Source organism: Aureimonas sp. AU4 (genome assembly GCF_001463765.1).
In the GTDB taxonomy this organism is placed as follows: domain Bacteria; phylum Pseudomonadota; class Alphaproteobacteria; order Rhizobiales; family Rhizobiaceae; genus Aureimonas.
In genome coordinates this window covers 1-112,563 of record NZ_BBWK01000017.1, presented here as the reverse complement: position 1 = coordinate 112,563, position 112,563 = coordinate 1, and the positions used below count along the sequence as shown (strand labels likewise).

The 112,563-nt window shown below is 70.4% G+C and carries 100 protein-coding genes and 1 pseudogene (1 of these 101 only partly in view); 58 read left to right on the top strand and 43 right to left on the bottom strand.

From position 1 onward, the window contains the following. Window positions 1-568: the 3' portion of a hypothetical protein gene (locus AUL35_RS06695; protein WP_062013287.1), read on the top strand. Its footprint begins 101 nt before the window's first position; the window shows 568 of its 669 coding nt (coding positions 102-669); its start codon lies off the left edge, out of view; its stop codon occupies window positions 566-568. A gap of 10 nt (window positions 569-578) precedes the next feature. Here the strand turns inward: AUL35_RS06695 and AUL35_RS06690 are convergent, their stop codons facing one another. Next, window positions 579-1,007 carry a nucleoside deaminase gene (locus AUL35_RS06690; RefSeq protein ID WP_062013285.1) on the bottom strand — a complete coding sequence of 143 codons (429 nt, stop codon included), beginning with the start codon at window positions 1,005-1,007 and terminating at the stop codon, window positions 579-581. Between the two features lie 782 nt (window positions 1,008-1,789). Between AUL35_RS06690 and AUL35_RS06685 the strand changes: the two genes are divergently transcribed. From AUL35_RS06685 to AUL35_RS06665, 5 genes are all read left to right on the top strand, one after another. Next, entirely contained in the window at window positions 1,790-3,334 is a 1,545-nt protein-coding gene (locus tag AUL35_RS06685; protein ID WP_156417876.1) for a pseudouridine synthase, read from the top strand. Between the two features lie 6 nt (window positions 3,335-3,340). Continuing rightward, window positions 3,341-3,901, top strand: a complete 561-nt coding sequence (rsmD, locus tag AUL35_RS06680; protein WP_062013281.1) for a 16S rRNA (guanine(966)-N(2))-methyltransferase RsmD — start codon at window positions 3,341-3,343, stop codon at window positions 3,899-3,901. Between the two features lie 108 nt (window positions 3,902-4,009). Further along, window positions 4,010-5,518 (top strand): pitrilysin family protein, encoded by a 1,509-nt coding sequence (locus tag AUL35_RS06675; protein WP_082666160.1) that lies wholly within the window; start codon window positions 4,010-4,012, stop codon window positions 5,516-5,518. After that, entirely contained in the window at window positions 5,515-6,858 is a 1,344-nt protein-coding gene (locus tag AUL35_RS06670; RefSeq protein WP_244493684.1) for a pitrilysin family protein, read from the top strand. Before AUL35_RS06675 ends, AUL35_RS06670 begins: the two co-directional genes overlap by 4 nt. An 18-nt stretch (window positions 6,859-6,876) precedes the next feature. Beyond that, window positions 6,877-7,782, top strand: coding sequence for a patatin-like phospholipase family protein (locus AUL35_RS06665; RefSeq protein WP_082666159.1), 906 nt, complete (start codon window positions 6,877-6,879; stop codon window positions 7,780-7,782). 3 nt (window positions 7,783-7,785) lie between these two features. Here the strand turns inward: AUL35_RS06665 and AUL35_RS06660 are convergent, their stop codons facing one another. Further along, window positions 7,786-8,823: a DNA topoisomerase IB gene (locus AUL35_RS06660; protein WP_062013278.1), complete on the bottom strand. Its 1,038-nt coding sequence runs from the start codon at window positions 8,821-8,823 to the stop codon at window positions 7,786-7,788. A gap of 176 nt (window positions 8,824-8,999) precedes the next feature. Between AUL35_RS06660 and AUL35_RS06655 the strand changes: the two genes are divergently transcribed. After that, window positions 9,000-9,215: a DUF2945 domain-containing protein gene (locus tag AUL35_RS06655; protein ID WP_062013276.1), complete on the top strand. Its 216-nt coding sequence runs from the start codon at window positions 9,000-9,002 to the stop codon at window positions 9,213-9,215. A 22-nt stretch (window positions 9,216-9,237) separates the two neighbouring features. Here the strand turns inward: AUL35_RS06655 and AUL35_RS06650 are convergent, their stop codons facing one another. After that, a complete protein-coding gene (locus AUL35_RS06650; RefSeq protein ID WP_062013274.1) occupies window positions 9,238-11,067 on the bottom strand; it encodes a monovalent cation:proton antiporter-2 (CPA2) family protein in 1,830 nt (609 codons plus the stop codon). Between the two features lie 103 nt (window positions 11,068-11,170). On the opposite strand from AUL35_RS06650, the gene AUL35_RS06645 reads away from it, so the two are divergent. Genes AUL35_RS06645 through lpxK form a run of 6 tightly spaced genes read left to right on the top strand, consistent with a single transcriptional unit; the run spans window position 11,171 to window position 16,694 of the window. Next, on the top strand, window positions 11,171-12,511 hold the full coding sequence (locus AUL35_RS06645) for a TldD/PmbA family protein (protein WP_062013272.1): 1,341 nt from the start codon (window positions 11,171-11,173) through the stop codon (window positions 12,509-12,511). A 2-nt stretch (window positions 12,512-12,513) separates the two neighbouring features. After that, a complete protein-coding gene (locus tag AUL35_RS06640; RefSeq protein WP_244493683.1) occupies window positions 12,514-13,287 on the top strand; it encodes a 3'(2'),5'-bisphosphate nucleotidase CysQ in 774 nt (257 codons plus the stop codon). Window positions 13,288-13,319: 32 nt separating this feature from the next. Continuing rightward, window positions 13,320-13,556, top strand: coding sequence for a DUF4170 domain-containing protein (locus AUL35_RS06635; protein ID WP_062013269.1), 237 nt, complete (start codon window positions 13,320-13,322; stop codon window positions 13,554-13,556). Then, window positions 13,553-14,347 (top strand): lysophospholipid acyltransferase family protein, encoded by a 795-nt coding sequence (locus tag AUL35_RS06630; protein WP_062013266.1) that lies wholly within the window; start codon window positions 13,553-13,555, stop codon window positions 14,345-14,347. The genes AUL35_RS06635 and AUL35_RS06630 overlap by 4 nt, the downstream gene beginning before the upstream one ends. Beyond that, the gene (locus AUL35_RS06625; protein WP_062013264.1) at window positions 14,344-15,663 is read left to right on the top strand and encodes a 3-deoxy-D-manno-octulosonic acid transferase; all 1,320 of its coding nucleotides are present in this window, start codon (window positions 14,344-14,346) and stop codon (window positions 15,661-15,663) included. The genes AUL35_RS06630 and AUL35_RS06625 overlap by 4 nt, the downstream gene beginning before the upstream one ends. Before the next feature lie 2 nt (window positions 15,664-15,665). Beyond that, window positions 15,666-16,694 carry a tetraacyldisaccharide 4'-kinase gene (gene lpxK / locus AUL35_RS06620; protein WP_062013260.1) on the top strand — a complete coding sequence of 343 codons (1,029 nt, stop codon included), beginning with the start codon at window positions 15,666-15,668 and terminating at the stop codon, window positions 16,692-16,694. On the opposite strand, the gene AUL35_RS06615 is transcribed toward lpxK, so the two are convergent. From AUL35_RS06615 to AUL35_RS06550, 14 genes are all read right to left on the bottom strand, one after another. After that, window positions 16,673-16,888, bottom strand: coding sequence for a DUF2093 domain-containing protein (locus AUL35_RS06615; protein ID WP_062013258.1), 216 nt, complete (start codon window positions 16,886-16,888; stop codon window positions 16,673-16,675). The two genes, lpxK and AUL35_RS06615, sit on opposite strands and share 22 nt — an antisense overlap. A gap of 63 nt (window positions 16,889-16,951) precedes the next feature. Further along, entirely contained in the window at window positions 16,952-18,769 is a 1,818-nt protein-coding gene (gene mutL / locus AUL35_RS06610) for a DNA mismatch repair endonuclease MutL (RefSeq protein WP_062013256.1), read from the bottom strand. 54 nt (window positions 18,770-18,823) lie between these two features. After that, on the bottom strand, window positions 18,824-20,818 hold the full coding sequence (gene glgX, locus AUL35_RS06605) for a glycogen debranching protein GlgX (RefSeq protein WP_062013255.1): 1,995 nt from the start codon (window positions 20,816-20,818) through the stop codon (window positions 18,824-18,826). A 1-nt stretch (window position 20,819) separates the two neighbouring features. Further along, the gene (locus AUL35_RS06600; RefSeq protein WP_062013254.1) at window positions 20,820-21,401 is read right to left on the bottom strand and encodes a DUF2585 domain-containing protein; all 582 of its coding nucleotides are present in this window, start codon (window positions 21,399-21,401) and stop codon (window positions 20,820-20,822) included. Between the two features lie 10 nt (window positions 21,402-21,411). Continuing rightward, complete coding sequence (locus AUL35_RS06595; protein ID WP_062013252.1) at window positions 21,412-23,040, bottom strand: alpha-D-glucose phosphate-specific phosphoglucomutase; 1,629 nt, start codon at window positions 23,038-23,040, stop codon at window positions 21,412-21,414. Then, a complete protein-coding gene (gene glgA, locus AUL35_RS06590; protein ID WP_062013365.1) occupies window positions 23,037-24,482 on the bottom strand; it encodes a glycogen synthase GlgA in 1,446 nt (481 codons plus the stop codon). The genes AUL35_RS06595 and glgA overlap by 4 nt, the downstream gene beginning before the upstream one ends. Then, window positions 24,482-25,753 carry a glucose-1-phosphate adenylyltransferase gene (gene glgC / locus AUL35_RS06585; protein WP_062013250.1) on the bottom strand — a complete coding sequence of 424 codons (1,272 nt, stop codon included), beginning with the start codon at window positions 25,751-25,753 and terminating at the stop codon, window positions 24,482-24,484. Before glgC ends, glgA begins: the two co-directional genes overlap by 1 nt. A 154-nt stretch (window positions 25,754-25,907) precedes the next feature. Beyond that, a complete protein-coding gene (locus tag AUL35_RS06580) occupies window positions 25,908-28,382 on the bottom strand; it encodes a glycogen/starch/alpha-glucan phosphorylase (protein ID WP_062013248.1) in 2,475 nt (824 codons plus the stop codon). Window positions 28,383-28,387: 5 nt separating this feature from the next. After that, window positions 28,388-30,040: a glucose-6-phosphate isomerase gene (gene pgi / locus AUL35_RS06575; protein WP_156417873.1), complete on the bottom strand. Its 1,653-nt coding sequence runs from the start codon at window positions 30,038-30,040 to the stop codon at window positions 28,388-28,390. 171 nt (window positions 30,041-30,211) lie between these two features. Continuing rightward, window positions 30,212-30,439 (bottom strand): hypothetical protein, encoded by a 228-nt coding sequence (locus AUL35_RS06570; RefSeq protein WP_062013247.1) that lies wholly within the window; start codon window positions 30,437-30,439, stop codon window positions 30,212-30,214. An 82-nt stretch (window positions 30,440-30,521) separates the two neighbouring features. Further along, window positions 30,522-35,882, bottom strand: a complete 5,361-nt coding sequence (locus AUL35_RS06565; protein ID WP_062013245.1) for a translocation/assembly module TamB domain-containing protein — start codon at window positions 35,880-35,882, stop codon at window positions 30,522-30,524. Further along, entirely contained in the window at window positions 35,882-37,861 is a 1,980-nt protein-coding gene (locus AUL35_RS06560) for an autotransporter assembly complex family protein (protein WP_244493682.1), read from the bottom strand. The genes AUL35_RS06565 and AUL35_RS06560 overlap by 1 nt, the downstream gene beginning before the upstream one ends. A 299-nt stretch (window positions 37,862-38,160) precedes the next feature. Further along, window positions 38,161-38,646: a BA14K family protein gene (locus AUL35_RS06555; protein ID WP_062013243.1), complete on the bottom strand. Its 486-nt coding sequence runs from the start codon at window positions 38,644-38,646 to the stop codon at window positions 38,161-38,163. A 169-nt stretch (window positions 38,647-38,815) separates the two neighbouring features. Further along, window positions 38,816-39,241 carry a BA14K family protein gene (locus AUL35_RS06550; RefSeq protein ID WP_062013241.1) on the bottom strand — a complete coding sequence of 142 codons (426 nt, stop codon included), beginning with the start codon at window positions 39,239-39,241 and terminating at the stop codon, window positions 38,816-38,818. Between the two features lie 235 nt (window positions 39,242-39,476). Here AUL35_RS06550 and AUL35_RS06545 point away from each other — a divergent pair, with 235 nt between their 5' ends. Continuing rightward, window positions 39,477-40,706 carry a putative DNA modification/repair radical SAM protein gene (locus AUL35_RS06545; protein ID WP_062013359.1) on the top strand — a complete coding sequence of 410 codons (1,230 nt, stop codon included), beginning with the start codon at window positions 39,477-39,479 and terminating at the stop codon, window positions 40,704-40,706. 3 nt (window positions 40,707-40,709) lie between these two features. Further along, a complete protein-coding gene (locus AUL35_RS06540; RefSeq protein WP_062013239.1) occupies window positions 40,710-42,182 on the top strand; it encodes a UdgX family uracil-DNA binding protein in 1,473 nt (490 codons plus the stop codon). A 7-nt stretch (window positions 42,183-42,189) separates the two neighbouring features. Here AUL35_RS06540 and AUL35_RS21525 read toward each other — a convergent pair whose 3' ends face one another. Genes AUL35_RS21525 through AUL35_RS06530 form a run of 3 tightly spaced genes read right to left on the bottom strand, consistent with a single transcriptional unit; the run spans window position 42,190 to window position 44,761 of the window. Next, window positions 42,190-42,297: a DUF2474 family protein gene (locus tag AUL35_RS21525; protein ID WP_202814261.1), complete on the bottom strand. Its 108-nt coding sequence runs from the start codon at window positions 42,295-42,297 to the stop codon at window positions 42,190-42,192. Between the two features lies 1 nt (window position 42,298). Next, window positions 42,299-43,312, bottom strand: a complete 1,014-nt coding sequence (gene cydB, locus AUL35_RS06535) for a cytochrome d ubiquinol oxidase subunit II (RefSeq protein WP_062013237.1) — start codon at window positions 43,310-43,312, stop codon at window positions 42,299-42,301. Window positions 43,313-43,324: 12 nt separating this feature from the next. Continuing rightward, window positions 43,325-44,761 (bottom strand): cytochrome ubiquinol oxidase subunit I, encoded by a 1,437-nt coding sequence (locus AUL35_RS06530; RefSeq protein WP_062013234.1) that lies wholly within the window; start codon window positions 44,759-44,761, stop codon window positions 43,325-43,327. A 188-nt stretch (window positions 44,762-44,949) separates the two neighbouring features. Between AUL35_RS06530 and AUL35_RS06525 the strand changes: the two genes are divergently transcribed. Both AUL35_RS06525 and AUL35_RS06520 read left to right on the top strand, forming a co-directional pair. After that, window positions 44,950-45,636 carry a D-lyxose/D-mannose family sugar isomerase gene (locus AUL35_RS06525; RefSeq protein ID WP_062013232.1) on the top strand — a complete coding sequence of 229 codons (687 nt, stop codon included), beginning with the start codon at window positions 44,950-44,952 and terminating at the stop codon, window positions 45,634-45,636. 230 nt (window positions 45,637-45,866) lie between these two features. Next, entirely contained in the window at window positions 45,867-47,384 is a 1,518-nt protein-coding gene (locus AUL35_RS06520; protein WP_082666155.1) for an ATP-binding protein, read from the top strand. Window positions 47,385-47,394: 10 nt separating this feature from the next. Here AUL35_RS06520 and AUL35_RS22530 read toward each other — a convergent pair whose 3' ends face one another. Further along, the gene (locus tag AUL35_RS22530; RefSeq protein WP_062013230.1) at window positions 47,395-47,979 is read right to left on the bottom strand and encodes a DUF2585 family protein; all 585 of its coding nucleotides are present in this window, start codon (window positions 47,977-47,979) and stop codon (window positions 47,395-47,397) included. A 406-nt stretch (window positions 47,980-48,385) separates the two neighbouring features. Here AUL35_RS22530 and AUL35_RS06510 point away from each other — a divergent pair, with 406 nt between their 5' ends. The 4 genes from AUL35_RS06510 to AUL35_RS06495 are packed head-to-tail and all read left to right on the top strand — an operon-like array spanning window position 48,386 to window position 53,251. Next, window positions 48,386-49,630 carry a glycosyltransferase gene (locus tag AUL35_RS06510; RefSeq protein WP_062013228.1) on the top strand — a complete coding sequence of 415 codons (1,245 nt, stop codon included), beginning with the start codon at window positions 48,386-48,388 and terminating at the stop codon, window positions 49,628-49,630. Further along, on the top strand, window positions 49,627-50,808 hold the full coding sequence (crtY, locus tag AUL35_RS06505; RefSeq protein ID WP_062013226.1) for a lycopene beta-cyclase CrtY: 1,182 nt from the start codon (window positions 49,627-49,629) through the stop codon (window positions 50,806-50,808). The genes AUL35_RS06510 and crtY overlap by 4 nt, the downstream gene beginning before the upstream one ends. Next, window positions 50,805-52,295, top strand: coding sequence for a phytoene desaturase (locus tag AUL35_RS06500; protein ID WP_062013224.1), 1,491 nt, complete (start codon window positions 50,805-50,807; stop codon window positions 52,293-52,295). The genes crtY and AUL35_RS06500 overlap by 4 nt, the downstream gene beginning before the upstream one ends. Next, entirely contained in the window at window positions 52,292-53,251 is a 960-nt protein-coding gene (locus AUL35_RS06495) for a phytoene/squalene synthase family protein (RefSeq protein ID WP_062013222.1), read from the top strand. Before AUL35_RS06500 ends, AUL35_RS06495 begins: the two co-directional genes overlap by 4 nt. A 12-nt stretch (window positions 53,252-53,263) precedes the next feature. Here AUL35_RS06495 and AUL35_RS06490 read toward each other — a convergent pair whose 3' ends face one another. Continuing rightward, the gene (locus AUL35_RS06490; RefSeq protein WP_082666153.1) at window positions 53,264-54,190 is read right to left on the bottom strand and encodes a polyprenyl synthetase family protein; all 927 of its coding nucleotides are present in this window, start codon (window positions 54,188-54,190) and stop codon (window positions 53,264-53,266) included. Between the two features lie 198 nt (window positions 54,191-54,388). Here AUL35_RS06490 and fni point away from each other — a divergent pair, with 198 nt between their 5' ends. The 4 genes from fni to AUL35_RS06470 all read left to right on the top strand — a co-directional run bounded on the left by fni (window position 54,389) and on the right by AUL35_RS06470 (window position 58,596). Beyond that, the gene (gene fni, locus AUL35_RS06485; protein ID WP_062013355.1) at window positions 54,389-55,423 is read left to right on the top strand and encodes a type 2 isopentenyl-diphosphate Delta-isomerase; all 1,035 of its coding nucleotides are present in this window, start codon (window positions 54,389-54,391) and stop codon (window positions 55,421-55,423) included. A 58-nt stretch (window positions 55,424-55,481) separates the two neighbouring features. After that, window positions 55,482-56,525, top strand: a complete 1,044-nt coding sequence (locus AUL35_RS06480; protein ID WP_062013353.1) for a class 1 fructose-bisphosphatase — start codon at window positions 55,482-55,484, stop codon at window positions 56,523-56,525. A 3-nt stretch (window positions 56,526-56,528) separates the two neighbouring features. Beyond that, entirely contained in the window at window positions 56,529-57,218 is a 690-nt protein-coding gene (gene rpe, locus AUL35_RS06475; RefSeq protein ID WP_062013219.1) for a ribulose-phosphate 3-epimerase, read from the top strand. Window positions 57,219-57,519: 301 nt separating this feature from the next. Beyond that, window positions 57,520-58,596, top strand: coding sequence for a TerC family protein (locus AUL35_RS06470; RefSeq protein ID WP_244493681.1), 1,077 nt, complete (start codon window positions 57,520-57,522; stop codon window positions 58,594-58,596). Window positions 58,597-58,670: 74 nt separating this feature from the next. Here the strand turns inward: AUL35_RS06470 and AUL35_RS06465 are convergent, their stop codons facing one another. Then, window positions 58,671-59,576 (bottom strand): PHP domain-containing protein, encoded by a 906-nt coding sequence (locus AUL35_RS06465; RefSeq protein ID WP_062013217.1) that lies wholly within the window; start codon window positions 59,574-59,576, stop codon window positions 58,671-58,673. A 261-nt stretch (window positions 59,577-59,837) separates the two neighbouring features. On the opposite strand from AUL35_RS06465, the gene AUL35_RS06460 reads away from it, so the two are divergent. The 5 genes from AUL35_RS06460 to AUL35_RS06440 all read left to right on the top strand — a co-directional run bounded on the left by AUL35_RS06460 (window position 59,838) and on the right by AUL35_RS06440 (window position 65,441). Beyond that, window positions 59,838-60,953: an ABC transporter substrate-binding protein gene (locus AUL35_RS06460; RefSeq protein ID WP_062013215.1), complete on the top strand. Its 1,116-nt coding sequence runs from the start codon at window positions 59,838-59,840 to the stop codon at window positions 60,951-60,953. A gap of 83 nt (window positions 60,954-61,036) precedes the next feature. Further along, entirely contained in the window at window positions 61,037-61,957 is a 921-nt protein-coding gene (locus AUL35_RS06455; protein ID WP_082666152.1) for an ABC transporter permease subunit, read from the top strand. Next, window positions 61,954-62,766 carry an ABC transporter permease gene (locus tag AUL35_RS06450; protein ID WP_062013213.1) on the top strand — a complete coding sequence of 271 codons (813 nt, stop codon included), beginning with the start codon at window positions 61,954-61,956 and terminating at the stop codon, window positions 62,764-62,766. The genes AUL35_RS06455 and AUL35_RS06450 overlap by 4 nt, the downstream gene beginning before the upstream one ends. Further along, window positions 62,763-63,881, top strand: coding sequence for an ABC transporter ATP-binding protein (locus AUL35_RS06445; RefSeq protein WP_062013211.1), 1,119 nt, complete (start codon window positions 62,763-62,765; stop codon window positions 63,879-63,881). Before AUL35_RS06450 ends, AUL35_RS06445 begins: the two co-directional genes overlap by 4 nt. Window positions 63,882-63,986: 105 nt before the next feature. Further along, the gene (locus AUL35_RS06440) at window positions 63,987-65,441 is read left to right on the top strand and encodes an alkaline phosphatase D family protein (RefSeq protein WP_202814260.1); all 1,455 of its coding nucleotides are present in this window, start codon (window positions 63,987-63,989) and stop codon (window positions 65,439-65,441) included. Window positions 65,442-65,534: 93 nt separating this feature from the next. On the opposite strand, the gene AUL35_RS06435 is transcribed toward AUL35_RS06440, so the two are convergent. Next, window positions 65,535-66,266: an SDR family NAD(P)-dependent oxidoreductase gene (locus AUL35_RS06435; protein ID WP_062013209.1), complete on the bottom strand. Its 732-nt coding sequence runs from the start codon at window positions 66,264-66,266 to the stop codon at window positions 65,535-65,537. Window positions 66,267-66,348: 82 nt separating this feature from the next. Between AUL35_RS06435 and AUL35_RS06430 the strand changes: the two genes are divergently transcribed. Then, window positions 66,349-66,741 (top strand): helix-turn-helix domain-containing protein, encoded by a 393-nt coding sequence (locus AUL35_RS06430; protein WP_062013207.1) that lies wholly within the window; start codon window positions 66,349-66,351, stop codon window positions 66,739-66,741. A 137-nt stretch (window positions 66,742-66,878) separates the two neighbouring features. On the opposite strand, the gene AUL35_RS06425 is transcribed toward AUL35_RS06430, so the two are convergent. Further along, window positions 66,879-68,654, bottom strand: a complete 1,776-nt coding sequence (locus AUL35_RS06425) for an SLC13 family permease (RefSeq protein ID WP_062013205.1) — start codon at window positions 68,652-68,654, stop codon at window positions 66,879-66,881. A gap of 101 nt (window positions 68,655-68,755) precedes the next feature. Between AUL35_RS06425 and AUL35_RS06420 the strand changes: the two genes are divergently transcribed. From AUL35_RS06420 to AUL35_RS06410, 3 genes are read left to right on the top strand one after another with little or no spacing between them, the layout of a single operon-like run. After that, window positions 68,756-72,145 carry a response regulator gene (locus AUL35_RS06420; protein ID WP_062013203.1) on the top strand — a complete coding sequence of 1,130 codons (3,390 nt, stop codon included), beginning with the start codon at window positions 68,756-68,758 and terminating at the stop codon, window positions 72,143-72,145. Further along, a complete protein-coding gene (locus AUL35_RS06415; RefSeq protein WP_062013201.1) occupies window positions 72,142-72,531 on the top strand; it encodes a response regulator in 390 nt (129 codons plus the stop codon). The genes AUL35_RS06420 and AUL35_RS06415 overlap by 4 nt, the downstream gene beginning before the upstream one ends. 17 nt (window positions 72,532-72,548) lie before the next feature. Continuing rightward, entirely contained in the window at window positions 72,549-73,148 is a 600-nt protein-coding gene (locus AUL35_RS06410; RefSeq protein WP_062013200.1) for a DUF533 domain-containing protein, read from the top strand. Here the strand turns inward: AUL35_RS06410 and AUL35_RS06405 are convergent. Next, on the bottom strand, window positions 73,126-73,554 hold the full coding sequence (locus AUL35_RS06405) for a CBS domain-containing protein (RefSeq protein WP_082666151.1): 429 nt from the start codon (window positions 73,552-73,554) through the stop codon (window positions 73,126-73,128). The two genes, AUL35_RS06410 and AUL35_RS06405, sit on opposite strands and share 23 nt — an antisense overlap. A gap of 129 nt (window positions 73,555-73,683) precedes the next feature. Between AUL35_RS06405 and glgX (AUL35_RS06400) the strand changes: the two genes are divergently transcribed. Continuing rightward, a complete protein-coding gene (glgX, locus tag AUL35_RS06400; protein ID WP_062013343.1) occupies window positions 73,684-75,951 on the top strand; it encodes a glycogen debranching protein GlgX in 2,268 nt (755 codons plus the stop codon). Window positions 75,952-76,067: 116 nt separating this feature from the next. Further along, a complete protein-coding gene (locus AUL35_RS06395) occupies window positions 76,068-76,772 on the top strand; it encodes an HAD family hydrolase (RefSeq protein WP_062013199.1) in 705 nt (234 codons plus the stop codon). Window positions 76,773-76,782: 10 nt separating this feature from the next. On the opposite strand, the gene AUL35_RS06390 is transcribed toward AUL35_RS06395, so the two are convergent. From AUL35_RS06390 to pgeF, 3 genes are all read right to left on the bottom strand, one after another. Next, on the bottom strand, window positions 76,783-77,715 hold the full coding sequence (locus AUL35_RS06390; RefSeq protein WP_062013198.1) for a ribose-phosphate pyrophosphokinase: 933 nt from the start codon (window positions 77,713-77,715) through the stop codon (window positions 76,783-76,785). 180 nt (window positions 77,716-77,895) lie between these two features. Then, on the bottom strand, window positions 77,896-79,044 hold the full coding sequence (locus tag AUL35_RS06385; protein WP_062013196.1) for a Xaa-Pro peptidase family protein: 1,149 nt from the start codon (window positions 79,042-79,044) through the stop codon (window positions 77,896-77,898). Window positions 79,045-79,057: 13 nt separating this feature from the next. Beyond that, window positions 79,058-79,861, bottom strand: coding sequence for a peptidoglycan editing factor PgeF (pgeF, locus tag AUL35_RS06380; RefSeq protein WP_062013194.1), 804 nt, complete (start codon window positions 79,859-79,861; stop codon window positions 79,058-79,060). Window positions 79,862-79,967: 106 nt separating this feature from the next. Here pgeF and AUL35_RS22525 point away from each other — a divergent pair, with 106 nt between their 5' ends. Continuing rightward, the gene (locus tag AUL35_RS22525; protein WP_192847056.1) at window positions 79,968-80,105 is read left to right on the top strand and encodes a hypothetical protein; all 138 of its coding nucleotides are present in this window, start codon (window positions 79,968-79,970) and stop codon (window positions 80,103-80,105) included. Window positions 80,106-80,111: 6 nt separating this feature from the next. On the opposite strand, the gene AUL35_RS06375 is transcribed toward AUL35_RS22525, so the two are convergent. Together AUL35_RS06375 and lgt are read right to left on the bottom strand one after the other, a co-directional pair. Further along, a complete protein-coding gene (locus AUL35_RS06375) occupies window positions 80,112-81,215 on the bottom strand; it encodes a class I SAM-dependent methyltransferase (protein ID WP_062013193.1) in 1,104 nt (367 codons plus the stop codon). Next, window positions 81,212-82,072, bottom strand: a complete 861-nt coding sequence (lgt, locus tag AUL35_RS06370; RefSeq protein ID WP_062013191.1) for a prolipoprotein diacylglyceryl transferase — start codon at window positions 82,070-82,072, stop codon at window positions 81,212-81,214. The genes AUL35_RS06375 and lgt overlap by 4 nt, the downstream gene beginning before the upstream one ends. Window positions 82,073-82,212: 140 nt before the next feature. On the opposite strand from lgt, the gene AUL35_RS06365 reads away from it, so the two are divergent. From AUL35_RS06365 to AUL35_RS06350, 4 genes are all read left to right on the top strand, one after another. Further along, on the top strand, window positions 82,213-82,488 hold the full coding sequence (locus tag AUL35_RS06365; protein ID WP_062013189.1) for an accessory factor UbiK family protein: 276 nt from the start codon (window positions 82,213-82,215) through the stop codon (window positions 82,486-82,488). Between the two features lie 332 nt (window positions 82,489-82,820). Then, window positions 82,821-83,321: a YbjN domain-containing protein gene (locus tag AUL35_RS06360; protein ID WP_062013187.1), complete on the top strand. Its 501-nt coding sequence runs from the start codon at window positions 82,821-82,823 to the stop codon at window positions 83,319-83,321. Continuing rightward, window positions 83,321-84,148, top strand: a complete 828-nt coding sequence (proC, locus tag AUL35_RS06355; protein WP_062013185.1) for a pyrroline-5-carboxylate reductase — start codon at window positions 83,321-83,323, stop codon at window positions 84,146-84,148. Before AUL35_RS06360 ends, proC begins: the two co-directional genes overlap by 1 nt. Beyond that, entirely contained in the window at window positions 84,145-84,486 is a 342-nt protein-coding gene (locus AUL35_RS06350; protein ID WP_062013182.1) for a tRNA-binding protein, read from the top strand. The genes proC and AUL35_RS06350 overlap by 4 nt, the downstream gene beginning before the upstream one ends. Window positions 84,487-84,501: 15 nt before the next feature. Here AUL35_RS06350 and AUL35_RS06345 read toward each other — a convergent pair whose 3' ends face one another. From AUL35_RS06345 to AUL35_RS06335, 3 genes are all read right to left on the bottom strand, one after another. After that, the gene (locus AUL35_RS06345) at window positions 84,502-85,842 is read right to left on the bottom strand and encodes an ATP-binding protein (protein ID WP_062013341.1); all 1,341 of its coding nucleotides are present in this window, start codon (window positions 85,840-85,842) and stop codon (window positions 84,502-84,504) included. Window positions 85,843-85,960: 118 nt separating this feature from the next. Further along, window positions 85,961-86,683 carry a response regulator gene (locus AUL35_RS06340; protein WP_062013180.1) on the bottom strand — a complete coding sequence of 241 codons (723 nt, stop codon included), beginning with the start codon at window positions 86,681-86,683 and terminating at the stop codon, window positions 85,961-85,963. Continuing rightward, window positions 86,680-87,225 (bottom strand): MarR family winged helix-turn-helix transcriptional regulator, encoded by a 546-nt coding sequence (locus tag AUL35_RS06335; protein ID WP_062013178.1) that lies wholly within the window; start codon window positions 87,223-87,225, stop codon window positions 86,680-86,682. The genes AUL35_RS06340 and AUL35_RS06335 overlap by 4 nt, the downstream gene beginning before the upstream one ends. Window positions 87,226-87,515: 290 nt before the next feature. Between AUL35_RS06335 and AUL35_RS06330 the strand changes: the two genes are divergently transcribed. Together AUL35_RS06330 and AUL35_RS06325 are read left to right on the top strand one after the other, a co-directional pair. After that, window positions 87,516-88,406 (top strand): branched-chain amino acid aminotransferase, encoded by an 891-nt coding sequence (locus AUL35_RS06330; RefSeq protein WP_062013176.1) that lies wholly within the window; start codon window positions 87,516-87,518, stop codon window positions 88,404-88,406. Between the two features lie 92 nt (window positions 88,407-88,498). Further along, entirely contained in the window at window positions 88,499-89,146 is a 648-nt protein-coding gene (locus tag AUL35_RS06325) for an MBL fold metallo-hydrolase (protein WP_062013174.1), read from the top strand. A gap of 16 nt (window positions 89,147-89,162) precedes the next feature. On the opposite strand, the gene AUL35_RS06320 is transcribed toward AUL35_RS06325, so the two are convergent. Then, complete coding sequence (locus tag AUL35_RS06320) at window positions 89,163-90,026, bottom strand: BA14K family protein (RefSeq protein WP_062013172.1); 864 nt, start codon at window positions 90,024-90,026, stop codon at window positions 89,163-89,165. A gap of 300 nt (window positions 90,027-90,326) precedes the next feature. Continuing rightward, on the bottom strand, window positions 90,327-90,542 hold the full coding sequence (locus AUL35_RS06315) for a cold-shock protein (RefSeq protein WP_062013170.1): 216 nt from the start codon (window positions 90,540-90,542) through the stop codon (window positions 90,327-90,329). A gap of 461 nt (window positions 90,543-91,003) precedes the next feature. On the opposite strand from AUL35_RS06315, the gene AUL35_RS06310 reads away from it, so the two are divergent. The 10 genes from AUL35_RS06310 to AUL35_RS21515 all read left to right on the top strand — a co-directional run bounded on the left by AUL35_RS06310 (window position 91,004) and on the right by AUL35_RS21515 (window position 97,159). Continuing rightward, window positions 91,004-91,384 carry a hypothetical protein gene (locus tag AUL35_RS06310; protein ID WP_062013162.1) on the top strand — a complete coding sequence of 127 codons (381 nt, stop codon included), beginning with the start codon at window positions 91,004-91,006 and terminating at the stop codon, window positions 91,382-91,384. A 104-nt stretch (window positions 91,385-91,488) separates the two neighbouring features. Continuing rightward, the gene (locus AUL35_RS06305; protein ID WP_062013160.1) at window positions 91,489-91,851 is read left to right on the top strand and encodes a hypothetical protein; all 363 of its coding nucleotides are present in this window, start codon (window positions 91,489-91,491) and stop codon (window positions 91,849-91,851) included. Continuing rightward, the gene (locus AUL35_RS22030) at window positions 91,851-92,000 is read left to right on the top strand and encodes a hypothetical protein (protein ID WP_156417871.1); all 150 of its coding nucleotides are present in this window, start codon (window positions 91,851-91,853) and stop codon (window positions 91,998-92,000) included. Before AUL35_RS06305 ends, AUL35_RS22030 begins: the two co-directional genes overlap by 1 nt. A gap of 121 nt (window positions 92,001-92,121) precedes the next feature. Further along, entirely contained in the window at window positions 92,122-92,403 is a 282-nt protein-coding gene (locus AUL35_RS06300) for a hypothetical protein (RefSeq protein ID WP_062013158.1), read from the top strand. 69 nt (window positions 92,404-92,472) lie between these two features. After that, window positions 92,473-92,793 (top strand): hypothetical protein, encoded by a 321-nt coding sequence (locus AUL35_RS06295; protein WP_062013156.1) that lies wholly within the window; start codon window positions 92,473-92,475, stop codon window positions 92,791-92,793. Window positions 92,794-92,910: 117 nt separating this feature from the next. Further along, window positions 92,911-93,225, top strand: coding sequence for a hypothetical protein (locus AUL35_RS06290; protein ID WP_062013153.1), 315 nt, complete (start codon window positions 92,911-92,913; stop codon window positions 93,223-93,225). Beyond that, a complete protein-coding gene (locus tag AUL35_RS22025) occupies window positions 93,222-93,362 on the top strand; it encodes a hypothetical protein (RefSeq protein ID WP_156417870.1) in 141 nt (46 codons plus the stop codon). Before AUL35_RS06290 ends, AUL35_RS22025 begins: the two co-directional genes overlap by 4 nt. A 638-nt stretch (window positions 93,363-94,000) precedes the next feature. Then, window positions 94,001-94,507 (top strand): hypothetical protein, encoded by a 507-nt coding sequence (locus AUL35_RS06285; protein WP_156417869.1) that lies wholly within the window; start codon window positions 94,001-94,003, stop codon window positions 94,505-94,507. Further along, entirely contained in the window at window positions 94,501-95,208 is a 708-nt protein-coding gene (locus AUL35_RS06280; RefSeq protein WP_062013149.1) for a hypothetical protein, read from the top strand. The genes AUL35_RS06285 and AUL35_RS06280 overlap by 7 nt, the downstream gene beginning before the upstream one ends. A gap of 58 nt (window positions 95,209-95,266) precedes the next feature. Then, window positions 95,267-97,159 carry an ATP-dependent endonuclease gene (locus tag AUL35_RS21515; RefSeq protein WP_082666164.1) on the top strand — a complete coding sequence of 631 codons (1,893 nt, stop codon included), beginning with the start codon at window positions 95,267-95,269 and terminating at the stop codon, window positions 97,157-97,159. 14 nt (window positions 97,160-97,173) lie between these two features. On the opposite strand, the gene uvrB is transcribed toward AUL35_RS21515, so the two are convergent. Then, window positions 97,174-100,116 (bottom strand): excinuclease ABC subunit UvrB, encoded by a 2,943-nt coding sequence (gene uvrB, locus AUL35_RS06275; RefSeq protein WP_062013146.1) that lies wholly within the window; start codon window positions 100,114-100,116, stop codon window positions 97,174-97,176. Between the two features lie 352 nt (window positions 100,117-100,468). Between uvrB and AUL35_RS06270 the strand changes: the two genes are divergently transcribed. Then, complete coding sequence (locus AUL35_RS06270; protein ID WP_062013144.1) at window positions 100,469-101,077, top strand: hypothetical protein; 609 nt, start codon at window positions 100,469-100,471, stop codon at window positions 101,075-101,077. 58 nt (window positions 101,078-101,135) lie between these two features. Here AUL35_RS06270 and AUL35_RS06265 read toward each other — a convergent pair whose 3' ends face one another. Further along, window positions 101,136-102,899, bottom strand: coding sequence for an ABC transporter ATP-binding protein (locus AUL35_RS06265; RefSeq protein WP_062013142.1), 1,764 nt, complete (start codon window positions 102,897-102,899; stop codon window positions 101,136-101,138). Between the two features lie 210 nt (window positions 102,900-103,109). Here AUL35_RS06265 and AUL35_RS23170 point away from each other — a divergent pair. Together AUL35_RS23170 and AUL35_RS06255 are read left to right on the top strand one after the other, a co-directional pair. Beyond that, window positions 103,110-104,237: pseudogene (locus AUL35_RS23170) on the top strand (protoglobin domain-containing protein); the annotation flags it as partial. 228 nt (window positions 104,238-104,465) lie between these two features. After that, the gene (locus tag AUL35_RS06255) at window positions 104,466-105,434 is read left to right on the top strand and encodes a GGDEF domain-containing protein (protein ID WP_192847055.1); all 969 of its coding nucleotides are present in this window, start codon (window positions 104,466-104,468) and stop codon (window positions 105,432-105,434) included. An 18-nt stretch (window positions 105,435-105,452) separates the two neighbouring features. Here the strand turns inward: AUL35_RS06255 and AUL35_RS06250 are convergent, their stop codons facing one another. Next, entirely contained in the window at window positions 105,453-105,806 is a 354-nt protein-coding gene (locus AUL35_RS06250) for an acyl-CoA thioesterase (protein ID WP_062013339.1), read from the bottom strand. Window positions 105,807-106,063: 257 nt separating this feature from the next. Between AUL35_RS06250 and AUL35_RS06245 the strand changes: the two genes are divergently transcribed. Continuing rightward, window positions 106,064-106,549, top strand: a complete 486-nt coding sequence (locus AUL35_RS06245) for a PRC-barrel domain-containing protein (RefSeq protein WP_062013136.1) — start codon at window positions 106,064-106,066, stop codon at window positions 106,547-106,549. A 57-nt stretch (window positions 106,550-106,606) separates the two neighbouring features. Here the strand turns inward: AUL35_RS06245 and AUL35_RS06240 are convergent, their stop codons facing one another. Then, window positions 106,607-107,218, bottom strand: coding sequence for a glutathione S-transferase family protein (locus tag AUL35_RS06240; protein ID WP_062013134.1), 612 nt, complete (start codon window positions 107,216-107,218; stop codon window positions 106,607-106,609). A gap of 246 nt (window positions 107,219-107,464) precedes the next feature. Here AUL35_RS06240 and AUL35_RS06235 point away from each other — a divergent pair, with 246 nt between their 5' ends. Then, window positions 107,465-108,670, top strand: coding sequence for a pyridoxal phosphate-dependent aminotransferase (locus AUL35_RS06235; RefSeq protein WP_062013132.1), 1,206 nt, complete (start codon window positions 107,465-107,467; stop codon window positions 108,668-108,670). Window positions 108,671-108,716: 46 nt separating this feature from the next. Here the strand turns inward: AUL35_RS06235 and AUL35_RS06230 are convergent, their stop codons facing one another. The 3 genes from AUL35_RS06230 to trxB all read right to left on the bottom strand — a co-directional run bounded on the left by AUL35_RS06230 (window position 108,717) and on the right by trxB (window position 112,269). Further along, window positions 108,717-109,835, bottom strand: coding sequence for a metallophosphoesterase (locus tag AUL35_RS06230; protein ID WP_062013130.1), 1,119 nt, complete (start codon window positions 109,833-109,835; stop codon window positions 108,717-108,719). A 523-nt stretch (window positions 109,836-110,358) separates the two neighbouring features. Beyond that, on the bottom strand, window positions 110,359-111,255 hold the full coding sequence (locus tag AUL35_RS06225) for a LysR family transcriptional regulator (RefSeq protein WP_062013128.1): 897 nt from the start codon (window positions 111,253-111,255) through the stop codon (window positions 110,359-110,361). A 33-nt stretch (window positions 111,256-111,288) separates the two neighbouring features. After that, the gene (gene trxB, locus AUL35_RS06220) at window positions 111,289-112,269 is read right to left on the bottom strand and encodes a thioredoxin-disulfide reductase (protein ID WP_062013127.1); all 981 of its coding nucleotides are present in this window, start codon (window positions 112,267-112,269) and stop codon (window positions 111,289-111,291) included. Window positions 112,270-112,563: the final 294 nt, after the last annotated feature.

Below are 112,563 nucleotides of genomic sequence, written 5' to 3'. Positions count from 1 at the left end.
GCAGCTCTTCAACGACCTCGACAACGTCGTCGCGCTCGGCTCCACCAACGCGCCGCGCATCGACTACACGCCGCGCGCCGAGCTGGTGAAGCCGAAGACCGTCGGCACCCTGCCGCCGCCGCGCGAGCCGGCCTCGAGCGATCCGAGCCTGCCGGAATCGCCCGAGGCACGGCGCGGCCGGCTCTTCGCCGCCGCCCCGGACACGAGCGAGCAGCCGCTGCCGGTCGCCTTCGCGACCTCGCAGAAGGAGGGCGTCGATCCCGCCGACCTGCGCCGCCGCTCGGCCGCCGCCCGCTCCGACGTCGGGCGTCGCACGGAGGTCGAGAACAACTGGGTGGACCCGCGCACCATGGCGGGGCAGCGTCTGGCCGTCGCCGAGCGCGCCTCGGTCGGCAAGCAGGGCTCGCCCGAGGTGCGCCGCTACCTGTCCGAGCCGCCGCTCGCCTACCGCGCGCCCGCCGCCACAGCTCCGGTCGGCGAACAGGGCACCGACGAGGAGGTCAAGGAGCGTCGCGCCAAGGGCACGGGCACGATCGCCTCGAAGCTCGGCAAGCTCTGGCCGTTCTGATGTCCGCCCGCTAGCGCCGCTCGGCGAAGAAGCGGCGCAGCATCCGGGCGCTCTCGCTCTCGCCGATCCCGCCGTAGACCTCCGGGGCATGGTGGCAGGTGGCTTGAGCGAAGAAGCGCGGGCCCCAGTCCACGGCGCCGCCCTTGGGATCGTCCGCCCCGAAGTAGAGGCGCCGGATCCGGGCGAACGAGATGGCGCCCGCGCACATGGCGCAGGGCTCCAGCGTCACGTAGAGATCGAGGCCCGGCAGGCGCTCCGATCCGACCGCGCGGCAGGCGCGTCGGATCGCCAGGATTTCCGCGTGGGCGGTCGGGTCGAGCCGCGCGCGTGTCTCGTTGCCGGCCCGCGCCACGATGCGCGTTCCCTCCGCCACCACGGCGCCCACCGGCGTCTCGCCCCGCTCGGCGGCGCGTCGCGCCTCCTCCAGGGCCTCGTCCATCAGGGAACCGGCGGCGTGCAATCCATTTTCCTTCACAAGCGGCGACGCGAGTTTGCTATGCGTCGCCCAAACGGTTTCCAAGAGCAAAAGCGATCATGAGCGACGAGAACGGGGGCGCGGGCCGCTCCGGCAACGGCAGGGGCAAGGGTCCGCGCGGCGGCAGCGGCGGCAGCGGCGGTGGACGGCCGACGGGCGGCGGTGGCGGCGGCCGGGGACCCGGCGGTCCGAAGCGCTTCGGCGGCGCCAAGGGCGGCGACGGAGCCAAGCGCTTCGAGGGAGGCAAGCGCTTCGGCGGCGGCAAGCCCGGCGGCAGCCGGGACGGGGGCGGCAGCCGCGAGGGTGGCGCCAAGCCGTTCCGCGCCCGCCCGGCGCAGGCCGAGGGCGCCGAGCGCTCCGAGCGTCCGTTCCGCAAGCCGCGCACCGAGGGCGCGCGCGCGGAGGGCGGCGAGCGCGCGTTCAAGCCCCGCTCCTTCAAGCCGCGCTCCGAAGCGGGCGGGTCGGCGGAGGCCCCACGCCGCGAGCGCACGGAACGTACCGAGCGCAGCGGCGGCGGCGACCGGCCGTTCCGCGAGCGGGCGCCCCGGCAGGAGGGCGACGCGCCGCGCCCCTATCGCAACCGTTCCGACGACGGCGGCGAGCGTCCCGCGCGCAGCCAGGGCGATCGCCCGTTCCGTCCTCGCCGCGAGGACGGGGAGGGCGGCGAGCGCCGCGCGTCCCGTGCGCGCGAGGCGCGCGAGAGGGATGGCGGCGAGCGCAAGTCCTTCGTGCCGCGCTCGCGCGGCATGTTCGGCTCGCCCGACGGCTCGGCGCCCAAGCGCTCCGGCGATGAGCCGCGCCGCGACCGCTCGCGCGGTCAGCGCTCGCACGAGGAGGGCGGCAGCCAGGGCCGCGCCAGCGCGCTGGAGGGCGGATCGGAGCGCCGCCCGCGCACGGAGCGCCGCACGGCGGCGCCCGCCGCCACGGCGGAGGCCACGGCCGACGGCTCGATGCGCATCGCCAAGCGCCTGGCGCGCGCCGGCATCTCGTCGCGCCGCGACGCCGAAGGCATGATCGCCGACGGGCGCGTGTCGGTGAACGGGCGCAAGCTCGATTCCCCCGCGCTCGACGTCACGATGAGCGACCGCATCGAGATCGACGGCAAGCCGCTGCCCGCGATCGAGCGCACGCGCCTCTGGATGTTCCACAAGCCCGCCGGCACCGTCACCACCAACCACGACCCGGAAGGGCGCGCGACCGTCTTCGATCGCCTGCCGGCCGAGATGCCGCGCGTCCTCACCGTCGGGCGGCTCGACATCAACACGGAAGGCCTGCTCCTTCTCACCAACGATGGCGGGCTCGCCCGCGTCCTGGAGCTGCCGTCCACCGGCTGGCTGCGGCGCTACCGCGTGCGCGCCTACGGCGAGATCACGCAGGAGCGGCTCGACGAGCTGCGTCAGGGCATCGCGGTGGAGGGCGTCTTCTACGGCGCGATCGAGGCGAGCCTCGACCGCACGCAGGGGCACAACGTCTGGCTGACGCTCGGCCTTCGCGAGGGCAAGAACCGCGAGGTCAAGCGCGTCCTCCAGCATCTCGGCCTCGAGGTGAACCGGCTGATCCGTTTGAGCTTCGGGCCCTTCCAGCTCGGCGAGCTGGAGGAGGGCGCGGTGCAGGAGATCAACGGGCGCACGCTCCGCGACCAGCTCGGGCCCACCCTGATCGAGGAGTCGGGCGCCGACTTCGACGCGCCGATCCTCAACCCCTTCTCGAACAAGCCCGTCGCCGCCGCGCGACCGGGCCGCGAGGAGGCGGTCGAGAGCGAGGAGAAGACCGAGCGCGCGAGCAAGCCCGAGCGCTCGGAATGGATGAGCTTCGGCGGCGAGCGGCCCAACCGCAAGCGCTTCGGCGAGGCCAAGCGCGCCGACGCGCTGGGTCGCCTCGACACGCGTCCGCGCGAGGGCGGGCGCGGCGAGGGCCGCAAGTTCGGCGACAAGCCGCGCTTCGGGGCGGGCCGCGACGAGGGCGACCGCCCGCCGCGCGACCGGGCCGAGGGCGGCGATCGCCCGCGCCGCTTCGAGAGCCGCGACGGCGGACAAGGCGGCGAGGAGAAGCGCTCGAGCCGGCCCAAGGACGCGCCGCGCCGTTCCGCCAACGTGTGGATGGCGCCCGGCGCCCGCGCCACGGGCGAGAAGAAGAAGCAGGAGCGCGCCGACCGCCAGCGCGAGCGCGACGAGCGGGCCTCCCGTCCGCCGCGCTCGGGACCCTCGCGTTCGGGCGGCGGGGGCGATCGTCCCCGCTCCGGACCCGGGCGGCCCCGCCCGAGCGGCGGCGGACGCTCCGACCGGAGCTGACGGCCCGTGACGCTTCGCATCGTGGCGGGCGCCCTCAAGGGGCGCCCGTTGGTCTCGCCCTCGGGCGCGTCCATCCGTCCGACCTCGGAGCGTCATCGCGGCGCCCTGTTCGACATCCTCGTCCACGGCATGGGCGTCCGGTTCGAGGGCGCGCGCGTCCTCGATCTCTTCGCGGGCACCGGGGCGCTCGGCATCGAGGCGATCTCGCGCGGCGGCCGCTTCGCGGTCTTCGTCGAGGAGAGCGCGGAAGGGCGCGGCCTGATCCGCGCCAACTGCGAGGCGCTCGGCCTCAACGGCTGCACCAAGATCCTGCGGCGCGACGCCACGCGCCTCGGGGCGGCCGGCACGATCGAGGCCTTCGACCTCGTTCTTCTCGACCCGCCCTACGGCCGGCGGCTCGGCGAGGGGGCGCTCGCCGCGCTCGTCTCGGGCGGATGGCTGGGCCCCGAGGCCGTTCTCGTCCTCGAGGAAGGGCTGGACGCGCCCTTCACGCCGGTCGAGGGACTGAAGCTTCTCGACGAGCGCGCGATGGGCGAAACGTGCCTGCGCTTCCTTGCCCCCGCGTGACGCGCGGCCCGAGCCCTTACAAAAACGTAATTGGTGCCTTTCTGGGCGGCGCACGATATCGGCCCTGAACCCATTGTCTTCGGCTGCCCGCGAGGAAGATCCCGCTTGATGACCGTTTCCGCCCGGCGCTCCGGCGTCTGCCTCCTGGCGCTTCTCGCCGTCCTGTCCCTGTCACCGGCCCGCGCGCAGGAGGCACCGACCCCGCCGGGCGCGGCGCCCGCCGTCGAGCGCGCGCAGGCCGAGGCCAAGCGCCCCGCGATCACCTCCTTCACGCTGGAGAACGGGCTCCAGGTCGTGGTTCTGCCCGACCGGCGCGCGCCGGTGGTCACGCAGATGATCTGGTACAAGGTCGGCTCGGCCGACGAGGAGCGCGGCCAGTCCGGCATCGCCCACTTCCTCGAGCACCTGATGTTCAAGGGCACGCGCAACCACCCGGCGGGCGAGTTCTCGGGCGCGGTGGCCGCGATCGGCGGCGAGGAGAACGCCTTCACCTCCTACGACTACACCGCCTACTACCAGCAGGTGCCGGTCGAGGCGCTGGAGCGCATGATGGGCTTCGAGGCGGACCGGATGGAGAATCTCGTCCTCACCGACGAGGTCGTGCTGCCCGAGCGCAACGTCATTCTGGAGGAGCGCGGCATGCGCGTCGACAACCAGCCGGGCGCCCAGCTCGGCGAGGCGGTCGACGCCGCGCTGTTCCAGAACTCGCCCTACGGCACGCCCGTGATCGGCTGGCGCCAGGAGATGGAGACGCTGTCGCGCGACCAGGCGATCCGCTTCTACGACAAGTACTACACGCCCAACAACGCGACGCTCCTGATCGCGGGCGACGTCGACGCCGAGGCGGTGCGCGGCATGGCCGAGCGCACCTTCGGCCAGGTCAAGCGCCGCGCCGAGCCGGGCCCCCGCATCCGCCCGCAGGAGCCCGTGCCGCTCGCCGCGCGCGAGGTGTCCCTGAGCGATCCGCGCGTCACCCAGCCGAGCGTCCAGACCGTCTACCTCGCCCCGTCCGAGATGAACGGCAAGCCGGGCGAGGCCGAGGCGCTGGATCTTCTGGCCGACATCTTAGGCGGTGGCTCGACGAGCCGTCTCTATCGCGCGCTGGTGGTCGAGAAGGGTCTCGCCGCCGGAACCGGCGCCTCCTATCAGGGCACGGCGATCGACGACGGCCAGTTCGTCACCTACGCCACGCCGCGCGGCGAGGCGACGCTGGCCGACGTCGAGAAGGCCACCGACGAAGAGGTCGCGCGCCTCCTCAAGGACGGCGTGACGGCGGATGAGCTGGAGGCGGCCAAGAACCGCGTGCGAAAGGGTCTGATCTATCTCGCCGACAGCCAGACCGCGATGGCGCGCCGCTACGGCGCGGCGATCTCGATCGGCCAGACCATCGAACAGGTGGACGGCTGGCCCCAGCGCATCGAGGCCGTCACCGTCGACGAGGTGAACGCGGCGGCGCGCAAGGTGCTTCAGGCGAAGCGCTCGGTGACGGGCCGCCTCCTGCCCGGCGGCGCGACCGACGAGGCCGACGCCAAGGCACAAGAGGGCTCGCCGGCCGCCGCCGGCGTCCCGGCCCCGGCCAACACCCCGCCCGCGCCGGTCGGCGATACCCGCTCGTGACCCTGAGATCCTCGATGAACCCGATCCTTCGACCCGTCGCCCTCTTCTCCGGCATCGTGGCCTTCGCGGGCGGCCTGCTCGCGGCCCCGGTCGCCGAGGCCGTCACGATCCAGGAGGTGACGAGCCCCGGCGGCATCCACGCGCTTCTCGTGGAGGACTACACCAACCCGCTGATCGCCATGCGCTTCGCCTTCAAGGGCGCGGGCTCGACCGGCGACGACCCGGACCGCGAGGGCACGGCCAACCTCCTGTCGGGACTGCTCGACGAGGGCGCGGGCGACATCCGCAGCCAGGACTTCCAGCGCAAGCTCGACGAGCTCGGCGTCAGCCTCTCCTTCGACGCCGGGCTCGACAACTTCTCGGGCAACTTCCGCACCATCGTCGACACGCAGGACGAGGCCTTCGACCTCCTGCGCCTGTCGCTCAACGAGCCGCGCTTCGACGAGGAGCCGGTGGAGCGCATCCGCGGCCAGATCCTGGCCGGCATCCGGGGCGACGAGAACGATCCCGGCACGCTGGCGGGCCGCGCCTTCCGCACCGCCGTCTTCCCGAACCATCCCTATTCGCGCCCCGTCGAGGGAACGCTCCAGTCCGTGCCGACCATCACGGTGGCCGATCTCGACCGCTTTCGCCGCACCTCCTTCTCGCGCGGCAACCTCGTGGTGGGCGTGGTGGGCGCGATCAGCGCGCAGGCACTCGCCGCCCGGCTCGACGAGGTCTTCGGCCCGCTCGCCGCGACCCCGAAGCTGCGCCCCGTGCCCGAGATCGCCCCGGCGACCGGCCAGGTCGTGGCCGTTCCGCTCGATCTGCCCCAGACCCGCATCCAGTTCGTTCTGCCCGGCGTGAAGCGCGACGACCCCGACTTCTTCGCCGCCTATCTCATGAACCACGTGCTGGGCGGGGGCACCTTCACCTCGCGCCTCTACCAGGAGATCCGCGAGAAGCGGGGCCTCGCCTACGGGGCGAACTCCTCGCTCGCCAACTACGAGCACGCCGCGCTGCTCACGGGCTCCACGGCGACCCGCTCCGACAAGGCGAGCGAGAGCGTCGCCCTGGTCCGGCAGGAACTGAAGCGCATGGCCGAAGAGGGGCCGACCGAGGAGGAGCTGAACAGCGCCAAGGCCTTCGTGAAGGGCTCCTACGCCGTGCAGAACCTGTCCTCCTCGCTCGCCATCGCCTCGACGCTGGTCGGGATCCAGCTCGACAACCTCGGCACCGACTACATCGACCGGCGCCAGGCGCTGATCGACGCCGTGACGATCGACGACGCGCGCCGCATCGCGCGCAAGCTCCTGTCGGTGGACCCGACCGTCATCACGGTCGGCCCCGAAGGGGCCTGAGCCAGGGACCCCGGAGCCATGGGTGAGGGCGGCGCCACCCCGCCGCCGCCCCGCATCGGCCTCGCGCTCGGCGGCGGGGGCGCGCGGGGCATCGCCCATCTCCACGTCCTCCAAGCGCTTGACGACCTCGGCCTCCGGCCCGCGCACGTCGCCGGCTCCTCGATCGGCGCGCTGATCGGGGCGGGCTACGCCTCGGGCCTCAGCGCCCGCGAGATCACCGCCCATGTCCTGGAAGCGCTGGCGACGCCCCGGATCGCGGCGGGCCGCCTGTGGCACTCGCGCCCCGCCTCGCTCGCCGAGTTCCTGGCCGACGGCGGCTTCCGGATCGGCCAGCTCAACGCCGAGAGGCTCGTCGCCGCCTTCCTGCCCGCGCGCGTGCCGGCCCGGATCGAGCATATGCCGATCCGCCTCAGCGTCCTGGCCACGAGCTTCTATGAGGGCGAGGAACTGAGCATCGAGACGGGCGACACGGCCTCGGCGGTGGGCGCGTCGATCGCGTTGCCGAGCCTCTTTCGTCCGGTGCGCCGGGGCGGGCGGGTGCTGGTGGACGGCGGGATCGCGAACCCGTTGCCCTTCGACGTCGTGGCGCGGACCTGCGACTTCGTCGTCGCCTGCGACGTGACCGGCGGACCCGAGGCCGGCACCTCGCTCCTGCCCACCCCCCTGGAGGCCATGATCGGCGCCTCGCAGATCATGATGTCGGCGGTGATCCGGGCCAAGCTCGTGGCCGGCCCGCCCGAGGTCTTCCTTCAGCCGCCGGTCTCGCGCTACCGCGTCCTCGACTTCCTGCGCGCCCGCACGATCCTCGCCGAGACCGAGCCTTTGCGCGACCAGGCGCGCGACCTCATCGCGGCCGGTTTCGCGGAGCGCGGCTGGCCGCTCGGCCGCCCCTCGCCGGAAGAGGTCGCCCGCTTCGTGGTCTGAGGCTCAGGCCTGCGCGGTCTCTTCCAGGAAGCGCATCAAGGCGGTCTCGACGCTGGTCAGCCCCTCGCGCGAGCGCCCGCGCAGGAGGTCGGGCGAGAGGCGCTCCTCCTCGAAGGCGACGACGATCTCGGGATGGACGTAGGACGCGCGCGCGACGGTCGGCGTGTTGCGCAGGACCGTCGAGACCGAGCGCATGGCTTTCGCGACCGCGCGGCGACGCTTGGGCAGGGTGTCGCGCTCGGCGGGCTCCACGTCCTCGAGAAGGAAGCGCAGCGCCTCGGCCGAGCCGTGGAAGGTGCGGAAGTCCTTGGCCGAGATGCGCTTGCCCGACGCCGAGCGCAGGTAGCGGTTGAGAAGGTTGGCGGTCAGGTCGTGGCGCTTGAGGTCGGCGCCCGTGAAGCGGAAGAGTCGCTTCGAGCGGCCCGCCTTCATGCGCTCCAGCGAGCGCACGAGCTGCCGGTCCTCGATCTCCACGACGTTGGTCTGGTGCGACTTGCCGATGAACTTCAGGACGGCGCGCTTCTCGCCGAGCTTGAGGTTCTCGCGCCGGAGCGAAGCGACGCCGCGCCCGCCGTCCTCAGCGTATTTCTCGTGGCCGGGCCGCATGGCCGAGAGGTCGATCAGGCGCGCCGCCACGGCCGCCGTCGCGCGCTCGTCGTCGGCGTTTCGCTTCATGTCGGCCTCGAGCTTGCGGCGGAGCGTGGGAAGCGCCCGGCCGAAGCGCAGAAGGCGCTCGGTCTTCACCGCGTTGCGCACGTTCACCCAGGCGTCGTGGTAGCGGTACTGGATGCGGCCCTTCTCGTCGCGGCCCGTCGCCTGGATGTGGCCGTTCTCGTCGACGCAGATCTTCACGTCGCGCCAGGCCGGCGGCAGCACGAGCGCCTTGATGCGCGCCTTCAGCGGGCGGTCGGTGATGGCCTCGCCGCCCGAGAAGCAGATGCGGTGCCCGCGCCCGTGGCGGCGGCGCTCGACGGTGAAGAGGGTCGGGTCCACCATGACGAGGCCGAAGCGCTCGGCATGGAACAGAAGGCGGTCGTGCATGACGACGAAGCTTTCGGAAAGGTCAGGTCGCCATCCCAACGAGGGCCGGGGCCTCGGCGTTCCGGGCGGGAAGGCGCGCCGCATCGCCGCGCTGTGGACAAGCGAGCGAGGGGCGGAACCCGGGGTCGCGCCGCCACATTGGCCTTCCCGACATCAGCCAACAGGAGTTCGCCGACATGACCGATATCCGCAAGGGCACCGAGGTCGAATGGAAGTACGGCTCGTCCAAGGCCCAGGGCAAGGTCGAGCAGACGTTCACCAAGGAGGTGACGCGCAAGATCAAGGGGAAGGAGGTCACCCGCAAGGCGACCAACGACAACCCCGCCTATCTCCTGAAGCAGGAGGACGGCACGAAGGTGCTCAAGAGCGACAGCGAGGTCCACAAGGCCTGAACGCCCGCAGATCCTGGGCCCGTTAGCGTACGGGCTCGGGACTGGGCGCGGCGGGAGCGGCGTCCTGCGTGCGGGCCGTGCGCGTCCTGGAGCCGGGCGGGCGCGGCTCGGGCAGGGGCTCGGGCGTGACGCGCGTCGGCGCCAGGACGCTCGAGCCGGTGCCGGCGGTGCGGGCCTGCTGCAGGAGGATGCGCTCGGCGTCGCGCGTGCGCACGTCGCCCACCACGGCCTCTGCCTGTTTGTGGTCGAAGCCCAGCGCCTCCAGAGTCGCGCCGCCGAAGCTCAGGGCCGATTCCAGCGTCTCGCGGATCTCGAAGGCGACGCCCCGCTCGCGCAGAGCCAGCGTGTGGTTGCGGTCGTAGGAGCGCACGAAGAGGCGCACGTCCGGAAACTCGGCGCGGATGAGGTCGACGATGCGCGTCGTGGTCTCGGGCGTGTTGGTGCAGACCGCCACGATCTTGGCGCGGCGGATGCCGGCCGCCTCCAGGACCTCGAGGCGCAGCCCCGACCCGTAGTAGATGCGGAAGCCGAAGCGCGCCGCGTTGCGGATGCGCTCGGGCGAGGAGTCGAGGATGGTGAGGCCAAGGCCGCTCGACAGGAGCACCTGCGCCGCGATCTGCCCGAAGCGCGAGAAGCCGATCATCAGGATGTCGGAGCCGGCGCCCGCGAAATCCTCCTCGGGCGCCTCCAGCCCCTCGTCCTCCACCGAGAAGCTGCGGCCGAGATAGTCGGTGAGCGGCGTCAGCGCCATGGAAAGCGTCACGACGGCGACGAGCAGCGAGCCGAGCTCGGCGGGCAGGATCGCGGCCCCGCTCGCCGCCGAGAACAGGACGAAGGCGAACTCGCCGCCCTGCGGCAGCACGAGCGCGACGCGCAGCGCCGCGGTGTGGCTCTCGCCGAAAAGCCGGCAGAGCGGGTAGAGCACGGCCGCCTTCACCAGCATCAGGGCGGGCGTGCCCAGAAGCACGATCCACCAGTTGGCCGCGATCACCGAAAGGTCGAGCGACAGGCCGACCGCGATGAAGAAGAGGCCGAGGAGAAGGCCGCGGAACGGGTCGATATTGGCTTCCAGCTCGTGGCGGTAGGAGCTTTCGGCCAGCAGCACGCCCGCGATGAAGGCGCCCATCGCCATGGAGAAGCCGGCCAGCCCCATCAGGAGCGCCGAGGCCAGCACCACGAAGAGCGCCGCCCCGATCATCACCTCGCGCGCGCCGGCCTGGGCGAGGATGCGGAACAGCGGATTGAGGACGTAGCGCCCCACGACGACGAGCGCGACCAGCGCCCCCACCGACCAGAGAGGCGAGACCGGCGCGTGCACCGCCGCCGAGGCCTCGCCCGCCGGGGCGAGCAGCGGCAGGACGGCGAGCAGCGGGACGATCGCGAGATCCTGGAACAGGAGCACGGCGAACGCGCTCTGGCCGAAGCGCGTGGCGAGCTCGCCGCGCTCCTCCAGGATCTGCAGCGCGAAGGCGGTGGAGGAAAGGGCAAGGCCGAAGCCGATCACCGTCGCCGCCTGCCAGTTCGTCGCGAGCGTCATGACCCCCGTCAGCACCGCGCCCGTCACCACGACCTGCGCGAGGCCGAGCCCGAAGATCTGGCGGCGCAGCGCCCAGAGACGCGAGAGCTTCAGCTCCAGGCCGATGATGAAGAGGAGGAACACGACGCCGAGCTCGCCGAGATGGAGGATCTCCTCCTGCCCGTTCTCGATCAGCTGCAGCACGGGTCCGATCAGGATGCCGGCGAAGAGATAGCCCAGCACCGTGCCGAGGCCGATCCGCTTGAACAGCGTGCCCGCGACGATGCCGCCGCCCAGGATCAGGAGGATTTCCGCGAAGAGTGGTGCCGCCTCCATGGCGCGGGTCTCCCCATCGTCGGCGCGCCGGACCGTCGGCGTGCTTGAAGCCCGGCCATCGCATAATAGATGGGGCGAGTGCAAAAGCTTTGGCGGTTTCCCCATGAGTGACGACCTGTCCCCCCTCGCCGATCTCGGGGAGCGGCTGATCTCGGCCGCGCGGCGCCACGGGGCCGACGCCTCGGACGCGGCGGTGGTGCGCTCGCGCTCGCGCTCGGTCGAGGTGCGCCTCGGCCGGGTCGAGGAAACCGAATCATCGGAAAGCGACGACCTGTCGCTGCGCGTCTTCGTGGGCAAGCGCTCGGCCACGGTCTCGGCCGACATCCGCGCCGACCCCGACCGCCTCGCCGAGCGCGCCGTGGCCATGGCGCGAGTCTCGCCCGAGAACCCCCATGCAGGCCTGGCCGAGCCCGAGCTGCTCGCGCGCGAGATCGCCGATCTCGACCTCTTCGACCCGAGCGAGATGGGCGGCGAGGCGATGGTCGCGAGCGCCCTAGAAACGGAGGAAGCCGCACGCGCCGTGCCGGGCGTCACCAATTCCGGCGGCGCCTCGGCGGGCATGGGCGCGACGGGCCTCGTTCTCGTCACCTCCACCGGCTTTCGCGGCTTCCGCCAGCGCTCCGGCTTCTCGCGGCAGGTGAGCGTGCTCGCGGGCGAAGGAACGCGCATGGAGCGCGACTACGACTTCGACAGCCGCATCCACCTCGCCGACCTCGAGGACGCGGCCTCGATCGGCCGGCGGGCCGGCGAGCGCGCCGTCGCCCGCGTCAACCCCGACAAGGTCGCGACCGGGCGCTATGCGATCGTCCTCGACCCGCGCGTGTCGCGCGGCCTCATTGGCAGCCTGGTCGGCGCGATCAACGGCGCGGGCATCGCGCGCGGCACGAGCTTCCTGAAGAACCGCATGGGCGAGGCCGTCCTGCCGGAGGCGCTGTCGCTGGTCGACGAGCCGCTTCTGCGCCGGCGCGCCGGCTCGCGCCCCTTCGACGGCGAGGGCGTGCGCGGCGAGCGTCTCGCGCTCGTCGAGAACGGCACCCTGCGCTCGTGGATCCTCGACAGCGCGGCGGCGCGCGAGCTGGGCCTGCGCACCAACGGGCGCGCCTTGCGCTCCTCGTCGGGCGTCTCGCCCTCGTCCACCAACGTCACGCTCACCGGCGGCGCGCGGCGCCCGGTGGAGGACCTCCTGCGCGACACGTGGTCGGGCCTCTACGTCACCGAGACCATCGGCCACGGCGCCAACCTCGTGACCGGCGACTATTCCACCGGCGCCTCGGGCTTCCTGATCGAGGAGGGCCGCCTCGGCCGCCCCGTCTCGGAGTTCACGATCGCTGGGAACTTGGCCGACATGTATCGCGCGATCGAGACCGCCGACGACGCCGACACGCGCTTCTCGCTCGTGGTGCCGACCTTGCGGATCGGCGAGATGACCGTGGCGGGTCGTTGAGCGTGGAGGACATCGACCTCTTGGCCGAGGCCGCGCGCGAGGCCGGGCGGATCGCCCTCGGCTACTGGCGGCAGGACCCCGAAAGCTGGCTGAAGAACGGCTCCTCGCCCGTTTCCGAGGCCGACCTCGCCGTGGACCGCTTCCTGCGCGAGGCGCTCCTTTCGGCGCGCCCGCGCTACGGCTGGGTGTCGGAGGAGACCGAGACGGAAGGGTCGGCAGACGGCGAGGACCGCTTCTTCGTAGTGGACCCGATCGACGGCACGCGCGCCTTCCTGCGCGGCGACGAGACCTGGTGCGTCTCGATCGCGGTGGTGGAGGCGGGGCGCCCGGTGGCGGGCGTCCTGGAAGCGCCCGCGCTCCGTGAGACCTTCCTCGCCACCGCCGAAGGTCCTGCGACCCTCAACGGCGTTCCGATCGAGGCGTCGGTCGGGGCGGGCGCCATGCGCCTGTCCATGCCCGACGGCATGCGCCGGCGCCTGGAAGGGCGGCTCGGCGCGGAGGTCGACTTCCAGCGCTCCATCCCCTCGCTCGCCTACCGCCTCGCCCTGGTGGCGGCCGGCCGCCTCGACGGCACGATCGTCGGTCCCCACGCCAACGACTGGGACGTGGCGGCGGCCGACCTCATCCTGGAGCGCGCAGGCGGGCGCCTCGCCCGGCTCGACGGGGAGCGCCACCTTTACAAGCTCCGGCCGGCGAGGCATGGCGTACTGGTGGCCGGCGCGGACGCCGCGCTGGAGCGCCTGTTCGGCTACGGGCGCGCGGCCGCGGCTGCCTGAGTAGCCTCTCCTCGAACGGACTTTGGAAGACGATGGTCAGCGAAGAAACCTCGCCGCAGCGGCTCCACCTCGTGTTCGGCGGCGAGCTGAAGAGCCTGTCGGGCGTCGAGTTCCGCGATCCCGCCGCGATCGAGATCGTGGGCGTGTTTCCGGACTACGCCTCCGCGCTCACCGCCTGGCGCGGCAAGGCGCAGGCCACCGTCGACAACGCCGCCATGCGCTACTTCATCGTCCACCTGCACCGGTTCCTGAACCCGGACGCCGCTTGAGCGAAGGACGCGGGGCCGCCGGCGTGCCGGATGTCGCGCGACCCCGCCGCAAGCGCCTGCGCGTGCGCCTGCAGCGCCGCCTCAAGTCCCTGTCGCGCCAGCCCTTCGCGATGCGCGTCGCGGGGCGGGCGGTGTTCGACCTCCTGCGCCTTATCGGCGCGGCGCAGCGCCCGGCGAGCGGCTCCGACGACTTCTCCGCCATCCTCACGAGCCAGCATCCCGCGATCGTGGCGCTCTGGCATGGGCAGCACCTGCTCGCGCCCTTCTTCCGGCCGCGCCACCTGCCCTATGTCGCGCTTCTGTCACGCTCGGCCGACGCCGAGATCAACGCGGGCGTGGTGGAGCGCTTCGGCATCCGCACCGTGCGCGGCTCGGGCGGGCGCGTGCGCGAGGCCGCCTCGCGCAAGGGCGGGGCACGCGCCTTGATCGAGCTGAAGCGGCTTCTGGATGCCGGCACGGGCGTCTGCATGATCGCGGATGTCCCGAAGGGCGTGCCGCGCGAGGCGGGGCTGGGCATCGTGACGCTCGCCAAGCTTTCGGGCCGTCCGATCATTCCCTCGGCCGCCGCCACCAGCCGGCGCCGGACCCTGGAGAAAACCTGGGACCGCACCACGATCCCGCTGCCTTTCGGGCGCATGGCGGTGGCCATGGAGCCGCCGATCCTCGTTCCCCCTGATTCGACCCCCAACGACATGGAGCGCCTCCGCCGCGAGGTGACCGCCGCCATCGAGCGCGCCAACACCAGGGCCCTCGCGCTCGCCGACGGCCTCGTTCCCGAGGCCCGGGCGTGAGCGACCGCCTGTCGCGCACGGCGCTCGGAGCCTACCGCCTCCTCGGCCAGGCCGCCTATCCCGCGATCGGCGGCTATGTCCGCTGGCGCGCCGGGCGCGGCAAGGAGGAGCCCGCGCGACGGCGCGAGCGCTACGGGCACGCGAGCGAGCCGCGCCCGCCCGGCCAGCCGCTCGTCTGGGTCCACGCCGCGAGCGTCGGCGAGAGTGCGGCGGTCGAGCCCATGGTGCGCGAGATCGCGGCCACCGGCGTCGCCGTGCTCATGACCACGGGTACCGTCACCTCGGCGGGGCTGGTCGAGGAGCGCCTCGGCACCGAGGTCATCCATCAGTACGTGCCGCTCGACCTTCGCCCCTGCGTACGCCGCTTCCTCGACCATTGGCGGCCCGATCTCGCCGTCTTCGCCGAGAGCGAGCTCTGGCCCATGACCATGGCCGAGCTGCAGCGCCGCCGCGTGCCGCAGATCCTCGTCAACGCGCGCCTGTCGGACCGCTCGTTCCGGCGCTGGAAGTCGGTGCCCTGGCTCGCCGAAACGCTTCTGGAGAATCTCGCCCACATCGTCGCCCAGTCGGCGATCGACGGCGAGCGCTACCATCTGCTCGGCGCGCGCTCGGTGAGCGTCGCCGGCAACCTCAAGGCCGACGCGCCCCCGCCCGGCGCCGACGCCCGCGACCTCCAGGAGGCCCGCCGCGTGATCGCGCTGCGCCCGGTCTGGGCGGCGCTCTCGACCCACGAGGGCGAGGAGATGATGGCGGCGCGGGTTCACCTTGCCCTGCGCGAGGACCGGCCGCGCCTCCTCACCGTGATCGTGCCGCGCCATATCGAGCGCGCCGACGCGATCGAGCGCGAACTCGCCACGCTCGGCCTTCGCGCCGCGCGCTGGAGCCGGGGCGAGCTGCCCGATCCCACCACCGACGTCCTGATCGGCGACACGATCGGCGACATGGGCTTCTACCTCCGGCTCTGCGAGATCGCCTTCATCGGCAAGTCGCTGAGCGCTGAGGGTGGGCAGAATCCGATGGAGGCCGCCATGCTCCAGACCGCGATCGTCTCGGGCCGCATGGTGCAGAACTTCCGCGACGTCTACGCCAAGCTCCTGTCGCGCGGCGGCGTGCGGCTCGTGGAGAGCGAGGCGGAACTCGGGCAGGCGGTCGCCCAGCTCTTCGCGGACCCCGAGGCGCGGCGCGCCATGATGGCGGGCGCGTGCGAGGCGGTGGGCGAGATGGGCGGCGCTCTGGATCGGACGATCGCGGCTCTCGACCCCTTCCTCCTGCCGCTGCGGCTTGAGGTGCGGCGCGACCGCCGGGGCGGGCGCTAGCGGTGGCGCGCGCGCCCGCCTTCTGGTGGCGCGAGCCGGGCCTGCGGTCGGCCGCCCTGGCGCTGCCCGCGCTCCTCTACCGCACGGCGGCCGACAGGCGCCTGCGGGCGGGCGCCACGGCGCAGGCCGCGATCCCGGTTCTGTGCGTCGGCAACCCGACCGTGGGCGGTGCCGGCAAGACACCGACCGCGCTGGCGCTGGCCGAGGCGGCTCTGGCGCTCGGGCTGCGGCCGGGCTTTCTCACCCGCGGCCATGGCGGCACGGCGGGGCGCGGGGCGCCCCATCTCGTCGCCGACGGGCGCGACGGCGCCGCGCTGATCGGCGACGAGCCGCTGCTGCTCGCGGCCCTTGCGCCCACCGTGGTCGCACGAGACCGCGGGGCGGGCGCGGCAACGCTCCGGGCCGAGGGCTGCGACCTCGCGATCATGGACGACGGCTTCCAGAGCGCGCGCCTTCATCCCGATCTCGCGCTCCTCGTGGTGGACGCGCACCGCGCGCTGGGCAACCGCCGCGTCCTGCCGGCCGGGCCGTTGCGGGCGAGCCTCGATCTTCAGTTGGAGCGCGCCTCGGCGCTTCTCGTGGCGGGCGAGGGGGAGGGGACTCGCGCCGTCGAGGCGCTGGGAGAGCTGGCCGGCCGCCCGGTCTACCGCGCCCGCTCGCTCGCGCCCAACGGCGAGGCCTTCCGGGGGCTGCGCTGCCTCGCCTTTTCCGGCATCGCCGACGGCGAGAAGTTCGCGCGCGCGCTGCGCGGGGCGGGCGCCGAGATCGTGGCCGAGCAGCGCTTTCCCGACCACCATCCCTATACCGGCGAGGACGCGCGATCGCTCCTGCAGGAGGCCGACAGCCTCGGGCTCGCGCTGGTGACCACCGCCAAGGACCGCGCCCGCATGACGGGGGCGGGACCGGGGCCCGTGCGCGGCCTGGCCATGCGCGCCCTTGTCCTAGAGCATCGGCTCGAGATCGGCGAGGACGGCGCGCGCCGGCTCGTCGATGAGACCCTGCGGCGCTTTCAGGCCCGGCCGCGCAGCTGAAGCTCGCGCTGGAGCGACGCCGCCGCGTCGCGGTACGGCTCCTGGCGCTCGGCGCTCCAGTAGCGCAGGAGGTCGAGCGGGATGGCCTCGCCCGTTACCGCGCAGCGCACGTAGGCGCCGGGGCGCAGCACCTCGAAGTCGGCATCGCCGTAGCGCAGCTTCGCCTCGCCGCCGCTGTCCATGCGGTTCATCATCGGGTGTCGCCTCGGTTCATCGCGTTTCGTGGGTTCCGTGTTCGCGCGAAGCGGCGCGCGAAGTCAACGCCGGCCGAACAGGCGCTCGATGTCGGCGAGCTTCAGCTCGATGAAGGTCGGGCGGCCGTGGTTGCAGGTGCCCGAGCCCGGCACCGCCTCCATGCGGCGCAGGAGCGCGTTCATCTCCTCGGGGCGCAGGGTACGTCCGGCGCGCACCGAGCCGTGGCACGCCATGGTGGCCGCCACGTGGTCGAGCCGCGCGCGCAGGGGAGCGCCTGAGCCCGGCCCGTCGGCGCCCTCGTCGGCGAGATCCCGGAGGAGGCGATGCGCATCCACCTCGCCGAGCAGAGCCGGCGTCCCACGCACCATGAGCCCGGCCGGGCCGAAGCGCTCGACGACGAGGCCGAAGCGCGAGAGCGTCTCGCTCTCGCCCGCCAGCCGGTCCGCCTCGGCCTCGGTGAGGTCCACGACCTCGGGCAGGAGCAGCATCTGGGAGGGAAGGGCGCGGGCGTGCAGCGCGTCCTTTAGCGCCTCGAAGACGAGGCGCTCGTGCGCGGCGTGCTGGTCGACGATCACGAGGCTGTCGGCTGTCTCGGCCACCACGAAGGCGCGTCCGACCTGGGCGCGGGCGGCGCCGAGCGGATAGTCGGCGGCGGGTGCCGGGGTCTGGGACAGGGCTGCGGGGGCCGCGCGCGCGGAGGGCTCGAAGCCGCCGAAGCGCGTTTCCCGCTCGGCCAGGCCAGAGCCGCGACCGGGGCCGGGCGGTGCCGTGTCCAACGGGCGGAACGGATGGCTGGCCGCCTCGAAAGGCGGGGGCGGGGGCGGCGCCTGCCAGCTGCCACCGCCGGCGCGAAAGCGCTGAAGCAGCCCGTCGGCCCCTTCCGTCGAGCCACGAAGGCCCCGATCCAGCATCAGGCGGCGGATCGCGCCGACCACGAGGCCGCGCACCAGCGCGGGGTCGCGAAAGCGCACGTCGCTTTTCGCGGGATGGACGTTGACGTCGACGTCGCGCGGATCGACCTCCAGGAACAGGACGCAGACCGGATGGCGGTCCTTGACCATGAGGTCGCCATAGGCGCCGCGGATCGCCGAGAGGATCTGCCGGTCGCGCACGGGGCGGCCGTTCACGTAGGCGTACTGATGCGCGGCCGTGCCGCGATGGAAGCTCGGCAGGCCCACCCAGCCGGTGAGCCTGATACCCTCGCGCTCGGCGTCGAGGGGGAGCGCGTTCTCGGCGAAGTCCGCGCCGATCACGGCCGCCGCGCGCGCGATGCGGTCGCTCTCGTCGACGGCGGCAAGCACCGTCTCGGACCGGTCCTCGCCCGCCAGCTCGAAGCGCACGTGCGGGAAGGCCAGCGCGATGCGCCGCACGACCTCGGTGATGGCTTGTGCCTCGGCGCGCTCGCCTTTCAGGAACTTGAGGCGCGCGGGCACCGCCTGGAAGAGGTCGCGCACCTCGATCGCCGTGCCGCCGCCGAGGGCTGCCGGGCGCGGTCCGCTCATGCGACCGCCTTCCACCACCATCTCGTGCGCGGGCGCGCCCTTGACGCGCGAGCGCAAGGTGAGGTGCGCGACCGATCCGATCGAGGGCAGCGCCTCGCCGCGAAAGCCCAGCGTGGAGATGGCGTCGAGACCATCAGCCATCTTCGAGGTGCAGTGGCGGCGCAGCGCCAGGGCGAGTTCCCCTTCCGGAATGCCGCAGCCGTCGTCGGAAACGCGGATCAGCGACTTGCCGCCGCCCGCCGTCACGATCTCGATGCGCCGGGCGCCCGCGTCCAGCGCGTTCTCGACCAGCTCCTTCACGACGCTGGCCGGCCGCTCCACCACCTCGCCGGCGGCGATCTGGTCGATCAGGGTGGGGGGCAGTTCCTGGATAGGCATGAAGAGCGTCGGGTCCCGCGCAAAGCCGTCATGTAGCGCCTTGCCGCGCCGGTTTCACGCCTCGGCGGCGAAGATCGTGACAGAGCGCGGCGGAAGCGAAAGCGGCGCGGTCTCCAGCGCCTCGCCCGGCGCGTCGGAGCGCAGGAGGAGCCGCCAGCGGCCGGGAGGGGGCTCGACCGCGACCGCCCCAAGCGAGGCGTTGAGATAGGCAAGGACCGCGGGGCCCCCCGCTCCGCCCGCCAGGCGCAGCCCGAGCCAGTTCGTTGTCCGCTCTTCCCATTCCGCCGGCTCCATGGGCGCGCCCTCGCGCCCGAGCCACGTGACGTCGGGCTCGCCGCCGAGCGGGAGGCCGAGAAGGAAGCGGTCGTCATGGAGCGCCGGCTCCGCGCGGCGCAGCGCGGCGAGCCCGGCGGTGAAGCGCGCGAGGTCGAGGTCGGCGGCCTCCCAGTCGATCCAGGTCGTCGGGTTGTCCTGCGCATAGGCGTTGTTGTTGCCGTGCTGCGTGCGGCCGAACTCGTCGCCCGCCACGATCAGGGGCGTGCCGCGCGCCAGGAAAAGGGTGGCGAGAAGCGCGCGCCTGTCGCGGCCGCGCGCCGCGCGCACGCTGGGGTCGGCGGTCTCGCCCTCCACCCCGTTGTTCCAGGAATGGTTGTCGCCGTGGCCGTCGCGGTTCTCCTCGCCGTTCGCCCAGTTGTGCTTGTCCTCGTAGGAGACGAGGTCGAGCAGCGAGAAGCCGTCATGTGCGCAGACGAAATTGACGCAGTCGCTCGGGCGCCGAGTTTCGGGGTCGAAGCGGTCGGGCGAGCCGGCGAGCCGCGTCGCCAGCCCCGACAGGGTCTGGCGGTCGCCGCGCCAGAAGCGCCGAACGTCGTCGCGGAAGCCGTCGCCCCATTCCAGGAAGGGCTGCGGAAAACGGCCGACCTGATAGCCGCCCATGCCGATGTCCCAGGGCTCGGCGACATGGATCATGGTGGCGAGGACGGGGTCGGCGGCGATCGCCCGCAGCAGGGGCGCGTCCGCGCGGAAGCCCTCGTCGGTGCGGCCGAGAACGGGCGCCAGATCGTAGCGGAAGCCGTCGATGCCGCCGCGCTCGCCCCAGGCGCGCAGCGTCGCAAGGGCCAGTCCGAGGCCCGGCTCGCGGTCGAGCGCGAAGGTGTTGCCGGTGCCCGTCACGTTGACGAGCTCGCCGTCCGGCTCGTGGCGGTAGAAGCGGCGGTTGTCGAGGCCGCGGCAGGAGACGGTCGGGCCGATCCGGTCGCTCTCGCCGGAATGGTTGAGGACGACGTCGAGGAGGACGCGGATGCCGCGTGCGTGGAAGGCCTCTGTCACGCGGCGCACCTCGGTCCAGCCGCCGGGTACGAGGCGCGGGTCCGGCGCCATGTGACAGATCGGGTTGTAGCCCCAGGCATTGGTGAGGCCGAGGCGCACGAGATGGCGCTCGTCGAGAAAGGCGGCGATCGGCATGAGCTCGACCGACGCGATGCCGAGCCCCGCGATATGGTCGAGAACCGCCGGCTCAGCGAGCGCGGCGAGCGTGCCGCGCAGGCGCTCGGGCACATCGGGATGGCGCTGCGTGAAGCCGCGCACGTTCAGCTCATAGGTGAGACCCGGCCGCCCTGGGGGCAGGCGCCCGGCGTCGCGCGGCGGGTCGACGACCACGGCGCGCGGCACGAGGGCCGCCGTGTCGAGACGGTCCGTGGCGGGCGCGGCGAGCGCCGGGTGGTAGACGAAGGGCCGGTCGATCTCCAGCGCATAAGGGTCGACCAGAAGCTTGGCCGGGTCGAAGCGCAGGGCGCGCGCGGGATCGAAGGGGCCGTGCGCGCGATAACCGTAGAGAGCGCCCGCCTCCAGCCCCGGCACGAAGCCGAACCAGCGGTCGCCCCGGCGGCCGGGCAGGGGAAGGCGGGCCGTCTCGCGCGCCGATCCCGGCTCGAACAGGCAGAGCTCGATCCGCGTCGCGTCCGCCGAGGCGACCGCGAAATGGACGCCGTCCGGCGAAAGGCTGGCGCCCAGGCGCTCCGGGCATCCGTGTTCGGCCGTGATCCGCATGTCAGGCGCCTCCCTGCCATTGCCGCACCGTGTCCAGCGGGTAGACGAGCATCAGGACGTTGAGGGCGAGGCCGTCGCGGATCAGCCAGGTCGTCAGGGTCTCGAACGCGACCGCGATCAGAACGCTCGCCCAGACCGGCAGGCGCGAGGCGAGCCAGAAGCCGAGCATCATGAAGCCGATGTCCGACAGCGAGTTGACGACGCTGTCGCCGTAGTAGTCGAGCGCGATCGTCGCCTCGCGGTAGCGCCCGATCACAGCGTCCGTGTTCTCGGCGATCTCCCACGCCGCCTCAATGAGCGTCGCGAGGAAAAGGCGGAGCCCGAGCGGGCACCGCCGCAGCAGGAGATGCAGGGCGCCGTAGAACAGGAGCCCGTGGATCAGGTGCGAAGGCGAGTACCAGTCGGAGAGGTGCTGCGAGTTCTCGGACGACACGACCTCGCCGTGCCAGAGCTTCACGTATCCGCAGGGGCAGATCGGTACGCGGCCCATCAGAAGCAGCACCGCGCCGGCGCAGAGCGCGACGAGAAGCGAGGCGAGGAGCCAGCGGGGCGCAAGGCCCCGCCGGGCGAGAACGTCGCTCACGGACGCCCGGTCAGGTGCGCACGTCCGGCTGGTCGCGGCCCGTGCGCTTGCGGATCTCGCCGATCACGTCGGCGGTCTCGGTCAGCTCGCGCAGCGCCTCCTCGACCGGGAGGTCGTGGCGCGAGGGATCGGGCTCGAAGCGCTCGATATAGACGCGCAGCGTCGCCCCCACCGTTCCCGTGCCCGACAGGCGGAAGACGATGCGCGAGCCGCCCGAGAAGACGATGCGCACGCCCTGACCGGTCGAGACCGAGCCGTCGACGGGATCCTTGTAGGAGAAGTCGTCGGCCTCCGAGACGACGAGCGTGCCGAAACGCTGCCCGGCCATGGAGGCCAGGCGGTCGCGCAGGTTGTCCATCAGCCCCTCGGCGGCGGTCTTGTCGACCTCCTCGTAGTCGTGGCGCTGGTAGTAGTTGCGGCCGAACTCGGCCCAGTGCTCGCGCACGATCTCCGACACCGACTGGCCGCGCTCGGCCAGGATGTTGAGCCACAGGAGGACGGCCCAGAGCCCGTCCTTCTCGCGCACGTGATCCGAGCCCGTTCCCGCGCTCTCCTCGCCGCAGATCGTGACCTTGCCCGCGTCGAGGAGGTTTCCGAAGAACTTCCAGCCGGTCGGCGTCTCGTAGATGCCGATGCCGCGCTTCTGGGCCACGCGGTCGGCGGCGCCGCTGGTCGGCATGGAGCGGGCGATGCCCGCGATGCCGCGCCGGTAGCCGGGCGCCAGATGCGCGTTGGCGGCCAGGATCGCGAGCGAGTCGGAGGGCGTCACCACGATGCCGCGGCCCAGAATCATGTTGCGGTCGCCGTCGCCGTCGGACGCCGCGCCGAAGTCCGGCGCGGTCGGCCCCATCATCAGGTCGACCAGGGGCGCCGCCCAGACGACGTTGGGATCGGGGTGGCCGCCGCCGAAATCCTCGGACGGCACGCCGTTCAGAACCGTGCCGACGGGGGCGCCGAGGCGCCGCTCCAGGATCTCGTGGGCGTAGGGGCCCGTCACCGCGTGCATGGCATCGAAGCGCAGCGTCAGGCCCTTCTCGATCGCCGCTCGGATCTTGGCGAAGTCGAAGAGCTCCTCCATGAGGCTCGCATAGTCGGCGACCGGATCGACGATCTCGACCTCGGTGTCTGCGAGCCTCGTGGTGCCGAGGATCGACAGGTCGGGCGCGTCCTCCTCGAGGATCTTGTACTCGGTGATCTCGCGCGTGCGGCGGAAGATCGCCTCGGTCACGCTCTCGGGGGCCGGGCCGCCGTTGGCGATGTTGTACTTGATGCCGAAGTCGCCGTCCGGCCCGCCGGGATTGTGCGAGGCCGACAGGACGATGCCGCCCGCCGCCTTGCGCTTGCGGATGAGGTTCGAGGCGGCCGGCGTCGACAGGAGGCCGCCGCGCCCGACGATCAGCTTGGCGACGCCGTTGGCCGCCGCCATGCGGATCGCGGTGCGGATCACGGAAGCGTTGAAGAAGCGCCCGTCGCCGCCGATCACGAGGCTCGAGCCCGGCTCGAGCTTCGCCCCGTCGAGGATCGCCTGGATGAAGTTCTCGGCGTAGTGGGGCTGCTGGAAGTGCGGCACCTTCTTGCGCAGGCCCGAGGTGCCGGGCTTCTGGTCGTCGAACGGCTGTGTCGCGACGGTGCGGATCATGGGGCGCTGTCCTGAAGAAGGCTCGAGTAGAGGTCTTTGTAGCGGCGGGCGCTGGCGGACCAGCCGACCTCGCTGCGCATGGCGGTGATCTGGAGTTCGCGCCAGAGCGCGGGGTCGGCGTAGAGGCGCAGCAGCCGGCCGATTCCCTCGCGCAGCGCCGCCGCGGTGACGGGCGCGAAGATGACGCCGGTGGCGACGCCCGCCGCCTGCGCGGCGAAGTTCGCGTCGATCACCGTGTCGGCGAGGCCCCCGACGCGGCTCACCACCGGCAGGCAGCCGTAGCGCAGGGCGTAGAGCTGGGTGAGGCCACAGGGCTCGAAGCGCGAGGGGACGAGCAGCGCGTCCGCGCCCGCCTGGACGCGGTGCGACAGAAGCTCGTCGTAGCCGATGCGAACGCCCATGCGGCCCGCATGGCGCGCGGCGCCCGCCAGGAACGAGCCCTCCAGCATCCGGTCGCCCGAGCCCACCACGACGAGGCGGCAGCCCATGGCGAGAATGTCGTCGCAGCTCTCGGCCAGGACATCGAGGCCCTTTTGCCAGGTCAGGCGGCTGACCACGGCAAGGATCGGCTCCTCGCTCTCGGCCAGCCCGAACTCGGCCTCCAGCGCCCGCTTGTTGATCTGGCGGCGGAAGAGGTCGCTCGTCGTGTAGTTCGCCGCGATATGCGGGTCGGCGTTGGGGTCCCAGATGTCGGTGTCGATGCCGTTGACGATGCCCGTCAGGGCGTCGGCGCGCCCGCGCAGCAAGCCGTCGAGGCCCATCCCGTTCTCGGCCTGGAGGATTTCGCTCGCATAGTTCGGCGAGACCGTCGTGATCGCGTCGGCGGCGTGGAGACCGCCCTTCAGGAAGCCGACCGAGCCGTAGTATTCGAGGCCCTCGATCGACCAGGCGCGCTCGGGCAGGCCGAGCTCGGGGAAGACCGTTTGCGGGAAGGCGCCCTGGAAGGCGAGGTTGTGGATGGTCAGGACCGTCTGCGGGCGCGGGCTCTCGCCGAAGGCGAGATAAACGGGAGCCAGCGCCGCCTGCCAGTCGTGGGCGTGGACGAGGTCGGGCCGCCAGCCGGGCACGAGGCCCTGGCCGACCAGCGCGCCGGCCCGGCCGAGCGCGGCAAAACGCGCCCAGTTGTCGGGATGGTCGTAGCCGTTCGGGCCGACATAGGGGCCGCCCGGCCGGTCGAAGAGGTGGGGCGCGTCCAGAAGCAGGATGTCGAGCCCTTCGGCCTTCAGCCCGACGAGGCGCGCGGGGCCGCCGAACAGGTCGTCGATGCGCGCGAGCTCGCGGCCCGAGGCGAGCGGCTCGGCCAGCGTCGGATAGGCGGGCAGGAGCGTTCGCGTTTCGACGCCCAGGCGGGCGAGGGCGAGCGGCAGGGCGCCCGCCACGTCCGCCAGGCCGCCGGTCTTCACCAGCGGGAAGACCTCGGAGGCGACCGAGAGAACCCGGATCATCGGCTGTGGAGCCGCTCGATCATGGGCTGGGTGACGAGGCAGACGCCGCTCGCCGTGCGGCGGAAGCGCTGGCCGTCGAGATCGGGATCCTCGCCGATCACGAGCCCGTCGGGGATGATGACGCCCCGGTCGAGGATGGCGCGGCTGACGCGCGCGCCGCGCCCGATATGGCAGCCCGGCAGGACCACGGCATGGTCGAGGCTCGAATAGCTGTTGACCCGCACGCCCGTGAACAGGAGCGAGCGGTGTACCGAGCCGCCCGAGATGATGCAGTCGCCCGAGACGAGCGACGAGATCGCCGTGCCGCGCCGTCCGTCCTCCTCGTGGACGAACTTGGCGGGCGGGGTGACGTCGGCATAGGTCCAGATCGGCCAGTCGCGGTCGTAGATGTCGAGCTGGGGCACGACGTCGGTGAGGTCGATATTGGCCTGCCAGTAGGCGTCCACCGTGCCCACGTCGCGCCAGTAGGCCCCGTACTCGGCCGAGGAACGCACCACCGAGGTGTTGAAGGAGTGGGCGTAGGCCGTGCCGTGCTTGACGATGTAGGGGATGATGTCCTTGCCGAAGTCGCGGCTGGAATTGGGGTCCGCCGCGTCGCGCCGCAGCTGCTCCGACAGGAAGTCCATCGAGAAGACGTAGATGCCCATCGAGGCGAGCGCCGTGTCGGGCCGGCCGGGAATGGACGGCGGATCGGCCGGCTTCTCGATGAAGTCCGTGATGCGGTTCTGCTCGTCCACGTGCATGACGCCGAAGCCCACCGCCTCCATGCGCGGGACCTCGAGGCAGCCGACGGTCACGTCGGCCCCCGTGTCCACATGCTGCTGGAGCATGATCTCGTAGTCCATCTTGTAGACGTGGTCGCCCGCCAGGATCACCATGTAACGGGGCGCGTAGGCCTCGATGATGTCGATGTTCTGGTACACGGCGTCGGCGGTGCCGGCGTACCACTGGTCCTCCGACACGCGCTGCGAGGCGGGCAGGACGTCGAAGCTCTCGTTGCGCCCCGGGCGCAGGAAGTTCCAGCCGCGGTTGAGGTGGCGGATCAGCGAGTGGGCCTTGTACTGCGTGGCCACGCCGATGCGGCGGATGCCGGAGTTGATGGCGTTCGACAGGGCGAAGTCGATGATGCGCGACTTGCCGCCGAAGTAGACCGCCGGCTTGGCGCGGTCGTCGGTCAGCTCCATGAGGCGCGAGCCGCGCCCGCCGGCCAGGACATAGGCCATGGTGTCGCGCGCGATCGGCGCGGAATGCCTGCTCTTGTCGGCCATCGTCCCTCGACTCCTCCCCCTTACGCGTGGGCCTTTGAGCCCTTGCATGCCGCCCGACCCGCGCCTCGCAGGATTCGTGACGGCCTGAAACATAGCGCCCGCCCGCTGCGCTGGCAGCAGGCGGGCGCTCGACCCACAAAATTTATCCCGGCCCTCAGGCGTCGGGACCCGCGCGCCAGATGTCGTGGGCGTATTCGCGGATGGAGCGGTCCGAGGAGAACCAGCCCATGCGCGCCGTGTTGCGCACCGCGATCGCGTCCCACTTCGCGCGGTCCTTCCACAGGACGTCGAGCTGGCGCTGGGTGTCCCAGTAGGCCTTGAAGTCGGCGGCGATCATCCACCAGTCGCGGTCGCGAAGCGCTCCCATGAGGCCGGCATAGCGGTTCGGGTCGTCCTGGCTGAAGACGCCGGCCGAGATGGAATCGATCGCCGAGCGCAGGAGCGGCTGCCGCTCGATCACGCCCTGGCCCGAATGCCCCTCGGCGCGCAGCTTGGCCACCTCGTCGGCCTTGAGGCCGAAGATGAAGATGTTCTCCTGCCCCAGATGCTCCAGCATCTCGACGTTGGCGCCGTCGAGCGTGCCGATCGTGAGCGCACCGTTGAGCGCGAACTTCATGTTGCCCGTGCCCGACGCCTCCAGGCCGGCGGTCGAGATCTGCTCCGACACGTCGGCGGCCGGCATGATGATCTCGGCGAGGCTGACGTTGTAGTTCGGGATGAACACGACCTTCAGGAGGTCGCGCACGCCCGGGTCGGCGTTGATGACGCGCGCGACGTCGCCGGCCAGATGGATGATCTCCTTGGCCTGGGCGTAGGAGGGCGCCGCCTTGCCGGCGAGGATCTTGACGCGCGGCGTCCAGTCGAGATGGGGCAGCGAGCGGATCTGCTCGTAGAGCGCCACCGTCTCCAGGATGTTGAGGAGCTGGCGCTTGTACTCGTGGATGCGCTTGACCTGGATGTCGAAGATCGCGTCCGGGTTGACCTGGATCGCGAGCCGCTCCTCGATCAAGGTGGCGAGGCGCTGCTTGTTCTGGCGCTTCACGCCGGCGAAGCGCTCCCGGAACGAGGCGTCCTCGGCGAAGGGGTCGAGCTTGACGAGCTCGGTGATGTCGTCCCGGAAGCCGGTGCCGATCGCCTGCTCGGCAAGGCGCGTCAGACCCGGATTGCTCTCGAACAGCCAGCGGCGCGGCGTCACGCCGTTGGTCTTGTTCTCGATGCGCGTGGGGTAGAGCTTGTGCAGGTCGCGGAACACGGTCTCCTTCATGAGGTCCGTGTGGAGCGCCGAGACGCCGTTCACCGCGTGGCTGCCCACGAAGGCGAGCTGGCCCATGCGCACGCGCCGCCCGTTGCCCTCGTCGATGAGCGAGATGCCGCGGATCGTGTCGTCGTCGAAGGAATGCTCCTGCGTCGCCTCGCGCAGGACGCCCGCGTTGATGGCGTAGATGATCTGCATCTGGCGCGGCAGGAGGCGCTCGAAGAGGTGGATCGGCCAGGTCTCGAGGGCTTCGGGCAGGAGCGTGTGGTTGGTGTAGGAGAAGACGGCGCGCGTCGTCGCCCAGGCCGTGTCCCACTCGATGCCGTGGACGTCCACGAGAAGGCGCATCAGCTCGGCGACCGACACGGCGGGATGGGTGTCGTTGAGCTGGACCGCGACCTTGTCGGACAGGTTCGACAGGTCCGGATACTGCGTCAGGTGGCGGCGGATGATGTCCTGCAGCGAGGCCGAGGAGAAGAAATACTCTTGGCGCAGGCGCAGCTCCTGGCCGGCCTGGTGCGAGTCGGCCGGGTAGAGGACGCGGGTGATGGCCTCCGCCTTGTTGGCCTCGAGCAGGGCGCCGATATGGTCGCCGGCGTTGAAGGCGTCGAGCAGGATCGGGTCGAGCGACTGCGCGCTCCACAGGCGCAGCGTGTTGACGTGCGTGCCGCGCCAGCCCACCACGGGCGTGTCGTAGGCGACGGCCAGCACGCGCTCGGCCGGACGCCAGACCTGGCGCTGGCGCCCGTTCTCGTCGATCGTCGTGACCTTGCCGCCGAAGCCGATCTCGTAGGAGCTCTCGCGCCGCTCGAACTCCCACGGGTTGCCGTGCTTCAGCCAGGTCTCGGGCAGCTCGACCTGCTGGCCGTCCACGATCTCCTGGCGGAAGAAGCCGTGCACGTAGCGGATGCCGTAGCCGAAGCCCGGCACGCCGGTGGTCGCCATGGACTCCATGAAGCAGGCGGCGAGGCGCCCGAGGCCGCCGTTGCCGAGGGCCGCGTCCGGCTCCAGGAGCTCGACGAGGTCGAGCTCCACGTCGTAGCGCGCGAGCGCCTCGCGGATCGGGTCGGTGAGGCCGAGATTCGAGATCGCGTCGCGCAGGAGGCGGCCGATCAGGAACTCCATGGACAGGTAGCAGACGCGCTTTTCCTGCCGCTGGTAGGTGTGGATCGTCGTGCCGAACCAATTGTCGATGATGCGGTCGCGCACCACCAGCGTCGTCGCCTCCAGCCAGTCGTGGAGGCGCGCGGCGGTGGTGGTCTTGCCGATCGAGTAGGTCAGCTTCTCGACGATCTCGGTGGCGATCGTGTCGGCGTCGTTGCGGCGCGGCGTCGGCTTGTCCGCGGTCGCGCGGGCGAGGGTGTCGGGCGTCATACGGGTCAGTTCCTGAGCGCGGAGATGGCGGCCACGAGGCCGGCCGTGGAGGAATCGCGGGACGAGGCGTCGCTCTTGCCCTGGACCACGGGCAGGAGGCCCGTCGCCAGTTCCTTGCCGAGCTCGACGCCCCACTGGTCGTAGGCGTTGATGCCGAAGAGCTGGGCCTCGACGAAGACGCGGTGCTCGTAGAGCGCGACGAGGCGCCCGAAGCGGAAGGGGTCGAGGATCTCGTGGAGGATGGTGATCGAGGGACGGTCGCCGGAGAACTCGCGGTGGGGCGCGATGCGCTCGGCATCGGCCGGCGAGCGCCCGGCCTTGAGGAGCTGCTCGCGCGCCTCCTCCATCGTGCGGCCCTTCATGAGGGCTTCGGACTGCGCGAGGCAGTTGGCGATCAGGAGATCCTGATGGATCTTCATCGCCTCGCCGCCCTCATGGGCCCGCGCGCCGAGGATGAACTCCACCGGCACGATGTCGGTGCCCTGGTGGAGGAGCTGGAAGAAGGCGTGCTGGCCGTTGGTGCCCGGCTCGCCCCAGACCACGGGTCCGGTGACGGTCGGCGTCGGCCGGCCATCGAGGCCGACATGCTTGCCGTTGGACTCCATGTCGAGCTGCTGGAGATAGGCCGGCAGGCGCGCGAGGCGCTGGTCGTAGGGGATCACGGCGCGCGTCGGATGATCCTGCGCCACGCGGTGCCACCAGCCGGCCAGGCCGAGCAGCACCGGCAGGTTCGCTTCGAGCGGCGCGTCCTTGAAGTGCCGGTCCATGTCGCGCGCGCCGCTCAGGAACTCGCGGAAGCGCGTCTCGCCGATCGCGATCATCAGCGGCAGGCCGATCGCCGACCAGATCGAGTAGCGCCCGCCGACCCAGTCCCAGAAGCCGAAGGTGCGGTCCTCGCCGATGCCGAAGGCGGCCACCTTGTCGAGCGCGGTGGAGACCGCGCAGAAATGCGCGCCGACCGCCGCCTCGCCGAGCTTGTCGGCCACCGCGCGGCGCGCGGTCCCGGCGTTGGTCATGGTCTCGATCGTGGTGAAGGTCTTGGAGGCGACGATGAAGAGCGTCGTCTCGAGGTCGAGCCCTTGCAACGTGTCGGCCATGTGCGCGCCGTCGATGTTCGACACGAAATGGGCGCGCGGACCGTCGTGGTAGGGCGAGAGCGCGATCGCCGCCATGGCGGGCCCGAGGTCGGAGCCGCCGATGCCGATGTTGACGATGTCGGTGATCGGCTTGCCGGTGGAGCCGGAGATCGAGCCGTCGCGGATGCCTTGCGCAAAGCGCGCCATGGCCGCCAGAACGGCCTCGACCTCGCCGCCGACCTTTTGCCCGCCGGTCTCGAAACCGTCCTCGGGTCGGCCGCGCAGTGCGACGTGGAGCACGGCCCGGCCCTCCGTCGCGTTGATCGGGGCGCCTGCGAACATGGCGTCGCGCTTGGCCTCCACCCCCGCCTCGCGAGCCAGCGCGAGGAGCGCCGACAGGTCCTCGGCCGAAAGCGCGCATTTCGACAGGTCGAGAAGCAGATCCTCGTGGCGGAAGCTGAAGCGCTCGAAGCGCTTCGGGTCGCCCGCGAAGAGGGATCGGATACCGGTGCCCAGCGCCGCCTTGCCGCGCGCCTTCAGGCTCTCGACCGAAGGGGTGGGGGTCGTCGAGGATGTGTGCACGAGAATCGGGTCCGTTGTTGCGCCGCAGCAGACGGCGGGAGACCCGCTACATAGCGGACCTCTCGCTAAACCCAAGTTGACGCAGGACTGGCGGCCTCGTCAAACCCGCCGGCGCCATAAACATGGCTGCGGGCCGAAAGGGCCGGTCGCCGGGCTGCGGGAGCGGGAAGATCAGGTGCGAAGGCCCGCCAGACGCTCGATCGCCTGGTCCAGCGTCGAGGCGTTCGGGTCGATCCCGTCGGCGCGGTTGTCGGCGTCGACCCGGGCGCGCCATTCCTTCAGGATCGAGTGCTTCTCGTCGTGGTCGAGGTCCGGATGGTCCACCACGGCGTCGGGCGAGGCGTGGCTGCGGCCGTTGCTGTCGTCGAACTTGGCGTATTTCAGGGACTCGGTGCTCATCGTCGAACCTTTCGGGAAGCGAGGCGGGCGCTGCGGCCCGCCTGTCATCGCCCCGTCATAACGCCGGACGGCCCGCTTCGGTTCAGGGCTTCGGGTCGCCGTATTCGCGCTCGTAGAAGACGCCGACCTCGCCGCCGTTCGCGCCCACGGCGGCGCGTGCCTTGATGTCGGCGCCGAGCTCGAGGTCGATCGAGACGCGGCCCGTGGAGTCGACGCCGACATAGGTATTGTCGTTGAGGTAGCGCCCGACGCCCACCGCCGCCTGGCCGTCGGCGGTCGTGCGGATGTCGATGTCGTCGACGCCGAGCTGCGAGCGCAGGTTGTCGAGAAGGCCCGTCGAGCCGCCGACGCCGGCGAGCTGTGCGGCGGCCGAGGCCAGCTGCGCGATCTGGAGCGGCGACAGGTTGGCCGTGCCCTGTCCGAAGACGAGCCGCGCCAGCACCTCGTCCTGCGGCAGGGCAGGGGTGGAGGTGAAGGAGAAGCTCGGCGCGTTGGCGGGACCCGTGATCGCGACGTTGACGGTCACCCCGTCGCCCGTATCCGACGAGGCGAGGAGGTCGAGCGTCGGCACGAGGTCGCCGTTGAAGGTCAGCGTCGCGCGGCTGAAGTCGAGCCGGCGCGACAGGAGCTGGAAGCGCCCGCGCTGGAGCTCGAAGCCGCCGCTGACGCCGAGACCCGAGACGGGGCCCTGGACGCGGATCGTGCCGCCGAGCTCGAGGTCGAGGCCCCGGCCGCGCACGAAGACGCGGTTGGGCGCGTTCACGGTGACGTCGAGGCGGATGCCGCCCGAGCCGCCCGTGCCGCCGGACCCGCTGTCGGGGTTGATCTCGCGCAGCTGCCTGAGGACGGCGGGTGGCGTGTTGCGCCGCTTGAGGTCGATCTGGGCCAGCGAGGTCGGCAGGTTCTCGGGAACCTGGATGTTGATCTCGCTCGTGTTCACGGTGCCCGACAGGAGGGCATCGCCCGTCAGCGGTCCCGTGAGGCGCAGCGAAGCGTCGAGGCGCACCGTCGCGAACTCGCCGTCGGCGTAGCGCACCTGATCGCCGTTGATGGTGAGGTCGGCCGGGAAGCCGTTCCCGAAGCCCACCGTGCCCGACACGCGCACCGTTCCGCCCGAGCGCACGTTGGCGGTCAGGCTCTGAATCGTCGCCGACTGGCCGTTCAGCGCGATGTTGGCCTGGATGTTCTCCAGCGAGACGTTGGCGCCCGTATCGTTGAAGGTGGCGCCGCTTGTCGTGACCGTGCCGGTCACGTTGGGCGCCGCCGCCGTTCCGGTGACGCGCGCGTCGACCCGGACCACGCCGCTCACCGAACGGCCGCCCGTGGCCAGCGTCCGGTTGGCGAGCGCGAGCGGTGCGGTGCCGTTGAGGGCGAGGTCGAAGCTCGGCGTTCCCGCAAGCCCGACCGAGCCGTTGGCCGAGAACTGCAGGCCATCGCCGCTGAGCGTCCCGTCCACCGTGACGCGGGTGCCCGAATAGGTGCCGCGCGCCGCGACGTCGAGCGGCCCGACGCCGGCCTCACGCGTCGGCTGGAGGCTGAGGCTCGCCACGCGCAGGTCGTAGTCGACGGCCGGCGCCGAAACCGAGCCGGTGGCGCGAACCGTTCCGTCGAGCGTCCCGGTGGGCGCGAGATCGGGCACCACGGCGGCGGCGAGCGACACCGGTACGCCCCGGATATCGGCGTTGAGATCGAGGCGTTGCCCGACCGAACCCGACGCCGTGACGCGGCCCGAACCGAGATCCAGCTGCGCGGTTTCGAGCTGCAGCGTGCCGCCCGAATAGGAGCCGCGTGCGACCGCATCGATCGGCGGCGCACCGGCCTGCCGCCCCTGCGCCACCGAGACGCCGCGCGCCGTGACGTCGAAGCGCGCGCTCGGATTGCTGAGCGTGCCCGTGGCCGAGGCCTCGCCGGACAGCGTGCCGCGCGCGCCGAGGTCGGGGCGTACCGCGTCCGCGATCGCGAGCGGCAGGCGGTCGAGCGCGAGGCGCAGGTCGAGCGTTCGGCCGAGTGTGCCCGACAGCTGCAGCGAGCCGTCGCCCACCTGTACCGTGCCGCGCTCGAAGCGCACGGCGCTGTCGGCGATCGTGCCGGCGAGATCGAGGCGAACCTCCTCGATACCGGCCCGTCGCAGCGGGGCTGCCGAAAGGCCACGGCTCGCGAGCTCGAAGCGGCCGGTCGGATCGGCGATCGAGCCGGTCGCCTTCGCGCTGCCGGAGATCGTGCCGCGCGCATCGAGGCCCTGGACAAAACCGTTGGCGAGCGCGGCGGGAAGCTCGGCGATCGTGAGGTCGAGGTCGAGATCGCGCCCGATGCTGCCGGTCGCCTCGATCCGGCCCGAGCCGACGGTCGCGAGCGCGCGGTCGAGGCGAACCGTCGAGCCGCGATAAAGGCCCGCGATCTCGACCCGAAGCGGCGGCACGCCGGCCCGCGCGACATCGGTGGCGGTGATGTCGGCGCCGGTCAGGTCGAAGCGGACGGCGGGGTTGGCGATCGAGCCGGTCGCCGTGGCCGTGCCGTCGATGCGGCCCGAGGCGCCCAGGCCCTCGCGGAAGCCGTTGGCGAGCGCGACCGGCAGGTTGGTGAGCGCCAGATCGAGGTCGAGCGTCTCGCCGACCGTGCCGCTCGCGTCGATCGTGCCCGACCCCAGCGACACGCGCGCGGCATCCAGTGTCGCGGTACCGTCGCGCAGGCGTCCCTGAAGGTTCGCCTCCACCGGGGCGAGGCGGGCCTGCCGCGTCTGGCGGGTCTCGACGTCCGCCGCCCGGAGCGAGAAATCGACGTCGGGCGAGGAGGCCGAGCCCTTGAGGGCGGCGGTGCCGGTCAAGGTTCCCGACGCGTCGAGATCGGCGACGAAGGGATTGGCGAGCGCGACCGGCAGCCGGTTCAGCGAAAGGTCGAGGTCGAGCGTGTCGCCGGCCGAGCCCGAGAGTTCGAGCGAGCCCGAGCCGGCGTTCAGGAGAACGCGACTGATCGTGGTGCGAACCGAGCCGAGCGTGACCGTGGCGGGCTCGGCCAGCGAGAGCGGGGCGTTCGGCACCTGGGCGGCGAGGCGCCGAAGCTCGACCACGGTCCCGGCATCGGTGAAGGCGACGTCGCCCGACAGCTCGGTCGGCACGCCGTTGAGCCGGAGCGAGGCGTTGACGGCGGTCGCCCGATTGATCGCCTCCAGCGCGGCGTCGAGGCGCGACACGGTGAGCGACCCCGCCTCGATCTCGGCTGCGCGGACCGTTCCCGAAACCTGCGGGCGCTGGAGATAGTCGGTCGCGCGCAGTCGGATGCGGGCCTCAGTAAGGCTGTTTCCGTTCAGCGTGACGGTGGGGGCCGCGAGGTCGAGGTCCGCCGTCGGCGTTCCGTTCGAGCCGACCGCAAGGTTCACGGTCCCGTTGAGCGTGCCCGCGCCGGTCTGGCCGGCGAGCGCCAGAAGGGGGGCTGCGTCGGGCAGGTCGAGGCGCAGCTGGCCGGTGGCGCGGTTCTCGTCGTCGAGCGCGACCGAGCCCTCGACCCGGTTGCGGTTCTGGCGCAGGACGAGGTCGGTCAGCCGTCGCACGCCGCCCTCGGTCGCGAGCGTTGCGGCTAGCCGGAGCGGCGCGCCGTCATAGGTGCCGTTCACCGCCACCGTGCCGGCGGGCGCGTCGAGCGGGAAGGTGCCCTGGATGCGGGCGTCGAGGTTCTCGAGGCGACGGCCCGCCACATCGAGGCGCGCGGCGGTCGCTGTGAGGTCGATCGCGGGGGCGGCGGTCGTGCCGGAGGCGTCGAGCTTGAACTCCGCCTCGCCGTCGAGCCCGCTACCCGCCACCACCGCCTGGTTGAGGCGGCCCGACACGGCGGCGGCGATGGTCTCGCCGGTGAGGCTCGCGGTCCCGGACAGGTCCAGCGCGTCGCCGTCGACCCTGAAGTCGGAGAGCGCGAACGAGCCGTCGGCCGCGCGCGAGGCGCGTCCCGCGATCGCGACGCTCGGACCCACATAGGGAACGGCGTCCGCGGCCAGCGCCTCGGTCTGGAAGCGGCTCTGGATGTCGAGCGCGAAGGTCGAGACGTTCAGCGCCGCCTGCCCGGCCAGCGACAGCTCGGCCACGGCGGTCTTGAGGCTGGCGCTGTCGAGGCCGATCCCGTCCGCCGTCAGCGCGCCCTGGCCGCGCAGGCTGATCGGCCCCTGGAGGACGCGCGTCGCGATGCCGGCGGGAACGCTGGCGCTGCGCGCGTCGGCCTGAAGCTGGAGGGGGCCGGCGATGTTGTTCAGGTCGAAGGCCGTGGAGCTCGCCGAGGCCGTGAGCTCGTTCACGGCGTAGTCGGCATAGCCCGCCGAGCGGGCGGCGGCCGAGAGCTCGACGGCCGCGGCCGAGAAGGCGCCCTGCAGCCGCGCATCGAGGCGCGACAGGTCGATCGCGGTGCGTGCGCCCGCCTCGCCGAGAACGATCGGGATCGGATTGCCCTCGTCGGTGCGCAGCGCCACCGTCAGGTCGTTGGCGGAGCCCGAGCGGTCGAGGACCCCTTGCGCCGTCAGGTCGAGATTGCCGGACACGAGACGTCCGGTGTCGATGGCGATCGCGCCGTCGGGGCGCAGCAGGACGTTCGCCTGCAGGCGCAGATCGCGGCCCACCGTGCCGAGATAGGCTTCCGGCACGAAGGGAGCCGTCAGGGCCGTGAGGTCGGCCTGGACGCGCCGGCCGTCGCCGCCGTTCTGCGTCGAGGCCTGAAGGGTGGCCGCGCGCTCGGAGCCAAGATCCAGCGTGCCGTTCGCCGAAAAGGCGTCGAGCGGGCCGTTGCCCTGGATCGAAAGCGCCACCGGCGGCGCGCCAGGGATTTTCAGGAGCCCCGCCACGAGGCCGCCGGCCGGCTCGCTGGCGTTCATCGCGATCTCGAGCCGGTTGTTCGCCGGCTCGAAGCCGAGCTTGAGGTTCACCTCGCCCGGCTGGTCGAGGCGACGGATCGCCAGATTCGCGTCGAGAACCGCCGGGTCGGCGGACAGGCGCAGCGACCCCTGCGCGGCAAGCCGGGCGCTCACGCCCGCCACCGCTTCGCCGAGCGCGAACTCGTTCACCTGGATGTTGCGGATGTCGGCCGTGATCGAGGGAAGCGAGAAGCCGCCCTCGGAGGACTCGGCCGGGGTCTGGCCCGCCAGCGGCAGGCGCGCGAGCGTGATCTGGCCGGCGGTGAGGTTCTCGACCGAGACGTTCTTGCGCACGAGCGCGAGCGGCGACCAGTCGAGCGCGAGGTCGCGCGCCGTCAGCCACACGCCGTCTCGGTCGGCGACGGTCACCTCCTGGATGCGCAGGTTCCCGCTGAGGACACCGCTGAGACCCTGAACGCGCACCGTGCGGTCGGGCGTCGACAGGAGGTTCTCGAGCTGGCCGGCGAGGAACTGCGCCTTCGCCGGGGCGACCGGGGCGAGCCAGGCGAGGGCGAGCGCGACGACGGCGAGGAGGGCGTGGGGAAACCGCATCAGAAGGCCTGCCCGATACCGGCGTAGATCTGGAACGAGGAGTCGCGCGGGCCGGGATCGAGCGGCAGGGCGACGTCGACGCGGATCGGGCCGAAGCTCGTGATGTAGCGGGCGCCGACGCCGGCCCCCAGCTTGAACTCGCCGAAGTCGGGGGCGAGGTCGGTGCCGACCGTTCCCCCGTCCACGAAGGGCACGATCTGGATGTTTTCCGTGATGCGGAAGCGCAGCTCCGCCGAGGCCTCGAAGACCGACAGCCCGCCGATCGGCGTGTCGACGAAGTTCGGGTTGGTGCCGGGAAAGGCGATCGGGGGCGTGTAGGGACCGATCGACTGGAAGGCGTAGCCGCGCATCGAGCCGCCGCCGCCGGCATAGAAGCGCCGGTCGTTCGGGATTTCGGCGAGGTCCGCCCCCACGATCGCGCCGTAGCCAACGCGTCCGGCGGCCACGAACCGGCCCTCGTCGTCGAACGACAGGTAGGCCGAGACGTCGCCGCGAGCCTTGGCGAAGAAGGTGCCGTTCTCGATCTCGTAGGAGGGCTCGGCGGAGAGCTTGGCGAGGAAGCCGCGCGTCGGGTTCAGCTCGTTGTCGCGACCGTCATAGGTGTAGGTGCCGGGCACGGAGGCGATCAGGAACTCGTTCTCGCCGAAATAGTCGCGCACCGTCTCGTATTCGGCGCGGATGCCGAGCGTCGCCTTCTGCCGGTCGTCGATCTGGTACTCGACGCCGTTTGTCAGGGCGACCGAGGTGCGGTCGTAGGCGAGCGGCTGCTCGCGCAGGCCGATCAGCGATCCGACATAGACCGAGTCGGGCCCGAGCACGCCCGGCTTGCGGAAGGTCGCGCTCGCCGAATAGTCGAAGCCGTCCAGCGGACGGGAGTTGTCGGACAGCGTCTCGGCGCCGATGCGCGCGACCTTGCCCTCGATGCGCAGCGACTCGGCGCGGCCGAAGACGTTGCGGTCCTCCCAGTAGGCGTTGGCGCCGGCGCCTTCCGTGTTGGAGAAGGTCGCGCCCGCGCCGAACACGAAGCGCTTGCGCTCGGCCACCACGACCTGGACCGGGAGCGTCCCGTCGTCTGCCTGCGCATCGCTCGCCTTGACGTTGGCGGTGGAGAAGACGTTGAGGCCGACGAGGCGCTTGCGCGCCTTTTCGATCGCGGCGACCGAATAGGTCTCGCCCGGCTGGATGCCCGCCATGTAGGCGACGAAGCCCGGATTCATCCGGCTCGTGCCCTCGACATAGGTCTGGCCGAAGGGCACGACGCCGCCCGGCGAGATGCGGAGCGCCACGTCGATCCGGCGCGTGGCGGAATCGGCCACCACCTCGCGCCGCGTCAGCGCCACGAACGGGCGGCCCTGGTCGCGAAGGTCGGTGAGGATTCGTCCCTCGGCGGCGAGGATGCGCACCGATCCCGCGTTCGAGCCCGGCGTCAGCTCGTAGGGGGCGGTGTCGATCGGGCCCCGGTCGTCGGCCTCGACCGTGACGGTTCCGATCGTGAACAGGGGGCCGGGATCCACCGTGATCTCGACCGGCACGGTGCGCGAGGTGTCGAAGGTCGCGTCCGGCTCGAGGGTCGCGATGTCGCGCCCGTCCACCCGGATCGTCACGAGCCCGTCGTAGCGCGCGTTCTCGTAGAGGGCCGCCACGATGCGGCGGCGATCGGTGCGCGCCTTGGCCAGGAGCCCGAGCGAGCCCGAAACGGGCTCCTTCTCGTCGGCGATCAGCGAGGAGGCTCGCTCCAGCGTCTTCTGCAGCCCGCTCTCGTCCGGCATGACGGTGAGCGTCGCCTCGTAGCGCACGGGATCGGGAATGCCCGGATCCTCGGCTTCGGGCGAGGTGAAGAGGTTGAACGGATCGAGGAAGCGGAGCGGCGAGGCGGCGGGGCGCGTCGGTGCCTGCGCGCCCACCGGTGTCACGGCCGAAGCCAGCAGGAGGGCGGCGCAGGTCGTGCGCAGCCAGGATGCCGTCAGGGTCTGTGCCAACGCGAACGCTTTCCCACCCGATGTCCGGATGCGCGGCGGAACCGCTCGCATCCGGCCAACCCCCAGCGGCCCATCGGGCCGTCACTCGGGATCCACTTGCCGTTCAAGATGCCGAGTTGGCCCCCGATGACAACCGGTCCGCTCGACGCAGGGCGAAGCGACGAGGCTTTTGTGGGACTTGCGCCACACCTTGGCACGCCCGTCCACAGCAACCCACAGGGCGGGTCCTATCGATCTGTCCGCGCACGAAAAAAGGCCCCGGATCGCTCCGGGGCCCCTGGTTGGAAAGCGTGCCGCGTTCAGAGATTGCAGCGGCGCGCGTAGCCGTCGTAGCCCACGAACGTGTCGGAGCGCGGGTCGTAGGAGCGGTAGCGCGCGAGGCAGCGCTCGACGTGGCCGCTCGGTGCGCGGTTGTAGTAGCGGACCGTGCGGGGCGCGGGATAGCTGTCCTCGTAGGCCGGCGGCTCGACATAGACGGGCGCGGGCGCGCGGTAGGCGGGCGCCGCGTAGACCGGGCGGCCGTAGTAGGGATCGACATAGGCGGGCGCGGGGCGGGGCTGCGAGAGCGCCGAGCCTAGAAGCGCGCCGGCGGCGAGGCCGATCGCGCCGCCCACCAGCGCGTCGCCGCCCCGGAAGCCGCGGTCGTGGTGGCGATAATAGCCCCCTCCGTATCCCCCGCCGTAGTAGGGGCCGGGGCCGTAGCCCCAGGGCTCCGCCTTGGCGGCGGTGGCGCCGCCGGCCGTGACGGTGAGAACGGCGGCCAAACCTGCGAGAAGCATGCGCATGGCGAAACACTCCGAAGCGTTCGAGGTCGGTCCCTGGAGGTCGCTCCGAACAAGCGGAGCCTGGAGGGGTCGCCTCAACCCGTATGATCCGGCACCTGAACGCGCGCTGAACGCTTCGGTTTCAAGGGCGGGTGGGCCGCACCCTCGCGGACGCGGCCCACCGAACGCGTCAGAGGCGGCAGATGCGGCGCTCGCCCGCGCTGTTGGCGACATAGGTGTTGGTGCGCGGATCGTAGGTGCGGTAGCGCGCGGCGCAGCGCTGGGCTTGGCTCGAACTGTAGCCGCCACCGCTGTTGGCCGCCGCCGCGCCCAGCGCCGCCCCGGCGGCAAGGCCGAAGATCGCCGCCGTGGTCGCGTCGCGGCGGTCCTGGCGGTAGTTGTCGCGGTACCAGCGCTGGTAGCGGCGGTTGTCCCAGCGGCGCGCGTCGCGACGGAACTCGCGGCAGTCGCGCGCGCCGGGATTGCGGGCGCAGAAGCGCTCCACGAAACGCTGCTGCTGGCGGTAGCTCTGGGCCTCGGCCGGGGCGGAGGCGACGGTCAGGCCGCTCGTGGCGAGCAGCGCGGCGGCAAGAAACGACGAGATCGAACGACGCATCGGCAAGATATCCTCATAACTCCTGCAAGGCGCTTTGCGCGCCCTGCGAACAACGTCCCACGGGTCGGGAAGCACGGAAATTCGCTCCGGTTCCCCGAACACGGGAAACTGATCGCAAGGTCGCCTTACGGTCATGAACCCAGGCTGAACGCCGATCGGCCGTTTCCGCCGATTTCCTTGGGATAAGCCATCGTCGAGCATGGCCGGAACGAAGGAAGAACACTATATGTTCGGGATGGCCCAGATGACGCTCAAGACCAAGCTCGCCATCCTGTCGGACGCCGCGAAATACGACGCGTCCTGCGCTTCCAGCGGAACCGCCAAGCGCGACTCCTCCAAGACCGGCGGCATCGGATCCACGGAAGGGTCGGGGATCTGCCATGCCTATGCGCCGGACGGGCGCTGCATCTCGCTCCTCAAGATCCTGATGACGAACTTCTGCGTCTACGACTGCGTCTACTGCGTGAACCGCTCGTCCTCGAACGTTCAGCGCGCGCGCTTCTCGGTGGAGGAGGTCGTGAAGCTGACGATGGAGTTCTACAAGCGGAACTACATCGAGGGCCTGTTCCTCTCGTCCGGCATCATCCGCTCCTCGGACTACACGATGGAGGAGATGGTCCGCATCGCGCGCAAGCTGCGCATGGAGGAGAACTTCGCGGGCTACATCCACCTCAAGACCATTCCCGACGCGTCGCCGAAGCTGATCGAGGAGGCGGGGCTGTTCGCCGACCGCCTGTCGATCAACATCGAGCTGCCGACCGACATCGGGCTGGAGCGGCTCGCGCCCGAGAAGAAGCCCCGCGACATCAAGCGCTCGATGGGGCACCTCCGGCTCAAGATCGACGAGCACAAGGGCGAGGCGCGCGACCGCGTGAAGCCCCCGAAGTTCGCGCCGGGCGGGCAGTCGACGCAGATGATCATCGGGGCGGACGCCGCCAGCGACGACGACATTCTCGGCCGCTCCGAGAACCTCTACGGCAACTATCGCCTGCGTCGCGTCTACTATTCCGCCTTTTCGCCGATCCCCGACTCCTCGTCCGCCCTGCCGCTGGCCAAGCCTCCGCTGATGCGCGAGCACCGGCTCTACCAGGCCGACTGGCTGATGCGCTTCTACGGCTTCGAGCGCGACGAGATCGTGTCGGGCGGGGAGGGCGGCATGCTGGATCTCGCCATCGACCCCAAGCTCGCCTGGGCGCTCAAGAATCGGGGGCGCTTCCCGGTCGACGTCAACCGCGCCGACCGCGAGATGCTCTTGCGCGTGCCGGGCCTCGGCACGAAGTCGGTGGACCGCATCCTGTCGACGCGGCGCCATCGAAGCCTGCGCCTCGACGACGTGAAGCGGCTGTGCGGCTCGATCGAGAAGGTGCGCCCCTTCGTGGAGGCGATCGACTGGACGCCGGCCCGGCTCGACGGGCGCGAGACGCTGGTCAGGAAGCCTCCCGCCCAGCAGCTGAGCCTGTTCTGAGCCATGAAGCTCGCGCGCCTCGACCATCCGGCGGACTTCGAGGGCTGGCGCGAGGCCGCGCGCCGGGCCGTGGCGCTGGGCGTCTCGCCGGACGAGATGGACTTCTGCGTCGGCGACGAGGCCGGGCCGCTCTTTGCCGAGCCGCTGGGCGCGATGCCGGACGGCGCGCCCGGCCTGAGCGTCCCGCGCGCCTTTCCCGATCTGGCGCGCAAGGTCGTCTGCCATGCGGACCCCGAGCGCTTCCGCCTCGCCTACCGCCTCCTGTGGCGCCTGCAGCGCGAGAAGGGGCTTCTGGAAGTGGCGTCCGACGCGGATGTCGCGCGCGCCGCCGAGTTCGAAAAGGCGGTGCGCCGCGACAGCCACAAGATGAAGGCCTTCGTGCGCTTCCGCGAGGTGGAAACGACCGACGGGCAGCGCCACTACATCGCCTGGTTCGAGCCCTTCCACCACGTGGTGGAGCTGACCGCGCCCTTCTTCCTCCGGCGCTTTCCCGGCATGATCTGGAGCATCCTGACGCCGAAGCGTTCGGTCCACTGGGACGGGGCGGAGATGGTCTTCGCGCCGGGTGCCGACGCGTCGCAGAAGCCGGCCGACGACGACACCGAGGCGCTCTGGCTCACCTACTATTCCTCGATCTTCAACCCGGCCCGGTTGAAGGTGAAGGCGATGCAGGCCGAGATGCCGAAGAAATACTGGCACAACCTGCCCGAGGCCGCGCTGATCGAGCCCCTGATCCGAGGGGCCGAGGCGGCCTCGCGCCGCATGATCGAAACCGCGCCGACCCTGCCGAGTTTGCGTGCCGAGAAACAATCGGAGCGCAACACCATGGCACGAGCGGCAGCCGTTCCCGCCTTCAACGGCTTCAACAAGGCTCCGGACACGATCGAGGAGGCGCGCGAGCAGGCGCGTCACTGCAAGGCGTGCCCGCTCTGGGAGCCGGCCACCCAGACCGTGTTCGGCGAGGGGCCGCCGGACGCGCCCGTGATCTTCGTCGGCGAGCAGCCGGGCGACCAGGAGGATCTGGCCGGCCACCCCTTCGTCGGGCCCGCCGGCAAGGTGTTCAACGCGGCGCTGGAGGCGGCCGGCGTCGACCGGGCGCAGGCCTACGTCACGAACGCGGTCAAGCACTTCAAGTTCGAGCCGCGCGGCAAGCGGCGCATCCACAAGACGCCGGCGGTCAGCGAGGTGAAGGTCTGCCGCTGGTGGCTGGAACAGGAGCGCGAGCTGATCCGACCCAAGCTTATCGTGGCGCTCGGGGCGACCGCCGCCGCCGCCGTGATCGGCAAGACGGTGACGATCCGCGACACGCGCTCGCGCCTGATCGACCTGCCCGGCGGCGACACCAAGCTCCTCGTCACCGTCCACCCCGCCTACATCCTGCGCCTGCCCGACGCCGAGGCGCAGGCGCGCGAGCAGACGCTGTTCGAGGAGGACATGGGCCGCGTGAAGGCCTTCGTGCCCGAGATCGCGCTCTGACGCCCGGTCAGGGCATGATCGCCCAGCGGATCGCATAGGCGACGACGCTCAGCGCCGCGATGCTGGCGAGCCAGATCGCGGCGAACCAGAGGAGCCTGCGCAGCGCGACGGGCACGTCAGTGGCCGTGCGTGTGATAGCCCTCGCCCTCGATCACCTTTCCCCGGAACACCCAGTAGGAATAGGTCATGTAGGCGAGGATCAGCGGGATCAGGACCGAGGCGCCGACCAGCAGGAAGACGAGGCTGGAATCGGGCGCGGCGGCCTGCCAGATCGTGAGCGCGGGCGGCAGGATGTTCGGATAGAACGAGATGCCGATGCCCGCGAAGGACAGCGCGAAGAGCGCCAGCGCCGACAGGAAGGGCCGCCGGCCCGAGATCGGATTGCGCAGGCCCTTCCAGAGGCTCCAGGCCGAGAGCGCGACGAGAGCAGGGATCGGCGCCACCGCCAAGATCTGCGGGAAGGTCAGCCAGCGCGAGTAGAAGCTCGGCTGGAGGAAGGGCATCCAGGCCGAGACCACCGCGATGGCGAGAACCGTTCCCGCGCCCAGGAAGAGGGCGTAGCGGGCGGCGAGGCGGTTCAGCGGTCCTTCGGTCTTCATGACGATCCAGGTCGCGCCGAGAAGCGCGTAGCCGACCGCGACGGCGACCCCGGTCATCATGGAGAAGGGGGTCGCCCAGTCGAACCAGCCCCCGCCATAGGCGCGGCCCGAGACCTCGATCCCCTGCACGATCGCACCGAGCGACACGCCTTGCGCGAAGGCCGCCACCAGGGAGCCGGCGAAGAAGGACAGGTCCCACACGCCGCGCCAGCGCACGGTGCGCCAGCGGAACTCGAAGGCGACGCCCCGGAAGATCAGCGCCAGCAGCATCGCGATGATCGGCGCGTAGAGCGCGGGCATGAGAACCGCGTAGGCGAGCGGGAAGACCGCGAAGAGCCCGCCGCCCCCTAAGATCAGCCAGGTCTCGTTGCCGTCCCAGAAGGGCGCGACCGTGTTCATCGCCGTGTCGCGGTTCTCGTGTCGCTTGAGGAACGGGAACAGGATCCCGATGCCCAGATCGAAGCCGTCGAGCACGACATAGGCGAGGACGGCGAAGGCGAGGATGAAGGCCCAGAGAAGGGGAAGATCCATGATGCTCTCCTCTCAGGCTTCGGCGCGCGCGGCGCCGGCCACCGTGCCGTCCACGACGTCCATCGCCGGCCCCGGCGTGATGCCGGCGGTGCGGATCGGCAGGAGCGGATCGGGCCCCGCTTCGAAGACGCTCGGCGCTTTGCCCATGGTGCGCAGGATGTAGTAGACGCCCGCGCCGAACACGACGAAGTACACGGCGATGAAGGCGAGAAGCGAGGTGCCGACCGCCGAGGCCGCGATCGGCGAATGGCTCTCGCTCGTGCGCAGGAGGCCGTAGACCGTGTAGGGCTGGCGCCCGACCTCGGTGGTCATCCAGCCGGCCAGAACCGCCGCGAAGCCGCTCGGCGCCATGACGACGGCGGCGCGCTGCAGCCAGCGATCCTCGAAGATCGAGCCCCGGACGCGGCGATACAGCGCCCACAGGCCGATCCCGAGCATGGCGAAGCCGATGCCGACCATGATGCGGAAGGTGAAGAAGACGATCCAGACGTTGGGCCAGTCCTCGCGGGGAAACTGGTCGAGGCCCCTGACCTCGCCGGTGAGCGAGTGGGTGAGAATCAGGGAGCCGAGCTGCGGAATGGCGACCGCGTTCCGCATGCGTCCCGCCTCCATGTCGGGAAGGCCGAAGAGCGTGAGCGGCATGCCGCCATCGCGGTTCGTCTCGAAGTGCCCTTCCATGGCGGCGACCTTCATGGGCTGGTGTTCCAGCGTGTTGAGCCCGTGCGCGTCGCCCATCAGGATCTGCGCGGGCGCGACCACGGTCGCCATCCAGAGCGCCATCGAAAACATGGTGCGCGCGGCCGCGTTGTGCCGGTCGCGCAGGAGGTGGAAGGCGCCCACCCCGCCCACCACGAAGGCGGTCGTCAGGTAGGCCGCGAGCACCGTGTGCGCGAGGCGGTAGGGGAAGGACGGGTTGAAGACGATGGCCCACCAATCCTCCGGCACGAACTGCCCGTTGGCCGCCACCGCGTAGCCGGCCGGCGTGTGCATCCACGAGTTCACCGACAGGATCCAGAAGGCCGAGCCGAGCGTGCCGAGCGCCACCATGAGGGTCGCGAACATGTGCAGGCCCTTGCCGACGCGGTTCAGCCCGAACAGCATGACGCCGAGGAACCCGGCCTCGAGAAAGAAGGCCGATAGCACCTCGTAGGCCATCATCGGACCGAGGATCGAACCCGTCCTGTCCGAGAAGACGCTCCAGTTCGTGCCGAACTGGTAGCTCATCACGATGCCCGACACGACGCCCATGGCGAAGCTCACGGCGAAGATCTTGACCCAGTACTGGAACAGCGTCCGGTAGACCTGCCGGCCGGTCGCCAGATGCAGGCCGTTCAGGACAGCCAGGAACGAGGCGAGGCCGATCGTGAAGGCGGGAAAGAAGAAGTGGAACGAGACCGTGAAGGCGAACTGGATGCGCGCGAGCAGCACGGGGTCGAAGCCTTCGAACATGGCGGCGTCCTTTCGCGGGCGCGCCCGGGCCGGTGCCCGTCCGGCGCGTCGTCCGATGGAAAGGTTTTAGCACCCAAGCTCTCGCGGGAAAGCGGACGGATTGCCCAAGCCCCTGTCGCCCGGAGCCGATCCGGCGTGCTAGGAGCGCTCCCGCCCGGCGGTCGGGCGTTCCAGGGAGGAGTGCTGCCATGAAGCGTTCGCGCGTCAACGAGATCCTGCGCGAGGGGGACGAGTTCATCCGCTCCTTCGGCTACCGCATGCCGCCCTTCGCCTATCTTTCGCCGAGCGAGATGAAGGCGCGCCGGAGCGAGCTCTCGGCCGTGGTGGAGCGCCGGCTCGGCTGGGACATCACCGACTACGGTCGCGGCGACTTCGACAATATGGGCCTCTTCCTCTTCACCACGCGCAACGGCGACAATGCCGACCTGAAGGCGGGGCGCGGCATGCTCTATGCCGAGAAGATCATGATCTCGCGCCAGGATCAGCTCTCGCCCATGCACCGCCACGACCTCAAGGCCGAGGACATCATCAACCGGGGCGGCGGCACGCTGGCGCTCAAGCTCTACACCGCCGCCCCCGACGGCTCGATCGACAAGGCGGCTCCCGTCAACGTCGTGACCGACGGCATGCGGCGCCAGATGAAGGGGGGCGACATCCTGCGCCTCCAACCCGGCGAGAGCGTCACGCTCATGCCGCGCACCGACTGGCACGCCTTCTGGGGCGAGGGGGGCGACGTCCTGATCGGCGAGGTCTCGACCGTCAACGACGACCTCACCGACAACGTCTTCGCCGAGGCCATCGGGCGCTTCGCCGAGATCGAGGAGGACGAGGAGCCCGTCCACCTCCTCGTCTCCGACTACGACAAGTGGCTCTGAGCCGCTAGGACCACCGTCTCGGGCCGGGCCGGTCGTCGCCCGGCCCGATGCGGCCCGCTTCGTCGGCTCGCGCGATGCGGGAAAACGGCGTCCTCGTGTGGACAGAAACGCCGGCGGGACTCCTTTTCCACAGCAGCCCGCGCTAGGATTGGTTTCAACCAGAGCCGAACGCGCCGGGCGCCCGCCGTCCCCTTCGGCTCCGTCCGCGCCCGCGCCGGAGAAGCATCGAATTGACCAAGGTCGCCGTCGATCTCGGGACCACCGCCACCGGCGAGCCGGCGGAGATGGATCTCGAGGAACTCCTGTCCACGCGCCTGCTCGTCCAGGGCAATTCCGGCTCGGGCAAGTCGCACCTCTTCCGCCGCATCCTGGAGCAGAGCGCCGGCTTCGTGCAGCAGGCGATCATCGACCCGGAGGGCGACTTCGTGTCCTTCTCCGAGCGCTTCGGCCACGTCGTGGTGGATGCCGATCGCACCCCGGCCGAGCTCGGCCGCATCGCCGCCCGCATCCGCCAGCACCGCGCTTCCGTCGTCCTCAACCTCGAGGGGCTCGACGCCGAGGTGCAGATGAGCTGCGCCGCCGCCTTCCTGAACGGGCTCTTCGACGCCGACCGGCACTACTGGTTCCCGATGCTGATCGCCGTGGACGAGGCGCAGATCTTCGCGCCCTCCATGGCGGGCGAGGTGGCCGACGAGGCGCGCCGCATCTCGCTCGGCGCCATGACCAACCTCATGTGCCGCGGCCGCAAGCGCGGGCTGGCCGGCATGATCGCCACCCAGCGCCTCGCCAAGCTCGCCAAGAACGTCGCGGCGGAAGCCTCGAACTTCCTGATGGGCCGCACCTTCCTCGACATCGACATGGCGCGCGCCGCCGACCTCCTCGGCATGGACCGCCGCCAGGCCGAACGCTTCCGCGACCTCCAGCCCGGCCACTTCGTGGCGCTCGGCCCCGCGCTCTCGCGCCGCCCGCTGCCGGTTCGCATCGGCTCGGTGGAGACGGCGGGCCGCTCCGGCCGACCGGTCCTGATGGCGCTGCCCGAGGCGAGCCCCGAGGCCATGGCCGACCTCATCTTCACGGCCGGCGCCGACGAGCCGGTGGCCCTGCCGCCGCCGCCGCGCGCGCCGCGCGAGCCCGTGGTCTCGACCCACGAACTGCTCGAGCGCGTCGCCGGGCCGCGCATGGCGGCGGGCGCCGCGGAAGCCGAGCCCGAGGCCGACCCGATCGATGCCGAGGAGCTCGAACAGCAGATAGACGAGATCATCGGCGAGCTGATGAGCGCGCCCGACGCCGCCTTCCGCCCGGCACCCGTCCTCTACCAGGACTTCCTCGTCCATTGCCGCCTGAAGCGCCTCGGGCGCACGACGCTCGACATGGCGGCCTTTCGCCGCCGCCTCGGCCTTGCGCGGGCCGGCGTCGGCGAGGGCGGAGCGGACGAGGCCTGGGCCGAGGTGGTGGCGCGCTCCGAGGAACTGCCCGAGGACATGCAGGGCGTCTTCCTCCTGATCGCCAAGGCGGCGCGGGGCGGGGAGCCCTGTCCCGACGACGCGACGCTCGCGCGCGCCTATGGCAGCCACTCGCCCTCGCGCGGCCGTTTCCTTCTGACCTACATGGCCGAGCGCGGCTTCATCGCGAGCGAGACGGACTTCCGGGGCAACCGCGTGGTCACGGTGGCGGGGCCGAACTGGCGCACGGGTCCGGGCGTCTCCAAGCCCACGCCCGGCATGACGCCCCGCATGCGCCGGGCCTGAGGCGGCGGCCTCAGACCGAGATGCCGAGGACGCGCAACGTGCCGAGGACGAAGCCGTCCTGGATGGAAAGGGCGATGGACGCCTCGATCGCGGCCAGCGCGAGGAGCGATCCCCAGAGCGGCACGGATCGCGCGAACAGGAAGCCGAGCGTGACGAACACCGTGTCGCCGAACGCGTTGAGGACGCTGTCGCCCGAATAGGACGGCGCCCCGGCCGCGCCGTCGAAGAGCGCCACCACGAAGCTCGTGTTCTCGACCATCTCCCAGATCGCGCTGGAGCCGACCGCCAGAAGCAGCGTCCAAGACAGGGGCCAGCGCGGCCGCGCGCGCGACAGCGCGGCGTAGAGGCCCATGCCGAGCGCGACATGAAGCAGCGAGTACCAATCGGCGAACTGCTGCGAGGCACCCGGCGAATGCGGGTCGCCGTCCCATAGCGCGACCGTGCCGCAGGCGCAGACCCAAGGCCGGCCCATCAGGCGCAGCCACGTCAGCATGGCCAGAAGCGTCAGGAGCGCGATCCCCGCGAGGACGACCGGACGCCGCAGGAGAAGGCCCCTGTGTCGGAAACGCGGCAGAACGGGGGCGAGATCGGTCATGCGCCTGCAACGCGCGATACGCGTTGCGGTTGCCGACCGCGATGTCGCACGGCGGCCGTGTTCTGTGGAAAAGATTTCGAGGGAGCGACGGACCCGCGACAGGGGCGGCGTGCCACCCGCCTGGTAGCAGCCGGGGCAGGTCGATGCGGGCGGCGGCCGGGCCCGGCGATGGTCCACGCGGACGGGCGGGATCCGTGGCTGGCCCCAAGCCGGTGCCTGGCTCTTTTGGGTCCGATGCAACCCCTGTCCGTGGTCCGTGGTACCCTCCGGGCGCTTCGCGTGCCTTCCCTTTTGCGGCGGTTGTGCCAAAACCAACCGAACCGGCGCGGCGTCTGCCCGTCCCCGTCCTCGATTCCTCCGCCCCTCGTCCCCGGACCGGCGGCCCCGTCGCTTCCCCCCGGCCCGCATGACCCGCTTTGCCCTCGTCTGTCCTCCGTTCTGGAGCCACGTTCGCGCCTTCGAGGCGTTGGGCGAGGCGCTGGCGGCACGCGGCCACGAGGCCACGCTCGTCCTGAACCATGGCGGCGCCGCGCTGTCGCGCTCGGTGCAGGTCCCAGCCTTCGAGATCGCGGGCGAGGCGGGCGAGGCCCGGCGTCACGCGCTGGCCGGCCGCCGGGGAGTGCTCTCCACCGTCCGCGAGGCGGCGCGCCGCACCGATGCGCTCTGCCGCCTCGCGCCGCCCCTTCTTCGCGATCTCGGCGCCGAGGCGATCCTCGCCGACCAGATGGAGCCGGCCGGCGGGCTTCTGGCGCGCCACCTCGAGCTGCCCTTCGTCTCGGTCGCCTCGGCGCTGCCGGCCGATCCCGATCCCGCCATCCCGCCGCCCTATCTCGGCTGGCCTTTCGATCCGTCCCCGCAAGGGTTGAAGCGCAATCGCGGCGGGGCGCTCGTGGCCGGCATCGCGATGGGCGCGCAGAACCGTGCCGTCCGGCGCTGGGCGGATGCCTTCGATCTTGCGGGCATCGCGACGCTCGAGGACTGCTTCTCGCCGCTGGGAACCATCAGCCAGACGGTCGCGAGCTTCGACTTCCCGCGCGAAGGGGGGCGGATCTTCGCGGTCGGCCCGTTTCGCGGCCTCGAGGTCGAGGAGGCGGCGCCGCTTCGTCGCGAGAACGGGCGACCGCTCGTCTTCGCCTCCTTCGGCACGCTGCAGGGACACCGCCTCGGGCTCTTCCGGCGCATCGCGGCGGCCTGCCGGCGCCTCGGCACCCGCCTCGCCATCGCCCATTGCGGCCTTCTGACGGCGGCCGAGGCCGCCTCGCTCGATGCCGATCTCGTCACCGACTTCCTGCCCCAGCGCGCCATCCTGCGCGAGGCCGACGTGTGCGTCACCCATGGCGGGCTCAACACGGCGATGGACGCGCTGGAGATGGGCGTGCCCTGTCTCGCCATCCCCTTCGGCTTCGACCAGCCGGGGGTGGCCGCCCGTCTCGCCTATCGCGGCGCGGGCTTGGCCCTTCCGCATCGGGGCCTGACGATATCGCGCGTCGAAACCGCTCTCGCCCGCCTTCTGGCCGATCCCGGCTTCGCCCTTGCGGCGCGGCGCATCGGTGCCGACATCCGGTCGGGCGGCGGCTGCGCGCGGGCGGCCGCGATCGCGGAAGGGCTGGTGGGCGCTCCGGCGCGCCGACTGGAGGAGGTGCGGGCATGAGCGAGTACGACCTGATCCTGGCGGGCGGGGGCCTGGCCAACGGGCTGATCGCCTATCGCCTCGCGCAGCGCCGGCCGGACCTGCGGGTGCTTCTCCTGGAAGGGGCGGAGCGGCTCGGCGGCAACCACACCTGGAGCTTCCACGACGGCGACCTTTCGGCCGCCGAGCACGGCTGGCTCGATCCGTTCGTCGAGCACCGCTGGACGGACTACGACGTGCGCTTCCCGCGTCGCCGGCGAACCGTCTCGACCGGTTACAACTCCGCGACCTCCGAGCGCTTCCGCGACGTTCTCGGCCGCGTCATGGGTCCGTCGCTTCGCCTCGGCACCCCCGTCGTCGAGCTGAACGAGACCAGCGTCACCCTCGCCGACCAGACGGTGCTTCGCGCAAGGGCCGTGATCGACGGGCGCGGCCAGCGTCGTTCGGCCCATCTCGACCTCGGCTTCCAGAAGTTCCTCGGTCAGGAATGGGAGTTCGAGCGCCCGCACGGCATCGCGCGTCCCGTCGTGATGGACGCCACTGTTCCCCAGAGCGACGGCTACCGCTTCGTCTACGTCCTGCCGTTTTCACCCACCCGCCTCCTGGTGGAAGATACCTACTATGCCGACGGCGAGGCGCTGGAGACCGAGCGCCTGCGCGGAGCGCTGCGGGCCTATGCGCAGGCGGCGGGCTGGGGCGAGGGGCGCCTCCTTCGCGAGGAGCATGGCATCCTGCCGATCGCGCTCGGCGGCGACATCGACGCGCTCGTGGAGGAGGCGAGGGGCGTGCCGACGGTGGGCCTCGCGCGCGCGCTGTTCCATCCGACCACCGGCTACTCGCTGCCCGACGCGGTCCATGTGGCCGACCTCGTCGCGGGCGCGCCCGATCTCTCCTCGCCGGCCCTGTCGCGGCTTCTGGCGAGCCACGCCCGCAACATCTGGAACGACCGCGCCTTCTTCCGCACGCTGAACCGCCTCCTGTTCCTCGCCGGGCCGTCCGAGGAGCGCTACCGGGTGCTGGAGCATTTCTACCGGCTGCCCGATCCGCTGGTCGCGCGCTTCTATGCCGCACGGCTGGATTTCGGCGACAAGATCCGCATCTTTGCCGGGCGTCCCCCCGTCTCGGTGCGCTCGGCGCTGCGCGTGCTTTCGCAGCGCGGCCGATCCACCGCACCGACCCACCAGAAGGAATCCGCATGAAGCCGAATGCCCGCAGCGCCGTCGTGATCGGATCGGGCTTCGGAGGCCTCAGCCTCGCGATCCGGCTCCAGGCCGCGGGCATCGCGACCACGCTCCTCGAGAAGCGCGACAAGCCCGGCGGCCGGGCCTATGTCTACGAGGATCAGGGCTTCGTGTTCGACGCGGGGCCGACCGTGATCACCGATCCGAGCGCGCTCCATGAGCTCTGGGCGGCGGCCGGCCGGCGCATGGAGGACTACGTCACCCTCCTGCCGGTCTCGCCCTTCTACCGGCTGTGCTGGGAGGACGGCTACACGTTCGACTACGCCAACGACCAGGGCGAGCTCGACCGGCAGATCGCGCTGAAGAACCCCAAGGACGTCGAGGGCTACCGGCGCTTCCTCGCCTATTCGTGCGCCGTGTTCGAGGAGGGCTACCTCAAGCTCGGCACCGTGCCCTTCCTTCACTTCCGCGACATGATGCGCGCCGGGCCCCAGCTCGCCAAGCTTCAGGCCTGGCGTTCGGTCTATGCCAAGGTCGCCGAGTTCATCGAGGACGAGCAGCTTCGCCAGGCCTTCTCGTTCCACTCGCTGCTGGTGGGCGGCAACCCGTTCGCCACCTCCTCGATCTACGCCCTGATCCACGCGCTGGAGCGCGAATGGGGCGTGTGGTTCCCGAAGGGCGGCACGGGTGCGCTGGTGCGCGGCATGGTGAAGCTCTTCGAGGACATCGGTGGCCGGATCGAGCTGAACGCCGAGGCCGCCAGGATCGAGATGGAGGACGGGCGGGCGTCGGCGGTCGTCGCGAAGGACGGCCGGCGCTTCGCGGGCGACCTCGTCGCCTCCAACGCTGACGTCGTCCACACCTACGACAAGCTGCTCGGCCACGTGTCGCGCGGCACCGAGGAGGCGCGTCGCCTCAAGCGCAAGCGCTTCTCCATGTCGCTCTTCGTGATCTATTTCGGCCTGTCGAAGGCGCAGCCGCAGCTCCAGCACCACACGGTGCTGTTCGGCCAGCGCTACCGGGCGCTGATCGACGAGATATTCAAGGCCAAAACCCTGGCGGGCGACTTCTCGCTCTACCTTCACAGCCCCTGCGCGACCGATCCGAGCCTCGCTCCCGAGGGCGCCGGCTCGTTCTACGTCCTGTCGCCGGTGCCGCACCTCGGCAACGCGCCGCTCGACTGGAGCGTCGAGGGGCCGCGCTACCGCGACCGGATCTTCGACTATCTCGAGCAGCGCTACATGCCGAACCTCCGGCGCGACCTCGTGACCAGCCGCATCTTCACGCCCGACGACTTCCAGAGCGAGCTGAACAGCCACCACGGCTCGGCCTTCTCGCTCGACCCCGTGTTGACCCAGTCCGCGTGGTTCCGCACGCACAACCGCGACCGGCAGATCGAGAACCTCTTCTTCGTGGGCGCGGGCACGCATCCCGGCGCGGGCGTGCCGGGCGTCGTCGGCTCGGCCAAGGCGACTGCCGGCCTGATCCTCGGCGAGGCGGCTTGAGCCGAGCGGCTTCGCAGGACACGGCATCGCAGGAGACCGGCGCCTTTGCCGAGCGCTCCATCGCGGCCGGCTCCAAGAGCTTCGCCGCCGCCGCGCGCCTCTTCGACGGGGCGACGCGCGGCGACGTCGTGCGCCTTTATGCCTGGTGCCGCCACTGCGACGACGTGGCGGACGGACAGGAGGGCGGCCATCTCACCGGCGCACGGCCCGACGCCCCGATCGGGGAGCGGGTGGCGGGCCTCAGGCGCGACACGGACCGCGAGCTGGGCGGCGACACCGAGGGGCTGCATCCGAGCTTCGCGGCGCTCAGCGAGGTGGTGCGGCGCCACGCGTTGCCGCCCGCGCTCCTGCACGAGCATCTGAAAGGCTTCGAGCTCGACGCGGGCGGGCGCCGCTACGAGACGCTGGACGACCTTCTTCTCTACTGCTGGCACGTGGCGGGCGTCGTCGGCGTGCTGATGGGCCGCGTCATGGGCGTTCGCGACGAGGCCGTGCTCGACCGCGCCTGCGACCTCGGCCTCGCCTTCCAGCTCACCAACATCGCGCGCGACGTCGTGGAGGATGCGGGCGAGGGGCGCGTCTATCTGCCGCTCGCCTGGCTGCGCGAGGAGGGGGTCGCGCCGGACGATCTCGCAGACCCCGCCCATGCCGGCGTGGTCGCGCGGCTGCGTCGGCGCCTCGTGGAGGCGGCCGAGCCCTATTACGCCTCGGCGCGCCAGGGCATCGACCGGCTGCCGCGACGCTCGGCCTGGGCGATCGGCACGGCCGAGCGCGTCTACCGCCGGATCGGGCTGAAGCTCGTCCAGGCGGGCGAGGGCGCGCATGGACGGCGCATCTCGACATCCAAGGGCGAAAAGGCGGCGGCGATCCTGGCGGGCGGCTGGGGCGCGGTGCGCTTCCGCGCCTATGGCGAGGAGCCGCGCGATCCCGCGCTCTGGCGAAGGCCCGCGGTCTAGCGGTCGCCTAGCCTAACCGAGCGCGATCGGCTCGACGGCGCTCGGCAGGCCGGGCGCGAGACGCGACGAGCGCCCGAAGATGTCGTCCACCAGCGCGTGAAGCCGCGAGCGCTTGCCGAAGGCGGCGGTCAGCCGCTCGTGCGCGGCGTCGATATGACGGTCGATGCGGCGCTCCACCTGCGCGGGGCCGATCAGCGCCACGATGGTCGACTTGCCCGCGTCCTTGCCGACGTCCTTGCCGGTGAGCCCGGCATGGGCCTCGCCGTCGAGAAGGTCGTCGAGGAGCTGGAAGGCAAGGCCGATCTCGCTCGCAAAGGCCCGCAGCTCGGCGCGCACCGCCGCGTCCGCGCCCGCGACCACCGCGCCGATCTCGGCGGCGGCGGCAAAGAGCGCGCCGGTCTTCAGGCCGTTGCCTTCCGCGATGTCGCTCAAGGGGCGCGCCGACCGGCCGCCGTGCAGGTCGAGGAACTGGCCGGCGACGAGCCCGTGCGCGCCCACCGCGTCCGCCAGGATCGCCACGCACTCGCCCTTGGCGGCGGGCGACAGGGCGCGCAGGCGCGCCAGCGTTCCGTAGGCGGCCGAGAGAACCGCGATCGCGGCAAGAACGGCCACGTCCTCGCCGTGCGCCCGGTGCGTCGTCGGCTGGCCGCGCCGCAGCTCCGCGTCGTCCATGCAGGGCAGGTCGTCGAGGATCAGCGAGGCGGCGTGAACCATCTCCACCGCGCAGCCCGCGTCGAGCGCGGGCTCCGACAGACCGCCCAGCTCCTCGGCCACCAGCAGCGTCAGGATCGGCCTCAGCCGCTTGCCGGGGGCGAGAACGCTTTCGCGCATCGCCTGGTCCAGCTTGGCCTGTCCCGGCAGGGCCGGGGGCATCAACTCGTCCAAACGCAGGTCCACGCGGCGGCGGAGTTCGAGGCGTTCGGGATGGGCTGTCGTCATGCTGGCGTCATATCCTTGGACGGCGTCCGGGTCCCGGTCGCGCGCGTCCGGTGGTAATTTCTAGCACGGACATCCGCCGCTGGAAGTCCCGCCCGTTTCCATCCCCGATCCGATGCGACGAAACGACATAGAAGGTTTCCAACCGCGAGGATGCGGTCCAAACAGGGCCAGACGCCCGAGGAGAGCTTCGTTACCCGCATGCAGCCGCCCGCCGACATCCGCGACCGGAAGGACCAGCACCTCGACCTCGTCCTGGCCGCGCAAGGGGCCGGCGCCCCCGCGCGGAGCGGCTTCGACGCGGTCCGCTTCGAGCATTGCGCGCTGCCCGAGATCGACTTCGACGGGATCGACCTGTCCGCTTCATTTCTCGGTTACCGGCTGCGGGCGCCGCTTCTGATCAGCTCCATGACCGGGGGAACCGCCCGCGCGGCGCGAATCAACCGGCATCTGGCCGAGGCGGCCGAGGCGTGCGGCATCGCGCTCGCCGTCGGCTCGCAGCGCATCGCGGTCGAGGGACGCGGCGAGGGCGGGCTCGACCGGACCTTGCGCGACGCCGCGCCGGGCGTGCCGCTTCTCGGCAATATCGGCGCCGGCCAGCTTGTCGCCGGCTGGGGCGAGCGGGAAGCGCGGCGCGCGGTCGAGATGATCGGGGCCGACGCGCTGATCGTCCACCTCAACCCGCTCCAGGAGGCGGTGCAGCCGGGCGGCGACCGGCGCTGGAGCGGCGTCCTCCCCGCGATCGAGCGGCTGGCGGCGGTCCTCGACGTTCCGATCGTCGCCAAGGAGGTCGGGGCGGGCATCTCGGGCGCCGTGGCGCGCCGCCTCGTGGACGCCGGCGTCGCCGCGGTCGACGTCGCGGGCGCGGGCGGCACGAGCTGGGCCGCGATCGAGGCCGAGCGCATCGGCGATCCCCTGGGCCGTGCGAGCGCCCTGCTGTTTGCCGACTGGGGCATCCCGACGCCGCAGGCCATCGCGGACGTGCGCCGCCATTGCCCCGACGTGGTGGTGATCGGTTCGGGCGGGGTGCGTCATGGCCTCGACGCCGCGCGCGCAATCCGGCTCGGCGCCGACCTCGTCGGCCAGGCCGGGGCGAGCCTTCGGGCGGCGGAGGTGTCGGGCGAGGCGGCGGCGCGCCACTTCGCACAGGTCGCGCACGAGATCCGCATCTCCTGCTTCTGCACCGGCTCGCGCGACCTTGCCGCGTTGCGCCGCGCGCCGCTTCTGACACCCTGACCTTGCGTTCCCCGCGCGCTTGGGCGATCCCGCTTCCTGTCCGCGTGCGACGAGGGAGCTGAGCGCCATGACCTTGAGCGACTACCTGAAGACCCAGGCGGGCACGGACCCGGTCCGGCGCGACGTCGCGAGGCTCGTCGAATCCCTGGCCGAGGCGGCGATCGAGCTCCACCACGCCATCGCATCCGGCGCCGCCGACCGGGAAGGCTCCGGCGGGGCGGCGGTCACCAACGGCGGCGGCGACGTGCAGAAGGTGCTGGACCGCGAGGCCGACCGCCTCTTCTCGGAGGCCGCGCGCCGTGCGCCGGTCGCCTTCTACGGTTCCGAGGAGCAGGACGACGCCGTGGCGCTCGACGCCGATGCCGGCCTCGCGCTCGCCATCGACCCGCTCGACGGCTCCTCCAACATCGAGACAAACGTCTCGATCGGCACGATCTTCTCGGTCCTACCGGTCCGGGCCGAGCACCGCGCCGACAGCGCCACGGTCTTCCGGCAGCCCGGCCGCGACCAGCTGGCGGCGGGCTATTTCGTCTACGGGCCGCGCCTCCTCCTCGTCCTGACCGTGGGCGAGGGCACGCACGCCTTCGGCTGGGACCCGGCCTCCAACACGTTCGTTCACGCGGCCCGCATGACGATCCCCGAGCGGGCCAAGGAGTTCTCGATCAACGCGTCCAACCGGCGCCACTGGGACGAGCCGGTCCTGTCCTACGTCGCGGCGTGCGAGGAGGGGGCACAGGGGCCGCGCGGGCGCGACTTCAACATGCGCTGGGTGGCCTCGATGGTGGCCGACGCCTACCGCATCTTCCTGCGCGGCGGCATCTACATCTATCCCGGCGACCGGCGGCCGGGCTACGCCGAGGGGCGCATCCGCCTCGTCTACGAGGCCAACCCCGTGGGCTTCTGCGCCGAGCAGGCCGGGGGCGCGGCGAGCGATGGGCTCCAGCCCATCCTCGACATCGTCCCGACCCATCTCCACCAGCGAACCCCGGTGGTCTTCGGCTCGCGCGAGGAGGTCGTGGAGTTCGGCCGCGCGGTGGCCGACCCGGCGAGCCGCGCCGAGACCTCGTCCCTCTACGGCCACCGGCCGGTCGGCGGGTTCTGAGCCATGGCGAGCGAGCACCTGATCGCGCCCTCGATCCTGTCGGCGGACTTCTCGCGCCTCGGCGAGGAGGTCGCGGCGGTCGACAGGGCCGGCGCCGACTGGATCCATCTCGACGTCATGGACGGGCGCTTCGTGCCCAACATCACCTTCGGGCCGCCCGTCGTGAAGGCGCTGCGCCCGGCGAGCGCGAAGCGCTTCGACGCCCATCTCATGATCGTCGAGCCCGAGCGCTACGTCGCCGACTTCGTGGCGGCGGGCTGCAACGGCGTCACGGTCCACGCCGAGGCCTGCACCCATCTCGACCGCACGCTCCAGCTCATCCGCGAGCTGGGCGCCGGAGCGGGCGTCGCGCTCAACCCGGCGACCGGCGAGGAGGCCCTGGCCTACGTCCTCGACCGCATCGACCTCGTGCTGGTCATGACCGTCAATCCAGGCTTCGGCGGCCAGAGCCTCGTGCCCGCCACGATCGAGAAGGTGCGGCGCGTGCGCGCCCTGATCGGCCGGCGGCCGATCCGCCTCCAGGTCGACGGGGGGGTCTCGCCGGCGACGATCGGAACGCTCGCGCAAGCGGGCGCCGACACGTTCGTGGCGGGCTCCGCCGTCTTCCAGGGCGGCGGCGAGGCGGGCTACGCCGGAACGATCGGCGCGTTGCGCGACGCGCTGGATCGGCCGAGCCCGGTCAAGTCTTCCTGACGATTTCGTGAGACTACGGCGCCCGGCCGCAAGTCGAGCGCCGCCCGGCCGAGGTTTTCCGGCAGAATAGCCGGGGCCGTAAGGCTTGCTTCTGATGTTTTTCAACTGCAGGGCGCGGGAAAACTTCGGCCGCGATGTTGCGCCCGCCGAACCACACCACATCTAAGCGGCGCGCCGCGCGGCTCTAGAGCTCCCGCGGCGCTTGCGCGTCCGGTGGGGCACCGGCGCATGCGAGGCCGGTTCGGCCGGGTCACAGGGTTCGGGACGAGGGTTGATTCCGTCCCCCAAGGAGGATGCGAGTTTGGAACAACCGGTTTCCGAAGCGGCGGCACAGACGGCGATCACGGGGATCTCGCCGGACGTCGTGCCCACCTCCGTCTGGCTGATGACGATCGCGGCGATCGCGGCCCTCTTCGTGTTCGACTTCGTGACCCACGTGCGCAAGCCGCACGAGCCGACCTTCAAGGAGTCGGCGCTCTGGTCGACCTTCTACGTCGCGCTGGCGCTGATCTTCGGCGCGGGCGTCTACTACTGGTGGGACGCCGAGCACGGCGTCGAGTACTTCGCCGGCTTCATCACCGAGAAGTCGCTCTCGGTCGACAACCTCTTCGTTTTCGTGATCATCATGAAGAGCTTCAGCGTGCCGCGCGCCTACCAGCAGAAGGCGCTTTTGATCGGCATCGTGATCGCACTGGTGATGCGCGGCATCTTCATCGCGCTGGGCGCGGCCGCGATCGAGCGCTTCTCCTGGGTCTTCTACCTCTTCGGCCTCTTCCTGCTCTGGACGGCCTGGAAGCTGGCGGCCGAGAGCCTGAAGCACGGCGCCAAGTCGACCGACGAGGAGTACGAGCCCAACTCGATCGTGAAGTACTTCCAGCGCCACCTGCCGACCGTCGACGATTTCCGCGGCAACGCGCTGACGGTGATCGAGAACGGCAAGCGCTACTTCACGCCCATGTTCATCGTGATCCTGGCGCTCGGCATGACCGACCTCCTGTTCGCGCTGGACTCGATCCCGGCGATCTACGGGCTCACGGATGCCCCGTATATCGTCTTCACGGCGAACGCCTTCGCGCTGCTCGGCCTCCTGCAGCTCTACTTCCTGCTGGGCGGCCTGCTCGACCGCCTCGTCTATCTCGGCATCGGCCTGTCCCTGATCCTCGCCTTCATCGGCGTGAAGCTCATCATCCACGCGATGGAGGCCAACACGCTGCCCTTCCTGAACGGCGGCCAGCCGATCGAGGGTCTGCCGCATATCGAGACGAGCTTCTCGCTCTCGGTGATCGTCGGCATCCTCGTGGTGACGACGGTGCTGAGTCTCCTGAAGAGCCGCTCCGACAACCGCAAGGCGGCGCAGGACACGACGACGCGCCCCTGACGGTGCGGCGAGCCTGAAACCGGGAAAGGGGCGGGGCCTTGAGGGGGGGCCCGCCCCTTTTTCGTCCGGGCGGATCAGGCCGCCGGAAGGCTCACGGGTCCCGTCCAGGCCGAGCGCCCGCGCTCGTCGGTCGCGACCACCCGGAACCAGTCGCCCCGGAAGCGCCCGAGCGGCAGGCGCGCCTGCGTGAGCGCGTCGCCGAACCGGTTGGCCGCGCGCGAGCCGCGCCCGACCACCGCGATGTTGCGCACGCTCGAGGTCTCGACGACGATCTCGTCGCCCTCGATCCGCGCATCGTGCATCACCGGGCCGCAGCTGGCGTAGAAGCGGCCGCCCTTGAGCGCGGCGAGGATGGCCTCCGGCGCGTTCGCCTCCGCCTTCACCATGACCCAGGCCTGGCCGGCGTCGGGCACGCGCAGGTGCGCGTCGTCGCAGGCGATGGCGTGAAGGAGCGCGCCCTCGTTGCTGAGCGCGTCGAGGAGGTAGGTCCCGTCGGGGCGCGCGGTCTCCAGCGCGCAGCCCGTGTTGAAGATTTCCACCGCGTGGGCCACGCCCAGGAGCGCGCGGCCGTCCCCGACGGTCAGCGAGGACCATTGCGGGTGGGCGATCGCGACGAAGGCCCCCGCCTCGCGGGCGCGCCGGGCGAGCGCGACGCCGTCCTCGCCCTGGCCGAGGCGCGCGAAGTCGAGCGGCAGCCCGCAGGCGAGGATATGCCAGACCTCGCCCTGCGAGTTCTCCGGCGCGTGCAATTCGGCGCCGAAGATCGTCGTGAAGCCGTCCGTGCGAAGCCCTGTCGTGTCGGCGACCGGAAAGCCGTAGCGCTCGATGAAGTGGTCCGAAAGGCACAGGAAGTCGTAGCCCGCCTCCCGGTAGATCGCGGCGACCCGCTCGGGCGATTCGGCGCCGTCGGAAAGGGTCGAGTGGGTGTGCAGGTTGCCGCGCAGGAAGCGGCCGGGCGCGGCGAAGGGGGCGAGCTGCATGGGTCTCCGAAAGTCCGTTTGGTGTGCGAAGCGGCCTCTACCAGTCCCATGTTGCGCTTTTTTGCTTGCCCGTCCTTCGCAAAGGCTCTCACATGCCGCAACGCCGTCTCGTCACGGCGGGCATCGACCCATCGCGCCCGATAGGACGGCGCGCGAGGCGACACGCAAGTGTCACGCGTCGGTGATACGGGGCCCCGGCGGGCGACAAGGCCCGCCTCGAACAACAAGGCCGCGATCAGGCGGCCAGGCTGGAGCGGTCGGATGAAGGAATTGTTCAAGCGCGGCGTCTGTCTCGCGGCACTGGCGGGCGTGGCGCTCGGCTCCACGGCTCCGGCCGCGCTCGCGCAGGGCATGGACGAGCTGGTGGCCGCCGCCAAGAAGGAAGGCTCGCTCACCACGATCGCGCTCCCGCACGACTGGTGCAACTACGGCGAGATGATCTCGAGCTTCAAGGCCAAGTACGGCCTCGCCGTCAACGAGCTGAACCCCGACGCCGGCTCGGCCGACGAGATCGAGGCCATCAAGGCCAACCAGGGCAATACCGGCCCGCAGGCCCCCGACGTGATCGACGTCGGCCTGTCCTTCGGCCCGCAGGCCAAGACCGACAAGCTGATCCAGCCCTACAAGGTCGCGACCTGGAGCGAGATCCCCGCCGAGGCCAAGGACGCCGACGGCTACTGGTACGGCGACTACTACGGCGTCCTCACCTTCGAGGTGAACAAGGACCTCGTGTCGAACCCGCCGCAGGACTGGGCGGACCTCCTGAAGTCCGACTACGCCAACTCGGTCGCGCTCGCCGGCGACCCGCGCGCCTCGGCACAGGCCATTCAGGCCGTCTACGCCGCCGGCCTCTCCAAGGCGCCGAACGGCTCGCCCGCCGAGGTGGCGGCCGCCGGCCTCGACTTCTTCAAGCAGCTCAACTCCGCCGGCAACTTCGTGCCCGTGATCGGCAAGCCCGCCTCGCTCGCGCAGGGCACGACGCCGATCATGATCCGCTGGGACTACAACGCCCTGTCCTCGCGCGACACGCTGGCCGGCAACCCGGCGGTCGAGGTGGTGGTGCCTAAGACGGGCGTGGTGGCCGGCGTCTACGTGCAGGCGATCAGCGCCTACGCGCCGCACCCGAACGCCGCGAAGCTCTGGATGGAGTATCTCTACTCCGACGAGGGCCAGCTGACCTACCTCAAGGGCTACTGCCACCCGATCCGCTTCAACGAGATGGCCAAGGCCGGCAAGATCCCGAAGGACCTGCTCGACCGCCTGCCGCCCGCGGCGGCCTACGAGACCGCCAAGTTCCCCTCGGTCGAGGTGCAGAACGCCGTGAAGGCCGACGTCACGACCAAGTGGGACGAGGTCGTGGGCGCCAAGGTCCAGTAACGATCGACCCATCGCCCCCCGCGCCGGTCCGGCCGGCGCGGGGGGTCTTCGAGCCCGCGCGGCAAGGATGACATGAGACCCTCATGACGGCGATCACGGACGGCGTTCCCGCAACCGGACGGGCCACGACGGGCCGGCCCCGCTTCCGCGCGACCGCCGGTGCGGGTTCCCTGGCGCTGCTCGGCGTCGTGCCCTTCTTCCTGTTCGCCCTTCTCTTCCTGATCGGGCCGACGCTCTATCTCGTTCTTGGCGCCTTCCAGAACCCGGCCGGGGAATGGACGCTCGCCAATATCGGCGCCCTGTTCCAGCCGCAGATCATGGCGGCCTTCTCGATCTCGATCCGCGTCAGCCTCGCCTCGGCCGCGCTCGGCGCCCTGATCGGCTTCGCGCTCGCCTATGCCATCGTCCACGGAGGCCTGCCGCGCGTCATCCGCTCGGGCGTCGTGACCTTCTCGGGCGTCGCCTCGAACTTCGCCGGCATCCCGCTCGCCTTCGCCTTCATCGCGACGCTCGGGCGCATCGGCCTCGTCACCTGGTTCCTCAACGACGCCTTCGGCCTCAACCTCTACCGGCTCGGCTTCAACCTCCTGAGCTTCTGGGGCCTGACGATCACCTATCTCTACTTCCAGATCCCGCTGATGGTCCTCATCATCACGCCGGCGCTGGACGGCCTGAAGCGCGAATGGCGCGAGGCCGCCTCGATCCTCGGCGCCACGCGCTGGCAGTACTGGCGCATGGTGGCGCTGCCCGTGCTTTTTCCGAGCCTGATGGGCTGCTTCCTGCTTCTCTTCGCCAACAGCTTCGGCGCGATCGCAACCGCCTATGCGCTGACCGGCTCCTCGCTCAACATCGTGCCGATCCTCCTCTACGCGCAGATCCGGGGCGACGTCCTCTACAACCCGAACCTCGGCTACGCGCTGGCGGTCGGCATGATCGCCATCACCGGCCTTTCCAACATCCTCTACATCGTCCTTCGATCGCGCTCGGAGAGGTGGCTGCGATGACCGCCCGACGGATCGGCGCGGGAGCCATCGTGCTCCTCGGCGCCCTCTACTTCCTCCTGCCGCTCTGGGCGACGTTCCAGTTCTCGCTCGGCATGGTGCGCGGCACCTGGAGCTTCCAGAGCTACCGCGTGGTCTTCGCCGACCAGCGCTTCCAGGAGACCTTCCTGTTCTCCACGGTCTGCGCGCTCGCCACGATCGTGCTCGGCGCGCTGATCGTCGTGCCCACCGCCTACTGGGTGCGCCTGCGCCTGCCGAGGCTCCGGCCGCTGGTGGAGTTCATCACGCTCCTGCCGCTCGTGATCCCGCCGATCGTGCTCGTGTTCGGCTACCTGCGCCTCTACAACTCCTCGTCCTGGCTGCCCTTCACTTCCACGCTCTGGGGCACCAACGTCCTGATCGTGTTCGGCTACACCGTCCTGTCGCTTCCCTACATGTACCGCGCGGTCGACACGGGCCTCCAGGCGATCGACATCCGCACGCTGACCGAGGCCGCCGAGAGCCTCGGCGCCAAGCGCCACGTCGTGCTCCTGCGCGTGATCCTGCCGAACGTCAGGGCCGCGGTCCTGTCGGGCGCCTTCCTGACGTTCGCCATCGTGATCGGCGAGTTCGTCCTGGCGAGCCTCCTGAACCGCCCGGCCTTCGGTCCCTACCTCCAGAATGTCGGCGCCAACCGCGCCTATGAACCCGCGGCCCTCGCCATCATCGCGTTCGCGGTGACCTGGGGCTGCATGATCCTGCTGCAGCTGGCCGGCGGCGGCGCGCCGGGGCGTCCGCGCGCGCTGCTCAAAATTGGAAGGCGTGGGCGATGAGCTTTCTCGAGATCGAGGACGTCCAGAAGAGCTTCGGCGCGACCACGGTGGTCCACCACTTCTCGCTCTCGGTGGAGCGGGGCGAGTTCGTGTCCTTTCTCGGGCCGTCGGGCTGCGGCAAGACCACGATGCTGCGCATCGTGGCGGGCTTCGAGACGCCCAGCGCCGGGCTCGTTCGCATCGACGGGCAGGACGTGACGCGTCTGCCGCCCAACGAGCGGCGCATCGGCATGGTGTTCCAGGCCTACGCCCTGTTTCCCAACATGACGGTGGCCGACAACGTCGCCTTCGGCCTGCGCATCGCCGGCATGGGCCGCGAGGAGCGGGCGGCGCGCGTCGAGGAGATGTTGCGCCTGATCGGCCTGCCGCACGTGGCCGACCGCTATCCCTACCAGCTCTCTGGCGGCCAGCAGCAGCGCGTGGCGCTCGCACGTGCCATCGCGCCGCGCCCGCGCGTGCTGCTGCTCGACGAGCCGCTCTCGGCGCTCGACGCCAAGATCCGCGTGTCGCTCCGCGAGGAGATCCGCGAGCTCCAGCGGTCCCTGGGCATCACCACGATCTTCGTGACCCACGACCAGGAGGAGGCGCTCTCCATGTCGGACCGCATCGTGGTCATGAGCGAGGGCCGCGCCGAGCAGGTCGGCACGCCCTTCGAGATCTACAACCGGCCCCGCACCCGCTTCGTCGCCTCGTTCGTGGGCACGCTCAGCCTGCTCGACGGCGAGGTGGCCTTCGGCGACCGCGCGATCGTGGCCGGCCAGGAGATCGAGGCCGAGGTGCCCGGCGGCAAGCCCGGCGACCGCGTGACGCTGGCGCTGCGGCCCGAGTCCCTGTCGCTGCATCCCTCGCGCGAGCGCTCCAACGCCCTGAAGGGCACGATCAGCGACGTCGCCTTCCTCGGCTCGGTGGTGCGGGTGCGCGCCCGCTTCGGTTCGGGCGAGCTCCTGATCGACACGTTCAACGATCCCGCCGCGCCCCCGCCGCAGCGCGGCGAGACGGTGACGGTCTTCTTCTCGCCCGCCGACGTCCAGTGTCTGGATGCCGCGACCGGCGCGACGCACCGCCCGCAGATGCGCACGGCGAGCGAGCGGGGCGCGCAGGCGATCGACGCCTGAGGCCCGCGCGCCCGCGACCTGTCGCGCCCGGGTCTTGCAGGACGGCGCGCGCGCCCGACATGCAGCGCCGGGGGCAATCCAGGAGCTGAGGGCGGCGAATTTCACGTGAGCGACGACACCCAACGCCTGCCGGAAACGGCGGGCCCCATCCTCTTTGCGCGCGGCGCCGACGCGCGGACGCTTCGCCTCTCCGCCGTCGCGGTGACGCCCGACACGGCGCCCGCGCCCCGCCTCGAGGCCGAGGGCTTCGAGGCGCGCGCCATGGAGCGCCGCGCCACGCTCTTCGGGCGCGCCGTCTGGGGACTCGACTTCGAGCTGCCGGCGCAGGCCGAGGGCATGAGCTACGCGATGGACGGGACGCGCTACGCCGTCGCGAGCGACCTGACGGGCGACCTCGCCATTGCCTTCGTGTCCTGCAACGGGCAGGAGAACGGCGACGAGGACCGCGAGCACGAGGACCGCGACGTCCTGTGGCGCCGGCTCCTCGACGAGCATCGCCGCCGTCCCTTCGCGCTCCTCCTCCATGGCGGCGACCAGCTCTATGCCGACGAGGCGGTGGACAGCCATCCCGAGACGCGGCGCTGGAACGAGTTGCCAAACGAGGAGCGCCCGGGCGTCCGCTGGACCGCCGAGATGCGCGAGGCGGTGCGGCGCTACTTCTTCCGGCGCTATCTCGCGCTCCTGCTCCAGCCCGCCGCCCGCGAGCTTCTGGCCCGCGTGCCCTCGATCATGATCTGGGACGACCACGACATCTTCGACGGCTGGGGCAGCCATCCCGCTTCGCTCCAGGCGAGCCCCGTGGCGCTCGGCCTGTTCGAGGCGGCGCGCGAGATGTTCGTCCTGTTCCAGCTGGGGGGCGAGCCCGGCCGGCTGCCCGATACCTGCCTCGACCCGAGCGGGACGAGCCTGTCGCAGGGCGCGGGTTTTCCGGGCTTCGGCGTCGTGGCACCCGACCTGCGCTCCGAACGCCTGCCCGATCGCGTCATGGGGGAGGCGGGCTGGCGCGCCTTCGAGCGGTCGCTGGAGCGCCTGCCCAAGGGGGATCGGCGCATCGTCGTCTCCAGCGTGCCGGCGATCGGGCCGCGCCTGTCGCTGGTGGAGGCGCTTCTCGACTTCTATCCCGGTGTCAACAAGTACGAGGACGACCTGCGCGACCAGTGGCAGAGCCGGGCGCACCGCGACGAGTGGCGGCGCTTCCTCCTGCGGCTGGCGCGCGAGAACGAGGAGGACGGCGCGCCGGTGACCGTTCTGTCGGGCGAGATCCACCTCGCCACGCGCGGCACGATGCGGCTCCGGAACGGCGCGACGCTGCACCAGCTGGTCGCGTCCGGCATCACCCATCCCCGCCCGCCGCGCCTCTTCTCGGCCGGTCTCGGCCTTTTGTCCCGGCTCGGTCACTCTCCGCTGAAGAGCCGGCCGATGCGCGTGCGCCCGCTGCCGGGACGCAGCGCGCCCTACACGGGCCAGCGCAACTTCCTGGTGCTCGAGCGGCGCGCGGGCGCATGGCAGGCCGAATGGGAGCTCGAGGACGACGGGCGCACGCCCCCGCTCGCCATCTGACGGCGGCCGCGACGACCGCAGGCCGGAGGCCGGCGGTCCGCTCCCGAGCCGATGCGGTCGGAAGCGGATGCGACGCGCCAGGGACGGTTGCCGCTAGACCTGCCGCATGCCGCCGTCGACGCAGAGCTCGGCGCCCGTGATGAAGCTCGCCTCGTCGCTGAGAAGAAACAGCGTGGCGGCGGCCACCTCGTCGGGGCGCGCCATGCGACCCAGCGGAATCGGCGCGATCAGGGCTCTGCGCCCCTCCTCGGGCACGGCCGCCATCATGTCCGTGTCCGTGGGGCCGGGCGCCACGACGTTGACGCGGATGCCCCGGGACGCGAGCTCCGCGGCCCAGGTGCGGGCATAGGACCGGACCGCCGCCTTGGTGGCCGCGTAGGTGCCGTAGGGGGGAAGGCCCGCATTGTCCGCGATCGAGCCCATCAGGACCACGGAGGCGCCGTCGCCCATCGCGGGGAGGGCCGCCTGGATACCGAACACCATGCCGCCCACGTTCACCGCGAAGTGGCGGTCGAAATGCTCGGGCGTCTGGTCTGCGATCGAGGCCGGCTCCGACAGGCCGGCGTTCAGGACGAGGAGATCCAGGCGTCCCCGCTCCTGCGTCACCGCCGCGACGACGCGCGACAGGTCCTCCGGCGCGCTGGCATCGGCCACCAGCCCGCGTGCCTTTTCGCCGAGTCTGGCCGCGGCGGCCTTCACCTCGTCGGCCCGTCGCCCGGTCAGAAAGACGGTCGCGCCTTCCGCCGACAGGCGTTCGGCGATCGCCAGCCCGATGCCCTTCGCACCCCCGACCACGAGTGCGGTCTTGTTCTCAACTCTTGCCATCGCGCATGCTCCTTGTTCAGCGACGGCACCCAGATATACGACGGGTATCTGGTCGCAAGAACGCACTTTGAAGAGCCTAGATATGCCCGACGATACCGAACTGGCCGCCTTGTCGGAGCAGGCGCGCGCCGACATGGTCCGCATCCGTCCGGTTCTGGACCGGATCGCGGACAAGTGGACGATCCTGATCCTGACGGTGCTGTGCCCGAGGCCGGCGCGCTTCAACGAGATCAAGCGCCGGCTGGACGGCATCACGCACAAGGCGCTCGCGGACGCCCTGAAGCGACTGGAGCGCAACGGACTCGTGACGCGAACCGTCCTGCCGACCGCCCCGATCGGCGTGGAGTACGCCATCACGCCGCTCGGCCACTCGCTGCGCCAGCCCTTCGAGGCGCTGTGCGCGTGGGCGCTGACCCATGGTCCCGACATCGAGCGGGCAGGGGCCGGCTTCGAGCAGGGACGGGCCGATCGGTAGCGGGGGCGAGCGACGGCCGGGATGATGCGCGGTCGCGTCGAGACCCGCGCCAAGGATCAGGCAAGGCTTGCGGAGCCTCTCGATCCACCGCCGGCAATCGCACCCCGCATCGCACGTTCGGACGCGCCGCTCCTGTCTCAGCCCGGCACGACGGGCCAGAACACGCTGATCAGGGGCACGCCCACGAAGAGCACGATCAGCGAAAGCGGCAGGCCGAGGCGCCAGTAGTCGCCGAAGCGGTAGCCGCCCGGCGCCATGACGATCGTGTTGCACTGGTGGCCGATCGGGGTCAGGAAGTCGCAGGCCGCCCCGATCGCCACCGCCATCAGGAACGGGTCCGGCGACAGGCCGAGCCGGGTGGCGAGCGATGCCGCGATGGGCCCGAGCATCAGCACCGTCGCCGCGTTGTTCAGGAACGGGGTGACGGCCATGGCGAGCACCGTCACCACGAAAAGCGAGGCCAGCGGCGAGAAGCCCTGGACGAGATGGCTCAGCCAACCGGCGATGACGTCGGTTCCCCCCGTCGTCTGGATCGCCTCGGAGAGCGGAATGAGCGCGGCCAGGAGCACGATCACGGACGCCTCCACCGTCTCGTAGGCCTCGCGCATGCTCATGACGCGCAGCATCAGGAGCACCACGGCGGCGCCGAAGAAGGCGGCCACCGCGCTGATCACGCCGAGCGCGGTCAGGACCATGGCCACCAGCAGCACGCCGAGCGGCAGGAAGGAGCGACGGCTGCGCCCGAGCGCGATGGAGCGCTCGGCGAGCGGCAGGACGCGAAGCGCGGCGAGCGCCGGCGGCACGGTCTCGCTCGTGCCCTTCAGGACCAGGACGTCGCCCTCGCGCAGGCGCAGCGTCTGGAGGCGCCGCCGGATCGGCTCGCCGCCCCGGCTCACCGCCAGCACCGAGACGCCGTGCGCGGAGGGAAGCGCGAGCCGGTCGATGCGCGAGCCGATCGCGGGCGACTGGGGCGTGACGACGCCCTCCACCACGCTCTCGGTCTCGACGTCGCCGCGCGGCGCGACGCCCTCGCCGGTCAGCGCCAGGCCGGCGCGCGCCACGGCCCGCTCGATGCCCTCCGGCTCGCCGCCCAGGAGCAGCGTGTCGCCCGCCCGCAGCACCATGTCGGGCGAGGCGTCCATGCGCCGGAAGCGCTCCCGGATCACGGTGCGCACGGCGATGTCGTTGTCGGCGGCCTGCTCCAGCTCGGCGACCGTGCGGCCCGCATAGGGCGAGCCCGTGCCGAGTTCGGCCTCCGCCGTATAGGCGTCGAGCGCGAAGGCCTCGTCCGCCCCGCCCGCCGGGCGGCGCTTGGGGATGAGGTTCGAGGCAAGGCTCAGGAACACGAAGCCCGTGAGGGCGACGCCGAGCCCGACCGGCGCGTAGTCGAACATGCGGAACGGCTCGCCCGTCACGTCCTGCCGGATCTTCGACACGATGATGTTGGGCGAGGTGCCGACCAGCGTCACGAGGCCGCCGATCAGCGAGCCGAAGGCCATGGGCATCAGGAGCTGCGAGATCGAGGTGCCGTTCTTGCGCGAGACCTGGGCGGCCACCGGCATGAACATGGCGAGCGCACCGACGTTCTTGGTGATCATCGACAGAAGCGTCACCGCCCCCACCAGCACCGTCACCTGCCGCTGCGCGGTTCGCATGAAGGGCATGACGGGGCGCATGATGTCCTCGACCACGCCCGAGCGCGAGATCGCGGCCGAGACGAGCAGGGCGCCCACCACGATCACCACCACGTCGTCGGAGAAGCCCGAGAACGCGCTCTTCACCGGCACGATGCCGAGCACCATGCCCGCCAGGAGGCCGACCAGGGCCACCAGGTCGTAGGGCAGCCGCCCCCAGGCGAAGCCCGCCACCGTCAGTCCCACGAGACCGAAGGCGAGCGCTTGATCGAGGGTCATGCGGGCGGATCATCCTGGATGCGAGGGGATCGAACGAAACCGGCCCCGCCGCGTTACGGGCTGCGGTTGGAACCGGCATACGGTGCCGGGCGGGGAACAACATGACCAAGAATGGGGCCGGACAGCCGTCCGGCAATAAGGTTGCGGGCAAGGACAGCGGGGGACTGGGCCGCACGGCCTTCGTCGCGGGCCTGCTTCTGGTGCTGGCGATCGGCGCCTATGGCTGGACGCTTCTTCAGGGCGCCGCGCGGGCCGACCGCATCGCGGGCGACACGGCGGTCGTCAACGAGACCGAGCGGCTCGTCTCGCTTCTGTCGGGACTGGAGTCGTCGACGCGCGGCTACGTGCTCGTCGGCACGCCCGACTTCCTCGACCCCTTCCGCCGGGGCGTGGCGGGCCTGGAGCCGCAGCTGACGCGCCTGTCGGAGGAATGGACGCGCAGCGCCGCCGCCGATCCCGCCTCGCTCGCGCGCCTGCGCGCGGCATCCGAGGACTTCCTGCGCTTCGAGACCACGGTCGTCACGACCCGCACCGACCAGGGCTTCGAGCCCGCCGCCGCGATCATCCGCACCGGCGAGGGCAAGGCGCGCATGGACGCGATCCGCGCCGAGGCCGCCGCGATCCAGAAGGATGCCGAGACGCGCATCGGCCAGGCCGAGATGGCGGCCTCCCGCATCGACACCATCACCAACGTCGCCTTCCTCGCCGCCATCCTGGCCGCCGGCGCGCTCGCGGTGCTCGCCTTCCGGCGTCATCTCGAGGGACGGCGCGCGACCGACCTCCTGACCGCCGTCCTGTCCAACTCGCCGGTCGCCATCGGCTTCGTCGACAAGGACCTGAGGATCGGCCGGCTGAACCCGGCCTTCGCGGAGGCGGGAGCCGCCGGTCTCGAGCGACATGCCGCGCCCGGCGACGCCGTTCTCGCGATGTTTCCCGGCGACCGCGAGGTCCTCTCGCGCATGCTCGACGAGACGCTGCGCTGGGGGCGCGTTCACAACGGGGTGGAACTGGGCAGCGCCGAGGGCGAGGACGGGGCGGTCTATCTCGCCAGCCTGTATCCCCTGCGCACCGAGGGCAGGAAGCGGACCGAGATCGTGGGCGCGGGCATCGTTCTCCTGAACGCCACCAAGCGCATCCGGGCCGAGCGCCGTCTGGCCGAGTCGGAGGGGCGCTTCCGCTCGCTGGTCGAGGCGACCGCGGCGATGGTCTGGTCGGCGCCCGCCTCCGGCGAGTTCAGCGGCGCGCAGCCCGGCTGGGCGGAGTTCACCGGCCAAGGCGAGGACGAATATACCGGGCTCGGCTGGGTCGATGCCGTTCATCCCGACGACCGCGAGAAGAGCGCGCGGGCCTGGCGCGAGGCGATCGCCGGCAAGACGATCTACCGCATCGACCACCGCGTGCGCCGGGCCGACGGCGAATGGCGCGACATGCAGGCCCGCGCCGTTCCGATCCTCGACGCGGACGGCTCGATCCGCGAGTGGATCGGCACCCATACCGACATCACCGACCAGAAGCGCACCGCGGCCGCGCTCGGCGAGTCAAACCTCCAGTTCCGCACGGTCGCCGACAACATTCCCCAGCTCGCCTGGACCGCCGCGCCCAACGGCGAGATCTTCTGGTACAACCAGCGCTGGTTCGACTTCACTGGCACGACGCTCGACGAGATGCGCGGCTACGGCTGGCGCAAGGTCCACCATCCCGACCATATCGACCGCGTGGCCGCCCTGTTCTCCGAAAAGCTGAAATCCGGCGAGCCGTGGGAGGACACGTTCCCGCTGCGGGGCGCCGACGGCACCTATCGCTGGTTCCTCAGCCAGGCGGTCCCGATCCGCGACGGGGAGGGGAGGATCGTGCGCTGGTTCGGCACCAACACGGACGTGACGGCCCAGCGCCTCATCGAGGAGGAGCTTTCGGCCGCCAAGGACGCGGCCGAGAGCGCCAACCGCGCCAAGTCCCAGTTCATCGCCAACATGAGCCACGAGCTGCGCACGCCGCTCTCGGCCGTGATCGGCTATGCCGAGATGCTGGAGGAGGAGGTCGAGGACCTCGGCGAGGAGCACCTCCTGGCCGACCTCAAGAAGATCGAGCAGAACGCCCGCCATCTCCTCTCGCTGATCAACGACGTTCTCGACCTCTCCAAGATCGAGGCCGAGCGCATGGACGTCTACGCCGAGACCTTCGACCTCGCGACCGTCCTGTCCGAGGTCTCGTCCACCGTCGGCTCGCTGGTCGACAAGAAGCACAACCGTCTCGTGACGGAGGCGGGCGAGGGGCTGGGCATCGTCCACACCGACCAGGTCAAGCTGCGCCAGTGCCTGATCAACCTCCTGTCCAACGCCTCGAAGTTCACGGAAAACGGCACGATCACGCTGCGCGCCGAGCGGATCGTGGACGACGGGCGCGACTGGATCGTCTTCGAGGTGTCGGACACGGGCATCGGCATGAATCCCGACCAGCTCGGCCGCCTCTTCGAGCGCTTCACCCAGGCCGACGCCTCCACGACGCGCAAGTTCGGCGGCACGGGCCTCGGCCTTGCCATCACGCGCGCCTTCTGCCGCATGCTGGGCGGCGACATCGGCGTGCGTTCGGAGGAGGGCGCGGGCACGACCTTCACGATCCGCATCCCCGCCCGCATCGACCCGACCGAGGAGCCGGTGGCGGATGCCGGTCACGACGCCACGCCCGTGGCGGCGGAGGCGACGGCCGGCGTCGTGCTGGCGATCGACGACGACCCGCACGCGCGCGAGCTGATCATCCGCTTCCTGTCGCGCGAGGGCTTCTCGGTGCGCGCGGCGGCCGACGGGCTGACCGGGCTCGACATGGCGCGCGTCATCAAGCCCGACGTGATCCTGCTCGACGTCACCATGCCCCGGATGGACGGCTGGACGGTGCTGACCGAACTCAAGGCCGACCCCGACCTCGCCTCGATTCCCGTGGTGATGATCACGATCATCGACGAGCACAATCTCGGCTACGCGCTGGGCGCGGCGGACTATCTCCTGAAGCCGGTGGAGTGGAACAAGCTGAAGGCCGTGATGGATCGCTTCCGCGCGACCGACAACACGCTGGTCCTGGCGGTGGACGACGACGAGGACGCGCTCCAGCGCTCCGTCACCATGCTGGAGCGCGAGGGGCTGAGCGTCATGACCGCTCGCAACGGGCGCGAGGCGCTGGAGAAGCTGGAGGAGGCCCATCCCGGCCTGATCCTTCTCGACCTGATGATGCCCGTCATGGACGGCTTCGCCTTCCTGCAGGTCCTGCGCTCGCGGCCGGGCGGGCGCTCGATTCCCGTGATCGTCCTGTCCTCCAAGGACCTGACGGCGGACGAGGCGCGTCGCCTCCAGTCGCAGACCGATCAGGTCCTCGCCAAGGGCGATACGGATCTTCGGGAGCTTGCGGCCGACATCCGCGTTATGATGAACGAGACGACGCCGGACGCCCGAAAGGCGGCCGCGGCTCAACCTGTCCCCGATCTGGAGGCCGTGCCATGACCCGAATCCTTCTTGTCGAGGACCACGAGGAAATCTGGGACTTCCTGTCCCGCCGGCTGCAGCGCCGCGGCTACGAGGTGATCCTCGCCCATGACGGCCAGGACGGCGTCGACAAGGCGCGCGTCTCCTCGCCCGACATCATCCTTCTCGACATGAACCTGCCCGTCCTCGATGGCTGGACCGCAGCCAAGACGATCCGCGCCGACACCTCGATCCCGCGCATCCCCATCATCGCGCTGACCGCCCACGCCATGTCGGGCGACCGCGAGAAGACGCTGGCGGCCGGTTGCGACGACTATCACGCCAAGCCGGTCGACTTCTCGCGCCTGCTCGGCCAGATCGAGGCGCTGCTGCCGCAGGGCGCTCAGACCGCCGCAGCGCAGTAAAGGGGGGCGGCACACGCATGGCCCTTCGGTGGCTCCGCTCGCTTTTTCCTCCCGAAGCCGGGCCCCAGGATGGTGAAGGACTGAATCTCGCCGTCGCCGCGCCCGCCGCCCTGAACGCCGCGGACGCGCTGGTGCAAGGGACGGGCGGCGGTCGCGAGCCGCCGCGCCGCGACACGGTCGAGGCGCATCTCGCCGTCAAGGTGCTCGGCGCCCACCTCGCCAACCGCTACCAGACCTCCTACCCGCTGACGCTCAACCTCGACCTCTTCTCGAGCGAAGAGGGGGAGGCCGTGATGCGTCTTCTGGCGGATGCGGTCGGCGCCGAGGGTGGCCCGTCGCCCGAGCGCGCGGCGCAGGTCTGCACGCAGCTCGAGCGGCTCGGCGCGTCGGGCGCGCAGCTCGCGGTCTTCCGGGCGGGTCTGTCCGACCCTTCGCCTCTCAACACGCTGGTCGCGGCGGTGCGCGCCGTCGACAAGGGCCCGCATGTCTACGCGCTGGCGCTTCTGGCCGGGGTCGGGCGCGGCACGGCGGGCGCGGCCTATCTCGGCTTTCTGGCGCTCCGGCTCGGCTTGTCGCGCGAGACGGTGGGCAGTCTCAGCCGGCGCTTTCGCGGCTGAGTTCGCCCAGCGCCCGCCGCACCGTTCCCGATTCCAGAAGAAGGGGCCGCGACAGGTCGGCCAGCGTCACCCAGCCGACCACCCGTCCCCCTTCCGCCGTCACCGCCAGCCGCCGAACGCGGTTGGCGGCCATCAGCTCGGTCGCGTCCTCCAGGCTGTCCTCCGGGCGACAGGCGAGGACGGGCGCGCTCAGGATGTCGCGCGCGGTGACGCTCGCCGGGTCGAGCCCCTTGGCGACCACGCGATAGAGGATGTCGCGGTCCGTCACGACCCCCTGGATGTCGTCCTCGGTGCCCACCGGAAGCGCGCCGACGTCGAGCTCGCCCATCATGACGGCTAGCGCCTCGGCCGTGTCGCCGGGCGCTGCGAACTCGACATAGCGGCTCATCACGGTCTCGATCTTCAACGGGCTCGTCCTCGTTCTCAGGTGGCGGCAGAAGGAGCCCGCGCGTTTCGTGCGACGGGAACCAATCGGGGGCGTGCCGATTGTGGGCTAGCTAATCCCCATGCGTCGAACGGGAAGACGTCGTTGAACATCCAGAACAAGTCCGGCGTCTTCACGCCGTACATCGCTCCCTCCACGCGTGGCGGCACGCGCGTCGAGGCGGGCAACCCCAACCGACGCGGCGCGAACTGGGACGGGCGGGGCGTGAACTTCGCCCTGTTCTCGGCCAACGCGACCAAGGTCGAGCTCTGCCTCTTCGACGAGCGCGGCGAGACCGAGCTCGAGCGGATCGTCCTGCCGGAATACACGAACGAGGTGTTCCACGGGTACCTGCCCGACGCCCGCCCCGGCACGGTCTACGGCTACCGCGTGCATGGCCCCTACGAGCCCGACGCCGGCCACCGCTTCAACCCCAACAAGCTCCTGCTCGACCCCTATGCCAAGCAGCACGTGGGCGAGGTGAAGTGGGACCACGCCCTGTTCGGCTACACGATCGGCCACGCGGACGGCGACCTGTCCTTCGACGAGCGAGACTCGGCTGCCTTCGTGCCGAAGTCACAGATCGTGGACCCCGCCTTCACCTGGGGCAACGAGCGCCGTCCGAACGTGCCCTGGGAGCGCACGATCTTCTACGAGACCCACGTCAAGGGCTTCACCCAGCGCCACCCCAGCGTGACGGATCGCGAGCGCGGCAAGTTCGCCGGCCTCGCGAACTACGACGTCGTGCGTTACATCAAGAGCCTCGGCGTCACCTCGGTCGAGCTTCTGCCGATCCACGCCTTCGTGGACGACAGCTACCTCGTCGAGAAGGGCCTGCGGAACTACTGGGGCTACAACACGCTCGGCTTCTTCGCGCCCGATCCGCGCTACATGTCCTCGCCCTTCGTCAACGAGTTCAAGGAACTCGTCTCGACCTTCCATCACGAGGGCCTCGAGGTCATCCTGGACGTGGTCTACAACCACACGGCCGAGGGCAACGAGAACGGGCCGACGCTGTCCTTCAAGGGCATCGACAACGCCTCGTACTATCGCCTCCTGCCCGACAACAAGCGCTACTACATCAACGACACCGGCACCGGTAACACGGTCAACACGTCGCATCCGCGCGTCATGCAGCTGGTGATGGACAGCTTGCGCTACTGGGCGGGCGAGATGCGGGTCGACGGCTTCCGCTTCGACCTCGCCACGATCCTCGCGCGCGAGCCGACCGGCTTCTCGGAGGAGTCCTCCTTCCTCCATGCCTGCATGCAGGACCCGCTCCTCAACGAGGTGAAGCTCATCGCCGAGCCCTGGGACTGCGGGCCGGGCGGTTATCAGGTCGGTCGCTTCCCGCCGGGCTGGGCGGAGTGGAACGACGGCTACCGCGACACGGTGCGCGCCTTCTGGCGCGGCGACGACGGCAAGGTGCCGGCGGTGGCCGGCAAGATCTCGGCCTCGGCCGACCTCTTCGACAAGCGCGGTCGCCGCCCCTGGTCGTCGGTGAACTTCATCACCGCCCATGACGGTTTCACGCTGCACGACCTCGTCTGCTACAACGACAAGCACAACGAGGCGAACGGCGAGGACAATCGCGACGGCCACTCGCACAACCTGTCCAACAACTACGGCGTCGAGGGTCCGACCGACGATCCGGCCATCGTCGACACGCGCTTCCGGCAGCTGCGGAACTTCTTCACGACGCTGCTCTTCTCGCGCGGCACGCCGATGATCCTGGCGGGCGACGAGTTCGCCCGCACGCAGAACGGCAACAACAACGCCTATGCCCAGGACAACGAGATCGGCTGGATCGACTGGGACGTCACCAAGGACGGCGTCGATCTCGCCGAGTTCGTCCAGAAGCTGATCATGCTGCGCCAGGCGCTGCCCATGCTGCGCCGCGGCCGCTTCCTGCACGGCACGATGGACGAGGAGATCGGCGTCAAGGACGTGACGTGGATCTCGCCGTCGGGCGGGGAGATGCAGGACGGCGAGTGGTCGGACGAGGGCGCGCGCTGCTTCGGCGTGCTGCTCGACGGGCGCGCGCAGGACGAGGGCATCCGGCGCCTGGGCTCGGACGCCACCATGCTCATGGTGCTGAACGCGCACTGGGACGTCGTCAACTTCAAGCTGCCGCAGGCGCCCGGCGGCCTGCGCTGGCGCTGCATCATCGACACGAACCTGCCCGACCGCGAGGAACTCGCGCCCTTCGAGTTCGGCACCGAGTACATGACCACCGGCCGCTCGTTCCTGGTGTTCCTGATGGAGCCGGAAGAGGGCGACGCGACCACGGACGGCGCGCGGCGCGCCTTCCTCCACGTCTCGGAGGCCTTCAACCAGGCGGCCCACGACGCGGTCCACTTCGTCAAGAAGCCGGACTGAGGCCTTCCCGGCCGGGTCGAAAAGGGCGCGCCCGGCCGGGCGCGCCCTTTTCGCGTTTCCAAGCCGGGATCGCCGTGCATAATCGCGCCGCGTGTTTCCTTCCGAAAGGTTCCGCGATGGCCCGCATCACCCTCGTCGCGCTCGATGCCGACGACACGCTCTGGGAAAACGAGACGGTCTTCCGCTGGACGGAGGCGCGCTTCGCCGAGCTCCTGGCGCCCCACGGCGAGGCCGAGGCCATCCGCGCGCGCCTCTTCGAGACCGAGAAGCGCAACCTCGAGACCTTCGGATTCGGGGTGAAGGGGTTCACGCTGTCCATGATCGAGACCGCGCTCGATCTCGGCGGCGACGACCTGCCGGTCTCGGTCGTGCGGCAGATCCTGGCGGAGGGCCACCGGATGCTGCGCCATCCCGTCGAGACGCTGCCGGGCGTGCGAGAGACGCTGCAGGAGCTCGCCTTGACGCGCAGGCTCATGCTGGTCACCAAGGGCGACCTCTTCGACCAGGAACGAAAGCTCGCCGCCTCCGGCCTCGGCGAACTCTTCGCCGCGGTCGAGATCGTCAGCGACAAGACGATCGACACCTACCGGCGGATCTTCGCGCGCCACGGCGCCAAGCCCGAGGAGGCGATGATGGTCGGCAACTCGATGCGCTCGGACATCCTGCCGGCACTGGGAGCGGGCGCCTTCGCGGTCCATGTGCCGCACGCCATGACCTGGGATTACGAGCACGCCGAGGCGCCGCTCGAGAATCCGCGCTTCCATGGGGTCGAGACGCTCGCCGAGCTGCCCATGCTGCTCGGCGAGATCGAGGCGGACTGACGGTTTCGCCTCAGTCGAAGAGCGAGGAGACCGACTGTTCCGTGGTGGTGCGGGCGATCGCCTCGCCGAGCAGCGTCGCGGTGGTGATGACGCGGATGTTGCGCGCCTCGCGGATCGCCTTGGTCGGCTCGATGGAGTCGGTGATCACCAGCTCCTCGAGGCTCGACGCGCCGATGCGCGCGACGGCGCCCCCGGACAGGACGCCGTGCGTGATGTAGGCGCGCACGCCCTTGGCGCCCGCCGCCATCAGCGCGTCGGCCGCGTTGCACAAGGTGCCGCCGGAATCGATGATGTCGTCGATCAGGATGCAGTGCCGGCCCTTCACGTCGCCGATGATGTTCATCACCTCCGACTCGCCCGGCTTCTCGCGGCGCTTGTCGACGATGGCGAGCGGGGCGTCGAGGCGCTTGGCGAGCGCGCGCGCGCGCACCACGCCGCCCACGTCCGGCGAGACCACCATGACGTGGTCGGTCTCGAGGTGCTCCTTGATGTCGCGCGCCAGCAGGGGCACGGCGAAGAGGTTGTCGGTCGGGATGTCGAAGAAGCCCTGGATCTGCCCGGCATGGAGATCCATCGTCATCACGCGGTCGGCGCCCGCGCGCGTGATGAGGTTGGCGACGAGTTTGGCGGAGATGGGCGTGCGCCCGCCCGCCTTCCGGTCCTGGCGCGCGTAGCCGAAATAGGGAAGGACGGCGGTGATGCGGCGCGCCGAGGCCCGGCGCAGCGCGTCCATGATGATCAGGAGCTCCATCAGGTGGTCGTTCGCCGGATAGGAGGTCGACTGGATCACGAAGCAGTCCTCGCCGCGCACGTTCTCCTGGATCTCGACGAAGATCTCCTGGTCGGCGAAGCGCCGGACGGAGGCGAGCCCGAGGGGCAGCTCCAGATAGGTGCCGATGGACTCGGCGAGGCTGCGGTTGGAGTTGCCGACAAAGAGCTTCATCGCGTCCCGTTCCAAGGCGTTGGGTCGAATGCGCCCGCCGGGACGCCAAGCCCGCGCCGCCGCTCGTGCCGGGCACTGGCCCCTTGTGATGTGCGCGGCTCTTACCAAGATCGGGTAAAGATTCAAGAAGTCCGCCGACACAGACGCTAAGCGCTTCTGACGAAGCGGAGGCGCGAGCCCTCAGCGCACGACGAGATCGAGCGGCAGGCCCGACAGGGACTCGGGCGCCCCGTCGGTCGTGAGGTAGGTGCGACCGAGCGTCATGGCCGTGCCGGAGTCCGAGTCCATCAGGATCATGTGGGCAAAGAGCGTCATGTCCGCGCGGATCGGCTCGGCATTGCCGGAGACGAACATCTGGGGGTCCATCCAGGACGGGGCGTAGCGCGCGCCGACCGAGTAGCCGCAGGCCGCCAGGCGATGGCGCGACAGGTCGTGCGCCTCCATGACGCGGGCATGGGCGTCGAAGACGTCGCCGAAGGTCCGGCCGGGGCGCATGGCCTCCTCCACCGCCGCCAGCGCTTCCACGGCCGCCGCATGGAGTTCCTCGTGCCGGATCAGCGGCGAGCCGACCACGACCGTGCGCATGGCGGGCGCGTGGTACTGCGCCTTGACGCCGGCCCATTCGACCGTGAGCTGGTCCTGCGCGGACAGGTGCCGCCGCCCCGACTTGTAGCGGCACAGAAGCGCGTCGGGTCCCGAGCCGAGGATGAAGGGGTTGGCGGGATAGTCGCCGCCCTCGGCCAGCACCGTGCCCTGCAGCGCGTGGAGGAGGGCGGCCTCGTCGGCCCCCTCTCGCACCAGCGGCAGCATGCGCTCGAAGGCGAGGTCGGTGAGACGGGCGGCCTCGCGCACGTAGGCGATCTCCTCGGCCGACTTCACGACGCGCAAGCCCGGCACGAGGTCGGAAGCGTCGAGAAGCGTCGCGAACGAGCCGAGCTTCTCCTCCACCAGCCGCCCGTTGGCGGCGGTGAGCCCCTGCGTCGCCCACTCGACGCCGATCCGGCCGCCGAGAAGGTCCAGGCCGTCCAGAAGGTCGCGCAGCTCGATCGCGGGGTTCGCGCCGCCCCGGTCGCGCCACACCACGATGTCGTTTAGGCGCGAGGTGTGCTGCGCCTGTCGCAGGTCCGCCGAGCGCGTGAGGAGCTTCATCGTGCCGTCGGCAAGCACGACGAGGCACTGGAAGAAGCAGAAGCCGAACGTGTCGTAGCCGGTCAGCCAGTAGGAGGAATCCTGCGCGAAGAGGAGCACGGCGTCGAGCCGGCGCTCGGCCATCTCCGCCCGCAGGCGCTCCAAACGGCTCTCGAACTCGGCGTCGCTGAAATGCAGCATGGGTTTCGCTCCCTCAGCCGAGCACGATCGCGGCGATCTGCCGGCCGTAGTCCGGCTCGCCGCGATGGGTGGTGCGGCGATAGGAGAACCAGTCGGCCTCCGCCCCGTACGTGCAGCGCCCGACGAAGCTGGCGCTGCCCACGCCCGCGCGCGTCAGACGCATGAGGATGAGGCCCGGCAGGTCGAACTGGCGCTTCTCGGCCGAGACGCCGGGCGCGAAGAAGGGCGCCGCACCGGGGTCGCCGGCGGCGACCGTCTCGGCCATCGCGGCGTCCACCTCGTAGTTGGCCTGCGTGATCGTGGGGCCGAGCACGGCGACGACGCGCTCGCGACGCGCGCCGCAGCGCTCCATCGCCTCGAGGGTCGCCTCCAGGACGCCGCCGGTCGCCCCGCGCCAGCCCGCATGGGCGGCCGCGACGACGCCCGCCTCGCGATCCGCGAACAGCACGGGACCGCAGTCGGCCGTGAGGACGCCGACGGCCAGCCCAGGCCGGCGCGTCACCACCGCGTCGGCGCGCGGGCGCTCGGTGCCGAAGGGTTCCTCCACGACCACGGCGGTGGGGGAATGGACCTGGATGGGGGTCGCGAGCCGGTCCGGCGCGACGCCGAGGCTCGCGGCCACGCGCGCCCGGTTCTCGTGCACGCGCGCCGGGTCGTCGGAGGAGCCGATGCCGACGTTGAGGTCGGCGTAGATCCCGTCCGAGACGCCGCCGCGCCGTCCGAAGAAGCCGTGGCTCATGCCGCCGAGCCCCCCGAGAGCCGCGCTTTGAAGGACGTCGGCGACGGGCCGGGCGGTGGGGGTGTCGGTGTGCTGCATGGGCGGGACGGTGGTTCAGGCGCGATCCCAAGTCAACGCCGCGCAACCCGCGAGCGGGATCGTCCGTTGGCGCGGCACCGGATGGTCCGGCCATGGGAGACCCGCGATGACCGACAAGAAGGGCAAGGGCAGCGAGACCGCCCGGAAGGCCAATGCCAAGGCCGCCAAGGAGGGCGAGAGCAATCCGCGCAAGTCCTCGGCCGCGCAGGCCGAACTCGGCAAGAAGGGCGGCAAGTCGAAGTAGCGCCGGTCAGGCGCCGGGTACGGCGAAGGGCGGAAGCGGCAGGGGGCGAGGCGAGAGCGCGAGCGCCTTGAAGAGCGCCCCCATCTCGCCCTCGGCCTCGCCGGCCAGACGCCGCGCGGCGCGCACGATGCCCTCGCGTCCCGCCTCGTCGGCGCCGGCGCCGAGCACGCCCGCGCGCTCGCGCAGGCCCAGCGCCAGAAGAAAGGCGCCTTGAGCCATCGCCGCGCCCGCGCAGCCGCGGGCCAGCGCGACGCGGCGCGCCTGCGCGAAGTCGACATGGCTCGTGATGTCGACGCGACCGCACTCAGCGAGCGGCGAAACGGCGCGGTGGGCCTTGAGGGCCTGCAGCGTGTCGCCGTAGCCGGTGCGAAGATGGCCGTAGTCGAACAGGAGTGCCGCGCCGCCCTGGGACGCGAGGTGCGTCGCCATGTCCGCCACGATCTGGTCGCGCTCGGGCGAGGTCTCGAAGACGTGGCCCTCGCCGGGCGGCGGCGCGCGCGGGTCGGTGAGCGCCGCCGGCAGCCCGTCGCGCGGCGGGAGACGCGCGAAGCGCAGCGCGCCCGTCTCGTCCACCGTCACGAAGCGCTCGCCCCACGAGCCGTCCCGATACTCGAACTGGCGGATCGCCACCGCGTCCAGCAGTTCGTTGGCGACGAGAAGCGTCGGGGCGGCGTCGAGCTCGCGGATCTCGCGCACGCGCCGCACCGGCAGGTCGAAGGCGGCGAGGCGCTCGATCTGGCGCGCAGCCAGCCGGTCGCTGCGCTCCACGAGGCGGGGCCTCAGGGCGCGCATGAGGGCGGGATCGAGCCGGCGGACCGTGCGCAGGACATCCTGGATCAACGTGCCGTCGCCCGGCCCTCCTTCCGCGAGCACCACGGGCGAGGGGCTGCCGATCGCGCGCCAGGCCGCCACGAGCCAGGCGCCCACCAGCTCGCCGAACATCTGCGACACGCCCGGTGCCGTCACGAAGTCGCCCGCCGCCCCGAACGGGTCGCGCTGCGTATAGTAGCCCTCCGCCGGATCGAAGAGGCAGAGGTTCCAGAAGCGGTCGAGCCGCATCGGGCCCTCGGCCCCGATCTCCTCCCGGATGCGCCGGTCGAGCGGCGTCACGAACCGGCCGGGGCGGGGCGAGGCGCATGGGCGCGCGGCCGTGCGGTCGCGATGCCCCAGAGGCCGACGAGGAGCATGGGCACCGACAGGACCATGCCCATGGTGAGCCAGCTCGTTCCCAGAAGGTAGCCGAGCTGGACGTCGGGCATGCGGAAGAACTCGACGAAGATGCGCGCGAGCCCGTAGCCGAGGATGAAGACGCCGCCCGTCAGGCGCGGCTTCCCGAGCGAGCCGAAGCGGTGCGTCATGACGCGCAGCACCAGGAACAGGACGATGCCCTCCAGCCCCGCCTCGTAGAGCTGGCTCGGATGGCGGGGCTCGGGGCCGCCGGTCGGGAACACCATGGCCCAGGGCACGCTCGTGGGTGCTCCCCAGAGCTCGCCGTTGATGAAGTTGGCGATGCGCCCGAAGAAGAGGCCGAAGGGCACCGAGGCCGCCACGACGTCGATTAGGCTGAAGAGCGGCACCTTGTGCGAGCGGCAGAAGAGGATCATCGCCACCACCACGCCGATCAGCCCGCCGTGGAAGGACATGCCGCCCTCCCAGACGCGCAGGGCCGAGAGCGGGTCGGCCTGCACCCGCGCGAAGTCGTAGAAGATGATCGAGCCGAGGCGGCCGCCGATCACGATGCCCAGCGTGATCCAGACGATGAAGTCGTCGATGTCCTCACGGGTGATCGGCGAGACGCCGTTCGGCCAGAGCCGGGGCGTGCCCGCGAGGTGCCGGCCGTAGAGCCAGCCGCACAGGATTCCCGCGACATAGGCAAGACCGTACCAGCGCAGCGCGATCGGGCCGATCTGGAGGAAGACCGGGTCGATCGCGGGATAGGCGAGGACGCCGAGCGGCAGGAGGTTCATGGGCGTCGGGACCTTGCAACGGCGCGGTTCGCCCGTCGGTTTGGCCGCTCCCCGCGGCGCGGTCAAGGCGAGCGGGCTCCATTGCCAAGCCTCCGGCGACCTCCTAACTCAAGGGGGAACTTCCCTCGGAGCGCTTTCCCATGACCACCCAAGGCCCCAACCGCATGATGGACGAGTTCGCCCGGATGATGACCGATGCGGCGGGCGCCGCCCAGGGCGTGCGCCGGGAGGTGGAGACCATGTTCCGCACCCAGGGCGAGCGCTTCGTGAACCAGATGGACCTCGTCAAGCGCGAGGAGTTCGAGATCGTGCGCGAGATGGCGACGCGCGCCCGCGTCGAGAATGAGGCGCTCAAGAAGCGCGTGGCCGAGCTCGAGGAGCGTCTCGCCGGGACCGCGCCGAACCCCGCCTCCTGAGGCCTTCTTCGCTTATCCACAGCCTCTCCACAGTTTCTCCCCCGAGGCGGGGGAGGCGGCCCGGACTCGAAAGTTCTGGCGCGAGAGTCGCTTACCATCCCCGGCCCTCGGCGAGGCTGGGGATGTCCATGTCGCAAAAGCTTAAAATGCCGTTTCCCCACTGGTGATCGGGCGGGGTCCCGATACACTGATTCCGAAGGGTGATTCGTTCTGGCGGGCGTTTCCCCCGGACGATGCGGCAGGAGATCCGACGAGGAAACGGAACTCCACGGCGGCGGGGCGCATGCGGCGCCCGCTGGTCCCCGCATCGGGGTGCGGCACGGGGACTGACGATGCAGCTGCGGCAACTGGACTTCGAGCGGGACAGCCACCCGGTGGACACGGTGGAGCTTCTCGCCTCGACGCGCGACTGGAGTTTCGAGCGCCCCTGCGACGACGAGATCGCCGTCTCGGTACGCGGCGCCTGGACGGACTATTCCGTGGCCTTCTCCTGGATGGCGGCCCACGAGGCGCTGCACCTGAGCTGCGCCTTTGCGACCAAGGTGCCCGCGCGGCGCGAGGTCGAGGTGCTGCGGCTTCTCGCGCGCATCAACGAGCAGCTTCTCGTCGGCCATTTCGACCTGTGCGGCGCGGAAGGGGCGATCGTGTTCCGCCATGCGCTGCTCCTGTCGGGCGGCGCCGAGGCGACCGAGGAACAGGCCGAGCGCCTCCTGTCCATGGCGCTGGAGGCGTGCGAGCGCTACTATCAGGCCTTCCAGTTCGTGGTCTGGGCCGACCGGACCGCGGCGGACGCCATGGCCTGCGCGGTGTTCGACACGGTCGGCCGCGCCTGATGGCGAGCGCGCTGGAGACCGCCGGCCGGGTTCTGCTCGTCGGCGGCGGCAACATGGGCGGCGCGATGCTGCGCGGCTGGCTGGAGGCGGGTCTCGATCCCGCCCATGTCACGGTTCTCGACCCGAACGGCGCGCCGCTCCTGCGCGACGTCTTTTCGCGCGGCGTGCGTCTGGCCGCCGCGCCGGCCGAGGTGGAAGCGTCCGCCGATACAGCGGTCCTCGCGGTCAAGCCGCAGGTCATGCCGACCGTGCTGCCCTCGCTCCTGCCGCTTCTTTCCGACGAAACGCTGATCGTCTCGGTCGCAGCCGGTCGCACCGTTGCCTCGATCGAGGCGGCGCTCGGCGAGCGGGCCGTGGTGCGCGCCATGCCCAACACGCCGGCCCTCGTGAACCGGGGCATCACCGGTGCCTACGCCAACGCGCGCGTGAGCGCCGAGATGCGGGCGCGGGCGCAGGCGCTTCTGGAAAGCTCCGGCCCCGTGGAGTGGGTCGAGCGCGAGGCGCTGATCGACGCGGTGACGGGCGTCTCGGGCAGCGGCCCGGCCTATGTGTTCCTGCTCGCCGAGGCCCTGGCGGAGGCGGGCGTCGCGGCCGGTCTCGAGCCGGCGCTGGCGATGCGTCTTGCGCGCCACACGGTGGCGGGCGCGGGCGAGCTGATGATCCGCTCCGGCGACGAGCCCGCGCAGCTTCGCCGCAACGTGACCTCGCCCAACGGGACGACGCAGGCCGCGCTCGCCATCCTGATGGCCGACGACGGGTTCGCGCCGCTCCTGCGCCGGGCGGTGCTGGCCGCCCGCGACCGCGCCGAGGAGCTGTCGCGCGGATGAGCGCCGAGATCACCTATGCCGACTTCGAGCGCGTCGACATCCGCGTCGGCACGATCGTCTCGGCCGAGCCCTTTCCGGAAGCGCGCAAGCCCGCCTTCCGGCTCCAGATCGACTTCGGTCCCGAGATCGGCGTCCGGAAATCCTCGGCGCAGATCACGGTTCGCCACAGCCTCGAAGAGCTCGTCGGCCGTCAGGTCATGGCGGTGGTCAACTTTCCGCCGCGCCAGATCGGGCCGATGCGCTCCGAGGTCCTGACGCTGGGCTTCCCCGATGCCGACGGCCATGTCGTGCTGGCAAGCCTCAGCCATCCCGTGCCGAACGGCGGCCGGCTGTTCTAGCGCGGCCTCGTCCGGTCAGGCCGGCACGCGCACCATCGCCTTCAGACCGCCGAGGGATGAGTCCGACAGGAGGATGTCGCCGCCGTGCGAGCGCGCGATGTCGCGTGCGATGGCAAGGCCCAGCCCTGTGCCGCCGGCGTCGATGTTGCGCGCCTCGTCCAGCCGCACGAAGGGCTTGAACACCTCCTCGCGCTGTTCGGCGGGAATGCCCGGCCCGTCGTCCTCGACGCTCACCGTCAGCCAGCGCCCGTCCTTGCGGGCCTGGACGCGCAGGTGCGAGCCGTGGCGCATGGCGTTGGCGACGAGGTTGTTGAGGATGCGCGTGAAGCCGGCCGGGCGCACGGTCACGCTCGGGTCGCCCGAGACGTCGGTCTCGATGGCGACGCCGTGCAGCGCCGCGTCGGCCTCGAACTTGGCGAAGACGCGCTCGAGGTCGAGCTCGCCGACATCCTCGCCAGCCTCGCCCTTGGCGAAGGCGAGGTACCCCTCCAGCATCCGGCCCATCTCGTCGACGTCGTGCTCCAGCTCGCGCCGGTCCTCGTTGTCCTCCATGATGGCGAGCTGCAGGCGGAAGCGCGTGAGCACGGTCCGCAGGTCGTGGCTGACGCCGTTCAGCATCTGCGTGCGCTGCTCGATCTGGCGCTCGATGCGGTCGCGCATCTGGATGAAGGCGAGCGAGGCGCGTCTGACTTCCGACGCCCCACGCACGCGAAAATCCGGCGGCATGGGCTGGCCGCGCCCGAAGCCGTCGGCGGCCTCGGCGAGCTTCTGGATGGGGCGGATCTGGTTGCGCAGGAAGAGGATGGCGATGAGCAGGAGCACCAGCGAGGTGCCCACCATCCAGAGCAGGAAGATGTGCGTGTTGGAGGCGTAGGCCGAGTTGCGCGGCGCGAAGACGCGCAGCACGTGGTCGGGCAGCTGGATGCGGATCTCGACGATGCGCGACTCGCCCACCGTATCGATCCAAAAGGGCCGGTTGATCTGGCTCGTGATCTCCTCGGACAGGATGCCGTCGAGGATGTTGAAGAAGGGCTTGGGCGCGGGCGCCGGGAGCGGCTCGGGAGGGAGCACCAGGACGTTGAGGCGCAGGGCGTCGCGCGCGATGCGCGTGACCTGCGCGAAGTCGGCGTCCTGTGGATAGGTGTCGATGATGTCGATCACCGCCGCGATGTCCTGGACGACGGCCGTCGAGAGGCGCTGCGTCACGGTCTGCCAGTGGCGTTCCATGAAGACGAAGGCCACCACCGACTGGAGCAGCACCATGGGCGCGATGATGATGATCAGCGAGCGCGCGTAGAGCCCCTTGGGCGTGCGGCGCGAGAAGAAGCGGCGCAGGCGGCGCAGCGGCCCGCGCAAGGGGCCGAGCGGAAGCGCGGGCGCGCGGATGCCCCGCAGGCCCCTGGTGAAGGCCTCGCCTCCCGGCCGGATGCGGTCCAAGAGCGTCACGCCTGCGTCTCCCCGTTCAGCCGGCCCGTCAGTCGACGTTCAGCCGGTAGCCGATGCCGCGCACGGTCTGCAGCCAGAGCGGATTGGCCGGGTCGCTCTCGATCTTGCGGCGCAGGCGGTTGATCTGGACGTCCACGGTGCGCTCGCCCACGTCCGCCTCGTCGGACAGGAGGTCCTGGCGCTGGATCGTCTCGCCCGCCTTGTGGGCGAAGAGGGTCATGATCTCCTGCTCGCGGTCGGTGAGGCGGATGATCTCCGCGCCGCGCCGCAGCTCGCGGCGCACCAGCGAGAAGGAGAACGGGCCGAAGCGCACGTTCTCGACCTTGTGGATCGGCTGGGCGGCGCCGCGCTTCAGGATGTTGTTGACGCGCAAGAGAAGTTCGCGCGGATCAAAGGGCTTGGCGAGGTAGTCGTCCGCGCCCGCCTCCAGACCCGAGATGCGGTCGTCGGTCTCGGCGCGCGCCGTCAGCATCAGGATCGGGATGTCGCGCACCGGCGAGAGGGCGCGCACCAGGTCGAGCCCGCTCTCGCCCGGCATCATCACGTCGACCACCAGGAGGTCGAACTCGAGGCCCGCCAGGATGCGCCGCGCCTCGGCGGCGTCGGCGGCGGTGGAGACGCGGAAGGCGCGCTCCGACAGGAAGCGCGACAGGAGCGTGCGGATGCGCCGGTCGTCGTCGACGACGAGGATATGCGGCGCGTCGTCCAGCGAGACGTCGGGCGAGGACGAAACGGGTTCGGTCGTGCTCAAGACGAAGAGGTCTCCTTGCCGATGCCCTTTCTGGCGAACCAGTCGCGCGTCGCCCGACGGTCGCTCCCCATTTCCAGGAGGAAGTCGTTGACGAGGCTCGGGTCGCTGAGGGCCGCGGCCCGGAAGGCCGCGTCGATGCGCCGACCCTGCGCGCGGGAGAGTTCCAGCGTCAAGACGCGGCCCGCCTGCGTCGGGTAGAGGCGGCGCTGGCGCCGGTCGTCATGACCCTGCACCTGGGCGATGAAGCCCTCGTCGATGAGCTGGCGCAGGACGCGGCTCAGCGACTGCTTGGTGATCTGGAGGAGGTCGAGAAGGTCGGCGATCGTCATGCCGGGATCGCGGTTCACGAAGTGGAGGACGCGGTGGTGCGCCCGGCCGTAGCCGTAGCGCGCCAGGATCGAGTCCGCATCGGCGGTGAACTCGCGATAGGCGAAGAAGAACAGCTCGATCAGCCGAAAGTCCAGCTCGCCGCGCGTGGGAAGCGGGTCGCGGACCACGTCGGCCTCGGCGGTGGGGGCGGGATCGTCCGAGATGGTGTCCATCAAATAGGTCAGTAGTGTTGACGTATCTTGGGGCCATTGTTACACCCTCCGGCGCGGGTTTAAACATGGAAACGGCCCGCCGGCGGCTCAAGGCATCCCGCTAAGGGACCCCCGGTCGCCCGTGCGACCCGGCGCGAGGCGCCCCGCCGCACCGGTTCGGCTCCCCGCCGAACCCTCGAAGGCTCATCCGTGCCCGGACGAGCGGGAGGAATGATGCGTCTCCGGGCGGGCGCACCGCAACTCAAGACCCCGAGAGGACACGCCCGCCAAGTCGGGCGCGCGAAGCCATCATGAGCGCAGTCTCCTTCGATCAACTGGACGGCCAGATCTGGTTCAACGGCGAGTTCGTGCCCTGGCGCGAGGCCAAGGTGCATGTTCTGACGCACGGCCTCCACTATGCGAGCTCCGTGTTCGAGGGCGAGCGCGCCTATGGCGGTGCCATCTTCAAGCTGCGCGAGCATACCGACCGGCTGATCGCGTCGGGCCGGGTGCTCGGCTTCGAGATTCCCTTCAGCGCCGACGAGATCGACGCGGCCTGCCGCGAGCTTCTCCAGCGCCAGGGCTTTTCTGACGCCTATGTCCGCCCCGTCGCCTGGCGCGGCTCGGAGTCGATGGGCGTCTCGGCCCAGCACAACCGCATCAATCTCGCGATCGCCATCTGGCAGTGGCCGAGCTACTTCGACCCCGAGCAGCGCATGCGCGGCATCCGCCTCGACATGGCCGAGTACCGCCGCCCCGACCCGCGCACCGCCCCTTCCAAGGCCAAGGCGAGCGGGCTCTACATGATCTGCACCATCTCCAAGCACGCCGCCGAGGCCAAGGGCTATGCCGACGCCCTGATGCTGGACTGGCGCGGGCGCGTCGCCGAGGCGACGGGCGCCAATGTCTTCTTCGTCCAGGACGGCGTGCTCCACACGCCCGACCCGGACTGCTTCCTCGACGGCATCACGCGCCGCACGGTGATCGAGCTCGCCCGCCGGCGCGGGATCGAGGTGCGCGTGCGCGCCATCCAGCCCGAGGAACTGGAGGGCTTCACGGAGTGCTTCCTGTGCGGCACGGCCGCCGAGGTGACGCCGGTCTCCGAGATCGGACCCTACCGCTTCCAGCCCGGCGCGATCACCCGCCAGCTGGTGGACGACTACGCGAGCGAGGTTCAGCCGCGGCGCGTGGCGGCCGAGTAGTCCGCATCGCAGGCCGGGCCCGCCAAGCGCCCGGCCTGCGACTGTGCTAGGCGAGGGGACCTCTCCCTCGTTCGCGAAGGCCCCGAGCACCCATGTCCCAGCTTTTCGTCGAAGTCGTCCCGGTCACGCCCTTCGGGCAGAACTGCTCGCTCGTCTTCGACGAGGCGACGCGCGAGGGCGTGGTGGTGGATCCGGGCGGCGACCTCGACCGGATCGAGGCGGCGATCGGGCGGCTGAGCTTGAGCCCGCGCGCCATCTGGCTCACACACGGCCATATCGACCATGCGGGCGGCGCGGACGAGTTGCGCGAGCGGCTCGGCCTTACAGTGATCGGCCCCGAGCGCTCCGACGCGTCGCTCCTGTCGGGCTTGGAGGATCAGGCGCGCATGTTCGGCCTGCCCGGTCCCGTGCGCAACCTCGTGCCCGACCGCTGGCTCGACGACGGCGCGGTGCTGGAGATCGCAGGCCATCGCTTCGAGGTGATCCACGCGCCGGGCCATGCGCCCGGCCACGTCGTGTTCTTCAACCGCGCGGCCCGGTTCCTGATCGGCGGCGACGTCCTGTTCGCGGGCTCGATCGGCCGCACGGATCTGCCCTTCGGCGATCACGCGATGCTTCTGGCGACGATCCGCGACCGCATCCTGCCGCTCGGCGACGACGTGGCCTTCCTGCCCGGCCACGGCCCCGGCGGAACGATCGGCGAGGAGCGCCGCGCCAACCCGTTCCTCCAGGGGCTTTGACGCGCCGCGCCGCGGATCAGGGCTCGCCGGTGCAGAAGCGGCGGCGGCCCGTCTCGTCGGTATAGGTGCCGAGCGAGGCGTCGAAGGTCGGGTAGCGGCTCACGCAGTCGCGCAGCCAATCCGCCGTCCAGGGCTCGAAGCCGGACGAGCCGGCTGCCGCCGCGCTCTGCGGCTCCGGGCGGGGCTCGGGGACGGGCGGCGCGACCGGCGCGGCGGGCGCCGCCTCGTTTCGGGGCGCTGTCTCATTCCGGGGCGGCTTGGTGGGGGCCGGCATCGGCGGCTCGCGCGGCGCGAGCGTTGCGAGGTTCTCGCCGTTCTCCAGTTCCAGCGTCTCGTCGCGCGGCTCTTCCCGCATCGGCTTTCCCGCAGGAGGCGCGATGCGGATGATCTTGGTCGCACCCGAGCGCACGATGTCGAGGCCGGACGCGTCGTAGGGGCGATGGTCGAGGCGTGCGGTGGCGACGCGGATGATCTTGGCGCCGCCATAGCCCGGCGCGCTCGGCTCCGGTGCCTCGCCAGCACCGTTGGCTACGCCGTTGCCGTTGATCACGACCACCGAGACGTTGCGCCCGAACGCCCCGCCGCGCCGGTCGTTCGGCACCTCGGTGATCGACGAGCCGTGGTCGGATGCGCGCCGGCCGCCATAGGACCCGCCTTGCGGCAGGCGGGGCAGCTCGGGCGCGAAGCGGATGCCGCCGCCGTCTTCCAGGAACGGGCGGCCTTCGCCGAGCGCCGGCATCTCGAGCACCGCCGGACCAAAGGGCGTTCCAACGACGCGCTCGGTCCGGATGCCGCCCCCGTCGGCGAGGAAGCGATCGCGCGCGAGGGCCGGCGCGGCGGCGAGCGAGACGATGGCAAGCAGTGGCACGATCGATCTCATGGCAGGCAACTCCAGTTAACGTTCCGTTAACCTTGGAAGGCTGCAAGCGGCATGCCAGGCGGATTCGTCCCGATCTGGGACGGGGAACCCTAAGCTGCCCACGATGGATCGGCCCGCGCCGGACGACCGGGGGCACGTTGCGAGGCGCCGGGTTCGTGCGAGGCACACCCTGTCGAGCGCGAATGGGTTCCGTCGGACGAGCCGGGATCCGACACGAAGAAGGCCCGCGAACGGGCGCGGGCCTTCCGAAAATCTAGTCTTGTCGGACGCTCGGAGCGTCGCGCCGCTTGGGGGCGCTGCTCAGTCCGCCGTCTCGAGGTTGACGGCCTTGGGGCCCTTGCCGCGCTTGTCCGGCTCGGTCTCGAACGAAACCTTCTGGTTCTCCACCAGGCCGTTCAGGCCCGAGGCCTGCACCGCCGAGATGTGGACGAAGATGTCCGCGCCGCCATTGTCCGGCTTGATGAAGCCAAAGCCCTTCTCGGTGTTGAAGAACTTCACCGTTCCGGTCTGTGCCATGTCGTAACCCTTTTCCCTATTTGGTCGTGTTGCCCCTGCGGGCCTTGCAGGCAAGTCTTGATGCGAGGAAAAGGAAACGATACATCGCAGGCCGCTGGAACGGTCCACCCGGAGGATGCGCCTCCGATACGCAATTCGTCCATTACCCGAGTTCGCGAAATTGCCCGAACAACTTCAGTCTGCAAGGTGATGGTTGACTTTGCAAGCGAAAGTTCGCTTGGCACGGGAGTCGACATGACCATACGCAAGGTCATGATGCATTCGCGCCATGTCTGCTGATCGCTTCAAATCAACTGGCAACCTTACGAAGGGCTCCGTTCCGCCACCTTCGCGACACGATCGCGTTCCGGTCCGCAAGTCGTGAGCCGGCTCTGGAACGACGGGAACCATGTCGGTTCGTCATCCTTAACAAGACACACGTCCACGACGCGGACACCACACGTCTTCGGGAGACAGACCTCATGAAGCGCATTCTGATCATCGCCGCCGCAGCCGCCGCCCTGGCCGGTCCGGCCCTCGCCCAGTCGACCCAGAGCACGACCGGCAGCCCCGCCGCCGCGCCGATCCCGCCTGCCGGCACGCGCGCCCCGGACCAGATGGGAGCGGCCGCCACCACCGGCGACACCACCGCCCAGCCCGGCACGACGGGCGCGATGGGCACCGACTCCATGTCGACCAGCTCCACCACGGGCGGCAACATGGGCACCAGCGGCAACATGGGTACGATGGGCGCCACGGGCGGCACGGAAGTGCCGACGCAGGGCATGGACCCCAACAGCGCGGCCGCGGCCTCGCAGTCGACGCCGTCGGGCGGCATCGTTCCCGGCCAGACGCCGGAGTGAATGAACGGAAGTCCTCGCATCGCATTGATGCAAGGAACGGGGCGGCCCTTCGGGGCCGTCTCGCGTTTCAGACCCCGCCTTACCCCTTTGCCGGAGCTCCTCCCATGATCCGCCGCCTTTGCGCGATCGCCGCCGTCTCGCTCGCCACCGCCCTGCCGGCGGCCGCGCAGTCCTCCGCCCCGATGCCCGTGGACGGGCGCCTCGTGCAGGTTCGCGGCGCGACGCCGATCGAGGCGCAGGACCGCACCAACCTGCCGGGCGTGAACCTCGACCTGTCCTCCTCGAACCGCGACGCGAGCCCGCGCGGCCCCGGCGGCCTGCAGAACGGCGTCGGCGCCTACGGCGTCATGGCGCCCGACGCCTCGGGCACGGCCGGCAACACGCTGACGCGCATTCCCGGCGCCATTCCCGACACCAACAACGGCGTCGGCATCCCGATCTCGCAGCAGGGCGAGCCGGCGAACTGATGCGCGCGTCCCGCCAACTGATCCTCGCCGCGCTGGCCGTCTCGACGCTGGCGCTCGGCGCCTGCCAGAGCAACGGCGGGCGCCTGACGCCGACCGGCACCGGACAGACGCCGTCCCGCGGCATCGTGCCGGCGCAGACGCCGCAGTAACCATGCGGGGAGCGGGGAGGGATATTCTTCACGAAGCTGTGAACCTTCCCCGTTCAGTCGGCGTTCAGGTGAGCCTTTCTAGGCTCCCTTCACCAATCCCGTTCGGGAAGGACCCCCCGTCATGAAGCTCGCCATCCTCGCCACCGCCGCCGCGATCCTCGCCGGAACGCTCGCGCCCGGCCTCGCCCAGGCGCAGACCCGCGCCGAGATGCGCCACCACCGCATGGTGGAGCGCTCCATGCGCGACCACCACGTGACCCCGCGCGAGGCGCGCCGCATGGCCGAGCGCCGCATGCACCATCGCATGATGGAGCGCCGGATGGCCGAGCGCCGGATGGAGCGCCACGAGCGCCGCCACGAGCGCGCCGTGCGCCGCATGCACCGCGAGATGCGCCACTACTGAGCCTAGCACCGATCCCGGCGGCGGGGAGCGATCCTCGCCGCCCTTGTTCCCCCAGGGAGGAGTTGTCCCATGAAGCTTGCGATTCTCGCCACCGCCGCCGCCATGCTGGTCGCCACCGCCGTGCCGTCGATGGCCCAGACCTACCGCTCCGACGTGCGCCAGTACCGGCAGCAGGAGCGCATCGAGCGCGGCATCCGCCGTGGCGACCTGACGCCCCGCGAGGCGCAGCGCCTGATCCGCCAGCAGCGCCGCATCGAGCGCACTGAGCGCCGGGCGCGCTACTACAATAACGGCCGCATCGACCCGCGCTCGGCCGCGCGCATCGAGCGCATGCAGAACCGCGCCAACCGCGCGATCCGCAACACGCGCCACAACAACCGCACCTACTGACGCGACCCGACCCGTCGCATGTCCCAAGGCCCCGCCGGCGACGGCGGGGCCTTCTGTTTGGCCGGAACCGCCCGCGCGGGCCCCTCGTTTTGCGGCAAACCATTCGGAGTCCCGACGATGCGCGTTCCCCTTCTTCTTCTCCTGGCCGGCGCCTGCGCGCTGCCGGCCCTGCCGGCCGCCGCCCAGCCCTATGCGCCGAACGAGGCCGGCACGATCCTGACCGCGCGCGAGCGCGAATACGTGACGCGCCGCGTGCGCCTGCCCGACGGGCGCATCGTGCTTCTGACCGAGAACGACGGCCTGCCCTGGCTGTTCGGCGCGGGCTCGTCGGTGGGCGCGGCGAGCAGCGTGCCGCTGGTCGACGGGCGCACGCCCTCGATCGCGGGTTCGACGCCCTCCGGCGGCATCGTGCCGGGCCAGGAGGCGGAATGATCGCGCGGCTCGCGCTCGTGGTGGTGGCAGGGGCGCTGCTCTCCGGCTGCCTCAGCCAGATCAACAAGCCGATCACGCCGAACGACGAGTGGAAGGAGCGCGCGACGCGCTCCACCAACTCCCTGCCGCAGTACTAGCCGGACACGCCTTCGCCCCCGGCGCAGCCGAAGCCGCGCCGGGGAGGGGAGGGCTGGAGGTGGCCGGCGGGATTCACACCCCCGCCGGGACCTGCACTCGAACTTGTCTCCCGAGGAACTCGGGGGGATGCCGGAGGACGAGCCTCCGCGCGGACATGCGATGTGGTCAAAGGAAAAGGCCGGGCCGACCCCCGGCATCCCCCCGCGACTGCTGCGCCCGCTCCGCCGGAAGCCAGCTCGGCGGCGATCTCGTGCCCTCCCCCGGGGGCTCTCCCCAGGTTGGTGCGGCGTGCCCGGTCATCCGTCCACCCCCTACAGGGGAGTCCCGAGGTTCCGCCGGTTGCTCCGCGGCCCGCCTTTCGATCGGCGGACCGGCCCAAGATCTCGTGGCGCCCGGCGAAAGCGTCCCCTCCGGACGGGGACCCTCTGCCGGAGCCGCTCGCCGACCCCCGAACGATCCCGGTGATCATTCGCGTCCCCCGGAGGCCGGCGACGGGTCGAAGCATAGGGGCGCGCGGCCGCGCGGGGATAAATCGGCGTCTTCACCCGCACACGTCCCGCTTGCGCTTTTCCCCTTTCCAGCCCCCGTCGCTTGCCTCTAGGCTCAGATCCGCAAGGGCATGAGGGGAGACGGGGCGATGCGGCGACGGGGATGGAGTGGACTGGCGCTCGTGATGCTCGGGCTCTCAAGTCTTCCCGCGAACGCGCGCGCCGCCGAGCGGGTGGACTGCCCCGAGGGCGTGCCGACCGACGCCGTGTGCCACCGGGCGCAGGACGCGCGCGGCGCGTGGCTGCTGTTCGCCAAGCCGGCCAACTGGAACGGCGTCACCATCCTCCACGCCCATGGCGGCCCGCGCCTGTCGCCGCCGCGCTTCGACGATCCCGACGAGGACCTCTCGCGCTTCTCGGTTCTGGTGCGCGAGGGCTATGCCTGGGCCGCCACGAACTACCGGCGCGAGGGGTTCGGCGTGCGCATGGCGGCCGAGGACATGGTGGCTCTCAGCGAGATCGCGCCGGAGGTGCTGGGCGAAGCTCGGCTCACGATCCTCCACGGGCAGAGCTGGGGCGGCAATGTCGCGGCCAAGACGCACGAGCTCTATGCGATCCGGGGCGACGGACGGAAGCGCTTCGACGGCGGGTGCTGACGAGCGGCGTGCTGGCGGGCGGGCCGGAGCCCTACGAGTTCCGCGCGGGGCTGCGCGCCATCTACCAGTATTACTGCAACAACCATCCGCGCCCGGACGAGACGCAGTACGAGCTCTGGCGCGGCTTGCCCGAGGGCGCGCCCGCCATGAAGCGCGGGGACCTCGAGGCGCGGGTGGAGGAATGCACCGGCCTGTCGAAGCGGCCGGACGAGCGCACCGAGGCCGAGGCGGGGCGGCTCCACGACATCCTCGCGGCCTCGGGCGTGCCGCAGCGCACGCTGGTCTCGCACCTCCTGTTCGCCACCAACACGTTCAGCGACATCGTGAACAAACGGCTGGACGGGCGGAACCCCTTCACCAACGAGGGCGTGCGCTACACCGGGACCTCCGACGACGAGGCGCTGAACCGGGGCGTCCAGCGCTTTCGCGCCGACCCGGAGGGCGCGCGGCGCCTGCGCTACGACTCGGAGCTGACGGGCCGCATCGTCCTGCCGACCGTCACGCTCCACGCCAAGGACGACCCCACCGCCTTCGTGAGCCTGGAGCAGCGCTACCGCGACGCGGTGGAGGCGGCGAGGAACGGGGACCTGTTGGTGCAGCACGTCACGGACGAGCGCGAGCACTCGAAGCTGGCGGATGAGGGGTATGTGCGGGTGTTTTGGGAGGTGGTGGATTGGCTTCGAGTCTACAAATATTACTAACTAGAATGATACGTGTTCCTAAATTTGCCGATGATTTTATAATTTAAGGGTTGTTACGATGAATTACATTGGGTTTAGAATTCAGAATTTCAAGGGTATTAAAGATGCCTATATTGGTCTGTCGGAAAGTAATCATGCTCGAGTACATACGTTAGTTGGACTAAACGAAAGCGGTAAAACTACGATACTAGAAGCTATACATAGCTTCGCGCCAGATAGTGATACTAAAATAATCGTGGGAAGCGATCTATCAGGATCGGGGGCTGTGCAGGACCTAGTCCCTCGATATGCCGTTGCTGACTTCACCGGGGATATTAGTGTATCGGCGACTATACGGATCACAAGCGAAGACAAAATTGCGATTTGCAAAACTGCCCGCGACACTACTGGGAACAGTATCAGCTTCGACAAGGAGGGTGAGGAAGTATTCTCATATACTAAGTTTCACAAATATCAGAATGGTGACCACAAGGGGAATTTTAGAAGGGCAAGTATCGGTACGAAACTTCGGAAAACCGGGCAGCGGAAATTTTTCGAGGTATCCGGCAATGACCTCAAGTTTGCCTACGATGCGATTGAGTCGCTCATGCCGAGGATCGCGTACTTTCTAACCTTTGTTTTCGACTTTCCGGATAAAATATACCTGTCGGGAAGAGATGATGGTAAAAGCCTATTTTATCGTAAAGTATTTCAAGACATACTAGATTATGATCATCGCGGTCACAAAATAACTGATCACATTGTGAGTCGCATTCACAAATCGGATTTTCAGATCGAATGGCCTTCTTTCCATCGCAAATTCAATGCGTCTGGAGAAGGAGAAAAGATTGATCAGGTAATTGATCGAGCTGCGCAAACTGTAACAACAAATATATTCAAGCAATGGAACGATATTTTTGGGGAAGATGCAAGCGGAAAAGAGGTGATAATACCGTGGGATATTGACGAAGGGCCGGCTCGGATCGACAAAAAAGGCGTTGAAGCACCCGCTATACTTCATGATGCATATGTTCAGTTTAGAATAAAGGAGGGCGGCAATCGATACAATGTTGAAAGTAGATCGCTTGGGTTCCGCTGGTTCTTCGCCTTTTTGCTGTTCACGCAATTCCGGGTGGCAAGACAGCATGGTGCGGCTACAATCTTTTTGTTCGACGAGCCTGCTTCCAATTTGCACTCCGCCGCTCAACAAAAACTGATCGAAAGCTTTCCTGAAATAGCGAAGGACCCGCATATATTAATTTATTCAACTCATAGTCATTACATGATTGAGCCGAAGTGGCTAGAGCAGGCTTATATTGTTAAAAACAGCTCAAACGAGCCTGGTGATAGCGTAATAGATCTCAGTGTGCTGGATGATCAATCAATCGATGTACAAGCTATTCCATATCGAAAATTCGTCCACGAAAATCCGTCTAAAATAAGTTATTTCCAGCCTATTTTGGATAAGATACAAATATTTCCCTCAAAGTTCGATGTGAAGCAATCTGGCATAATACTAGAAGGAAAATCTGACTATTATGTATTGCGCTATGCCGCCGAACGAATAATAAAAAAGACGGTCGTAGCATTTCCGGCAGTGGGTGCTGGAACGCTCGGTGCGTTGATCGCGCTAAATAGGGGGTGGGGTCTTCCAGTAAAAATTTTATTAGATGGCGACGATGCCGGGAAAAGAGAAAAGAAGAGGTATCAAAAAGAATTCTACCTTTCGGATGATGAAATTTTAACGCTTTCAGAAATTAATCCGAGCTGGAAAGTTATCGAGGACTTATTAGACGAGAAAGATATTATGGAATTAGGCCTCCAGAACGAGAAAGACGGAAAAATCAATAAGCAAAAGGTGTTAAGTATATTTCAGGAGCGACTCGTCTCTGGTGCTGATATCCCTCTTTCAAAAGAAACAAAAGAAAACCTTAGAGCGCTGGCCGAGTTCGTTCGAAAATTGTCTATGTAGCAATTGCGATAGGATCACCGCCCCGGCCGCCCCGTCTTCCCCGGCCGGCGCTTGCGCTTCTTTTCGTCCATCGGGTCCTCGTAGCTGCCCACGCCGATGCGCTCGCGGCGGATCGGCCGCGCGTCGTCGGGGCGTTGGGGGGCGGGGCCACCCTTGGGCTTCTCGGTGCGGCCCACCGTCATCTCGTCCAGCGTGTTCTTGCGGAACAGCGGGCGGTTGGGTGTGGCCGTGTCCGTGCCGGGGCCCATGTCGTCGAGGGTGGGCTTGCTGAAGTAGCTCTGGATCGCTTCGTCGCTGGGCGCCACGCCCCGGCCCAGCGCCTTGACGCCGGAATGGTCGGGCGCCTGGAGACGGGCGGCCAGCGGCTCGCCGTTCGGGCCGAAGCGCGGGTTCTCGCGGTTGCTGCCGCCCTTGCCGCGGCGCTTGCCGCCGCCGTCGTCGCCGAACATCGCGGGCTCGCGGGCGAGCGGGTCGTCGGCGATCGCGAGCTCGGTCGCCTGGAGGCGCTTGATCTCGTCGCGCAGGCGCGCGGCGCGCTCGAAGTCGAGATCGGCGGCGGCGCCCCGCATCTCCTTCTCCAGATGCTCCAGGTGGCTCTTGAGGTTGTTGCCGACCATGGCGCCCGAGGCGGCGTGCGCCCCGGTCTCCACGCGCACGTGGTCCTTCTCGTAGTAGCTGTCGAGAATGTCGGCGATCTTGGCCTTGACCGAGGCCGGCGTGATGCCGTGCTCCGTGTTGTAGGCTTCCTGCTTGTCGCGCCTCCGGTTGGTCTCGGCGATGGCGCGCTCCATAGAGCCCGTGACGTTGTCGGCATAGAGGATGACGCGGCCGTCGACGTTGCGCGCGGCGCGGCCGATGGTCTGGATCAGCGAGGTCTCGGAGCGGAGGAACCCTTCCTTGTCGGCGTCGAGGATGGCGACGAGGCCGCATTCGGGAATGTCGAGGCCCTCGCGCAGGAGGTTGATGCCGACCAGCACGTCGAACGTGCCGAGGCGCAGGTCGCGGATGATCTCGATGCGCTCCAGCGTGTCGATGTCGGAGTGCATGTAGCGCACGCGGATGCCCTGCTCGTGCAGATACTCCGTCAGGTCCTCGGCCATGCGCTTGGTGAGCACGGTGCAAAGCACGCGGTAGCCCTTGGCGGCGACTTCCCTGATCTCGCCCAGGAGGTCGTCGACCTGGGAGCGCGCGGGGCGGATGTCGATCGGGGGATCGGTGAGGCCGGTCGGGCGGATGACCTGCTCGGCGAAGACGCCGCCCGCCTGCTCCATCTCCCACGAGCCGGGCGTCGCGGACACGGCGACGGTCGGCGGGCGCATCGCGTTCCACTCCTCGAAGCGAAGCGGCCGGTTGTCCATGCAGGAGGGGAGGCGGAAGCCGTATTCGGCGAGCGTCGCCTTGCGGCGGAAGTCGCCCCGGTACATCGCGCCGATCTGCGGGATCGTGACGTGGCTCTCGTCGATGAAGACCAGCGCGTTGTCGGGCAGGTACTCGAACAGCGTCGGCGGCGGGTGGCCGGGCTGGCGGCCGGTGAGGTAGCGCGAGTAGTTCTCGATGCCGTTGCACGAGCCCGTCGCCTCGATCATCTCGACGTCGAAGGTGACGCGCTGCTCCAGCCGCTGGGCCTCCAGCAGGCGCCCGGCCTTGTTGAGCTCGACGAGGCGGTGGCGCAGCTCCTCCTTGATGCTCTTCACCGCCTGCTGCAGCGTCGGGCGGGGCGTGACGTAGTGCGAGTTGGCGTAGATCTTCACCGACTTGAGGTCGTCGGTCTTGGAGCCCGTCAGCGGGTCGAACTCGTGGATCGCCTCGATCTCGTCGCCGAACAGCGAGATGCGCCAGGCGCGGTCCTCCAAGTGGGCGGGGAAGATCTCGATCGTGTCGCCCCGCACGCGGAAACTACCGCGCGTGAAGTCCATGTCGCGGCGCTTGTACTGCTGGGCGACGAGGTCGGCGAGCAACTGGCGCTGGTCGAGCCGGTCGCCGACGCTCATCTGGAAGGTCATCGCGGTGTAGGTCTCGACCGAGCCGATGCCGTAGATGCAGGACACCGAGGCCACGATGATGACGTCGTCGCGCTCCAAGAGCGCGCGGGTCGCGGCGTGGCGCATGCGGTCGATCTGCTCGTTGATCGAGGATTCCTTCTCGATGAACGTGTCGGAGCGCGGGACGTAGGCTTCCGGCTGGTAGTAGTCGTAGTAGGAAACGAAGTACTCCACCGCGTTGTCGGGGAAGAAGCTCTTGAACTCGCCGTAGAGCTGGGCCGCCAGCGTCTTGTTGGGCGCGAGGATCAGCGCGGGGCGCTGCGTGCGCTCGATGACGTTGGCGACCGTGAAGGTCTTGCCCGAGCCGGTGACGCCGAGCAGCACCTGCGTCTGCTCGCTCGAGTCGGTGATGCCCGACACGAGCTCCTTGATCGCGGTCGGCTGGTCGCCCTTGGGCTCGTAGTCCGACGCGATGCGGAAGGCATGGCCGCCCTCGGACTTCGCCGGGCGCACGGGGCGGTGCGGGATCCAAAGCTCGCCGTCCTTGAACAGCGGGTTGCCGGACGCGATGAGGTCCTGCAGCGCCTGGACCGTGGCGGTGACGCCGCCAGCGGGTAGGGCAGCGGCGTCCTCCAGGCTCACGTCCATGCCGGCCACGGGGTTGAGGCCGGCGGCGGCGCGCGCCTTGGGGTCGGTGGCGATGCCGACCGAGGTGCCGCGCGCGGTCTTCGTCTGCCGGGGCGGCTTGGCCGGGGAGGAGGGCTTCTTCGCCTTGGCGGGCTTCTCGGCGGCCTTGCGCTCGGCCTCCTCCTCCAACCCTTGCGCGATCTGGTCGGCCCAGCCCGACAGGGGGCCGACAAGCGGCGAGCCGGTGAGCTCGGCCTGGGGCGCCTCCGCCATGCCGGCAGGGCCGTTGAGGCTCTCCGAGGCGTCGGAATAGTCGAGGATCGGCGAGCGGCGCGGGGTCTTGGGCATGGCGCGAATATGGGCTGGGGCGACGTGAGAATAAAGGGGGAACGGACAAGTGGCGCGCGCGGAGCGGGGCGCGAATGTCGCAGCCTTCGAGCGGTTTCGTTCATCCTTCGCTTACCAAGACCCCGTAGCTTCGCCCTCATCCGCTCGAGTTTCGCGGACCAGAACCGGGGCCCGCCATTGTATCTCGTAGAGGCGGCGCCAGTGTCCCCGCGTTCCCCAGCGCCCGCCGACCCTTGTTCGCGGCGGCGGGCGCACCGGTCCCGTCACGATGCCGTCACGGCAACGCTTCCGCGACCGGCGCGTTGGGAGCCCACGGACGCTCGGGTCCGTGGATCCAACAGGACAAGCCCGAATGTTGAAGCAACTCACCCTGGCCGCTCTGCTGGCGGCGTCGGCCGTGCCGCTCGCCCACGCGCAGGAGCGCGACAACGAGGATGACTACCGCATCGAGCGTCCCGACCGGGATCGCGATGCCGACCGCGACAAGGACCGCGACCGGGATCGCGACCGCTACGAGGACCGCGCGGACCGCCGCGACGACCGCCCCGATCCCTCGCCGCGCGACATGCGCTGGGGCGACCGCTGGGCGCGCGCCGACGAGCCGGGCCCGCGCCCGGGCGGCCCGCGCGACATGGCCGGCATGGGCCCGCACGGCATGGGCCCGCACGGCATGGGTCCGCGAGGCGACGGCCCGCGCCGCGGCCCGCCCCCGCCGCCGCCGATGGCCGGCTTCTCGATCGACCTCGGCGCGGGCCGCTCGCTCGACGTGCGCTGCGGCGACGAGCAGATCGCGGACTGCATCGAGGCCGCGCAGCCGATCATCTCGGCGATGCGCGGCGAGGCCGGCACCGAGGTTCCCCCACCGCCGCGCTCGCTCGTGACCCCGCCCGAGAACGGCGCCACCCCGCCGCCGCCGCCGCCGGCCGGCGATGCGGCACCGACCCCGCCGCCCGCCAACTAAGGGCGTAGAGCAAGAAAAGGCCGGCGCTCGCAGGGGCGCCGGCCTTTCCCTTTCGTGATCAGGCGGCCGGCGAGCGCCGTCCGGCCAAGCCCGCGTCGTTGGCGCCCACGGCGATCTCCTGCGCCTCGATCAGGCGACGATAGGGGCCGCCGGCGCGCAGGAGTTCGGCATGGCTGCCGGTCTCGGCGATGCGTCCCGCCTCGATCACCGCGATGCGGTCGGCATGGCGGATCGTGGACAGGCGATGGGCGATCACCAGGCTGGTGCGCCCCTCGGAGAGTTCCGTCAGAGACGCCTGGATCAGCCGCTCGGTCTCGGTGTCGAGCGCCGAGGTCGCCTCGTCGAGGATCAGGATGTCGGGATCCTTGAGGAACATGCGCGCGATCGACAGGCGCTGCTTCTGCCCGCCCGAGAGCTTCACGCCGCGCTCGCCCACCACCGTGTCGAGCCCTTCCGGCAGAACCGCCACCGTCTCCTCCAGCCGCGCGCGGCGCAGCGCCGAGACGATCTCGCCCTCCGTGGCGTCGAGGCGGCCATAGGCGATGTTCTCGCGGATCGTGCCGCCGAACAGGAAGACGTCCTGCTGCACGACCCCGATGCGTCGGCGCAGGTCTCGGAGCCGCATCTGCCGGATGTCGATCCCGTCGATCAGGATCGCGCCGCCGGTGACGTCGTAGAAGCGGGGAACCAGCGAGCAGATCGTGGTCTTGCCGGCGCCCGACGGACCCACGAAGGCGACCGTCTCGCCGGGGCGCACCTCGAGGTCGATGCCCTGGAGAACGGGACGCCCGGACCGGTAGCCGAAGCGCACGTCGCGAAACGAGAGGGCGCCGGTCAGCCTCTCCACCGCGACGGCGCCCGGCGCGTCTACGATGTCGGGCTCGGTGTCCAGGAACTCGGTGTAGCGGCGGAAGCCCGCGATGCCCTTCGGATAGGTCTCGAGCACGGCCGCGATCTTCTCGACCGGCCGGAAGAAGACGTTGACGAGGAGCAGGAAGCCAACGAAGCCGCCGTAGCTGAGATCGTTCCCGATCACGAACCAGGTGCCGGCCAGCATCACGATGACCTGCGTCAGGCGCATCGACAGGTAGTTCAGCGACTGGCTCATGGCCATGATGCGGTAGGCGTCGAGCTTGCGCGCGCGGTAGCCCTGGTTGTTGACGTCGAACAGCGCGCGCTCGTGATCCTCGTTGGCGAAGCTCTTCACCACGCGGATGCCGCCGACATTCTCCTCGATCCGCGTGTTGAAGTCGGCGACCGATCCGTAGATCGCGTGCCAGGTCCGCGTCATGCGGTTGCCGTAGCGCGCCGTCAGCCAGGTGCCGAGCGGCACCACGACGGCCGTGATCAGCGCCAGCTCGACATGCACCGAGACCATCAGCAGGAAGGCGCCGACGAAAGTCATCACGGCGATGAACAGGTCCTCCGGCCCGTGATGGGCGACCTCGCCGATCTCCTCCAGGTCCTTGGTGAGCCGGCCGACGAGATGGCCGGTCTTGCGCTCGTCGAAATAGCCGAAGCTCAGCTTCTGGAGATGGTCGAAGGCGCGCCGGCGCATCTCCGTCTCGATGTTGATGCCGAGCATGTGGCCCCAATAGGTGACCACCGCCATGAGGCCGGTGTTGAGCGCGTAGATCAGGAGCAGGCCGAGCGAGGCGAGGACGATCAGGCCCCAGTCGCCGCCCGGCAGGAGGTCGTCAATGAAGAGCTTCACCGCGATCGGAAAGCCGAGCTCCAGAAGACCGGCCACGACCGCGCAGGTGAAGTCGACGAGGAAGAGGCCGCGCCACGGCGCGTAGTACGAGAAGAAGCGGGCAAGCATCGGCAGGCATTTCGCTGGAGGGCGGGCGGCGCGGGGAGGCGGCGCACGCGGGGGAGCCACGGCGCATTTGCCCCTTCCTGACCGTGCTTGTCCACAATGGACCGCCGCCGCGATCCGACGCGTCGGGTGGGGAAGGGCGTCTAAGTAATCGTCCCGAAGAGACCCTTAGCGGCTGCTTCACGGTGCGCCTTCATCCTTGGCACGGCAATCATGCGCGCAGGAACGGCGGCGACGGCGATGGACAGGTCCTTTCAAGAGCGTCTCGACTTCCTCGGCATCGGGCCCGAGTCCCTGGCGGCGCTCGCGCCCCATCGCGAACTCGTGGGCCGCGCGGTGGAACGGGCGCTCGGCACGTTCTACGCGCAGGTCGAGGCGACGCCCGAGGTCCGCCGCTTCTTTCCCGACGACAAGCGGCTCGACGCCGCGCGCGCCGCGCAGGGCGATCACTGGAGCCGCATCGCGGCGGGCGCGATCGACGCGGGCTATGCCGAGAACGCCCAACGCATCGGCCGCGTCCATGCGCGCATCGGCCTCGAGCCGCGCTGGCATCTGGGCGGCTACGCCTTGATCCTGGAGACCATGATCGCCGAGCTGGTTCCCGCCCTCGCGGGCCGGGGGCTCGGGGGGCGTCGACGCACGCGCGAGGCGGCGCAGATCGTCGGCACGCTCGTGAAGCTCGCGGTTCTCGACATGGATCTCGGCATCTCGACCTATTTCGAGGCGCTGGAGGCGGAAAAGGCCACGCTCGACGCCGAGCGTCAGCGTCTGGCCGACGAGCAGGCCCGCTCGCTCGGCGACGCCTCCTCGACGATGGAGGAGATGACCGCCAACATCCGCCAGAACGCCGACAACGCGGGTCGCACCGAGAAGCTGGCCCTGGAAGCCTCGACCAGCGCGGCGCTGGGGGGCGAGGCGGTCGCCGCGTCGGTCGGCGCGATGCGCACCATCGCCGAGCGCGTCTCGGTGGTGCAGGAGATCGCGCGCCAGACCGATCTCCTGGCGCTGAACGCGGCGATCGAGGCGGCCCGGGCGGGGGCCCACGGCAAGGGCTTCGCGGTGGTGGCGAGCGAGGTGCGCAAGCTCGCCGAGCGGGCGGCGCGGGCGGCGAGCGAGATCGAGACGCTGACGGCCGAGACGCTGCGCACCTCCGAGGCGGCCGGCGACAGCCTGGCGGCGCTGGTGCCCCATATCAAGCGCACCACCGAGCTTGTGTCGGAAATCTCGGCGGCCTGCCGCGAGCAGTCGGTCGGCGCCGAGCAGATCAACGAGGTGCTGCAGCGGCTCGACCAGTCCGGCCAGATGCTGAGTTCGGCCGCCACGGCCAAACCCGCCGCGGCGAGGCCCGGACTGGCGCGCGCCGCCTGAGGCGCCGCGCGCCCGCACGAAGGAAGCCCGCCCTCCCGACGCGCGCGCGAGGGGCGCTCGCGAGCCCGGCATCGACTGATCTCCTATGCCGCTGACCGAACGGAAGGCGATGCGGGGCCAAGACCTGCGCCGTGCTCAAGGGCCTTTGTTCATGATTTTCCACGCAACATGTCTGGCTTCGAGGCGCGCGGGGACTTGCAGATGAAGGAGGTCGAGCGTGACGACGCGGCGCGGGAGGATCTCGTCCCCGATCTTCTGGACATGCTCCGCCATTCGGTCGCGCTGGTCGGCCTCTATGACCGGGACGAAATCCTGCGCTACGCCAACGAGGCCTTTCGCGCCGCCTACTTCCTGGCGCCGGACGAGCGGATCGACTGGCAGACGCTCATGCGCCGCAACTTCGCGGCCCGCCGGGGCACCGTCATCGAGACCGACGATATCGAGAGCTGGATATCCTCGGTCCGGTCCCGCCGGGGCAAGTCGCGCCAGCGCACCTACGAGAGCGATCTCCACGGCGGCCGCTTCATCTGGGTGAACGAGACCCGGCGCGACGACGGCTGGATCCTCTATGTCGGCACGGACGTGACCCAGCTGAACGTGTCCGAACGCCATCTGCGGCTCCTGAACGACAAGCTGTCGCGCCAGTCGTTCACCGACGAGCTGACCGGCGTCTCCAACCGGCGTCATGTCCTCGGCCAGCTTCAGGCCGCGCTGGACGAGGGGCAGGCGGGATGGGCCTGCCTCCTGGACATCGACCACTTCAAGGCGATCAACGACGCCTGCGGACACCAGACGGGCGACGACGTCCTGGTCGCGGTCGCCCAGACCGTCCGAAGGACCCTCCGGCTGACGGACGGCTTCGGGCGCGTCGGCGGGGAGGAGTTCCTGATCCTCTTCGCCCAGCAGCCGTTCGACGACGTGATGTCGACGCTGCGGCGGCTCCAGGCCGCGATCGGGGGCCTCGACGTCCTGCGGGGGCCTGCGGCGCGCAGGATCACGGTCTCGGGAGGCGTGACCGACGTTTCGCGCAAGGACACGCAGGCCCAGGTCCTGCGACGTGCCGATCTCGGCCTCTACCGCGCCAAGGAGAACGGTCGCGACCGCCTACACGTCGTGGCGTCGGACGATCGCTTCGAGGCCCCCGCGCTTGCTCGAGGCGAAGCCGGGTGACGCCGAGCCCGCCGGTTCTCAGGGCGCGATCGGGGGCGGAGCCGCTCCGACGGCGGCCGGGCGACCGGCGGCGTCGAGATGCACCATCACGAAGACGCCCTCGGTGACCTTCTCGCGCACGGGCCGCAGGTAGCGCCGCGCCCAGGCCTCGGCGCGGATGCGGATCGAGGTGCGGCCGACATGCTCCACCCGCGTGTAGACGCAGAGCGTGTCGCCCACATGCACCGGGCGCCGGAAGGCCAGCGTCTCCACCGCCGCCGTGACGACGCGCCCGCCCGCGCGCTCGGCGCCCCGGATGCCCGCCGCCAGGTCCATCTGCGCCATGACCCATCCGCCGAAGACGTCGCCCGCCGCGTTCATGTCGGCGGGCATGGCCTGGACGCGGATCGTCAGGTCGCCGCTGGGCTGGTCTTCGGTATCGTCCGGGGTCAAGCGGCGTGTCCTTGCAGGGTCGCGAAGCGGAAGGGTTCGGCAGCTTGCCGCAGCCGGGGTGGCGACCGCAAGCGCGGCCCGGCTGCGGGTTTGCGCTCCGGAAGAGGGAACCGAACAGATTGTCGCAGCCTTTGGGACGGGAAGGCGGGCCGCTCCGGCGGCCGGCCTCGACCAACTCAGTGTTCAAGGATCGTATCATGAAGCGTCTCGCCCTCGTCGCCCTCGCCTCGCTCGCCGCCACCGGCGCCGCCCTCGCCCAGACCACGCCCGCGACGACGACCGCGCCCGCCACGACGACCGCGGCGCCCGCGACCACGGGCATGGCGCCCGCCGCGACCGCAACCGGCGGCGACTTCGTGACCCTGACGCCGCCGACGGCCGGCGCGATGCCGACCTACTTCCGCACGGGCGAGCTGGACGACAAGGACGTCTACGGCGCCAACAACGAGAAGATCGGCGAGATCGAGGACTTCATCGTCAACGCGGACGGCTCGATCCAGGCCGTGGTCGTCGAGGTCGGCGGCTTCCTCGGCATCGGCGAGAAGGACGTCCTCGTGAACTGGAAGTCGATGCAGCTGGCGATGGACGGCGACGACCTGCGCGTCAATGCGCCGAGCCTGACCCGCGAGACGCTGACCTCGGCGCCCGCCACCGACCTCAAGGCCCTCGGCCTCGACGACTGATCGCGCCGGCACGCATCAAGGGCCCGCTCCGCATCGTCGGGGCGGGCTTTTTCGTGTCTAGACCGCCTCGCGCGGCCGGTAGCCCGGCAGGTCGGCGATCCGCGCCAGCCACTCGCGCACGGCGGGCAGGGGGGCAAGGTCGAAGCCGCCTTCGCGCGCGGTCGCCGTGTAGGGATAGAGCGCGACGTCGGCGACGCTCGGCCGCTCGCCGCCGAAGAACGGGGCGCCGGACAGGTGCCGCTCCATCGTGGCGAGCGCCGCCTCGCCGTTGCGCAGCAGAAGCGCCATGCGCTCCGGCGTCGCCTGGGGAGCGCGCTCGGGATAGACGGTGAGCGCCCGGCGCACCGCGACCGAGACCTCGTGCGCGTTCTGCTCGAAGAACATCCAGGCCAGCGTGCGGGCCCGCGCGAAGCGCTCCTCGGGCAGGAAAGGCGTGCCATCCGCCAGATACACGAGGATGGCGTCGGACTCGGGCAGGACGCGGCCGTCGGGCAGTTCCAGGAGGGGACACTGGCCAGCGGGGTTGCGCGCGAGAAACTCCGGCGTGCGGGTCGAGCCGTCGCGGGTCGACACCTCGCGGTGCTCGAAGGGAAGGCCGAGAAGGTGGCACAGGAGGCGCGGCTTCCAGCAGTTGCCGCTGTCGATCATGCCGTGGATCACGTAGCGCATGAGGCGTTCCTCGTCGTGGCGTCGGACCTGAGCCTTTGCCCCATCGCGGCGGGGCGCGCCAATTCCGTTTCGTGCGCGCGCCCATCAGCGATTCTGATGCATCGCGCCACGGGCGCCCGGCTTCTTGCATCGCACACAGGCCGGGACTAGGGTCCGCCGATTTTCGGCGGCCGGCTCCTGCGCGGACCGTGCCGGCCCGAGGATCGTCCGCCCTCGTCTTTCGCCCCGACATCCGGAGCCGCCCCCATGAGCTTTCTCGCCGCATCGCTGGACCGCGTGAAGCCCTCCGCCACCATCGCCGTGTCCCAGAAGGCGCGCGAGCTCAAGGCCAAGGGCATGGACGTGATCGGGCTGGGCGCGGGCGAGCCGGACTTCGACACGCCCGACAACATCAAGCAGGCGGCCGTGGAGGCCATCGCGCGTGGCGAGACCAAGTACACCCCGATCTCCGGCATTCCCGAGCTGCGCCAGGCGATCTCGGCGAAGTTCAAGCGCGAGAACGGGCTCGACTACAAGCCCGAGCAGACCATCGTCTCGACGGGCGGCAAGCACGTCCTGTTCAACGCCTTCATGGCGACGCTCAACCCCGGCGACGAGGTGATCATCCCCGCGCCCTACTGGGTGAGCTATCCCGAGATGGTGGCTCTGTGCGGCGGCACGCCCGTCATCGTCGAGACGCGCCAGGAGGACGGCTTCAAGCTGACGGCGGAGGCGCTGGAGCGCGCGATCACGCCGCGCACCAAGTGGTTCCTGTTCAACTCGCCCTCGAACCCGTCGGGCGCAGCCTATAGCCATGCCGAGCTGAAGCAGCTGACCGACGTGCTCGTTCGCCACGAGCATGTGTGGGTGATGACCGACGACATGTACGAGCATCTCGTCTATGGCGACTTCCGCTTCGCCACCCCGGCCGAGGTCGAGCCGGCGCTCTATGATCGCACGATCACGATCAACGGCGTCTCCAAGGCCTACGCCATGACGGGCTGGCGCATCGGCTATGCCGGCGGGCCGCTCAAGCTCATCAAGGCGATGGACATGATCCAGGGCCAGCAGACCTCGGGCGCCTGCTCGATCGCGCAGTGGGCGGCGGTGGAGGCGCTGAACGGCACCCAGGACTTCATCCCGCGCAACCGCGAGATCTTCGAGCGCCGTCGCGACCTCGTGGTCTCCATGCTGAACCAAGCGCGCGGCATCGAGTGTCCCTCGCCGGAAGGCGCCTTCTACGTCTACCCCTCGGTCAAGGGCACGATCGGCAAGCGCGCGCCGAACGGGACGACGATCGCGACCGACGAGGACTTCGTGACGGCGCTCCTCGAGGCGGAGGGCGTCGCCGTGGTGCATGGATCGGCCTTTGGTCTCGGCCCGAACTTCCGCCTGAGCTACGCCACGTCCGACCAGCTCCTGGAGGAAGCCTGCACGCGCATCCAGCGCTTCTGCGGAGCGCTGGAGGGCTGAAACGAGACGCCTCGCGCCGGGGCCACCGCGTGCCCCGGCGTCATTGCTACCACTTGCGCCCGTTGGCGTTGGGCCCGAGCCGGCCGCCCGGAATGCCCTTCCCGGGCCAGTTGCGCACCGAATGGACGTCACGCCCGAGCGCGATCGCCGCACCGCGCTTGGGCCGCTCTCGCGCGCCCCGCAGAAGCACGTCCACCGTGTCGCTGTCGGTCTCGCCGGCCGCGCTGCGGGCGGTGACGGTGAGCCGGTGCAGCCCGTCGGGCACGCCGTCGAGGCGGCCGTGCCATGTTCCCTCGTCGCCGCGCGACAGCTCGATCCCGCGCCCGTCGCCCAGACGCGCGGTGACGCTGGGGGCCTCGCCCGCCGCGAACACCTCGGCCCGAACCTCGATCGCGCCGTCCGGAACCTGGCTGCGCGACTGAGGATCGGTGACGAGCCGCGTGTCGCAAGGCGACGTCACGAGCACGAAGGGGCCGTGATGGCCCATCTCGCGGAAGCGCCAGGACAGGACGTCGCCGTCGAGCGCCGAAACGGAGAAGCCGGGCGCGCCCTCCTCGATCTCGCCGGTGGAGCGCGTCGCGCCGTAGACGACGTGGCCGTCGTTCAGGAGATCGTTGTAGTGGGTGTGGCCGGTGCCGACATAGGCGACGCCGCCCGACGCAAAGAGCGCGGCCACCTCGTCGCCGCCCTCGCGCAGGTCGCCCGGAAAGGCGTGCATGAAGACCACCGTGCGCCGCGCGGCGGCCGTGTCGGCCAGCGTGCGCCGCAGCCAGGCGGTCTGCTCGCGCCCGAGGCGGAAGTCCGGCCCGCCCGAGCCGGCGCTGACGATGTCGAGGAAGACGACGCGCGTGTCGCCGTGCATCTGCGCCCGCGGCAGGGACTCGGGCGCGAGCAGCGCGCGGAAGTCGTCGAGATGCCCCGCCTCGAAGTCGTGGTCGCCCGGCAGGACGTGGAGCGGCGCCTGAAGCTGCCGTCCGGTCTCGGCCACGCGCCGGAACTGCTCGGGTGTCGCATGGTTGGCGTTGTCGCCCGGCAGCACGGCGAAGTCGATCCGATCCGAGAAATCTCGGTTGGCCTCGTCGACGAGTTGACGGAAGCGCCCGAGGCTCTCCCAGTCGTCGCCCTCGCAGGCATGAAGGTCGCCGAACTGCAGCCAGCGCAGCATGGGGAACGTTCCTTTCCGGCAAGCCGACGAACGCGGGCCGCGGCCGAGGGGAGGCGCGCCGACGCGGTGTCGGAATCGCTTGTTGGGTCTGCGCCTCACGGCTCCGTGAGGTGTGCCTATAGCGCCCGTTCGCGCCTCCGGGTTCCCTTGAGGAAGAGATGCGCGAGAAGTTTTTACAGTATTTTCAAAGTATATCAGGAAGACTTACGAAGCGAAGTTTTCCGTCGCGACGCCGTCGCGACGACGTTTCGGCGCAGCGCGGGAGCAGGCAGCCACGCCCGGGCCGCCAGAAAAAAGCCGGGTGCCCTCGCGAGACCCGGCCGGAAAGTGAGGGTCCGCGAGGACCCCTTGGGAGGAAACAATCGGGGGCGGGCGCCCGGGAGGAGAATGGCTGACCCTTCCGACTCCGGTTCCAGCTAGGCGCGGCGATCCTGGCGACCAGTGCGCCCGATGCGGGGCGCGCATGTGCGGACTGCATGGAACCCGCCCGCGCAGCGTGCGTTCGCGCGAGGCCCTCGGGTCTTCAGTAGGACCAGGTCCGCGCCTTGCCGATCAGGAAGTCGCGGAAGACCTTGAGCTTGGCCGCGTCGCGCAGCTGCTCAGGATAGCAGAGGTAGGTGTCGAACGAGGCGAGGTTCAGTTCCGGCAGGACCTGCACCAGCGAGGTGTCCTTGTCGATCATGTAGTCCGGCAGGAGGGCCAGCCCGATACCGCGCTCGATCGCCGACTTCATCGCCATCAGGTTGTTGATCTGGAGGATCGGCTGGCGGCTCTGCCCGTCGGGCAGGCCCGCCGTCTCCAGCGCGTTGAGGTTCCGGAGGTAGTTGGGCGCGGGCTCGCCGAAGGTGATGATGCGGTGACGCTCGAGGTCGTCGGTGGTCTGGGGGGTGCCGAAGCGCGCGAGGTAGCTCGGCGCCGCGTAGACGTGCAGATGCACCGTGAAGAGGCGGCGCTGGATGAGGTCGGGCTGCTGCGGCTGGCGCAGGCGGATCGCGCAGTCCGCCTTTCGCATGGTGAGGTCGATCTCCTCGTTGTCGAAGACGAGCTGGAGCTCGAGCTCGGGATAGAGCTCCAGGAACTCCTGGGCGCGCTGCGTCAGCCAGCCGGAGCCCAGGCCCACCGTGGTGGTGACGCGCAGCTTGCCGGTCGGCTTCTCGCGCGTCTCGGTGAGCTGCATGCGCACCGTTTCCAGCTGGCGCAGGACGTCGCTGGCGGTCTGGTAGAGAAGCTCGCCCGGCTCCGACAGGACGAGGCCGCGCGCATGGCGGTGGAAGAGCGGCGCGCCGATCTCCTGCTCCAGCGCCGCGACCTGTCGCGAGATGGCCGACTGCGACAGGTTCAGCGTGTTGGCGGCATGGGTGAAGGAGCCGGCCTCGGCGGCGGCGTGAAAGATGCGCAGCTTGTCCCAGTCGAGCGCCATCGTCCGCCCCGTCCTCCCCCTTCGAGACGAATGCTACTCGGCGGCCTCGCGAACGCCGTCCCCGTGCACCACGATCTGCGAGGCGAGCCAGCGCTCGGCCTCCAGCGCCGCCATGCAGCCGAGCCCCGCCGCCGTCACCGCCTGGCGGTAGACGTCGTCGGCGACGTCGCCGGCCGCGAACACGCCCTCGACGGACGTGCGCGTCGTGCCCGGCTCGACCCAGAGGTAGTCGCCATCCTTCTTGCGCAGCTGGTCGCCGAAGACCTGCGTGGCGGGCGCATGGCCGATCGCGACGAAGACGCCGTGGGCGGCGAGGTCGCTGAGCTCGCCTGTCTCGCGGTCGCGCAGGCGAACGCCTGTCACGGACTTGTGCGGCACCGTCTCGCCGAGAACCTCGGCCACTTCCGCGTTCCAGACGACGCGCACGTTGTCCTTGGCGAACAGGCGGTTCTGCATGATGCGCTCGGCGCGGAACTGGTCGCGCCGATGGACCACGGTGACGCTCTTCGCGATATGCGACAGGTACAGCGCCTCCTCGACGGCGGTGTTGCCGCCGCCCACCACCACCACGTCCTTGCCGCGATAGAAGAAGCCGTCGCAGGTCGCGCAGGCCGAGACGCCGAAGCCCTGGAAGGCGGCCTCGCTGTCGAGGCCGAGCCAGCGGGCCTGCGCGCCGGTCGCGATGATCACGGCGTCCGCCGTGTAGGTGGTGCCGGAGTCGCCCCGGAAGCGGAAGGGGCGCACCGAGAGGTCGGCCTCGACGATGAGATCGGAGGCCATCTCGGCGCCGACGTTGAGCGCTTGGTTCTTCATCTCCTCCATCAGGAACGGTCCGGCCACCGGATCGCGGTAGCCCGGATAGTTCTCGACGTCGGAGGTGATCGTGAGCTGGCCACCCTCCTGCAGCCCGGCGACGAGCAGCGGCTTCATCATGGCGCGGGCGGCGTAGATCGCGGCCGTGTAGCCGGCGGGGCCGGAGCCGATCACGAGGACGCTGGAATGACGCTGGGTCATGGGATGGCACTCGGCTTGTGGGTCGCGGTCCGACATGGGCTCTGGCGCGGCTCTCTTCAATAGGGGAGGGCGAGGCCGGCTGGCAACAGCGGGAGTGGCCGCCGCGCCACAGTTCCTCAACTCTCTTGCCGCATGATGAAGTGGCGCGGCTGGACGCCCGCCGGGCCGCGGACTAATCATGTCGCCTCTTGAACAGCCGCGCGCGGGACGCCTTCGTCCCGCCGAACCAGTCCGATCCAGCGGCGGATCGATCCGGCCGGCAAGCGGGGAGGGACTGACGTGACGGATCATATC

Excerpts from the sequence above, each read along its gene's own strand:
- AUL35_RS06490 (WP_082666153.1), bottom strand. The coding sequence starts at position 54,190 with ATGACGACAGCCCATCCCGAACGCCTCGAACTCCGCCGCCGCGTGGAC.
- AUL35_RS06270 (WP_062013144.1), top strand. The coding sequence starts at position 100,469 with ATGTTGAAGCAACTCACCCTGGCCGCTCTGCTGGCGGCGTCGGCCGTG.
- AUL35_RS06245 (WP_062013136.1), top strand. The coding sequence starts at position 106,064 with ATGAAGCGTCTCGCCCTCGTCGCCCTCGCCTCGCTCGCCGCCACCGGC.
- cydB (WP_062013237.1), bottom strand. The coding sequence starts at position 43,312 with ATGGATCTTCCCCTTCTCTGGGCCTTCATCCTCGCCTTCGCCGTCCTC.
- rpe (WP_062013219.1), top strand. The coding sequence starts at position 56,529 with ATGGCGAGCGAGCACCTGATCGCGCCCTCGATCCTGTCGGCGGACTTC.
- crtY (WP_062013226.1), top strand. The coding sequence starts at position 49,627 with ATGAGCGAGTACGACCTGATCCTGGCGGGCGGGGGCCTGGCCAACGGG.
- AUL35_RS06550 (WP_062013241.1), bottom strand. The coding sequence starts at position 39,241 with ATGCGTCGTTCGATCTCGTCGTTTCTTGCCGCCGCGCTGCTCGCCACG.
- AUL35_RS06595 (WP_062013252.1), bottom strand. The coding sequence starts at position 23,040 with ATGATCCGCACCGTCGCGACACAGCCGTTCGACGACCAGAAGCCCGGC.
- AUL35_RS06555 (WP_062013243.1), bottom strand. The coding sequence starts at position 38,646 with ATGCGCATGCTTCTCGCAGGTTTGGCCGCCGTTCTCACCGTCACGGCC.
- AUL35_RS06500 (WP_062013224.1), top strand. The coding sequence starts at position 50,805 with ATGAAGCCGAATGCCCGCAGCGCCGTCGTGATCGGATCGGGCTTCGGA.
- AUL35_RS06310 (WP_062013162.1), top strand. The coding sequence starts at position 91,004 with ATGAAGCGCATTCTGATCATCGCCGCCGCAGCCGCCGCCCTGGCCGGT.
- AUL35_RS22530 (WP_062013230.1), bottom strand. The coding sequence starts at position 47,979 with ATGACCGATCTCGCCCCCGTTCTGCCGCGTTTCCGACACAGGGGCCTT.
- AUL35_RS06540 (WP_062013239.1), top strand. The coding sequence starts at position 40,710 with ATGAAGCTCGCGCGCCTCGACCATCCGGCGGACTTCGAGGGCTGGCGC.
- AUL35_RS06390 (WP_062013198.1), bottom strand. The coding sequence starts at position 77,715 with ATGAAGCTCTTTGTCGGCAACTCCAACCGCAGCCTCGCCGAGTCCATC.
- AUL35_RS06250 (WP_062013339.1), bottom strand. The coding sequence starts at position 105,806 with ATGCCCGCCGACATGAACGCGGCGGGCGACGTCTTCGGCGGATGGGTC.
- AUL35_RS06675 (WP_082666160.1), top strand. The coding sequence starts at position 4,010 with ATGACCGTTTCCGCCCGGCGCTCCGGCGTCTGCCTCCTGGCGCTTCTC.
- trxB (WP_062013127.1), bottom strand. The coding sequence starts at position 112,269 with ATGACCCAGCGTCATTCCAGCGTCCTCGTGATCGGCTCCGGCCCCGCC.
- AUL35_RS06450 (WP_062013213.1), top strand. The coding sequence starts at position 61,954 with ATGACCGCCCGACGGATCGGCGCGGGAGCCATCGTGCTCCTCGGCGCC.
- AUL35_RS06460 (WP_062013215.1), top strand. The coding sequence starts at position 59,838 with ATGAAGGAATTGTTCAAGCGCGGCGTCTGTCTCGCGGCACTGGCGGGC.
- AUL35_RS06425 (WP_062013205.1), bottom strand. The coding sequence starts at position 68,654 with ATGACCCTCGATCAAGCGCTCGCCTTCGGTCTCGTGGGACTGACGGTG.
- AUL35_RS06510 (WP_062013228.1), top strand. The coding sequence starts at position 48,386 with ATGACCCGCTTTGCCCTCGTCTGTCCTCCGTTCTGGAGCCACGTTCGC.
- AUL35_RS06225 (WP_062013128.1), bottom strand. The coding sequence starts at position 111,255 with ATGGCGCTCGACTGGGACAAGCTGCGCATCTTTCACGCCGCCGCCGAG.
- AUL35_RS06635 (WP_062013269.1), top strand. The coding sequence starts at position 13,320 with ATGGTCAGCGAAGAAACCTCGCCGCAGCGGCTCCACCTCGTGTTCGGC.
- AUL35_RS06545 (WP_062013359.1), top strand. The coding sequence starts at position 39,477 with ATGGCCCAGATGACGCTCAAGACCAAGCTCGCCATCCTGTCGGACGCC.
- AUL35_RS06295 (WP_062013156.1), top strand. The coding sequence starts at position 92,473 with ATGAAGCTTGCGATTCTCGCCACCGCCGCCGCCATGCTGGTCGCCACC.
- AUL35_RS06660 (WP_062013278.1), bottom strand. The coding sequence starts at position 8,823 with ATGCACGACCGCCTTCTGTTCCATGCCGAGCGCTTCGGCCTCGTCATG.
- AUL35_RS06430 (WP_062013207.1), top strand. The coding sequence starts at position 66,349 with ATGCCCGACGATACCGAACTGGCCGCCTTGTCGGAGCAGGCGCGCGCC.
- AUL35_RS06265 (WP_062013142.1), bottom strand. The coding sequence starts at position 102,899 with ATGCTTGCCCGCTTCTTCTCGTACTACGCGCCGTGGCGCGGCCTCTTC.
- AUL35_RS06300 (WP_062013158.1), top strand. The coding sequence starts at position 92,122 with ATGAAGCTCGCCATCCTCGCCACCGCCGCCGCGATCCTCGCCGGAACG.
- AUL35_RS06650 (WP_062013274.1), bottom strand. The coding sequence starts at position 11,067 with ATGGAGGCGGCACCACTCTTCGCGGAAATCCTCCTGATCCTGGGCGGC.
- AUL35_RS06415 (WP_062013201.1), top strand. The coding sequence starts at position 72,142 with ATGACCCGAATCCTTCTTGTCGAGGACCACGAGGAAATCTGGGACTTC.
- AUL35_RS06235 (WP_062013132.1), top strand. The coding sequence starts at position 107,465 with ATGAGCTTTCTCGCCGCATCGCTGGACCGCGTGAAGCCCTCCGCCACC.
- AUL35_RS22525 (WP_192847056.1), top strand. The coding sequence starts at position 79,968 with ATGACCGACAAGAAGGGCAAGGGCAGCGAGACCGCCCGGAAGGCCAAT.
- AUL35_RS06525 (WP_062013232.1), top strand. The coding sequence starts at position 44,950 with ATGAAGCGTTCGCGCGTCAACGAGATCCTGCGCGAGGGGGACGAGTTC.
- AUL35_RS06570 (WP_062013247.1), bottom strand. The coding sequence starts at position 30,439 with ATGAGCACCGAGTCCCTGAAATACGCCAAGTTCGACGACAGCAACGGC.
- uvrB (WP_062013146.1), bottom strand. The coding sequence starts at position 100,116 with ATGCCCAAGACCCCGCGCCGCTCGCCGATCCTCGACTATTCCGACGCC.
- AUL35_RS06315 (WP_062013170.1), bottom strand. The coding sequence starts at position 90,542 with ATGGCACAGACCGGAACGGTGAAGTTCTTCAACACCGAGAAGGGCTTT.
- AUL35_RS06330 (WP_062013176.1), top strand. The coding sequence starts at position 87,516 with ATGAGCGCAGTCTCCTTCGATCAACTGGACGGCCAGATCTGGTTCAAC.
- AUL35_RS06530 (WP_062013234.1), bottom strand. The coding sequence starts at position 44,761 with ATGTTCGAAGGCTTCGACCCCGTGCTGCTCGCGCGCATCCAGTTCGCC.
- glgX (WP_062013255.1), bottom strand. The coding sequence starts at position 20,818 with ATGCGGATCACGGCCGAACACGGATGCCCGGAGCGCCTGGGCGCCAGC.
- AUL35_RS06290 (WP_062013153.1), top strand. The coding sequence starts at position 92,911 with ATGCGCGTTCCCCTTCTTCTTCTCCTGGCCGGCGCCTGCGCGCTGCCG.
- AUL35_RS06395 (WP_062013199.1), top strand. The coding sequence starts at position 76,068 with ATGGCCCGCATCACCCTCGTCGCGCTCGATGCCGACGACACGCTCTGG.
- AUL35_RS06285 (WP_156417869.1), top strand. The coding sequence starts at position 94,001 with ATGCGGCGACGGGGATGGAGTGGACTGGCGCTCGTGATGCTCGGGCTC.
- AUL35_RS06645 (WP_062013272.1), top strand. The coding sequence starts at position 11,171 with ATGAGTGACGACCTGTCCCCCCTCGCCGATCTCGGGGAGCGGCTGATC.
- AUL35_RS06445 (WP_062013211.1), top strand. The coding sequence starts at position 62,763 with ATGAGCTTTCTCGAGATCGAGGACGTCCAGAAGAGCTTCGGCGCGACC.
- AUL35_RS06350 (WP_062013182.1), top strand. The coding sequence starts at position 84,145 with ATGAGCGCCGAGATCACCTATGCCGACTTCGAGCGCGTCGACATCCGC.
- AUL35_RS06410 (WP_062013200.1), top strand. The coding sequence starts at position 72,549 with ATGGCCCTTCGGTGGCTCCGCTCGCTTTTTCCTCCCGAAGCCGGGCCC.
- AUL35_RS06580 (WP_062013248.1), bottom strand. The coding sequence starts at position 28,382 with ATGACGCCCGACACCCTCGCCCGCGCGACCGCGGACAAGCCGACGCCG.
- AUL35_RS06255 (WP_192847055.1), top strand. The coding sequence starts at position 104,466 with ATGAAGGAGGTCGAGCGTGACGACGCGGCGCGGGAGGATCTCGTCCCC.
- AUL35_RS06655 (WP_062013276.1), top strand. The coding sequence starts at position 9,000 with ATGACCGATATCCGCAAGGGCACCGAGGTCGAATGGAAGTACGGCTCG.
- AUL35_RS06385 (WP_062013196.1), bottom strand. The coding sequence starts at position 79,044 with ATGCTGCATTTCAGCGACGCCGAGTTCGAGAGCCGTTTGGAGCGCCTG.
- pgeF (WP_062013194.1), bottom strand. The coding sequence starts at position 79,861 with ATGCAGCACACCGACACCCCCACCGCCCGGCCCGTCGCCGACGTCCTT.
- AUL35_RS06335 (WP_062013178.1), bottom strand. The coding sequence starts at position 87,225 with ATGGACACCATCTCGGACGATCCCGCCCCCACCGCCGAGGCCGACGTG.
- AUL35_RS22030 (WP_156417871.1), top strand. The coding sequence starts at position 91,851 with ATGCGCGCGTCCCGCCAACTGATCCTCGCCGCGCTGGCCGTCTCGACG.
- AUL35_RS22025 (WP_156417870.1), top strand. The coding sequence starts at position 93,222 with ATGATCGCGCGGCTCGCGCTCGTGGTGGTGGCAGGGGCGCTGCTCTCC.
- glgC (WP_062013250.1), bottom strand. The coding sequence starts at position 25,753 with ATGGCCGACAAGAGCAGGCATTCCGCGCCGATCGCGCGCGACACCATG.
- AUL35_RS21515 (WP_082666164.1), top strand. The coding sequence starts at position 95,267 with ATGAATTACATTGGGTTTAGAATTCAGAATTTCAAGGGTATTAAAGAT.
- AUL35_RS06360 (WP_062013187.1), top strand. The coding sequence starts at position 82,821 with ATGCAGCTGCGGCAACTGGACTTCGAGCGGGACAGCCACCCGGTGGAC.
- AUL35_RS06455 (WP_082666152.1), top strand. The coding sequence starts at position 61,037 with ATGACGGCGATCACGGACGGCGTTCCCGCAACCGGACGGGCCACGACG.
- AUL35_RS06615 (WP_062013258.1), bottom strand. The coding sequence starts at position 16,888 with ATGATGAACCGCATGGACAGCGGCGGCGAGGCGAAGCTGCGCTACGGC.
- AUL35_RS06365 (WP_062013189.1), top strand. The coding sequence starts at position 82,213 with ATGACCACCCAAGGCCCCAACCGCATGATGGACGAGTTCGCCCGGATG.
- AUL35_RS06240 (WP_062013134.1), bottom strand. The coding sequence starts at position 107,218 with ATGCGCTACGTGATCCACGGCATGATCGACAGCGGCAACTGCTGGAAG.
- AUL35_RS06325 (WP_062013174.1), top strand. The coding sequence starts at position 88,499 with ATGTCCCAGCTTTTCGTCGAAGTCGTCCCGGTCACGCCCTTCGGGCAG.
- AUL35_RS06465 (WP_062013217.1), bottom strand. The coding sequence starts at position 59,576 with ATGCAGCTCGCCCCCTTCGCCGCGCCCGGCCGCTTCCTGCGCGGCAAC.
- AUL35_RS06685 (WP_156417876.1), top strand. The coding sequence starts at position 1,790 with ATGTTCGGCTCGCCCGACGGCTCGGCGCCCAAGCGCTCCGGCGATGAG.
- AUL35_RS06320 (WP_062013172.1), bottom strand. The coding sequence starts at position 90,026 with ATGAGATCGATCGTGCCACTGCTTGCCATCGTCTCGCTCGCCGCCGCG.
- mutL (WP_062013256.1), bottom strand. The coding sequence starts at position 18,769 with ATGCCTATCCAGGAACTGCCCCCCACCCTGATCGACCAGATCGCCGCC.
- AUL35_RS06435 (WP_062013209.1), bottom strand. The coding sequence starts at position 66,266 with ATGGCAAGAGTTGAGAACAAGACCGCACTCGTGGTCGGGGGTGCGAAG.
- fni (WP_062013355.1), top strand. The coding sequence starts at position 54,389 with ATGCAGCCGCCCGCCGACATCCGCGACCGGAAGGACCAGCACCTCGAC.
- AUL35_RS06690 (WP_062013285.1), bottom strand. The coding sequence starts at position 1,007 with ATGGACGAGGCCCTGGAGGAGGCGCGACGCGCCGCCGAGCGGGGCGAG.
- proC (WP_062013185.1), top strand. The coding sequence starts at position 83,321 with ATGGCGAGCGCGCTGGAGACCGCCGGCCGGGTTCTGCTCGTCGGCGGC.
- AUL35_RS06420 (WP_062013203.1), top strand. The coding sequence starts at position 68,756 with ATGACCAAGAATGGGGCCGGACAGCCGTCCGGCAATAAGGTTGCGGGC.
- AUL35_RS06305 (WP_062013160.1), top strand. The coding sequence starts at position 91,489 with ATGATCCGCCGCCTTTGCGCGATCGCCGCCGTCTCGCTCGCCACCGCC.
- AUL35_RS06230 (WP_062013130.1), bottom strand. The coding sequence starts at position 109,835 with ATGCTGCGCTGGCTGCAGTTCGGCGACCTTCATGCCTGCGAGGGCGAC.
- lgt (WP_062013191.1), bottom strand. The coding sequence starts at position 82,072 with ATGAACCTCCTGCCGCTCGGCGTCCTCGCCTATCCCGCGATCGACCCG.
- AUL35_RS06565 (WP_062013245.1), bottom strand. The coding sequence starts at position 35,882 with ATGCGGTTTCCCCACGCCCTCCTCGCCGTCGTCGCGCTCGCCCTCGCC.
- AUL35_RS06665 (WP_082666159.1), top strand. The coding sequence starts at position 6,877 with ATGGGTGAGGGCGGCGCCACCCCGCCGCCGCCCCGCATCGGCCTCGCG.